The organism is Flavobacterium suzhouense (genome assembly GCF_042684765.1).
GTDB classification, from domain to species: Bacteria; Bacteroidota; Bacteroidia; order Flavobacteriales; family Flavobacteriaceae; genus Flavobacterium; species Flavobacterium suzhouense.
In genome coordinates this window covers 222,797-338,139 of sequence record NZ_JBHUMD010000005.1, presented here as the reverse complement: position 1 = coordinate 338,139, position 115,343 = coordinate 222,797, and the positions used below count along the sequence as shown (strand labels likewise).

The 115,343-nt window shown below is 37.0% G+C and carries 124 protein-coding genes (2 of these 124 running past the window's edge); 106 read left to right on the top strand and 18 right to left on the bottom strand.

The features are described from left to right. Window positions 1-46, top strand: the 3' portion of a protein-coding gene (locus tag ACFSR3_RS04565; RefSeq protein ID WP_379819907.1) for an MFS transporter. The gene continues 1,238 nt to the left of window position 1, outside the view; only the last 46 of its 1,284 coding nucleotides appear in the window; the start codon falls outside the window, past its left edge; its stop codon occupies window positions 44-46. A 94-nt stretch (window positions 47-140) separates the two neighbouring features. Here ACFSR3_RS04565 and ACFSR3_RS04560 read toward each other — a convergent pair whose 3' ends face one another. Next, window positions 141-1,376 (bottom strand): cation:dicarboxylate symporter family transporter, encoded by a 1,236-nt coding sequence (locus tag ACFSR3_RS04560; RefSeq protein WP_379819906.1) that lies wholly within the window; start codon window positions 1,374-1,376, stop codon window positions 141-143. Window positions 1,377-1,388: 12 nt separating this feature from the next. Then, window positions 1,389-1,949 (bottom strand): hypothetical protein, encoded by a 561-nt coding sequence (locus tag ACFSR3_RS04555; RefSeq protein ID WP_379819905.1) that lies wholly within the window; start codon window positions 1,947-1,949, stop codon window positions 1,389-1,391. 378 nt (window positions 1,950-2,327) lie between these two features. Here ACFSR3_RS04555 and ACFSR3_RS04550 point away from each other — a divergent pair, with 378 nt between their 5' ends. From ACFSR3_RS04550 to ACFSR3_RS04535, 4 genes are all read left to right on the top strand, one after another. Further along, window positions 2,328-2,936 (top strand): acyloxyacyl hydrolase, encoded by a 609-nt coding sequence (locus tag ACFSR3_RS04550; RefSeq protein ID WP_379819904.1) that lies wholly within the window; start codon window positions 2,328-2,330, stop codon window positions 2,934-2,936. A gap of 102 nt (window positions 2,937-3,038) precedes the next feature. Then, window positions 3,039-3,569, top strand: coding sequence for a hypoxanthine phosphoribosyltransferase (hpt, locus tag ACFSR3_RS04545; RefSeq protein ID WP_379819903.1), 531 nt, complete (start codon window positions 3,039-3,041; stop codon window positions 3,567-3,569). Window positions 3,570-3,590: 21 nt separating this feature from the next. Beyond that, window positions 3,591-4,163 (top strand): adenylate kinase, encoded by a 573-nt coding sequence (locus tag ACFSR3_RS04540; RefSeq protein ID WP_379819902.1) that lies wholly within the window; start codon window positions 3,591-3,593, stop codon window positions 4,161-4,163. Window positions 4,164-4,178: 15 nt separating this feature from the next. After that, window positions 4,179-5,456: a hemolysin family protein gene (locus ACFSR3_RS04535; protein ID WP_379819901.1), complete on the top strand. Its 1,278-nt coding sequence runs from the start codon at window positions 4,179-4,181 to the stop codon at window positions 5,454-5,456. 47 nt (window positions 5,457-5,503) lie between these two features. On the opposite strand, the gene ACFSR3_RS04530 is transcribed toward ACFSR3_RS04535, so the two are convergent. Next, the gene (locus ACFSR3_RS04530; protein ID WP_379819900.1) at window positions 5,504-6,241 is read right to left on the bottom strand and encodes an MBL fold metallo-hydrolase; all 738 of its coding nucleotides are present in this window, start codon (window positions 6,239-6,241) and stop codon (window positions 5,504-5,506) included. Between the two features lie 245 nt (window positions 6,242-6,486). On the opposite strand from ACFSR3_RS04530, the gene ACFSR3_RS04525 reads away from it, so the two are divergent. The 6 genes from ACFSR3_RS04525 (at window position 6,487) to ACFSR3_RS04500 (ending at window position 15,882) form a co-directional block, all read left to right on the top strand. Then, window positions 6,487-7,932 carry a T9SS type A sorting domain-containing protein gene (locus ACFSR3_RS04525; protein WP_379819899.1) on the top strand — a complete coding sequence of 482 codons (1,446 nt, stop codon included), beginning with the start codon at window positions 6,487-6,489 and terminating at the stop codon, window positions 7,930-7,932. A 164-nt stretch (window positions 7,933-8,096) separates the two neighbouring features. Continuing rightward, window positions 8,097-9,098, top strand: a complete 1,002-nt coding sequence (obgE, locus tag ACFSR3_RS04520) for a GTPase ObgE (protein WP_379819898.1) — start codon at window positions 8,097-8,099, stop codon at window positions 9,096-9,098. Between the two features lie 195 nt (window positions 9,099-9,293). Continuing rightward, complete coding sequence (locus tag ACFSR3_RS04515) at window positions 9,294-11,312, top strand: LTA synthase family protein (RefSeq protein WP_379819897.1); 2,019 nt, start codon at window positions 9,294-9,296, stop codon at window positions 11,310-11,312. 196 nt (window positions 11,313-11,508) lie between these two features. Next, complete coding sequence (locus ACFSR3_RS04510) at window positions 11,509-13,653, top strand: S46 family peptidase (RefSeq protein ID WP_379819896.1); 2,145 nt, start codon at window positions 11,509-11,511, stop codon at window positions 13,651-13,653. Between the two features lie 123 nt (window positions 13,654-13,776). Next, window positions 13,777-15,135 carry a UDP-N-acetylmuramate--L-alanine ligase gene (locus ACFSR3_RS04505; RefSeq protein ID WP_379819895.1) on the top strand — a complete coding sequence of 453 codons (1,359 nt, stop codon included), beginning with the start codon at window positions 13,777-13,779 and terminating at the stop codon, window positions 15,133-15,135. A gap of 141 nt (window positions 15,136-15,276) precedes the next feature. Next, on the top strand, window positions 15,277-15,882 hold the full coding sequence (locus tag ACFSR3_RS04500) for a hypothetical protein (protein WP_379819894.1): 606 nt from the start codon (window positions 15,277-15,279) through the stop codon (window positions 15,880-15,882). Window positions 15,883-16,351: 469 nt separating this feature from the next. Here the strand turns inward: ACFSR3_RS04500 and ACFSR3_RS04495 are convergent, their stop codons facing one another. Continuing rightward, window positions 16,352-16,954 carry a DUF1287 domain-containing protein gene (locus ACFSR3_RS04495; protein ID WP_379819893.1) on the bottom strand — a complete coding sequence of 201 codons (603 nt, stop codon included), beginning with the start codon at window positions 16,952-16,954 and terminating at the stop codon, window positions 16,352-16,354. A 92-nt stretch (window positions 16,955-17,046) separates the two neighbouring features. On the opposite strand from ACFSR3_RS04495, the gene radC reads away from it, so the two are divergent. After that, a complete protein-coding gene (gene radC / locus ACFSR3_RS04490; RefSeq protein ID WP_379819892.1) occupies window positions 17,047-17,745 on the top strand; it encodes a RadC family protein in 699 nt (232 codons plus the stop codon). 33 nt (window positions 17,746-17,778) lie between these two features. On the opposite strand, the gene ACFSR3_RS04485 is transcribed toward radC, so the two are convergent. Beyond that, on the bottom strand, window positions 17,779-18,417 hold the full coding sequence (locus ACFSR3_RS04485) for an NAD(P)-dependent oxidoreductase (RefSeq protein WP_379819891.1): 639 nt from the start codon (window positions 18,415-18,417) through the stop codon (window positions 17,779-17,781). Between the two features lie 243 nt (window positions 18,418-18,660). Here ACFSR3_RS04485 and ACFSR3_RS04480 point away from each other — a divergent pair, with 243 nt between their 5' ends. From ACFSR3_RS04480 to ACFSR3_RS04455, 6 genes are read left to right on the top strand one after another with little or no spacing between them, the layout of a single operon-like run. Further along, a complete protein-coding gene (locus ACFSR3_RS04480; protein ID WP_147278072.1) occupies window positions 18,661-19,065 on the top strand; it encodes a hypothetical protein in 405 nt (134 codons plus the stop codon). A gap of 58 nt (window positions 19,066-19,123) precedes the next feature. After that, window positions 19,124-19,750 carry an ABC transporter ATP-binding protein gene (locus ACFSR3_RS04475; RefSeq protein WP_379819890.1) on the top strand — a complete coding sequence of 209 codons (627 nt, stop codon included), beginning with the start codon at window positions 19,124-19,126 and terminating at the stop codon, window positions 19,748-19,750. Further along, complete coding sequence (locus ACFSR3_RS04470; RefSeq protein WP_379819889.1) at window positions 19,750-21,114, top strand: FtsX-like permease family protein; 1,365 nt, start codon at window positions 19,750-19,752, stop codon at window positions 21,112-21,114. Before ACFSR3_RS04475 ends, ACFSR3_RS04470 begins: the two co-directional genes overlap by 1 nt. Beyond that, complete coding sequence (locus tag ACFSR3_RS04465; RefSeq protein WP_379819888.1) at window positions 21,107-21,604, top strand: hypothetical protein; 498 nt, start codon at window positions 21,107-21,109, stop codon at window positions 21,602-21,604. Before ACFSR3_RS04470 ends, ACFSR3_RS04465 begins: the two co-directional genes overlap by 8 nt. Next, on the top strand, window positions 21,604-22,293 hold the full coding sequence (locus ACFSR3_RS04460; RefSeq protein ID WP_379819887.1) for a YjjG family noncanonical pyrimidine nucleotidase: 690 nt from the start codon (window positions 21,604-21,606) through the stop codon (window positions 22,291-22,293). The genes ACFSR3_RS04465 and ACFSR3_RS04460 overlap by 1 nt, the downstream gene beginning before the upstream one ends. Window positions 22,294-22,298: 5 nt before the next feature. Then, a complete protein-coding gene (locus ACFSR3_RS04455) occupies window positions 22,299-23,021 on the top strand; it encodes a hypothetical protein (protein ID WP_379819886.1) in 723 nt (240 codons plus the stop codon). Window positions 23,022-23,094: 73 nt separating this feature from the next. On the opposite strand, the gene ACFSR3_RS04450 is transcribed toward ACFSR3_RS04455, so the two are convergent. Next, window positions 23,095-24,369, bottom strand: a complete 1,275-nt coding sequence (locus ACFSR3_RS04450; protein ID WP_379819885.1) for a replication-associated recombination protein A — start codon at window positions 24,367-24,369, stop codon at window positions 23,095-23,097. A 118-nt stretch (window positions 24,370-24,487) separates the two neighbouring features. Here ACFSR3_RS04450 and ACFSR3_RS04445 point away from each other — a divergent pair, with 118 nt between their 5' ends. After that, window positions 24,488-25,294 (top strand): rhomboid family intramembrane serine protease, encoded by an 807-nt coding sequence (locus ACFSR3_RS04445; protein WP_379819884.1) that lies wholly within the window; start codon window positions 24,488-24,490, stop codon window positions 25,292-25,294. An 11-nt stretch (window positions 25,295-25,305) separates the two neighbouring features. On the opposite strand, the gene rlmB is transcribed toward ACFSR3_RS04445, so the two are convergent. The 5 genes from rlmB to ACFSR3_RS04420 form a co-directional block, all read right to left on the bottom strand. Continuing rightward, window positions 25,306-26,040, bottom strand: coding sequence for a 23S rRNA (guanosine(2251)-2'-O)-methyltransferase RlmB (gene rlmB / locus ACFSR3_RS04440; RefSeq protein ID WP_379819883.1), 735 nt, complete (start codon window positions 26,038-26,040; stop codon window positions 25,306-25,308). Window positions 26,041-26,110: 70 nt separating this feature from the next. Beyond that, window positions 26,111-27,010, bottom strand: coding sequence for a hypothetical protein (locus tag ACFSR3_RS04435; RefSeq protein WP_379819882.1), 900 nt, complete (start codon window positions 27,008-27,010; stop codon window positions 26,111-26,113). A gap of 12 nt (window positions 27,011-27,022) precedes the next feature. Beyond that, window positions 27,023-28,717, bottom strand: a complete 1,695-nt coding sequence (locus ACFSR3_RS04430) for a SusD/RagB family nutrient-binding outer membrane lipoprotein (RefSeq protein WP_379819881.1) — start codon at window positions 28,715-28,717, stop codon at window positions 27,023-27,025. A gap of 11 nt (window positions 28,718-28,728) precedes the next feature. Next, window positions 28,729-31,878 carry a SusC/RagA family TonB-linked outer membrane protein gene (locus ACFSR3_RS04425; protein WP_379819880.1) on the bottom strand — a complete coding sequence of 1,050 codons (3,150 nt, stop codon included), beginning with the start codon at window positions 31,876-31,878 and terminating at the stop codon, window positions 28,729-28,731. Between the two features lie 116 nt (window positions 31,879-31,994). Next, the gene (locus ACFSR3_RS04420) at window positions 31,995-33,659 is read right to left on the bottom strand and encodes a hypothetical protein (protein ID WP_379819879.1); all 1,665 of its coding nucleotides are present in this window, start codon (window positions 33,657-33,659) and stop codon (window positions 31,995-31,997) included. A gap of 181 nt (window positions 33,660-33,840) precedes the next feature. On the opposite strand from ACFSR3_RS04420, the gene rpsL reads away from it, so the two are divergent. The 46 genes from rpsL (at window position 33,841) to ACFSR3_RS04190 (ending at window position 67,138) form a co-directional block, all read left to right on the top strand. Then, window positions 33,841-34,221, top strand: coding sequence for a 30S ribosomal protein S12 (gene rpsL / locus ACFSR3_RS04415; protein WP_114757561.1), 381 nt, complete (start codon window positions 33,841-33,843; stop codon window positions 34,219-34,221). A gap of 26 nt (window positions 34,222-34,247) precedes the next feature. Beyond that, window positions 34,248-34,724 (top strand): 30S ribosomal protein S7, encoded by a 477-nt coding sequence (gene rpsG, locus ACFSR3_RS04410; protein ID WP_114757470.1) that lies wholly within the window; start codon window positions 34,248-34,250, stop codon window positions 34,722-34,724. Between the two features lie 20 nt (window positions 34,725-34,744). Beyond that, complete coding sequence (gene fusA / locus ACFSR3_RS04405; RefSeq protein WP_114757469.1) at window positions 34,745-36,880, top strand: elongation factor G; 2,136 nt, start codon at window positions 34,745-34,747, stop codon at window positions 36,878-36,880. 11 nt (window positions 36,881-36,891) lie between these two features. Next, complete coding sequence (rpsJ, locus tag ACFSR3_RS04400; protein WP_020213633.1) at window positions 36,892-37,197, top strand: 30S ribosomal protein S10; 306 nt, start codon at window positions 36,892-36,894, stop codon at window positions 37,195-37,197. Between the two features lie 250 nt (window positions 37,198-37,447). After that, a complete protein-coding gene (gene rplC / locus ACFSR3_RS04395) occupies window positions 37,448-38,065 on the top strand; it encodes a 50S ribosomal protein L3 (protein ID WP_114757468.1) in 618 nt (205 codons plus the stop codon). Continuing rightward, window positions 38,065-38,694: a 50S ribosomal protein L4 gene (rplD, locus tag ACFSR3_RS04390; RefSeq protein WP_114757467.1), complete on the top strand. Its 630-nt coding sequence runs from the start codon at window positions 38,065-38,067 to the stop codon at window positions 38,692-38,694. The genes rplC and rplD overlap by 1 nt, the downstream gene beginning before the upstream one ends. A gap of 7 nt (window positions 38,695-38,701) precedes the next feature. Continuing rightward, window positions 38,702-38,992: a 50S ribosomal protein L23 gene (gene rplW / locus ACFSR3_RS04385; RefSeq protein WP_114757466.1), complete on the top strand. Its 291-nt coding sequence runs from the start codon at window positions 38,702-38,704 to the stop codon at window positions 38,990-38,992. A gap of 6 nt (window positions 38,993-38,998) precedes the next feature. Further along, a complete protein-coding gene (gene rplB, locus ACFSR3_RS04380; RefSeq protein ID WP_114757465.1) occupies window positions 38,999-39,823 on the top strand; it encodes a 50S ribosomal protein L2 in 825 nt (274 codons plus the stop codon). Window positions 39,824-39,833: 10 nt separating this feature from the next. Continuing rightward, window positions 39,834-40,112 carry a 30S ribosomal protein S19 gene (gene rpsS / locus ACFSR3_RS04375; protein ID WP_114757464.1) on the top strand — a complete coding sequence of 93 codons (279 nt, stop codon included), beginning with the start codon at window positions 39,834-39,836 and terminating at the stop codon, window positions 40,110-40,112. A gap of 9 nt (window positions 40,113-40,121) precedes the next feature. Continuing rightward, entirely contained in the window at window positions 40,122-40,535 is a 414-nt protein-coding gene (rplV, locus tag ACFSR3_RS04370) for a 50S ribosomal protein L22 (protein WP_379819878.1), read from the top strand. Between the two features lie 5 nt (window positions 40,536-40,540). Continuing rightward, window positions 40,541-41,296: a 30S ribosomal protein S3 gene (gene rpsC, locus ACFSR3_RS04365; RefSeq protein ID WP_114757462.1), complete on the top strand. Its 756-nt coding sequence runs from the start codon at window positions 40,541-40,543 to the stop codon at window positions 41,294-41,296. 19 nt (window positions 41,297-41,315) lie between these two features. Continuing rightward, window positions 41,316-41,735, top strand: coding sequence for a 50S ribosomal protein L16 (rplP, locus tag ACFSR3_RS04360; RefSeq protein ID WP_114757461.1), 420 nt, complete (start codon window positions 41,316-41,318; stop codon window positions 41,733-41,735). Window positions 41,736-41,748: 13 nt separating this feature from the next. Then, window positions 41,749-41,940 (top strand): 50S ribosomal protein L29, encoded by a 192-nt coding sequence (gene rpmC, locus ACFSR3_RS04355; RefSeq protein WP_114757460.1) that lies wholly within the window; start codon window positions 41,749-41,751, stop codon window positions 41,938-41,940. Between the two features lie 17 nt (window positions 41,941-41,957). Continuing rightward, window positions 41,958-42,215 (top strand): 30S ribosomal protein S17, encoded by a 258-nt coding sequence (gene rpsQ, locus ACFSR3_RS04350; protein ID WP_057671665.1) that lies wholly within the window; start codon window positions 41,958-41,960, stop codon window positions 42,213-42,215. A gap of 2 nt (window positions 42,216-42,217) precedes the next feature. Further along, the gene (rplN, locus tag ACFSR3_RS04345) at window positions 42,218-42,586 is read left to right on the top strand and encodes a 50S ribosomal protein L14 (RefSeq protein ID WP_007803649.1); all 369 of its coding nucleotides are present in this window, start codon (window positions 42,218-42,220) and stop codon (window positions 42,584-42,586) included. 11 nt (window positions 42,587-42,597) lie between these two features. Beyond that, entirely contained in the window at window positions 42,598-42,912 is a 315-nt protein-coding gene (gene rplX / locus ACFSR3_RS04340) for a 50S ribosomal protein L24 (RefSeq protein ID WP_114757459.1), read from the top strand. A gap of 2 nt (window positions 42,913-42,914) precedes the next feature. After that, a complete protein-coding gene (rplE, locus tag ACFSR3_RS04335; RefSeq protein WP_114757458.1) occupies window positions 42,915-43,466 on the top strand; it encodes a 50S ribosomal protein L5 in 552 nt (183 codons plus the stop codon). 3 nt (window positions 43,467-43,469) lie between these two features. Further along, window positions 43,470-43,739 (top strand): 30S ribosomal protein S14, encoded by a 270-nt coding sequence (rpsN, locus tag ACFSR3_RS04330; RefSeq protein ID WP_114757457.1) that lies wholly within the window; start codon window positions 43,470-43,472, stop codon window positions 43,737-43,739. 71 nt (window positions 43,740-43,810) lie between these two features. Further along, the gene (rpsH, locus tag ACFSR3_RS04325) at window positions 43,811-44,209 is read left to right on the top strand and encodes a 30S ribosomal protein S8 (RefSeq protein WP_114757456.1); all 399 of its coding nucleotides are present in this window, start codon (window positions 43,811-43,813) and stop codon (window positions 44,207-44,209) included. Window positions 44,210-44,225: 16 nt separating this feature from the next. Continuing rightward, the gene (gene rplF / locus ACFSR3_RS04320) at window positions 44,226-44,768 is read left to right on the top strand and encodes a 50S ribosomal protein L6 (RefSeq protein ID WP_114757455.1); all 543 of its coding nucleotides are present in this window, start codon (window positions 44,226-44,228) and stop codon (window positions 44,766-44,768) included. Window positions 44,769-44,789: 21 nt separating this feature from the next. Then, complete coding sequence (rplR, locus tag ACFSR3_RS04315) at window positions 44,790-45,140, top strand: 50S ribosomal protein L18 (RefSeq protein WP_114757454.1); 351 nt, start codon at window positions 44,790-44,792, stop codon at window positions 45,138-45,140. A gap of 6 nt (window positions 45,141-45,146) precedes the next feature. Further along, window positions 45,147-45,671, top strand: a complete 525-nt coding sequence (rpsE, locus tag ACFSR3_RS04310) for a 30S ribosomal protein S5 (RefSeq protein WP_114757453.1) — start codon at window positions 45,147-45,149, stop codon at window positions 45,669-45,671. A 14-nt stretch (window positions 45,672-45,685) separates the two neighbouring features. Beyond that, window positions 45,686-45,868, top strand: a complete 183-nt coding sequence (gene rpmD / locus ACFSR3_RS04305; RefSeq protein WP_114757452.1) for a 50S ribosomal protein L30 — start codon at window positions 45,686-45,688, stop codon at window positions 45,866-45,868. Window positions 45,869-45,880: 12 nt separating this feature from the next. Then, window positions 45,881-46,333, top strand: a complete 453-nt coding sequence (gene rplO, locus ACFSR3_RS04300; RefSeq protein ID WP_114757451.1) for a 50S ribosomal protein L15 — start codon at window positions 45,881-45,883, stop codon at window positions 46,331-46,333. A gap of 14 nt (window positions 46,334-46,347) precedes the next feature. Further along, complete coding sequence (gene secY, locus ACFSR3_RS04295; protein WP_114757450.1) at window positions 46,348-47,691, top strand: preprotein translocase subunit SecY; 1,344 nt, start codon at window positions 46,348-46,350, stop codon at window positions 47,689-47,691. Window positions 47,692-47,699: 8 nt separating this feature from the next. Then, window positions 47,700-47,915, top strand: a complete 216-nt coding sequence (gene infA, locus ACFSR3_RS04290) for a translation initiation factor IF-1 (RefSeq protein WP_026714631.1) — start codon at window positions 47,700-47,702, stop codon at window positions 47,913-47,915. Window positions 47,916-47,927: 12 nt separating this feature from the next. Beyond that, entirely contained in the window at window positions 47,928-48,044 is a 117-nt protein-coding gene (gene ykgO / locus ACFSR3_RS04285) for a type B 50S ribosomal protein L36 (protein WP_002987490.1), read from the top strand. A gap of 2 nt (window positions 48,045-48,046) precedes the next feature. Further along, on the top strand, window positions 48,047-48,421 hold the full coding sequence (rpsM, locus tag ACFSR3_RS04280; RefSeq protein WP_169520212.1) for a 30S ribosomal protein S13: 375 nt from the start codon (window positions 48,047-48,049) through the stop codon (window positions 48,419-48,421). Window positions 48,422-48,429: 8 nt separating this feature from the next. Continuing rightward, complete coding sequence (gene rpsK, locus ACFSR3_RS04275; protein ID WP_114757448.1) at window positions 48,430-48,813, top strand: 30S ribosomal protein S11; 384 nt, start codon at window positions 48,430-48,432, stop codon at window positions 48,811-48,813. A gap of 84 nt (window positions 48,814-48,897) precedes the next feature. Further along, window positions 48,898-49,503, top strand: coding sequence for a 30S ribosomal protein S4 (gene rpsD, locus ACFSR3_RS04270; RefSeq protein WP_169520211.1), 606 nt, complete (start codon window positions 48,898-48,900; stop codon window positions 49,501-49,503). A gap of 21 nt (window positions 49,504-49,524) precedes the next feature. After that, window positions 49,525-50,517 (top strand): DNA-directed RNA polymerase subunit alpha, encoded by a 993-nt coding sequence (locus ACFSR3_RS04265; protein WP_114757446.1) that lies wholly within the window; start codon window positions 49,525-49,527, stop codon window positions 50,515-50,517. Window positions 50,518-50,549: 32 nt separating this feature from the next. Next, window positions 50,550-51,053 (top strand): 50S ribosomal protein L17, encoded by a 504-nt coding sequence (rplQ, locus tag ACFSR3_RS04260; RefSeq protein WP_114757445.1) that lies wholly within the window; start codon window positions 50,550-50,552, stop codon window positions 51,051-51,053. A 164-nt stretch (window positions 51,054-51,217) separates the two neighbouring features. Further along, window positions 51,218-52,327: a glutamine-hydrolyzing carbamoyl-phosphate synthase small subunit gene (gene carA / locus ACFSR3_RS04255; RefSeq protein WP_114757444.1), complete on the top strand. Its 1,110-nt coding sequence runs from the start codon at window positions 51,218-51,220 to the stop codon at window positions 52,325-52,327. A gap of 188 nt (window positions 52,328-52,515) precedes the next feature. Continuing rightward, a complete protein-coding gene (gene eno, locus ACFSR3_RS04250; RefSeq protein WP_379819877.1) occupies window positions 52,516-53,811 on the top strand; it encodes a phosphopyruvate hydratase in 1,296 nt (431 codons plus the stop codon). A gap of 164 nt (window positions 53,812-53,975) precedes the next feature. Further along, complete coding sequence (locus ACFSR3_RS04245; protein ID WP_379819876.1) at window positions 53,976-55,967, top strand: tetratricopeptide repeat-containing sensor histidine kinase; 1,992 nt, start codon at window positions 53,976-53,978, stop codon at window positions 55,965-55,967. Beyond that, window positions 55,960-56,721: a LytR/AlgR family response regulator transcription factor gene (locus tag ACFSR3_RS04240; protein WP_379819875.1), complete on the top strand. Its 762-nt coding sequence runs from the start codon at window positions 55,960-55,962 to the stop codon at window positions 56,719-56,721. The genes ACFSR3_RS04245 and ACFSR3_RS04240 overlap by 8 nt, the downstream gene beginning before the upstream one ends. 99 nt (window positions 56,722-56,820) lie before the next feature. After that, window positions 56,821-58,899: a T9SS type A sorting domain-containing protein gene (locus ACFSR3_RS04235; protein WP_379819874.1), complete on the top strand. Its 2,079-nt coding sequence runs from the start codon at window positions 56,821-56,823 to the stop codon at window positions 58,897-58,899. Between the two features lie 119 nt (window positions 58,900-59,018). Then, entirely contained in the window at window positions 59,019-60,065 is a 1,047-nt protein-coding gene (locus ACFSR3_RS04230) for a T9SS type A sorting domain-containing protein (protein ID WP_379819873.1), read from the top strand. Between the two features lie 174 nt (window positions 60,066-60,239). After that, entirely contained in the window at window positions 60,240-61,523 is a 1,284-nt protein-coding gene (locus ACFSR3_RS04225; protein WP_379819872.1) for a citrate synthase, read from the top strand. A gap of 156 nt (window positions 61,524-61,679) precedes the next feature. After that, window positions 61,680-62,594, top strand: coding sequence for a dimethylarginine dimethylaminohydrolase family protein (locus tag ACFSR3_RS04220; RefSeq protein ID WP_379819871.1), 915 nt, complete (start codon window positions 61,680-61,682; stop codon window positions 62,592-62,594). Window positions 62,595-62,604: 10 nt separating this feature from the next. Further along, window positions 62,605-63,540, top strand: a complete 936-nt coding sequence (ctlX, locus tag ACFSR3_RS04215; protein WP_379819870.1) for a citrulline utilization hydrolase CtlX — start codon at window positions 62,605-62,607, stop codon at window positions 63,538-63,540. A gap of 1 nt (window position 63,541) precedes the next feature. Further along, window positions 63,542-63,955, top strand: a complete 414-nt coding sequence (locus tag ACFSR3_RS04210; RefSeq protein WP_379819869.1) for an RrF2 family transcriptional regulator — start codon at window positions 63,542-63,544, stop codon at window positions 63,953-63,955. 78 nt (window positions 63,956-64,033) lie between these two features. After that, window positions 64,034-64,297 carry a DUF2061 domain-containing protein gene (locus ACFSR3_RS04205; protein WP_114757434.1) on the top strand — a complete coding sequence of 88 codons (264 nt, stop codon included), beginning with the start codon at window positions 64,034-64,036 and terminating at the stop codon, window positions 64,295-64,297. Next, the gene (locus tag ACFSR3_RS04200; RefSeq protein ID WP_379819868.1) at window positions 64,266-64,985 is read left to right on the top strand and encodes a phosphoadenylyl-sulfate reductase; all 720 of its coding nucleotides are present in this window, start codon (window positions 64,266-64,268) and stop codon (window positions 64,983-64,985) included. The genes ACFSR3_RS04205 and ACFSR3_RS04200 overlap by 32 nt, the downstream gene beginning before the upstream one ends. 15 nt (window positions 64,986-65,000) lie before the next feature. Next, entirely contained in the window at window positions 65,001-65,894 is an 894-nt protein-coding gene (gene cysD / locus ACFSR3_RS04195) for a sulfate adenylyltransferase subunit CysD (protein WP_379819956.1), read from the top strand. 2 nt (window positions 65,895-65,896) lie between these two features. Beyond that, window positions 65,897-67,138 carry a sulfate adenylyltransferase subunit 1 gene (locus tag ACFSR3_RS04190; RefSeq protein ID WP_379819867.1) on the top strand — a complete coding sequence of 414 codons (1,242 nt, stop codon included), beginning with the start codon at window positions 65,897-65,899 and terminating at the stop codon, window positions 67,136-67,138. 80 nt (window positions 67,139-67,218) lie between these two features. On the opposite strand, the gene ACFSR3_RS04185 is transcribed toward ACFSR3_RS04190, so the two are convergent. The 3 genes from ACFSR3_RS04185 to ACFSR3_RS04175 all read right to left on the bottom strand — a co-directional run bounded on the left by ACFSR3_RS04185 (window position 67,219) and on the right by ACFSR3_RS04175 (window position 69,343). After that, the gene (locus ACFSR3_RS04185) at window positions 67,219-67,851 is read right to left on the bottom strand and encodes a MarC family NAAT transporter (protein WP_114757431.1); all 633 of its coding nucleotides are present in this window, start codon (window positions 67,849-67,851) and stop codon (window positions 67,219-67,221) included. Between the two features lie 33 nt (window positions 67,852-67,884). Continuing rightward, a complete protein-coding gene (locus tag ACFSR3_RS04180) occupies window positions 67,885-68,421 on the bottom strand; it encodes a hypothetical protein (protein WP_379819866.1) in 537 nt (178 codons plus the stop codon). A gap of 199 nt (window positions 68,422-68,620) precedes the next feature. Beyond that, entirely contained in the window at window positions 68,621-69,343 is a 723-nt protein-coding gene (locus tag ACFSR3_RS04175) for a pirin family protein (RefSeq protein WP_379819865.1), read from the bottom strand. Window positions 69,344-69,502: 159 nt separating this feature from the next. Between ACFSR3_RS04175 and ACFSR3_RS04170 the strand changes: the two genes are divergently transcribed. Continuing rightward, on the top strand, window positions 69,503-69,865 hold the full coding sequence (locus ACFSR3_RS04170) for a CoA-binding protein (protein ID WP_379819864.1): 363 nt from the start codon (window positions 69,503-69,505) through the stop codon (window positions 69,863-69,865). Here ACFSR3_RS04170 and ACFSR3_RS04165 read toward each other — a convergent pair. Then, window positions 69,849-71,348, bottom strand: coding sequence for a sodium:solute symporter (locus ACFSR3_RS04165; RefSeq protein ID WP_379819863.1), 1,500 nt, complete (start codon window positions 71,346-71,348; stop codon window positions 69,849-69,851). The genes ACFSR3_RS04170 and ACFSR3_RS04165 overlap by 17 nt on opposite strands. 111 nt (window positions 71,349-71,459) lie before the next feature. On the opposite strand from ACFSR3_RS04165, the gene recR reads away from it, so the two are divergent. From recR to ACFSR3_RS03975, 38 genes are all read left to right on the top strand, one after another. Continuing rightward, complete coding sequence (gene recR, locus ACFSR3_RS04160) at window positions 71,460-72,080, top strand: recombination mediator RecR (protein WP_379819862.1); 621 nt, start codon at window positions 71,460-71,462, stop codon at window positions 72,078-72,080. A 109-nt stretch (window positions 72,081-72,189) separates the two neighbouring features. After that, entirely contained in the window at window positions 72,190-73,179 is a 990-nt protein-coding gene (locus ACFSR3_RS04155; RefSeq protein ID WP_379819861.1) for an SDR family oxidoreductase, read from the top strand. A 9-nt stretch (window positions 73,180-73,188) separates the two neighbouring features. Beyond that, window positions 73,189-74,460: a nucleotide sugar dehydrogenase gene (locus ACFSR3_RS04150; RefSeq protein WP_379819860.1), complete on the top strand. Its 1,272-nt coding sequence runs from the start codon at window positions 73,189-73,191 to the stop codon at window positions 74,458-74,460. A 155-nt stretch (window positions 74,461-74,615) separates the two neighbouring features. Next, window positions 74,616-76,010, top strand: coding sequence for a UDP-glucose 6-dehydrogenase (locus tag ACFSR3_RS04145; protein WP_379819859.1), 1,395 nt, complete (start codon window positions 74,616-74,618; stop codon window positions 76,008-76,010). A gap of 17 nt (window positions 76,011-76,027) precedes the next feature. Then, on the top strand, window positions 76,028-77,026 hold the full coding sequence (locus ACFSR3_RS04140; RefSeq protein WP_379819857.1) for a mannose-1-phosphate guanylyltransferase: 999 nt from the start codon (window positions 76,028-76,030) through the stop codon (window positions 77,024-77,026). A 33-nt stretch (window positions 77,027-77,059) separates the two neighbouring features. Beyond that, the gene (gene rfbB / locus ACFSR3_RS04135; protein ID WP_379819856.1) at window positions 77,060-78,115 is read left to right on the top strand and encodes a dTDP-glucose 4,6-dehydratase; all 1,056 of its coding nucleotides are present in this window, start codon (window positions 77,060-77,062) and stop codon (window positions 78,113-78,115) included. Then, window positions 78,115-78,663 (top strand): dTDP-4-dehydrorhamnose 3,5-epimerase, encoded by a 549-nt coding sequence (gene rfbC / locus ACFSR3_RS04130; RefSeq protein WP_379819855.1) that lies wholly within the window; start codon window positions 78,115-78,117, stop codon window positions 78,661-78,663. Before rfbB ends, rfbC begins: the two co-directional genes overlap by 1 nt. Window position 78,664: 1 nt before the next feature. After that, window positions 78,665-79,522, top strand: coding sequence for a dTDP-4-dehydrorhamnose reductase (gene rfbD, locus ACFSR3_RS04125; protein ID WP_379819853.1), 858 nt, complete (start codon window positions 78,665-78,667; stop codon window positions 79,520-79,522). Then, entirely contained in the window at window positions 79,522-80,400 is an 879-nt protein-coding gene (gene rfbA / locus ACFSR3_RS04120; RefSeq protein WP_379819852.1) for a glucose-1-phosphate thymidylyltransferase RfbA, read from the top strand. The genes rfbD and rfbA overlap by 1 nt, the downstream gene beginning before the upstream one ends. Before the next feature lie 76 nt (window positions 80,401-80,476). Beyond that, the gene (locus ACFSR3_RS04115; protein WP_379819851.1) at window positions 80,477-82,879 is read left to right on the top strand and encodes an SLBB domain-containing protein; all 2,403 of its coding nucleotides are present in this window, start codon (window positions 80,477-80,479) and stop codon (window positions 82,877-82,879) included. Between the two features lie 13 nt (window positions 82,880-82,892). Beyond that, window positions 82,893-83,954: a lipopolysaccharide biosynthesis protein gene (locus ACFSR3_RS04110; RefSeq protein WP_379819850.1), complete on the top strand. Its 1,062-nt coding sequence runs from the start codon at window positions 82,893-82,895 to the stop codon at window positions 83,952-83,954. A 14-nt stretch (window positions 83,955-83,968) separates the two neighbouring features. Continuing rightward, window positions 83,969-85,156, top strand: a complete 1,188-nt coding sequence (locus ACFSR3_RS04105; protein ID WP_379819849.1) for a UDP-N-acetylglucosamine 4,6-dehydratase — start codon at window positions 83,969-83,971, stop codon at window positions 85,154-85,156. 2 nt (window positions 85,157-85,158) lie between these two features. Then, window positions 85,159-86,301 carry a LegC family aminotransferase gene (locus tag ACFSR3_RS04100; protein ID WP_379819848.1) on the top strand — a complete coding sequence of 381 codons (1,143 nt, stop codon included), beginning with the start codon at window positions 85,159-85,161 and terminating at the stop codon, window positions 86,299-86,301. Continuing rightward, window positions 86,291-86,914 (top strand): acetyltransferase, encoded by a 624-nt coding sequence (locus ACFSR3_RS04095; RefSeq protein WP_379819847.1) that lies wholly within the window; start codon window positions 86,291-86,293, stop codon window positions 86,912-86,914. Before ACFSR3_RS04100 ends, ACFSR3_RS04095 begins: the two co-directional genes overlap by 11 nt. A gap of 40 nt (window positions 86,915-86,954) precedes the next feature. Further along, complete coding sequence (gene neuB / locus ACFSR3_RS04090) at window positions 86,955-87,977, top strand: N-acetylneuraminate synthase (RefSeq protein ID WP_379819846.1); 1,023 nt, start codon at window positions 86,955-86,957, stop codon at window positions 87,975-87,977. Continuing rightward, window positions 87,974-89,086, top strand: a complete 1,113-nt coding sequence (gene neuC / locus ACFSR3_RS04085) for a UDP-N-acetylglucosamine 2-epimerase (RefSeq protein WP_379819845.1) — start codon at window positions 87,974-87,976, stop codon at window positions 89,084-89,086. Before neuB ends, neuC begins: the two co-directional genes overlap by 4 nt. Further along, window positions 89,073-90,122, top strand: a complete 1,050-nt coding sequence (locus ACFSR3_RS04080; protein WP_379819844.1) for a nucleotidyltransferase family protein — start codon at window positions 89,073-89,075, stop codon at window positions 90,120-90,122. Before neuC ends, ACFSR3_RS04080 begins: the two co-directional genes overlap by 14 nt. Beyond that, entirely contained in the window at window positions 90,122-90,841 is a 720-nt protein-coding gene (locus ACFSR3_RS04075) for an acylneuraminate cytidylyltransferase family protein (RefSeq protein WP_379819843.1), read from the top strand. Before ACFSR3_RS04080 ends, ACFSR3_RS04075 begins: the two co-directional genes overlap by 1 nt. Further along, window positions 90,838-91,761 carry a Gfo/Idh/MocA family protein gene (locus ACFSR3_RS04070; protein WP_379819842.1) on the top strand — a complete coding sequence of 308 codons (924 nt, stop codon included), beginning with the start codon at window positions 90,838-90,840 and terminating at the stop codon, window positions 91,759-91,761. Before ACFSR3_RS04075 ends, ACFSR3_RS04070 begins: the two co-directional genes overlap by 4 nt. Next, a complete protein-coding gene (locus ACFSR3_RS04065; RefSeq protein WP_379819841.1) occupies window positions 91,754-92,494 on the top strand; it encodes an oxidoreductase in 741 nt (246 codons plus the stop codon). The genes ACFSR3_RS04070 and ACFSR3_RS04065 overlap by 8 nt, the downstream gene beginning before the upstream one ends. Window positions 92,495-92,525: 31 nt before the next feature. Further along, window positions 92,526-93,671, top strand: coding sequence for an N-acetyl sugar amidotransferase (locus ACFSR3_RS04060; protein WP_379819840.1), 1,146 nt, complete (start codon window positions 92,526-92,528; stop codon window positions 93,669-93,671). Further along, window positions 93,668-94,282, top strand: coding sequence for an imidazole glycerol phosphate synthase subunit HisH (hisH, locus tag ACFSR3_RS04055; protein WP_379819839.1), 615 nt, complete (start codon window positions 93,668-93,670; stop codon window positions 94,280-94,282). The genes ACFSR3_RS04060 and hisH overlap by 4 nt, the downstream gene beginning before the upstream one ends. Beyond that, window positions 94,282-95,061, top strand: coding sequence for a HisA/HisF-related TIM barrel protein (locus ACFSR3_RS04050; RefSeq protein ID WP_379819838.1), 780 nt, complete (start codon window positions 94,282-94,284; stop codon window positions 95,059-95,061). Before hisH ends, ACFSR3_RS04050 begins: the two co-directional genes overlap by 1 nt. Then, window positions 95,048-95,596, top strand: coding sequence for an acyltransferase (locus tag ACFSR3_RS04045; protein WP_379819837.1), 549 nt, complete (start codon window positions 95,048-95,050; stop codon window positions 95,594-95,596). The genes ACFSR3_RS04050 and ACFSR3_RS04045 overlap by 14 nt, the downstream gene beginning before the upstream one ends. Window positions 95,597-95,661: 65 nt before the next feature. Further along, on the top strand, window positions 95,662-97,122 hold the full coding sequence (locus tag ACFSR3_RS04040; RefSeq protein ID WP_379819836.1) for a capsular polysaccharide export protein, LipB/KpsS family: 1,461 nt from the start codon (window positions 95,662-95,664) through the stop codon (window positions 97,120-97,122). A 6-nt stretch (window positions 97,123-97,128) separates the two neighbouring features. Further along, entirely contained in the window at window positions 97,129-98,352 is a 1,224-nt protein-coding gene (locus ACFSR3_RS04035) for a hypothetical protein (RefSeq protein ID WP_379819835.1), read from the top strand. Between the two features lie 121 nt (window positions 98,353-98,473). After that, entirely contained in the window at window positions 98,474-98,935 is a 462-nt protein-coding gene (locus ACFSR3_RS04030; protein ID WP_379819834.1) for an acyltransferase, read from the top strand. Between the two features lie 24 nt (window positions 98,936-98,959). Further along, window positions 98,960-100,099: an NAD-dependent epimerase/dehydratase family protein gene (locus ACFSR3_RS04025; RefSeq protein WP_379819833.1), complete on the top strand. Its 1,140-nt coding sequence runs from the start codon at window positions 98,960-98,962 to the stop codon at window positions 100,097-100,099. Beyond that, entirely contained in the window at window positions 100,099-101,349 is a 1,251-nt protein-coding gene (locus ACFSR3_RS04020; protein WP_379819832.1) for a hypothetical protein, read from the top strand. The genes ACFSR3_RS04025 and ACFSR3_RS04020 overlap by 1 nt, the downstream gene beginning before the upstream one ends. Next, window positions 101,336-102,280, top strand: a complete 945-nt coding sequence (locus ACFSR3_RS04015) for a hypothetical protein (protein ID WP_379819831.1) — start codon at window positions 101,336-101,338, stop codon at window positions 102,278-102,280. Before ACFSR3_RS04020 ends, ACFSR3_RS04015 begins: the two co-directional genes overlap by 14 nt. 3 nt (window positions 102,281-102,283) lie before the next feature. Beyond that, window positions 102,284-103,375 carry a glycosyltransferase gene (locus tag ACFSR3_RS04010; RefSeq protein WP_379819830.1) on the top strand — a complete coding sequence of 364 codons (1,092 nt, stop codon included), beginning with the start codon at window positions 102,284-102,286 and terminating at the stop codon, window positions 103,373-103,375. A 131-nt stretch (window positions 103,376-103,506) separates the two neighbouring features. Continuing rightward, window positions 103,507-104,589, top strand: coding sequence for a glycosyltransferase family 4 protein (locus ACFSR3_RS04005; RefSeq protein ID WP_379819829.1), 1,083 nt, complete (start codon window positions 103,507-103,509; stop codon window positions 104,587-104,589). Continuing rightward, a complete protein-coding gene (locus ACFSR3_RS04000) occupies window positions 104,582-105,169 on the top strand; it encodes an acetyltransferase (protein ID WP_379819828.1) in 588 nt (195 codons plus the stop codon). The genes ACFSR3_RS04005 and ACFSR3_RS04000 overlap by 8 nt, the downstream gene beginning before the upstream one ends. Before the next feature lie 33 nt (window positions 105,170-105,202). Then, window positions 105,203-106,249: a hypothetical protein gene (locus ACFSR3_RS03995; protein ID WP_379819827.1), complete on the top strand. Its 1,047-nt coding sequence runs from the start codon at window positions 105,203-105,205 to the stop codon at window positions 106,247-106,249. A gap of 9 nt (window positions 106,250-106,258) precedes the next feature. Continuing rightward, window positions 106,259-107,155, top strand: a complete 897-nt coding sequence (locus tag ACFSR3_RS03990) for an NAD-dependent epimerase/dehydratase family protein (RefSeq protein ID WP_379819826.1) — start codon at window positions 106,259-106,261, stop codon at window positions 107,153-107,155. A 5-nt stretch (window positions 107,156-107,160) separates the two neighbouring features. Next, window positions 107,161-108,117, top strand: coding sequence for an MraY family glycosyltransferase (locus ACFSR3_RS03985; RefSeq protein WP_379819825.1), 957 nt, complete (start codon window positions 107,161-107,163; stop codon window positions 108,115-108,117). After that, window positions 108,110-108,688 (top strand): PglD-related sugar-binding protein, encoded by a 579-nt coding sequence (locus ACFSR3_RS03980; RefSeq protein ID WP_379819824.1) that lies wholly within the window; start codon window positions 108,110-108,112, stop codon window positions 108,686-108,688. Before ACFSR3_RS03985 ends, ACFSR3_RS03980 begins: the two co-directional genes overlap by 8 nt. Before the next feature lie 269 nt (window positions 108,689-108,957). Next, window positions 108,958-110,883 (top strand): polysaccharide biosynthesis protein, encoded by a 1,926-nt coding sequence (locus ACFSR3_RS03975; protein ID WP_379819823.1) that lies wholly within the window; start codon window positions 108,958-108,960, stop codon window positions 110,881-110,883. A 67-nt stretch (window positions 110,884-110,950) separates the two neighbouring features. On the opposite strand, the gene ACFSR3_RS03970 is transcribed toward ACFSR3_RS03975, so the two are convergent. Together ACFSR3_RS03970 and ACFSR3_RS03965 are read right to left on the bottom strand one after the other, a co-directional pair. Then, window positions 110,951-112,069 carry a lipoprotein N-acyltransferase Lnb domain-containing protein gene (locus tag ACFSR3_RS03970; protein ID WP_379819822.1) on the bottom strand — a complete coding sequence of 373 codons (1,119 nt, stop codon included), beginning with the start codon at window positions 112,067-112,069 and terminating at the stop codon, window positions 110,951-110,953. A 4-nt stretch (window positions 112,070-112,073) separates the two neighbouring features. Next, entirely contained in the window at window positions 112,074-113,147 is a 1,074-nt protein-coding gene (locus tag ACFSR3_RS03965) for a putative type IX sorting system protein PorV2 (protein WP_449267416.1), read from the bottom strand. 103 nt (window positions 113,148-113,250) lie between these two features. Between ACFSR3_RS03965 and ACFSR3_RS03960 the strand changes: the two genes are divergently transcribed. Next, complete coding sequence (locus ACFSR3_RS03960) at window positions 113,251-114,003, top strand: CDP-alcohol phosphatidyltransferase family protein (RefSeq protein ID WP_379819821.1); 753 nt, start codon at window positions 113,251-113,253, stop codon at window positions 114,001-114,003. A 4-nt stretch (window positions 114,004-114,007) separates the two neighbouring features. Then, entirely contained in the window at window positions 114,008-114,868 is an 861-nt protein-coding gene (locus tag ACFSR3_RS03955; protein ID WP_379819820.1) for a glycoside hydrolase family 25 protein, read from the top strand. Window positions 114,869-115,013: 145 nt separating this feature from the next. On the opposite strand, the gene ACFSR3_RS03950 is transcribed toward ACFSR3_RS03955, so the two are convergent. After that, window positions 115,014-115,343, bottom strand: the 3' portion of a protein-coding gene (locus ACFSR3_RS03950; protein WP_379819819.1) for a GNAT family N-acetyltransferase. 120 nt of this gene lie beyond the right edge of the window; the window shows 330 of its 450 coding nt (coding positions 121-450); its start codon lies off the right edge, out of view; its stop codon occupies window positions 115,014-115,016.

The window sequence follows — 115,343 nt, the reverse complement described above, 5'->3', positions numbered from 1 at the left end:
GCAGCTAAGAAAATTCGGTTTTGATGAAGAGGAGAAAAAAGAGTAATCAGTATTCAGTCGCAGTCTCAGTTTTCAGTAAGTGTGGCAGTCAATGGGTACTTCACTTTTTTCTAACTGCCTACTGAGACTGCGACTGAAAACTATTCTTCTATTCTCGGATTATCTGCATCTACAAATTCACCTTCCGATTTTGAGATAACAATGGTTGCTACACCATTTCCTATAAAATTGGTTAGGGCGCGGGCTTCGCTCATAAATTTGTCTACACCAAGTAAAAAGGCCAGTCCTTCCAACGGTATTTTATGAATGGCAGTAAGAGTAGATGCAAGTACGATAAATCCGCTGCCCGTAACACCCGCAGCTCCTTTAGAAGTGATCATTAGTAACCCTATGATGGTAAGGATCTCTTCAAAGCTCAGATGTACATTATATAATTGAGCCAGAAAGATAACAGCCATGGAAAGGTAAATGGAGGTGCCATCAAGGTTAAAAGAATAACCTGTGGGTACTACTAATCCTACGACCGATTTACTGCATCCCATTTGTTCTAGCTTTTCCATCAGGGTGGGTAAGGCAGCTTCTGAAGATGAGGTTCCCAGTACAATAAGGAGTTCGGCTTTAATATATTTGATGAACTCAAATATGCTGAACTTATAATAACGCATTATAATACCTAAAACAACAAAAATAAAAAGCCCCATGGTGATGTATACCGTGAGCATCAGTTTTCCTAATGGAATGAGTGTGTGCAGTCCAAATTTACCAACGGTATATGCCATGCCTCCAAAAGCTCCTAGCGGGGCAAGGTACATAACAATCTTCAACGCTTTAAAAACATAATCGGAACATGCGTAAAGTATTGATACTCCTTTTTCGCGTTTTGGGCTATAATTTAAAATAACACCTGCTAGTATTGCGGCAATTAGCACTTGTAAGGTGAAGTTGTCTAAAAAAAACTGCCACCAGCTAAAACTGCTTCCGCCCGAGGTATATTGGCTTGCGTCCTGAACATCCAGTCCTGTTTTATCTATCTTTCCCGGTTCAAGGAGGTAAGCAACACCCACACCTATAGCAAGAGCAAAAGTAGTTACGATTTCAAAATACAATAGAGATTTGATGCCTATGCGTCCCACTTTTCGAAGGTTGCCCATTCCGGCTATGCCAAGCACTATGGTAAGGAATATAATAGGACCAATAAACAGTTTGATGATTTTAATGAACCAGTCGCCTATAAATTTCATTTGTGTTGCGTTTGCCGGATAATAATGTCCAAGTAAGATTCCGCACACGATAGCGATCAGTACCCAAAAGGTCAGATTGGTTACTATTGTATATAGTGCTGATTGTTTTTGTTCTATAGAAGACTGTTGTTTCATTTGCCGAAGATACTAAAAGCGGTTCTGTTTGCTTAATCTCTTAAGAATATCTTTGGCGGCTGCTTTATAAGCGGCGGTATGTTTAGGGGTGTCTTCCGTTAGTATTCGGGTAAGTTCAGGATAAATCCATTCTTCATTTTTACCCAAAAGAAAAAGCGTTCGCATAGAATAAGCTTTAGTTGCTACTTTGGTTTCCGGGTTAATAAGCCAGTCAAAGCAGGCTTCGGTTATTAGTTCTTTGTGCTTTGCGCTAAGAAATCCGTTTTGCTTACTGTTCTGTTCGGCAGCAAAAAGACATATTTTGGATATTGGTCGCAGGGCACTTTCGTTTTTGAAAAGCGATAAGGTTTTGCAAAATGTATCAAGATAGGTAGATAACCATTCAATCTCAGCTTCAAAAATAAGTTCACATATCCAACAGGCTTTATGATGGTTTTTGTCGGTAACGTCAAAAGCGATAGTAAGCAGGTCGGACAGAAGGTTTCTGTCGTTTAAAACCTCTCCTGAGAGTAAATCACGAATAGGGCGATGCGCAGTGCTGTTTACTATTTGATTATAGAATTTAGTATTCACGGTTTTAGGTTTTGAAGCGAAAAATACAAAAATAAAAAACGGGGCGAATTGCCCCGTTTAACAAAATTGACCGAATTAGTAGTTTATGATTTGTAGCCGCTTCCCGGTTTACTTAGCTAAACAAAACCTTTTTTATGAGGATTTGAGTTTGGCAAGCGAAATAAGGTCAGTTTCATTTCTTTAAGGTTGTTTGTCTAAACTCATCTTAACTACTGCAAATTTCTCAAATGAGTTTTAAAATCTGGTAATTTCAAAATGGAAAAAACGTGACATTCTGCCGTAAAAGTGGGGACATTTGGCCTGTTTTCTTAAAATGTAAGAGAGTTAGTTCATCATATATTAAAATAGGTATATTTGCCCAACCAATTTAACAGCCCCATGCTTCGTAAAATTACATTCTTAATGCTATTGTGCTGTGCCGCACTACAGGCGCAGGAAACTGAAAAAACGTCACGTTATACTGTAGGTCTTGCTTATGGCAACGGTGGTGAATTCAATAATACTGATTATACTTATACCAATAACTATATTCAGGGACAAATCTATTATTCGCTAAATCCCGGAAAGAAATGGGAATTTCAGGTGGCTTTACAACCGGAAGTTAATTTCGCACGCCACAGATTGAAAAATCCTTATTTTGTAAAACCGGGTGAGTCTGATGAAACAAGGATAGAATACATGAAACTTAAAGATATTCGTGAATACATATTAAATGTTGCCTTTTTTGCACGTTATAATATTACAGAAGATTTCAGTATGTATGCAATGGGTAATGTTGGCCCTATGATAACGGATACAGAAACGGAAAGGTTAACTAAAGGTTTTGCTTTTTGTGATGTCTTTGCTTTGGGAACTACCTACAAATTTGGAAAAGTAGGTCTTGATGTCAGGGTTGCGGCCAGACACACTTCTAATGCGGGCCTGCAGGATTCTAATGCAGGATTTAATACTAAAAATATACAGTTTGGTGTAATAATGCCACTTTAATAGTCTGCTAAAATTATCGCAAAATCAAGGGGTAGTTGTAAGGAGGTGGTTGGTAATTAGTATATTTGCACATTATCGTAAATATTAAACAATAATAAAACAGTGATACAACTTCACGATAAACATTTTGTTCCTTTTATAAGCGCTGCCGAAATTGATGCTGCAATCGGCAGACTGGTTAAACAGGCTGAAGAAGATCTTAAAGGCGATATACCTGTATTTATAGGTGTTTTAAACGGCTCTTTTATGGTAGTGTCTGACTTTGTGAAAAAATATTCATTGCCTTGTGAGGTAAGCTTTGTAAAGATGTCATCATACGAAGGTACCGCAAGCACAAACAGCGTAAAACAACTTATAGGCCTGAGTAAAAGCCTTGAGGGTAGAAGTGTTGTTATAATTGAAGATATAGTTGATACAGGGAACACCGTTGCTGAACTTAAAAAGATTTTTGAAGGACATAACCTGAAACAATTGAAGATTGCAACATTGTTTTTTAAACCCGAGGCCTACAAACAGGATATAAAATTGGATTATATCGGGTTTGAGATTCCTGATAAGTTTATTGTAGGCTACGGTCTTGATTACGACGAATTAGGCCGAAACCTGCCTGAGGTTTATCAATTGAAAGAATAAATAATACAACTTAAATATAAAATGATCAATATTGTACTTTTCGGAAAACCGGGTGCCGGTAAAGGGACTCAGGCTGAGTTTTTAAAAACTAAATACAACCTTACTCATATCTCTACTGGTGATATTTTCCGTTACAACATTAAAAACGAAACACCTCTTGGACTTGAAGCGAAATCTTATATTAACAAAGGTGAGCTTGTTCCGGATGCGCTTACAATAAAAATGCTGCAGGATGAGATAGAAAAGAACCCTGACACAAAAGGTTTTCTTTTTGATGGTTTTCCGCGTACGACTGAACAGGCTGATGCACTTGACGAATTCCTTAAGACTAAAGGATGGGGTGTAACAGCTACTGTTGCTCTTGAGGCAGATGATGAGGTGCTTGTTGCCCGTCTTCTTGAAAGAGGTAAAACGAGTGGTCGTGCGGATGATCAGGATGAAGCACTTATCCGTAACCGTTACCAGGAATATAATGAGAAAACTGCTCCACTTATTGAGTATTACAAAGCACAGGGTAAATTCCACGCTGTAAACGGTATAGGTGAGATAGCTGAAATAACAAACCGATTGAGCGCGGTAATCGATACGCTTTAATTTAAAACTTAACGCTTGGAAATAGCCATAATATTATTTCTGATTATTTTAAACGGAGTTTTCTCCATGTCGGAGATCGCATTGATTTCGGCAAGAAAAAACCGTCTTGAATCTGCAGCTAAAAAAGGTAATGCAAGTGCACAAACGGCACTTGATCTTGCGAACTCGCCTAATAAGTTCCTTTCAACGGTACAGATAGGTATTACGCTTATCGGTATCTTAACGGGTATTTATTCGGGTGATAAAGTAACCGACGATGTTAAGGTTTTTATCGAAAGTTTTGAAGTACTTAAGCCTTATGCAGCTAATATATCAGTAGGTATAGTAGTTGTTATACTAACGTTTTTCTCATTGGTTCTTGGTGAGCTTCTTCCTAAACGGATAGGGCTTAACTATCCGGAGACTATTGCGAAAGCGGTAGCTATACCGATGAAATACATTTCGATAATCACGGCTCCGTTTATTTGGATGCTAACTTCGTCTACTGAATTTCTTTTGAAGGTGTTCAATATTCGCCCAACGGCAGATGGAAAAGTTACCGAAGAGGAAATCAAAGCCATTATTAAAGAAGGTACAGAAGGCGGGGAGGTTCAGGAGATTGAGCACGACATTATGGAGCGTGTGTTTCATATTGGAGATCGTAAGGTAAATTCCCTTATGACCCACCGTAAATCAGTGGCTTATCTTTCTACTGATTCTAATAATGAAAAGGTTCGTGAGATTATGTTGCAGGAGCTACATTCTGTATATCCTGTTATTGATGGGGCAAGCCTGGATGATGTGATAGGGGTAGTGTTGCTAAAAGATATTTTTGCTAATTATGACAGGAATGATTTTAGCCTGAAAGAAATTGTAAAAGAGCCTGTATATCTGATAGAACATACCTCGGCATACAAGGCACTTGAGATATTCAAAAAAACAAAAGTGCACTATGCGTTGGTAACAGATGAGTATGGTGTATTCCAGGGATTAATTACCCTTAATGATATCCTTGAAGCCTTAGTAGGTGATGCTTCCGATTTTTATGAAGACGAGTTTAAGCTTGTTGCTAATGAAGATGGAACCTGGACGGTAGACGGACATTATCCGTTGCATGATTTCCTTACCTATTTTGATCTGGATGATTTGACGAATGATTATGAAGTGACTACGGTTAGCGGACTTGTAATGACAGAGCTTTCATACATACCAAAAGTAGGTGAGAAGCTGGCATGGAATCTTTATGAGCTTGAAGTTTTAAAAATGGACGGTGTAAAGATTCAGGAGGTAAAAGTAAGATCACTAAAAGAATAATATTTTTTTAGAAAATAAGAAAAGCCGGTTTATCCGGCTTTTTCTGTTTATAATGTTGTTACATTGCGGCTAAATTCATGGTAGAACAATATTGTCCAGTTTTCAGCTTTAGCCTGTTCTTCCCATAGTAATCGCAATTCTTTTGCTTTCTTTCCGTCATAGTCTGACTTGTAAGCGATATGGAATTTCAGATAGCTTTTTTGTGGGAGATTATCAGCGCCATAAAAAGCAGTTTCATTTCCTTCTTTTATCCAGAATACCTGATGAAAAGGAGAGTGTCCTCCTGTTACCTGATATGTAATATATTCGTTTATGTTGCCCTCGTTGTCATTCATGGCAACAAGGTTTGGTAATTTTGTGAAGAGTTTTAAGTATTCCTGATCGAACGAATAGCTTTCTGTTTGTTTTAAAGCATATTCTAATTCTCTTTGCTGATAATATATTTGGGCATTAGGGAAATAGGGCTCAATAGCGTTGCCATTAATTTGTCCTAAGCCTTCGATGTGGTCTTTATGTAGATGTGATAGCAGAATCTTACTTACCTGCTCCGGTTGGTAGCCGGTCTCCTCCATGCGTTGAAGCAATACAATTCTGTTGTTCTTTATATAGCCCGTTCCTGCATCAAATAAAACCAGCTCGTTGTTAGGCAACACTATCAAAAATGGACATACGCCCATTTTCAATAGTTTTGGATCGGCAGTTTCAACTTCATCCCGTTGTATTTCAGTAAATATTTTGTCTTTAGTAACAGTAAATATGCCCTCATTGAGCGGTATGATCTTCATGTATTTCATATTTGATGCAAGTTACTAAATGATGGTCTAAGTTTGGGTAAACATCAGTTAATTATAGTATTTAAAATACGTAATTTTTAATTAAAGGATTCTCAATTCTTGTTTTTTATAAAGTGTTGATTTATAGATTGTGTCACGTTTTCGTTTAAAAATGTCACGTTTTGTCCGTAGTTAAATAATAGTTTTTTAAACAGCATTACTGTCATTTGTAGTATAACAAAAATAACTCTCTATAAATGATTAAAAAATTATTTGCATTCTTCCTGATTGTATTTTCAGGTGGAGTATTTGCACAGGCGCCAACTATTGAAGGTGATGTAATGTTGTGTCCTTACACAGACGGAACAGCAACGATAACAAATACTGATGAATATGATTCGTATCAGTGGTATTTCAAGTATTGGTTTTTAAATGATGACTTTGAAGCTATTGAGGGAGCTAACGCTGCATCATTTACGTATGACTGGTATACTTATGACCAGGCACTTTTAAAAGTTGTAGTTACTAAAGATGGCCAGACATATGAATCCAATGAAATTCAGATTGACAGTTATAACTGGTCTAGTCTTTTAATAAGAAACCAACTTCAGGGTAACGTACATTTTGAATTTGATGAAGAAACGTTACAGCAAAAGTATGTAATGTGTACAGGAGCAAAAATTGTACAAACAGTTCTTGAGCCTTATACTATTGTTCAATGGTATAAAGATGGTGTTGCAATTGAAGGGGCAACTTCGATTACTTACACTATTACTGAGCCAGGTGTTTACCATGTAGTTGCAGGGGTAGAAATATGTCCTAATGCTACTTCAGCATCAATACCTGTAAATGTTGTTGCAAGCGACGATTGTGGTCCTTCTACACCTTCACCGCTTGTGATTCAGGGTGATACGATGCTTTGTCCGGACACTAACGGGCTGACTTTCGTAACTAATGCAGTAGGTTATGATACTTATCAGTGGTATGCGAAATTTGGTGGTGAGGAAGAATTCACAGCTATTGAAGACGCTACGGTTGCATCTTTCGAGTATGACTGGAATACTTATGATCAGGCTACGTTAAAAGTAGTTACAACTATTGGTGAAGATTCTTATGAGTCGAATACGATATTTATTGACAGCTATAACTGGTTACCACTTTCATTCACTGCAACACCAAGTGAAGATGTAGAAATGGATGGTCCTGATTACCTGATTTGTGAAGGTGATACAGTGGTATTAGCATTACCGGGAGCTGCAGAAGATTATATCAACATTCAGTGGTTTAAAGACGGTCTTCCTTTAGAGGATGGTTATGAAGCAAGCTATGTAGCTAGTACTCCGGGTGTGTACCATGTTGATGCAGCAATGGCTGTATGTGCTAATAACATAATGAGTACTTATGATAACCCATTAACAATTACTGCTAATCCTGATTGTACATTAGGAGTTAATGATCCTTCATTTGCGAGCGGAATTGTTGTTTATCCTAACCCTACAAACAATATACTTAATATCGCGTTAGCTGCAAATACTTCACTTCAGGGTTATAGTATAGTTGATATTTCGGGTAAAGTACTGCTTAACGGCAACGTAGATACAACAGAATTCTCTGTAAATGTAGAGACCCTTTCTTCAGGAACCTATTTTATTAAGCTTAATGGCAATAATGCTCAGGCTGTAAAAATGTTTATAAGAAATTAAAGAGACTACTAAATTTTGTCAATTTGACGAAGCGGGGCCATTGAGCCCCGTTTTGTTTTTTAATAAGATCTGTTTTGTGCAAAGTGGCTTAAATAGGCAAATTCATAAAAATAGCTTACTTTTGCACCCACAACCACGAAACAATAAACAATTAACAGGAAAGCATGACAGAAGGGAATTTTGTAGATTACGTAAAGATATATGTGTCTTCCGGTAAGGGAGGTAAAGGGTCTACACACCTGCACAGAGAAAAGTTTATTGAAAAAGGTGGGCCTGATGGAGGTGATGGTGGCCGTGGAGGACACGTTTACCTGATTGGGAACAAGAGTTTGTGGACATTGTATCACCTTAAGTTTGCAAGACACATTAAAGCTACCCATGGTGGCGATGGTGGTAGTGCACGCAGTACCGGTGCAGATGGTGAAGATAAATACATTGAGGTTCCGTTGGGAACTGTGGTTCGTGATAAAGAAACTAACGAAATACTTTTCGAGATTACCGAAGATGGCGAAAAACAAATTGTAGCCAAAGGTGGTAAAGGAGGTTTGGGTAACTGGCATTTCCGTAGTGCAACAAACCAGACGCCAAGATATTCGCAGCCAGGAATGCCTGCAGAAGAACGCGATATCATTCTTGAGCTTAAAGTTCTTGCGGATGTTGGCTTGGTAGGTTTTCCTAATGCCGGAAAATCAACATTACTATCGGTGCTTACTTCTGCTAAGCCTAAAATTGCCGATTATCCGTTTACCACTCTTAAACCGAATTTAGGGATTGTTGCCTACAGAGATTTCCAATCATTTGTAATTGCCGATATTCCAGGAATCATTGAAGGGGCTGCAGAGGGTAAAGGACTAGGCCATTATTTCTTAAGGCATATTGAACGTAACTCAACATTGTTGTTTTTGATTCCTGCAGATGCTGAAGATATCAAAAAAGAATATGATATACTTCTTGATGAACTAAGACGCTATAATCCTGAAATGCTTGATAAAGACAGACTAATTGTAGTTTCTAAATGCGATATGCTTGACGAAGAGCTTAAGGCTGAGATGAAAACAGCACTTGATAAGGAATTTAAAGGTATGCCTTATATGTTTATCTCGTCTGTTGCACAACAGGGACTTACTGAACTGAAGGATAAGCTTTGGCAAATGCTAAACAACTAATACTATTCTTAAATATACTAAAGCCGACTTTTAAGTCGGCTTTTTTTTGTTTTATACTTAATTTTCAATACATTAAAAATTAAACATTTGTTTAAATAATCGTATTTGTTAACTTAATTTTAATAAAAACCCTATATCTTTGCATCGTAAAAATTTTTAGTTAACATTTTTATAACTATTTGATAGCAAAATATTATGAAATTCAATTATAAAAACAGTCTTTTTGTTTTGTTAGTGAGACTGTTTACGGTGTATGTGGTTTTTATGTTATGCCGTCTCGCTTTTTTATACTTCAATAGTGATCTTATTGATCCGATACAGGGAAAAGATGTGTTAAGTCTTTTAAGAGGCAGCCTGATGTTTGATACGGTTTCTATAATTTACATCAATTTGTTATTTATCGTTATGTCTTTGATTCCGTTCCATTTCAGGGAGAATAAGATGTATCGTAAAGTAATGTTCTGGGTGTTTATGGTGACGAATGGACTGGGTTTGCTGATTAATGTTGCTGATATTTTTTATTACCCTTTCAAACAGGCAAGAATTGTATTGGGCGATTTCTTTCTTTTGGGAGAAGATGCTTTTGTGCCGCTTTTAGCTGATTTTGTTGCAGACTATTGGTACGGCTTTATTTTTTATTTTCTATTGCTGGTTATTTTATACCAAAGCTATAAATGTTCATGTGAAGGAAAACAGGAGTTTTTAGAAAAAAATGAAACTGTTACTCCTAAAAGATATTATATCGTTAATAGTGGTTACTTTTTGGTAATGATGGTAGTAGTGGTATTCTTTGTGAGGGGAGCTACATTTTCAGCGGCATCGTTTCCTATAGGTATGAACGATGCATTCCTGTATACCGAAAACCCTACGCATACCTCTTTTATGCTAAGTAATCCGTTTTGTTTTATAAGGACAATAGGTAAGTCGAAAGAGGCAAAGGCATTGAAATATTTTGATGATAAGATTGCCGAAAATATATACCCTACCACTCATAATCCTGAAATATTAGAGGCGTTTGATATTGACAGAAAAACGAATGTAATGGTTATTATATTGGAGAGTTTTGGTAAGGCTCATATAAAAAGCCTTTCAGATCAGTTTAAACCCGGACAGGAAACCAATACTCCTTTTCTTGACTCACTTTTTCAGGAGGGTTATCTGTTTACTAACGGACATCAGAATGGTTACCGCTCGGTAGATGCTCTTCCTGCTATCTGGGCATCAATACCAACATTTAAAGAACACTTCTTGTCAATGCCTAATTCGGTGGCCCCTTATTATGCATTGCCACAGTGTATGAACGATATGGGGTACAATACGGCGTTCTTTCATGGAGCTGTAAAAGAATCTATGGGATTTGTGTCTTTTGGTAAAAATACGGGGATAAAGAATTTCTACTCCCGTGGCGAATATGAGCAGGAGAACGGTACAGCAGATTTTGACGGTAAATGGGGGATATGGGATCACAAGTTCATGCCTTTTGTTCATAAAAAGCTTAATAAGATGAGTGATACCGGGAAACCATTTTTTGCTACATTTTTTACGCTATCGTCACATCATCCGTATGCTATCCCTCCGGGACTGCCAAAGCAGTTCAGCGAAGGTACATTGCCAATTCACCGTGCTATAAAATATTCGGATTATGCATTGGGTGAATTCTTTAAAAGCATTGAAAAGGAACCATGGTATAAAAACACTCTTTTTATAATTACTGCCGACCATTCATCAGGGGCAGATAATAAGAAATTTAAAAAGGCACCGTTTGACTATACCATTCCGATATTCTTCTTTAAGCCGGGCAGCACAATGAAAGCGAAAGATGATAAGATTATGCAGCATATTGATATTATGCCTACACTGCTGGGAATGATGAATTATGACAAACCGTATTTCGCTTTTGGTAAAGATCACTTTGATAAAGAGGCTGCCAAAAATCATTTTGTGATTAACTTTTCCAATGGTGCTTTCAATTTTATAACCAATGATTATTACTATCTGTTCAATGAAAAAGATGTATTGCTTAAATCGGATTACAGAAAAGACCCGCTTGGCAAGCATAATCTTATTAAGCATATAACCAAAGCCGATGAAGAAGATATCAACAGATTTAAGGCTTTTATACAGGAATATTATACCCACTTAAATAAACGCGACTATCTGCCGGAATCTGAAAAGAAAAAAGGACTGGCCATGGTTGGGTTATCAAAAGAGTAAAAAGATGCCGAAAGGCATCTTTTTTTATGGAAAAATGTATTCTTTACATAGTTTTTACAACCCTATAATTTTATTGAATTCTCAAAAAAAAGTATCTTCGCAGCACAAAATTTAAAAATAGTTAGTGGTTATGCTGTAACAAAAATGAATTTACAGTGACTATTAGCTAACGACTATTAACTTTTATCCACAACAAATGAAAAAAATTATTTTATTCCTTACCATGTCGCTTATGGTTCTTCCGGTAAGAGCTGACGAGGGAATGTGGTTTTTGATGTTCATTGAGCGTCTTAATCACAGGGATATGCAGAAAATGGGGCTTCAGTTAACAACTGAAGAGATTTACAGCATTAACAACCATAGCTTAAAAGATGCTATCGTTCAGTTTAACGGCGGCTGTACAGCTGAGATCATCTCTAAAGACGGACTTGTTCTTACAAACCACCACTGCGGTTATGAGGCAATCGCTGAACTTTCTACTCCTGAAGCTAACTGGCTTAAAAATGGTTTCTGGGCTGCTAACCATGCAGGGGAGCTAAAGCCAAAAAGCCTTTCAGTTCGTTTCTTCGTAAGAATGGACGATGCTACCAAAAGGATATTAGGAAAACTTAATCCTAATATGACTGAGGCAGAAAGAGAGAAAGCTATCCAACAGGAAAGTGCTGCTATCGAAAAAGAAAACAGTGAGAACGGTAAATATGTAGTTTCTGTTCGTTCTTTCTTCCAGGGTAATGAATTCTATTATTTTGTTTACCAGGATTATAACGATGTTCGTCTTGTAGGTACCCCTCCTGAGAGCATTGGTAAATTTGGTGGAGATACAGACAACTGGGAGTGGCCTCGTCACACAGGTGATTTCTCAATGTTCCGTGTATATGCAGATGCTAACGGTAACCCAGCTGAATACTCTGAGAAAAACGTTCCTCTAAAACCTAAACACTACCTACCTGTAAGTTTAAAAGGTGTTCAGGAGAACGACTTTGCAATGATCCTTGGATACCCGGGCCGTACTAACCGCTGGATGCCGGCTGGTGGTATCGAGCAGAATGTTAAGTATGCTTACCCTGCCTGGGTTGAGTCATCTAAACTTGGTATGGACAAAATGAAGGTGCATATGGACAAAGACCAGAAAGTACGTCTTAACTATGCATCTAAATATGCTCAGGTTGCAAACTACTGGAAAAACCGCCAGGGTATGATCGATGCGCTTACAAAGCACAAAACAGCTGCTACTAAAGCTAAAAACGAAGCTGATTTCAATAAATGGGCTAACAAAGCTGAGAACAAAGCTAAGTATGGTGATGTAATCACTACTATTAACGGTTACTATGCTAAAACAAACGAGAAAGCGCGTCATGATAACTACCTTGTAGGTATGCTTAGAACAAGTGCTTTTGCAGCTACACCAGCAGGTTTAGGTCGTGGACTTGAGCAGTATGCTAACTCTAATGAATCTGGAAGAGCGGCAATGAAAGGTGATCTTGATGCTTATATCGAAGAAGTATACGGTACAATGTACCTGCCTATAGAGAAAGATGTACTTGCAGCGCAGCTTAATCTTTACGCTACTAAATCAACAGGATACGAAATTGCTCCGCTTGTTGCTAAAATTGGCAAAGAGAACAATTATAACTACACTGCTTATGTAAATAATGCATTTGACAATAGTATCTTTGGAACTAAAGAAAAACTTGAAGCATGGTTGGCAAATCCAAGTGTTGAAACACTTAAAAATGACCCGCTTTACCTTCTTTCATCTGATTTGATGACTAAATACAGAGCTAAATCTGAAGAGCAGCAAAAACTTGATGCTGATTTCTCTAAATCATTCCGTTTACTTGTAGAAGGTCTTAGAGTTGCTAATCCGGATGTTAAATATTATCCTGATGCTAACAGCACACTACGTTTAACTTACGGTAAAGTACGTTCGCTTCCTAAAGATAAGAGAAACGATGCCAAGAAAAACTACTACACTACTATGCAGGGTGAAGTAGCTAAATACAAACCGAATGATGAGGAGTTCGATCTTCCGAAAAGACTTCTTGAGCTTTATGAGAAAAAAGACTTCGGTCAGTATGCTGATAAAGCAGGTTACATGCCGGTAAACTTCCTTACGGATAATGATATTACAGGTGGTAACTCAGGTTCTCCGGTGCTTAACGGTAAAGGTGAGCTTATCGGTCTTGCGTTTGACGGAAACATCGAGGCTATGGCCGGTGACGTTATCTTTGATAAAGACCTGCAAAGGACTATCAACGTTGACATTCGTTATGTACTTTGGGTAATCGACAAATACTCAAATGCTAAACACATTGTTGACGAGATGACAATCGTGAAATAAGTATATAATTACGTTCATATTCATAAGAAATCCGCTTCTCATTGAGAAGCGGATTTTTTTGTTTTTTACAACTATATAATTCTTTCATTTTGGCTACATTTGAAGTCTTAAGAAAATAAAATAATGCGTACACATTTTATAGCAATAGGTGGTGCCGCCATGCACAATCTGGCACTGGCACTTCACTCAAAAGGATATCAGGTAACGGGCAGCGACGATGCTATTTTTGAACCATCACGTTCACGCCTTGAAAAGAAAGGACTGCTTCCGGCAGAAATGGGTTGGTTTCCTGAAAAAATAACGGCTGATATCGAAGCTATAATATTAGGGATGCATGCCAAAGCCGATAACCCCGAATTGCTTAAAGCCCAGGAGTTAGGCCTGAAGATCTATTCATACCCTGAATTTCTGTATGAGCAATCTAAAAATAAGACCCGTGTAGTTATAGGTGGTTCTCATGGAAAGACAACCATTACCAGCATGATACTTCACGTTATGCACTATCATAATATTGATGTTGATTATATGGTGGGTGCCCAACTGGAAGGATTCGATACGATGGTGCACCTGACAGAGGAAAATGATTTTATTGTTCTTGAAGGCGATGAATACCTGTCATCTCCAATGGACAGAAGACCAAAATTCCATTTATACCAACCGAATATCGCTTTAATAAGTGGTATTGCCTGGGATCATATCAATGTGTTCCCTACATACGAGAACTACGTAGACCAGTTTAAGATATTTATCGAGAAAATTACTAATGGGGGTATTTTAGTTTACAACGAGAATGATCCGGAAGTAAAACGTGTTGCGGAAGAAGCTACAAATCCTATCCGTAAACTGGCATACCATACTCCTGAATATACTGTTCAGAATGGGGTAACGCTTCTTGAAACTCCTGAGGGGCCTATGCCTATAGAGGTTTTTGGTGCGCATAACCTTAACAATCTTGCGGGAGCAAAATGGATTTGTCAAAACATGGGCGTGGATGAGGCTGATTTTTATGAGGCTATTGCCAGCTTTAAAGGTGCAAGTAAACGTCTTGAGAAAATTGCTCAGAATGGTAAGAATGTAGCTTATAAAGATTTTGCGCATTCGCCAAGCAAAGTAGCAGCCACCACCAAAGCTGTAAAAGAACAGTATCCTGATAAAACCCTTATTGCCTGTCTGGAGCTTCATACTTACAGCAGCCTTAATGCAGAATTCCTTAAGGAATATGAAGGTGCACTTGATAATGCTGATGTGGCGGTGGTATTCTATTCTCCTGATGCAGTAAAGATAAAACAGCTTGAAGAGGTAACTTATGAGCAGATAGCTAAAGCCTTCAATCGTAAGGATTTGATTATCTATACCAATCCGGATGCTTTTAAGGATTATCTTTATAATCTGAAATATGGTTCTGAGGGGGTTGCCCTCTTGCTGATGAGTTCGGGTAACTATGGAGGACTTAATTTTGATGAAGTAAAGAATCTTATATAGTTGAAATGACTTTTATAAATAGCCTGCTAGTGAAAACTTAGCAGGTTTTTTTATGTTTTAAAACAATAAAATTGTAGGTTTTGCAGTACAATATAAATTTTGAGATCTGGTTATATGCTTATAAATCAAACTTCAATCACTATGAAAAAAATCGTAACACTAATGGCTATTGTCATTGCTTTGTCATCTTGTTCTAATGATGATGACAACAACAAAAAAGAATTCTTTAACCTTAAAGTTGGGAATGAGTGGGTCTATAAAAGATATACTATAAATGGAGATCAGGAAAATTATTCCGGTAAAACAGATACTGTAAAAGTTGTTGGAATTGAAAATATCGATGGAAAAGAATATTTTAAACTAACAAGTACAGATGATCTGTTGGATGGAGAAGCGTTTTTAAGAATTGACAAATCGGATCATCTTATTAATTCTTTAGGGAGGGTTTTACATCCGGGAACCGATAGCAGTTTTACAGAAACACGTCCTGCAAATTTAAATTATGAATTTGGTACTACAACTTATACTTTAAAAGATAAGACTACCATAACGGTAGAGGGGCAAAACTATGAAGTGTTCCCATATTCAGGTTATTTTAATCCTTACCCGGATAAAAATTTGCCTGAGGGAGTAGGGGTTGTAGAGGGGTATTCTCCCCGTATCGGTTTTGTCATTAAAAAGTACAGGTATATATCAACCGCGACAGGTTTCATCGAATACAGACTTGTTTCTTATGATCTGAAATAAAAACAGATGATTTCTTGATTATCTGAAAGTACTAAATGATGTTTCAGATGAATTTTTTACACCCTGCTGGCAGAAAGCTTATTTTTTGTTAGTAGGGTTTTTAGTTGCTTGAAAAATAAAGATTTAGGGTAAGTGTGTCACTTAAAATACCCGATTATGTCACTTTTTTCCCGCGCTTATTTGGACTGTTTTATTAAGAATCAATAAAAAAATGTGCTAATGTTGCCTAAAATTTCAAATAATAAGTTTTAGGTATTCCGGGTTCGCCATTTTTAGATTTTAAAGTTTTTAATTAAAAGTAGTGTAATTTTTTCTTTAGAGGTCTAATAATTTAGGTTTAGCAAGTCATAAAGGCGGCCCGGTTTTTTTAGCATTAACAGGGGCATAAGGCATGATGATAAATTTTGGTAATCCAATCCATCCATCCAACCAATCCAAACCAATAATTGTCTTTTTAGCCCCTGTTTTTTTATTTTTTATATCGGTAGTGTCCGGTAATTTCATAATTAAAAAGTACATCTTCCATTACCTGTCCCGAACCAATATTATGCACGATCATGGGCCTTCCCGATGCTGCTTTTCTGTCTACAACCATTCCAATGTGCACATGTCTGTCGGATAATCTCCAGGTAACGATATCTCCGGGATTATAATCGGCAGTTTTTTGCGTTTTGGGAAGTACTTCTCCAAAACGGGAAAAGAAAACCTGTAAGTTAGGCACGCGTCTGTGGTCTATGTTAGAATCGGTGGATTTTAATCCCCAGGCTTTTGGGTATTTGTCAAAATTCTTTTTCATGTCTTCATGCACTTCTTTTTGTAAATCGATACCCAATTTGCGATAGGAACGAATTACAACATCGGTACAAACGCCTTTGTCTTTAGGAACATCGCCATTAGGGTAAGGAATGGTGAAATAGGTGGGGTCGTATTCTATTGAAGGATTGACTATGGATATTGCCGCGTCTGAAAGTTTTTCATAAAAGTCTTTAGGTTTTGTAGGTTTCAGATTTGTAGTATCAGAGGTGACATTGTTAGTGCATGCTAATAAAAGCACAAATAGTAAGTGTTTCATAGTGAGATTGTTTTGTTTTGAAACGAAAGAAATATCTCATATGGTATAATTTCAACAGTCATTTTCTGTACATTAGTATTTTACATCTTACTATGGAAGAATCTACAGGTAATTTCTCAATTAAATACTGGGCGGAAGACGATCAGCCACGTGAAAAGCTTATGCTTAAGGGAAAGGCAGCCCTAAGTGATGCCGAGCTTATTGCCATACTTATAGGCTCAGGTAGCCGTAATGAAAGTGCGGTTGAACTGAGCAAGCGGATTTTATCTAGTGTAGACAACAGCCTGAACGCATTAGGCAAGCAGAGTTTACAGCAATTAATGAGTTTTAAAGGAATTGGTGAAGCTAAAGCCATAACCATTGCAGCTGCTATGGAGCTGGGACGAAGGAGACGCGATGAAGCCGGAGTTGATTTAAAGCGAATTACTTCAAGTCGTGCTGTATTTGAGATTATGCAGCCTATAATAGGAGAGCTGCCACATGAAGAGTTTTGGGTATTATACCTGAATAACTCGAATAAAGTTACTTATAAGTCGCAATTAAGTAAAGGCGGGATAACCGGTACTGTGGTAGATGTACGTATTTTGTTTAAAACCGCTTTAGAGCAAAATGCTACGGGTATAATTTTAGTGCACAATCATCCTTCGGGCATATTACAGGCGAGTGAACCTGATAAGCAGATAACACGTCAGCTTAAAACGGCAGGGCAGGCTTTAAGTATTAATGTTCTTGATCATGTTATAGTAACCGAAAATGGTTATTTAAGTTTTGCTGATGACGGGATTTTGTAAAATAAACGGTGAGCCTTGGCTCACCGTTACAGTTTAAATGTTTGCTATAAAAGGAGCTTTCCTGATATAGGTAGGGTCGTCAATCTGATCAATGACAAACTTTGCAAGTGATGTCGCGCTGATTGCATCACCCGGACAATCAAGGAGGCTGATGTTTATTTCCGGTTTTTCATCGGTTTGCATAATCATAGGCAAGCGAACCATTGTCCAGTCTAAATCACTTTTAACAAGTAGTTCGTATTCCTGTTGTTTGTTTTTTGTAGTTTCGGGATAATGTGTCATCATCCATCCGGTAGCCATTTTAGATTTCTCGCCTTTGTCGTCTGAAGGAGTGTCGACATTCAATCCGGTAATTACGATGTAACGTTTAATGTTTGCTTCTCCCATAGCCTTAATTATATTAGCGGTGGCAGTTGTAAAGATTGTTGATGGATTTGACGAAGTACCCATGCCCAGCATGCTTATAACAACGTCACAGTCTTTAAGGAGTGATACGACAGTCTCGTAATCACTTACATTGCCTTTCAGAAATTGTTCAGGAGAGAAATTCGAATTTTCAGGATTTCGAACCATTGCTTTAAATTTGATATGCTGCTTTTTGAGCTCTTTTATCAAAAAGCTTCCGGCTTTTCCGGTGCCGCCGATAACGGCAATTTTTATGGTAGGTTTCATATATATACTTTATTAAATAATAATAGATTATTTCTCCGGTAGCTGGAATGCTCCGGAAACTGCAAAAGACCTGCTTTTGCCTATGGTATTATTTTATAAAGCAATCCTGATAGGGCAAATATAGTGTAAATTAAAAAGTAATCTTAATGTAATCAGTATTTTGAATTAAACCTTTCCTATCGTTTTGTTAATTAATTTACAGGGTTATAGTTTATGTTTTAATTTTAAAATAAAAAAATAGCTATGCATAACTACACTATGACCTTTAAATATGATGGGGAGTTTGATTTGCCCGATGAGCCGGAAGTAAGGGATAGGGAGTTGCCTGCGATGGTACTTGAAAAACTTGAAAAACACCAGTTTGAACTTGTCGATTTTAATCTTACTGAAAATTATGACAGGGAACACGCAAAAGTCTATATAAGTGATCCTTACATTCATCGTTCTGTTTTGGAAATTCGCCTGGATTTATCAATGACAGACCTTAAAAGCCGCAAGTCTATTTATGCACGTTGCCTTGATGCTCTTCAGGATGATGAGTTAAATCTTGAACGTGCTTTTGAAAATGATGATAAAGAAAAAGGTATGTTGCAAAGTATTATTGTCTTTGAGATGAGAAATAACCATAATGTTGAGCACAATGCCTAATTGTTAACTTTTTTTATCATTCTCTTTTCGCTAAATTGCAGGTCAATTACAAATTGGCATGATAAGTACAAAAAATATAAACTTCTCTTATGGGCAACGTACAGCATTCAGCTTTCCTGATATAGCCACATCGAGAGGAGAGAGCCTTCTGATAACAGGAGGTTCCGGAAAAGGAAAAACTACACTTTTACACCTTTTAGGCGGTTTGCAAAGACCCCAAAACGGCGATATAATTATAGAGGATACTAATATCGTTACCCTTTCAGAAAAACAACTGGATCATTTCAGAGGAAAAAATATAGGGCTGGTATTGCAGCAATCTTATTTTATTGCTTCACTGGATGTACTGGAAAATGTTGTCCTGGCTTCATGGCTGGCAACGGGTAAACAGGCTGGCGATAAAGCCAGACAGCTTTTAGAACAGCTTGATCTTAAAGAGCATCTTCATAAATTACCATCACAATTAAGTATAGGTCAACAGCAAAGGGTTTCGATTGCCCGTGCACTTATTAATGAGCCCAAACTGTTATTAGCCGACGAACCAACCTCGAGCCTTGACGATGAGAATGCTTTTAAAGTTGCCGATATGCTGGATCATCTTGCAAAGCAGTTTGGAACTGCATTGGTAATTGTAACGCATGATCAAAGGTTAAAAGACCGTTTTCCTAACCAAATCTCTCTGTAATGATCACAAAAATAGCCTGGAAAAATATTTGGTTCAAGCCATTAAATACAGCACTAAGCATTATACTCTTAACAGCCAGTGTTGCAATCATAACCTTGCTGATACTATTGGAGCAGCAATTCGAGAAAAAATTCAATGATAATATTGATGGTGTGGATATGGTGCTCGGTGCACAGGGAAGTCCCTTACAGTTAATATTGTCGTCGGTTTATCAGGTAGATGCTCCTACCGGTAATATTGATTATACTGAAGCAAAAAAATGGATGCACCATCCTTTTGTTAAAAGCGCTATTCCATTAGCTTTTGGAGATAATTACAGAGGGTTTCGTATTGTAGGTACTACGCCGGAATATCTTTCAAAGTACGGAGCTACTGTTTCTAATGGTAAGGTATTCAGTAAAGACTTTGAAGTTGTGGTAGGTAGCGAAATCGCCAAAAAAATGGGGATAAAGGTAGGCGATAAATTCTTTGGCTCTCATGGGGATGCCGAAGAAGGAGAGGTACACGATAGTCATGCCTATGTCGTAACCGGAATAGCTTCGCCTACAGGTAAGGTTGTAGACAATCTTATATTATGTAATATACAAAGTGTCTGGGCGATGCACGATCATGAACATGAAGAAGGGGCAGAAGAGGAACACGACCATGCACACGAGGCTGTTGCTGATACCCATGATCATCATGATCACGCTGAAGAAGCCCATAATCACGATCATGAAGCTCATACTGACGAATCACACAGCCATGATCATGAAAGCCATGTTGGGGAACCCCACGACCATAATCATGAAGAGGCTACTGTAGTTAATGAAGAAGGAAAAGAAATAACAGCCGTATTATTGAAATTCAGAAACAAGAATGCAATTTTTATGTGGCCAAGGATTATTGCCCAAAATACTAAAATGCAGGCAGCTCTTCCGGGTATAGAAATCAACAGGCTGTTTACTTTATTTGGTATTGGGCTTAATGCATTACAGTATCTGGCATATGGTATAATGTTAATATCAGGAATCAGTATTTTTATAGCGTTATTCAATACGCTAAAGGACAGGAAATACGAATTTGCATTATTGCGCGTTAATGGTGCAAGCCGTTTACAGCTTTTATCACTTGTTCTTATAGAAAGCCTTCTTTTATGTGTTACAGGCTATGTGTTTGGAACGATTGTTGGTAGAATAGCATTGGTGTTTATTTCGGGTTCATCGGAGGATGAATTTAAAATGTCATTCAATCCTTTTGAGTTTGTTTGGGAAAAGGAAGGATATTTGTTCCTGCTCACTATCTTTGTAGGGATTTTGGCAGCGGTTATCCCTGCCGTGAAAGCATATAGTTTAAATATTTCAAAAACTCTTGCAAATGCGTAAGACTTATTTATTTTTTGCCCTTATTGTTTCGGGGTTCGTTTTAATGTCACTTGGTACACCTTCAGATACTGCGGTTAACAAACCGAAAGGAGAATCTACCTACATAACCGCGAATGATACACTTACCTGGAAATTGTTAGCTCAGATAAAATACCTTAAAAAGCCAAGCAAAGATTATCCTGAAGGGGTAATGTATCCGGTAATTAACCCTACACTTAAGGCAAAAAACAAAAAGCCCGTTACCATGAGTGGTTTTATCGTGCCTATTGATAATAAGAACTATGCCCTGAGCAAAAATGTTTTTGCTTCGTGTTTCTTTTGTGGAAAAGCAGGACCTGAGACCATCATGGGACTAAAATTTAAAAATCCGAATATTAAGCTTAAGACCGATCAATATGTAACTGTTGAAGGAACTTTCAGATACAACGATACTGATGTTGATGACTGGATTTATCACGTAGATAATGCTGTTATTACAAAAGGTAACTAATGAAGATAACTAATAAGAGGGCTGTTTTTTTTGATCTCGACCATACGTTGTGGGATTTCGAAAAAAACTCTGCGCTTGCTTTTCAGGTTATTTTTGAAGAACTCGATATCAAAGTTTCCCATCAGGAATTTAATAAGCATTATTCACCTATAAATGCTAAATACTGGAAGTTATATCGTGATGGTGAAATAACGCAACAGGAGTTGCGTTATGGGCGCTTAAAAGATACTTTTTTGCTGATCGATTTTACCGCCGATGATATTCTGTTAGAAAGGATTTCACAGCAATACATAAGGCTGCTGCCTGAAAATAACAACCTTTTTGAAGGTGCTGTTGAAGTACTGGACTATCTTAAACCGAAATACAGCCTGCATATCATTACTAATGGTCCTGACGAAGTTCAGGAACGTAAATTGAAAAATGCGAATATTGGGCATTACTTCGATACGATTACAAATTCTGAGTTGGCAGGTTGCAAGAAGCCCCATGCAGGTATTTTTGAATATGCTCTCAAGGCAGCAAATGTCGACAGGAAAGAAAGTATAATGATAGGAGACTGTATTGAGGCCGATGTACAGGGAGCTATTGACTGCGGTATGGAGGCTATTTTTTTTAATGAGCATAATCTTGAAGCTCCTGCTTCAATAATGCAAATCAATCACTTACTTGAAATAAAAAACATTTTATAATTGCTATGAAAAAGACTATACTATTGTTTGTGTTGCTAATGTCAGGAATCGGCTTTGCGCAAAGTATAAATGACTATAAATATGTAGTTGTCCCTGAAAAATTTGAATGGCTTAAAGAGGATAATCAATATAACCTGAATTCATTAACTAAAATGATTTTTGAAAAGTATGGATGGCTGGTTTATCATCCAACTCAAAAGATGCCGGATGAACTTGCCTTGGACAGATGTAAAGCACTATATGCTAACGTAAAAAATGACTCAGGATTACTTAGCACTAAGCTGGTTATTGAGTTGAAAAATTGTGATGGTAAAGTTGTATTTACTTCTGCTGAAGGGACTAGTAAAGAAAAAGCATATCAAAAAGCATATTATCAGGCGCTTCGTGAAGCATCACAGTCAGTAGCCCAACTGGATTATAAATATTCAGGTAAGAATGATAGGCCGGTGAAAGCTGCTGCTTCAGTTCCGGCACATCAACAGGCTGCAACTCCTGAAACGGTAAACAATACTAACCAGCTTTTTGCACAGCCAATAGCTAATGGCTATCAATTGGTAGATAGTACTCCTAAAGTGGTTTTGAAAATATATAAGACATCACAGCAGGATTCATACACTGCTGTATCAGAAACTAAAAATGGGGTAGTGTTCAAAAAAGGTAATGACTGGGTCTTTGAATATTACCAAAATGATAAATTGGTTTCTGAAAAACTAAATATTAAGTTTTAGTTTCAAAGTTTCAAAGTTTCAAAGTTTCAAAGTTTTTTGACTTAGTTTCTCTGCGGCTTTGAAACTTTGCTATTTAATACCCGTACTTCTTCCAGCGGTTTCTTAAAAATTCACGGGTAGAGTTTTCCCTTGAATTATTTCCCGGGTCATAAAAAGCTGTGTTTTTAATTTCATCGGGCAGGAATTCCTGATCGGCAAAATTATTGTCGTAATCGTGTGCGTATTTATATTCATCACCATAGCCTAACTCTTTCATAAGTTTGGTAGGAGCATTGCGCAGATGTAATGGTACCGGTAGGTCTCCTGTTTGTTTTACAATTTGCTGGGCCTTTCCTATGGCCATATAGCTGGCGTTACTTTTAGGGGAAGTAGCGAGGTAAATTGCACATTGACTCAATAGTATTCTCGATTCAGGGTAACCGATGGTTGAGACAGCCTGAAAGGTGTTATTTGCCATTATCAAAGCTGTTGGATTCGCGTTTCCAATATCTTCTGATGCAAGTATAAGCATTCTTCGCGCAATAAACTTCAGGTCTTCGCCACCTTCAATCATTCTTGCCAGCCAATAAACGGCTCCATTGGGGTCGCTACCCCTCATAGATTTTATAAAGGCTGAAATTATGTCATAGTGCTGTTCTCCGGTCTTGTCATACAATACAGTGTTTTTCTGAACAAGCTGCATTACTCTCTCGTTAGTTATCTCAATTATTTCGCCATCGGTAGCATTTATTACCAATTCAAAAATATTCAGGAGTTTACGGCCATCGCCACCCGAAAGACGAAGTAGTGCCTCTGTTTCTTTTAGGTTTATATTTTTGGTTTTCAGGTAGGTATCGGCTTCCATTGCACGATGCAACAGTGCTTCGAGGTCGTCTTTTGTAAAAGCATTGAGGATATATACCTGACAACGGGATAATAAAGCGGGTATAACTTCGAAGCTGGGGTTTTCAGTCGTAGCACCTATAAGTGTAACCCAGCCTTTCTCAACAGCTGCCAAAAGAGAATCCTGCTGTGATTTGCTGAAGCGATGGATCTCATCAATGAATAATATCGGATTCTTAGCGGTAAATAACCCGCCACTTTGTTTGGTTTTGTCAATTACATCACGGATATCTTTTACGCCTGCATTTATGGCGCTTAATACATAAAAAGGGCGGTTACTTTCCTGAGCCATTATCTGCGCCAGAGTTGTTTTTCCGGTGCCGGGAGGTCCCCATAAAATTAATGATGGAATGATACCGCGTGCAATCTGGTGTGTTAACGAGCCGTTTGGCCCTACAAGATGCTGCTGGCTTATATATTCTGATAAATGTTGCGGACGTATGCGTTCTGCCAAAGGTGCTTCCATGTTGTAAAATTACATATTTCGATATTGATGACAATATGCGTTAGCATAAGTTTTATATTTAAAATATGACAAAAGAGCATAGATTTTAGTTTGGATATATTTTTGATTTCAAAGTAGTATGACCGATACAAACGAATTTAAGTTTTCACCTTCCGTTTTTGCCTGGCCGCTCTATTTTGTATTGTTGCTTTGGTTAGTATATTGGGTAGAGGTGAAATACCATATATATCTTAATGATTATGGGATTCTTCCGAGAACCCTGAAAGGATTGAGAGGGATAATGTTAAGTCCTTTTCTTCACGGAAGCCTGGAACATCTTTATAATAATTCGATACCATTACTTGTACTTGTTGCTGCGCTAAGGTATTTTTACAGGCAGTATGCCTTGCAGATAATTGTATATGGCATTTTGCTCTCAGGATTTATTACATGGTTGATAGGCAGGGATTCTTACCATATAGGCGCTAGCGGACTTATATATGTGCTTGTCAGCTTTATCTTTTTTAAAGGAATGCAAACAGGTTACTATCGATTGGTAGCTTTATCGCTTACTATAATTGTACTTTATGGTGGAATGGTATGGTATGTTTTTCCGGGTGAAGACCAAACAATATCCTGGGAAGGCCATTTGGGCGGACTCGTGAGCGGACTGTTGTTTTCAAGAATATATAAAACCCCTGAATATAAGAGACAAATTGTTTATGACTGGCAGCGCCCGGACTTCGACCCCAAAGGAGATCCTTTTATGAAGCGGTTTGATGAGAATGGCAATTTTGTAAACCCACCCAAACCTGAAGATATTGAGGTTGTAGATGCTGAAATACTGTCTCCTTTGCCTTCACAAACTATAAGGATTGTTTATACTTATGTCCCTGTTCAGAATGGTAATGACCAAAAAAAAGAGTCTGATGAACAGACTCTTTAATTAAGTGTTTTTTATTGTCTTTGTCTTACAGCTTCATATAAAAAAGCACCACAAGCCACAGATACATTTAGAGAAGAAATTGTTCCGAACATTGGCAGTTTTACCTTTTCATCTACAATTTTCAGTACTGAAGGATTGATACCTCTGTCTTCTGATCCCATAATTATAGCTACAGGTTCTGTTAAGGCAATGTCATAAATGTTGTTGTCCGTTTTTTCAGTTGCGGCAACGGTTTTTATTCCTGAGCCCTGAAGATGAAAAATAGCATCCTTTATATGCTCCACTTTACAGATAGGAACATTAAATACCGCACCGGCAGAAGTTTTTACTGTGTCTCCATTTACAGGGGCTGAACCCTGCTTTTGAACGATGATGCCATCAACTCCGGTACATTCTGCAGTTCTGATTATAGCACCAAAGTTACGCGCATCGGATAATTGATCTAAAATAAGGAATAGGGGAGTTTTTCCGCTCTCCATTACTTTTTCAATTAATGACTCCAGATTATGGAATGAAATAGGGGCGATGGTAGCAACAGCGCCCTGATGGTTGTTATGGGTTAATCTGTTCAGTTTTTCTACAGGAACGTAGCTAAAGTTAACATTGTTGGCTTTCATGGCCTTCATAAGGTCTTTCATAAGATCTCCCTGCGCATCTTTCTGAATAAATACCTTGTCAATTTCTTTTCCTGCGTGTATGGCTTCTATTATAGCTCTTATACCGAAAATCTGATGTTCTTTTTCCATGGTGCAAAGGTATAAAAAAGAGGATGGCTATTGCCATCCTCGATTGAAATATTGAATATAGAAATTTCTCTTATGGAACTTTGGTTAATGTAGTTGTTCCTGTGTCGCCAAAATCATTAACCCAGGTGTAGGTAATAGTACCATCACCATTCACAACACCATCGATTGTTACGTTAGCCCCAAAAGGATCTGTAAACGAACCGCTCAATGTACCACATACGTCAGTAATATCGCCTTCAACTTCAAATGTTAGTCCATAGATGTCATACCATAGTATGTATAGACCTCCAAAAGCATCAGATAATGTGTAGCTTCCTCCGCCATTGTCAGTTAGTACTATATCATACGGATAATCAGTAATAGGATTTTCATCCGGTGTAGGTCCAGAATCTGTAGAGGCACCACTTGATAAAGCAGTGTAAGTACCACCTAAATCAGAAGGACAAGATACATTGTATGTTTGAGTTACTTTAAATAATGGTGAATTCTGGATGTCAGTACCATAGTTTCTTCCACCTGCGTCGGTCAGCATACTAACAACAGTTCCGTCTTCTAGCGTTAGATCTCCGGTAATTACCAGTTGGTCTCCCAATGAAAAATCTGCGTCTGAATTTAGAGCAGCAAAGGTGTCAATAAGCTGTTGTTTGCTAAGAGTTAAAGTTGTAGGGAAAGTAGTAACATCATTAGCTAATACTACTTTTTCAACTGATCCGTCTGCGGCGAAATAGTAACCTACAACATCCATTGAAGATACTGTTCCCATCCCTATGTCAGCTGTGAAAGAGATTGAAACGTCTTCCCCTTCCTGTATAGCTAATAAGTCAATTATGGGTTGTGAACCTTCAACTTTCTGAATGTCAGGAACAGCACTGGTTTTAAGGTTCAGTTTGCTGTCCCCACCGTCATCATCACACGATAACGCCATGGTTAAAGCGAATAATGAAATAAATATATATTTTAGTTTTTTCATGGCTTTATGTTTTTAGTTGTCCCAGAATATAGTGTAAGTTCCTGGGTTTTTTTGAGCCGGCGCACTAGCATTGGCGTTCAGTTCACTTTGTGGCCAGAATAAAGACACCTGGAACAGGTTGTTTTGTACTGTTTGCGAATCGATAAGAGGGAAACCATCATTGTTGTTTAATTGATACTCTGGTGACGGACCGTTAGGGTTAGCAAGTACAGGAAATCCTGTTCTTCTGTAATCAGTATATTGATCAGCCGGATCACCAAAAGTTGCTACCCATTTTTGTGTCATTATGATTTCCAGTTTTTTGGCAGCATCGCCGGATGCATATTCTGTCATAACATCTGCAATGAAATCAGTTACATCAGATGAGCCTGTAAGTACAGGTACGTCCTGAGTAGTTCCTGTTCCGGCAACAACAGCATCAACTTTTGCAAAGCTGGCATTCATGGCTTCTTCAAGCTGGGTACCTGCATCACCTGATAGTACACCTGCAAGCATAAGTTCCGCTTTTATGTAAAGGAATTCATCATATGTAAGGATTCTTTTTGGAGCACGGCCTGTTCCGCCATTAATATCCATAATTCCTCCTTCGCCGTCATCATAACGGCCTCCTGTTGGGAATATTCCAGGGTAGGTATATGAGTTTTCTGCTGATGAATCTCTCCATGGTCCTGTACTTCCAAAACGGATTGAGAAGAAACCTGTTGAGGCATCCCAGTAATCTGCTTTTGGATTACCTGTTTCTGCGTCTCCCTGGTCCGGTGGGAATTGTCCAGCTGTCAGCTGGTTAAAGAAGTAATACGGAATCCTTGGGTCAGGGTTGCCTGTATGGATGTTAGGATTCATACCTTTAAGGATCTCATAAAACCATGGACTCATATAAGTAGAGAACTGTGTACTTCCGTAAGACGCTACAAAGAATCTGTTTCTCTCGTCAGAAGGAGTCTGGTTTGTAGTGTGCTTAAACTCAAAGTCATCAGCACTCGATTCCATGAAGTTGTCTTCGGCTACCAATGCTGCAAAATCTGCGGCATTAAATAATGGAGTATTTCTAACCTGATTGTACAGCTTGAATTTGAAAGTGTTGGCAAATTTGATCCATTTTTCCATATCACCGCCATAAAAAATGTCGTTGGTGGTAGGTGAGATTGGGCTATCAGCAGCCATATTAACTTTAGCTTGTTCAATAAGTTCAAATATTGCTGCATATACTTCCTCCTGATTATCAAATTTAGGCGCGATAATACCGCTGTCTCTCAATCTGTTGGCTTCAGAAAAAGGGATGTCTCCCCAGATGTCAACAGCAAAGGCAAGAAGGTACGCTTTTTCCATTTGTGCGATTCCTACATAAGCAGGAGCTTCATCTCTTGTTCCCTGATCAATAATACTGTTTAGGTCTGTTAGTGTAAGGTAAAGATTGTTCCATTCGTTTTGAAGGTTGATGTTGTCAACCTTTGTCCCGTATTGGTCCGGCTCTTCCCTTACTACCATTTGGTGCGTATAAACCTGCATGATGTCTCCTGTGTAAAACTGGAAATCACCTGCGGCACCAAGAGCAACCTGAGTATTGGTTAGCAAAGCACTTAGAGGTGCTACACTAGGGCTGTCCTTATCAGTGTTTACATCAAAATATGAATCACTACATCCCGTGGCGAATAGAGCAACTGTTAAAACTGCCAATCCGTATTTTGTATATTTAACTATTTTCATTTTATTTTTTTTTAGAAGGATACATTAAGTCTGAAACCGTATCTTTTTGCTGTTGGTGCTGCCGATACCTCTATCCCCTGTAGGGTACCTGAACCATAACTTGTTGTTTCAGGGTCGAAGTTAGTGTACTTAGGTACATTCGGTGCCCAGTACCATAGGTTGTTGGCAATAAAGCCAAAGCTGATTCTTCCGAAAGGTGTTTTTTCAAGTATCTTGGCAGGAAGATCATAAGTAAGACTTAGTTCTCTTAATCTGTATACTGTTCCATCATAAATTCTTGCTTCGTCAACACTGTTTATGGCAAAAGTGTTACTTCCTGAAGGAGAGAAATACAATTCGTTAGTACTGATAGTTGTGTTGTTCGGGATTTTATTTCCGTTCGCATCCAATACAGGTGTTCCATCATTATTTCCATAGTATCCCGGAATAATATGAACTTTCTCACGATCTTCAGTATCTTTAGTTACACCACGACCAAGAAGCTGTTCGATTGTAGATGAAGATACATCTCCACCTTCTCTCCAGTCAATCTGTGCTCTTAAAGTGATTCCTTTGTAGCTAAAGGTGTTAATGAAGTTCATTTTAAAGTCTGGGTTTGGATCGCCAATGATTCCCAACTCAGGATCCTGTACTATACCTCCTGTTGCCTGATTGATCAGGTAGTTGCCTTCTTCATCTCTTGCAAAGCGTGTTCCGTAGAATACTCCGAATGGCTGTCCCGGAATTGCATAAGCAACTTCGTTTGGATCAAGCTGAGTTCTGTCAAGTCCAGGATATAATTCAGTAACTTCGTTTTTATTTTTAGTGAAATTCGTAATCCATGTCCATTTAAAGTTTTCAGTCTGTACCGGAACCAATGTGAGTCCCACCTCAAAACCTTTATTGGTCATGGCAGCTCCATTGGTTAGATATTCCTGATATCCGGTAGATACAGGAACAGCAACAGGAAGAATCAAATCGTAAGCATCTTTGCTGTAGTAAGTAAAATCAAGAGCAATTCTGCGTTTAAAAAATTCCAGATCTGTACCAATTTCGAATTCTTTTGCAAACTCAGGGCTCAAATTTTCATCTGCTAATGTTGTTCTGTTACCAACAGCAGGGTTTTTGTTGTATGCATTATTAAGTACAAAGTTGTTGTTTATAGCTTCTGCGTATGTATCTCTACCCACTTTTGCATAACTGGTTCTTAATTTAGCAAATGTTAATACATCACTATTCATTTTAAGTGCTTCGGTAAGTATTACCGATAAACTTCCTGATGGATAGAAGTATGATCTATTGTTTTTAGGAAGTGTTGAAGAGAAGTCATTTCTGGCAGTACCGTTAAGGAAAAGCCATTCGTTATAAGAGAAGGTAACGTCACCAAAAACACCCACACGTCTTGCACGTGTACTTCCGTCGGCAAGGTTGGTTACTGTGTTTGTATTACGTAAACTGAAAACGTCATCTACAATGAATTCACGACCGTAGTAGCCTACTCTTGTAGTAGTGTTTTGGAAAACGTTATTACCTACAATCGCTTTAAAGCCTATTTTGTCAGTAAGTTTGTAATCAAAGTTTACAATTAATGTTGATTCTATATCTTCATTGCTGAAGTTGTCTATAGTCACAGAACCTACACCCTGATCAGCTCTTGAGTTTTTGTCGCGAATTTCTCTACGATCAAGGTCATATTTGTTAACACCTAGTCTGTATGAAGCAGAGATGTTGTCGTTAAACGCATAACCGAAATTGATACCTGCAACAGTTCTTTGTGTGTTTGTTGTTATCTGGTCATGTTTCCAAGACCATAGTGGATGATCATATCCAGCATTTGGAATAACGCTTCCTCCTGTAATAGGATCTTCGTACGGTAAGTTAAAATCCCAGTTCCTTGCAAGGAACAACGTTCTTGCAAATGAAGAAGAAGCACCGTCAAATTGGTTTTCACCAAAGAAACCTCCCACTTGTTTTGTTGTAGCATAGCTCAGGTTGGCACCTACAGTAAGTCCATTTTTAAGCTTAAAGTTACCACCGGTTGAGAATGATGTTCTATCATAAGTGTTGTAAGGAATGTAACCATCCTGACCAAGATCAGAGATTGTTAAATTAAAGCTGCCGTCCTGTCCTCCATAATTAAGGTTTAATGAGTTTTCTAAAACGGTACCTGTTCTGAATAGGTCTTTAACGTTATTAGGTTTAGCAACATAAGGCATTGTGTCGCCAAACTGATCAGGGAAAGCATTCTTTAAGTTAGGCCACGTTGGGATAGTTTCTAACGAATCAAAACGAGGTCCCCAAGAACCATTAGCATTACTGTATATAAAGTTGTTACCTGCACCATAAGTGTTTTGGTAGTCCGGCAGGTTAGCAATGTTTTCAAAATAAGTACCGTTACTGTAGGTAACAGACATTTTGTTATTAGTGTTACCTGAAGGGTTTCCTGATTTAGTGGTAATCACAATTACTCCATTCATAGCTCTTGAACCGTAAAGAGCAGATGCTGCTGCACCTTTTAGTACGTTCATTGTAGCAATGTCGTTAGGGTCAAGAGATGAAAGACCATTCTGGTATCCACCACCACCAGTTACCTGGCTTGAGGTTGTAACCTCGGTGTTGTTGTAGGCAACCCCATCTACGATGATCAGTGGTTGAGTATCACCTGTTACACTACTTATACCCCTAATCGTAATCTGGTTGGCTGCACCCGCAACCCCGGTAGATACGTTTACGTTAACTCCCGGTACTTTACCGTTTATTGCACGGATAAGATCCGGCTCGGAGTTCTCAGTAATGTCAGCACTTTTAATGCTGCTTACCGAATATCCCAGGTCTTTAGGATTTCTTTTGATACCAAATGCGGTAACTACCACAGCTTCAAGCTCTGTTGCGTCATCTGCCATGGTAATATTCATGGTAGTTGAACTAGCCAGCGTTTCTCGTGTTGTCATACCAATGTAAGAAAACACAAGAATGTCGGTCGGAGCGGCCTGAATTGTGAAATTACCGTCAATGTCGGTTTGGGTTCCTGTGGATGTGCCTTTAACGACAACATTTACTCCCGGAATTGGGAAACCACCTGAGTCTTTAACTGTACCGGATACAGCTCTTTGCTGTGCAAACGAAATTTGCATCATTAACGCCATGAGGAGCGTTAACAAAACACGTAGCCTTGTCTTCATTGAAATAGATTTGAGTTAGTTTCCCAAATTTCTGTTGAAGTATCGTGATACGCAAGTTTTTTATGAAAAAATTTAGAATTTTTGTAATATTTTAAGATTTAACGTAGGTGTAAGTGTTAAAACCTTGTGCGGAAGCTAATGTGGATTATGGAGTTTGATAGCTTGATTTGCTGATTGTTAGAGCTGCCATTGGCATAAATGATATTAAAAAGCCCTGTTTTTGTTAACAAACCAAATCCGAAGCCTAATCCTAATAAATTGTTTTGTGTTTTTGATGTTTCGTCTTCAAAATAAGCATAATCTGTTATGGAATGTACATACATATTAGGCGAAAGTATGTATCTGTACTCTGCCATTAGTGAGAGTAAGAGGTTAGCCTGAAGGCTGTTTTCGTTAAATCCGCGTATGGAATTAATTCCGCCAAAGCGAAATAATTCGTTTATGATATAGGAGTTGCTTTTGAGGTAATAATCCTGGGTTTTCAGGTTAATGAGGTTTTGTTTGTTCAGGTATAAATTATGTGAAAAATTAGCCTGTATAAAATACTGGTCTGAGTTTCCTGTTTTCGAGGTTCGTTTTCCTGTTCCGGCTTTTATCAATGCAATAGTTTTTTCGGGAAAGATGAAGTCGTCCAGATTGTAGTCAGTAAAATCGAAAGTCGAGGTGACGAATGAGTTATTGAAGTCGCTTAGCGAGCTGTTGTTAAGATTTTGGATATCTACGGATTGGGTTTGCTGAAGGCCGACAAAAAGTTTTGAGTTGTAACTGAAATAGTAGCCGATGTTTATGTCGGTTGCTGTGTTTTGAAAAGTGCTATCCTGTTTAAAAATCTTCAAACTTCCCTTTAGTCCAATAGGGCTTCTAAATATGTAGGGTAATTCAAGTGCTGCGTTGAATGTGGTTTGTTTGTTGCCGTCGCTTTTCCAGAAAAGGTTAAACTTCTCGCCGGTGTTTAATACGTTGTTAAGTAGTAGGTCGAGATACCCGTTGAATGTAACTTTGTTTTGGTCGTCATTTGAAAATCCTATGAAGCCGTCAAAGGTGTTAGGTTTTGCTTTTTCAAGATATACATAAACTTTGGTGGTGTCCTGTTTGAATAGTATTTCGGGGTAACGGATCTGGTTGACAAAACGCAATGCGCTAAAGTCATTATAAATGCGTTGGAGATTTTCCTGATTGAAGGTTTTTCCTTTGTATTGACGTGTTATGTTTTTGCGAATGCCCTCCGGAAATTTTGTGTAGCCCTCAATCACTATGTTGTTAAGGGTTCGTTTTTTTTCAGTGGATGCTTTTAGTGTTGCCGACAGGGAATTTCCTTTCGACGAATAATCCGTTAGCTGCATGCTGCTTAATGAGTATCCTTTTTTTTCCAGTGCGGCTACATGGCCGGACATAAAACTTTCTACATCACTTATGGGTAATGTGATTGTGTCGTTTTTTAGTTCGAGAAGCTGCTTTGTTTCTGCTGAAAGTTTTCCTGTATATATATGTATGTTTCTGGTTTTTGTTCCAATAACATATTTGTATAAAAAAAGGCTGTCGTTTATCTTGTTTCTTTCGATAAGGTTGTTTTCAAGATATCCTATTTTTAAAAGCTTTCCTGAAAGGGTGGTGGCTTCTTCGTTTATTGTTTTTACATTTTCATGCGTCTTGTTGTAGCTTAGGGAGTCTATGATTTTTGTTTCGGACTCGCTGCTGCCTTCAATTTTTAGGTGCAGGCTTTGAGCTTTTGCAAAAAAGCATGTGAGTAATATAATAAATATGAGTAGGGGTCTTTTCAATGCAAAAATGTTAGCCGTAAAAATAACGCAAAAAATGCAGAAAAAATATGAGGAGCTGTTTTTGAAAGATAAGGCGTTTGAAAATTAATGTTTTATGATTTGTTTTGTTGATAATTATTTATACATTTGCAACCCCGTAAAAAGCGGGTTTTTTAAACATAAGAAATTTTTAATATTAATTATGCCAACAATTCAGCAATTAGTAAGAACAGGGAGAGCCCAGATAACTAAGAAGAGTAAATCGGCTGCTTTAGATTCTTGCCCTCAAAGAAGAGGGGTTTGTACACGTGTTTACACTACTACACCTAAGAAACCGAATTCTGCAATGCGTAAAGTTGCAAGGGTTCGTTTAACTAACGGTAATGAGGTGAATGCTTACATTCCTGGAGAGGGACACAATCTACAAGAGCACTCGATAGTATTAGTTAGAGGCGGAAGGGTAAAAGATTTACCGGGAGTTAGGTATCACATTGTGCGCGGAGCGCTTGACACCGCTGGTGTTAACGGAAGAACACAAAGGAGATCTAAATACGGTGCTAAACGCCCTAAAGACAAAAAGTAATTTTAAAAAACTTTTAAAGTAAAGACATGAGAAAAAGACAGGCCAAAAAAAGACCTCTTTTACCAGATCCAAGGTTTAATGACCAATTAGTAACACGTTTTGTAAACAACTTAATGTGGGATGGTAAAAAATCAACTGCCTTTAAAGTATTCTACGATGCTATTGATATCGTTGAGACTAAAAAGCAAGATGCTGAAAAATCAGCTCTAGAAACTTGGAAAGATGCTCTAACTAACGTTATGCCTCACGTAGAAGTGCGTAGCCGTAGGGTAGGTGGTGCTACATTCCAGATCCCAATGCAGATTCGTCCGGACAGAAAGATTTCTATGGCGATGAAATGGATGATTCTTTATGCAAGAAGAAGAAACGAGAAATCTATGGCTCAAAGACTAGCTTCTGAAATTTTAGCTGCTGCTAAAGAAGAGGGTGCTGCTGTTAAAAAGAGAATGGATACTCATAAGATGGCAGAAGCTAACAAAGCGTTCTCTCACTTTAGATTTTAATTGATAAAGTAAATTTAGAAATGGCTAGAGACTTAAAATATACAAGAAATATAGGTATTGCTGCTCACATTGATGCTGGTAAAACAACAACAACTGAGCGTATCCTGTTCTATACAGGTAAATCACACAAGATTGGTGAGGTTCACGATGGTGCGGCAACTATGGACTGGATGGCGCAAGAGCAGGAGAGAGGTATTACTATTACTTCTGCAGCGACTACATGTACATGGAACTTCCCTACAGATCAGGGAAAACCTGTAGCTGATACAAAAGATTACCACTTCAACATCATCGATACTCCGGGACACGTTGACTTTACCGTAGAGGTAAACCGTTCACTTAGGGTTCTTGATGGTCTTGTATTCCTTTTCAGTGCTGTTGACGGTGTTGAGCCTCAATCAGAAACTAACTGGAGACTTGCTGATAACTACCGTGTTCCTCGTATGGGATTCGTTAATAAAATGGACCGCCAGGGATCTAATTTCCTTGCAGTTTGTCAGCAGGTAAAAGACATGCTTAAATCTAACGCGGTGCCAATTGTACTTCCAATCGGTGACGAGGCTGATTTTAAAGGTGTTGTGGATCTTATCAAAAACCAGGCTATCGTATGGCATGATGAAACTCAGGGTGCTACATTCGATATCGTGCCTATTCCTGATGATATGAAAGAGGAGGCTCACAAGTACAGATCTCAACTAATCGAAGAGGTTGCTGCTTATGATGAAAACCTTCTTGAGAAATATATGGAGGATGAAGATTCTCTTACTGAGGATGAAGTAAACGAAGCGCTTAGAAAAGCTACTATCGATATGGCTATCATACCGATGCTTTGTGGTTCATCATTCAAAAACAAAGGTGTTCAGTTCATGCTTGATGCAGTTTGTAAATTCCTTCCTTCTCCACTTGATAAAGAGGCTATCGAAGGTACAAACCCTGATACTGATGAGCCAATTTCACGTAAGCCATCTGCGTCTGAGCCGTTCTCTGCTCTTGCGTTCAAGATCGCAACTGACCCTTATGTAGGTCGTCTTGCGTTCTTCAGAGCTTACTCTGGTCGTCTTGATGCCGGATCTTATGTTCTTAACAACCGTTCAGGTAACAAAGAGCGTATCTCTCGTATCTATCAGATGCACGCTAACAAACAAAACCCTATCGAATATATCGAGGCTGGTGATATCGGAGCTGCAGTAGGTTTCAAAGATATCAAGACTGGTGATACTCTATCTGATGAGAAAAACCCAATCGTTCTTGAGTCTATGAACTTCCCTGATCCGGTAATTGGTATCGCTGTTGAGCCTAAAACTAAGGCTGACGTTGATAAAATGGGTATGGCTCTTGCTAAGCTTGCAGAGGAAGATCCTACATTCACAGTTAGAACTGACCAGGCTTCTGGACAAACTATTATCTCTGGTATGGGTGAGCTTCACCTTGATATCCTTGTTGACCGTCTTAAGCGTGAGTTTAAAGTTGAGGTTAACCAGGGTGAGCCACAGGTAGAGTACAAAGAGGCTATTACACGTTCTGCTAACCACAGAGAGACTTACAAAAAACAATCTGGTGGTCGTGGTAAATTCGGTGATATTGTATTCCGTCTTGAGCCGGCTGAAGAAGTTGATGGTAAAGTTCCTGTAGGTCTTACTTTTGTTAACGAGGTAAAAGGTGGTAACATTCCTAGAGAGTTTATCCCTGCTATCGAGAAAGGTTTCAAAGAAGCTATGAAAGCTGGACCTCTTGCTGGTTACGAAATGGACAGTATGAAAGTTACTCTTATAGATGGTTCATTCCACCCTGTTGACTCGGATGCTCTTTCTTTCGAGCTTGCAGCTAAAATGGGTTACAAAGAGTCTGCTAAGGCTGCCGGTGCAGTTATCCTTGAGCCAATCATGAAACTTGAGGTTCTTACACCTGAAGAAAACATGGGTGACATCGTAGGTGACCTTAACCGTCGTCGTGGTCAGATTAATAACATGGATGACAGAGCTGGTTCTAAAGTTGTTAAAGCTAGTGTGCCGCTTTCTGAAATGTTTGGTTATGTTACTACACTAAGAACATTGTCTTCTGGTCGTGCAACATCTACAATGGAGTTCTCTCACTATGCTGAGACACCATCTAACATTGCTGACGAAGTAATCAAAAAAGCAAAAGGTAACGCTTAATTTAAAAGAAAATGAGTCAAAAAATCAGAATAAAATTAAAATCATACGATCACAGCCTTGTAGACAAGTCTGCTGAGAAGATCGTTAAGACTGTAAAAAGTACAGGTGCTGTTGTAACTGGTCCTATTCCGTTACCAACTCACAAGAAAATCTTTACTGTACTTAGGTCTCCACACGTAAATAAAAAATCAAGAGAGCAGTTTGAGGTTAGCTCATACAAAAGACTTCTTGATATTTACAGTTCATCTTCTAAAACTATTGATGCTCTTATGAAATTAGAGCTTCCTAGTGGTGTTGAAGTTGAAATCAAAGTCTGAGTTATTTAAATAACTATATGAAAGTCTCCGGAATAGCTATTCCGGAGATTTTTTTTTGTTACTCTGGAACTGTTGAGTTTGCTGTGGAAAAACCGTAATTTTTTGATTTAGAATCAAATATTTTTGATTTATTTCAATTATTTTATTGTAACTGTTTGATAATCTAAATTTAATAATTACTTTTGCACCCCTGTTTGGAGTATTCTGTTACTTCAAATTGAAGGGAATTAATAATTAATAACTAATATTTATGTCTGGGTTAATTGGTAAAAAAATCGGCATGACCAGTATTTTCGATGAAAACGGAAAAAACATTCCGTGTACAGTAATCGAAGCTGGACCATGCGTTGTTACCCAAGTCAGAACCAACGCGGTTGACGGGTATGAAGCGTTACAACTTGGTTTCGATGACAAAGCAGAGAGACATGCTACTAAAGCGGCTGTAGGTCACTTTAAGAAAGCAGGTACAGTTGCGAAAAAGAAAGTCGTTGAATTCCAAGATTTTGTTAACGAGCACAAATTAGGTGATGTTATCACTGTGGATCTTTTCGCTGAAGGCGAATTTGTTGATGTACAGGGTGTGTCTAAAGGTAAAGGTTTCCAGGGTGTTGTTAAACGTCACGGTTTTGGTGGTGTTGGACAAGCTACTCACGGTCAGCACAACCGTCTTAGAGCGCCGGGTTCTGTAGGAGCATCATCATATCCTTCACGTGTATTCAAAGGAATGCGCATGGCAGGAAGAACAGGAGGAGATAATGTAACAGTTCAAAACCTTAGAGTTTTAAAAGTAGTTGCTGAAAAGAATCTACTTGTGGTTAAAGGAGCGATTCCTGGACACAAAAACTCTTACGTAATCATTCAGAAGTAATGGAAGTAAAAGTATTAGATATCAACGGAAAAGAAACTGGCAGAACGGTAACCCTTTCTGATTCAGTATTCGCAATTGAGCCTAATAAGCATGCTGTATACCTGGACGTTAAGCAATATCTTGCTAACCAAAGGCAGGGAACTCACAAAGCTAAAGAAAGAGCTGAGGTGACTGGTAGTACACGCAAAATTAAGAAGCAAAAAGGTACAGGTACTGCCCGTGCGGGATCTGTTAAGAATCCATTGTTCAAAGGTGGAGGTACGGTTTTCGGTCCAAGACCAAGAAGTTACTCTTTCAAACTGAACAAAGGTCTTAAGCGTTTAGCAAGAAAATCTGCTCTTGCTTTGAAAGCGAAAGAGTCAAATTTAATAGTTGTTGAGAACTTCGAATTCGAGGCGCCAAGCACTAAAAATTTCATTAACGTTTTGAAAGCTTTAGGGTTAGAGAATAAAAAATCACTATTCGTGTTGGGTGATACAAATAAAAATGTATATTTGTCGTCACGCAATTTGAAGGGTTCTAATGTTGTAACTACTTCAGAATTAAACACTTACAATGTTTTGCATTCAAACAGTTTAGTTCTTTTAGAAGGTGCATTGGAAGGAATTGAGGAAAATTTAAGCAAATAATAGGGCTATGAGTATCATTATTAAACCTATCATCACTGAAAAAATAACTAAAGACGGGGAAGTTTTTAACCGTTTTGGTTTTGTTGTTGACAAAAAAGCAAACAAGATTCAGATTAAGAAAGCTGTTGAGGCTGCTTATGGCGTTTCTGTTGTTGAAGTTAACACAATGAACTACAGGGCTGATAGATCGGTTAAATACACTAAGAGTGGTTTAATCTCAGGAAAGACAAATGCTTACAAAAAAGCAGTTGTACAAGTACAGGAAGGTGAAACAATAGATTTTTATAATAATATCTAATAGAAAATGTCAGTTAGAAAATTAAAACCTATTACCCCGGGTCAGCGTTTTAGAGTTGTAAATAGCTTTGACACTATTACAACTGATAAGCCGGAGCGTTCATTGATCGCACCGAAAAAAAACTCTGGAGGTAGAAATAGTCAAGGAAAGATGACCATGCGTTATACAGGCGGTGGTCACAAACAAAGGTATCGTATTATCGATTTTAAAAGAACTAAAGCTGGTGTTCCTGCTGTAGTTAAAACTATCGAGTACGATCCAAACCGTTCAGCATTTATTTCCCTATTGTATTATGCTGATGGAGAGAAAACGTATATCATTGCACAAAACGGACTTCAGGTGGGTCAAACCGTAGTTTCTGGAGAGAATGCTTCTCCTGAAATCGGAAACTCAATGCCTTTAAGTAAAATTCCTCTGGGAACTGTTATATCTTGCATCGAGCTACGTCCAGGCCAGGGAGCAGTAATTGCTCGTAGTGCTGGTACTTTTGCACAGTTAATGGCAAGAGATGGAAAATATGCAACAATCAAAATGCCTTCAGGTGAGACAAGGTTAATCCTTCTTACGTGTTCAGCAACGATTGGAGCAGTTTCTAACTCTGACCACCAATTGATCGTTTCTGGTAAAGCTGGTAGATCAAGATGGTTAGGTAGAAGACCAAGAACAAGACCGGTAGCGATGAACCCTGTTGATCACCCGATGGGTGGTGGTGAAGGACGTTCTTCTGGAGGTCACCCACGTTCTAGAAAAGGTCTTCCGGCTAAAGGTTACAGAACTCGTTCTAAAGTTAACCCGAGTAATAAGTATATCGTAGAACGTAGAAAGAAATAATAAGTAAGATATGGCACGTTCATTAAAGAAAGGACCTTTCGTTCACTATAAATTAGAGAAGAAAGTTCAGGAAAATATCGAAAAAGGGAACAAAGCAGTTGTTAAGACTTGGTCTAGAGCTTCTATGATTACCCCGGATTTTGTTGGACAGACTATCGCAGTACACAACGGTCGTCAATTCGTACCGGTTTACGTTACAGAGAATATGGTAGGTCATAAATTAGGAGAATTTTCGCCAACGCGCTCTTTCAGAGGCCACGCTGGTGCAAAAAATAAAGGTAAAAAATAATAAGAAGCTATGGGAGTTCGTAAAAGAGAAAGAGCAGAGCAGACTAAAGAAGTGAATAAGCAAATTGCATTTGCTAAGCTGAATAACTGCCCTACTTCACCTAGAAAAATGCGCCTTGTTGCGGATTTGGTAAGAGGTCAGAAAGTAGAATTAGCTCTTAATATATTAAAGTTCAGTTCAAAAGAAGCTTCTCGCAAACTTGAGAAATTGTTACTTTCTGCTATCAACAACTGGCAGCAAAAGAACGCTGAAGAGAGTTTAGAGAATGCAGGCTTATTTGTTAAAGAGATCCGTGTTGACGGTGGTATGATGCTTAAAAGGCTAAGACCAGCTCCACAAGGTCGTGCACACAGAATAAGAAAACGTTCTAACCACGTTACTATCGTGCTTGGAGCTACTAATAATAACACACAAAGCAACTAAGAGAAATGGGACAAAAAACAAATCCAATAGGAAATCGCCTTGGTATTATCAGGGGTTGGGATTCTAACTGGTATGGTGGAAATGACTATGGTGACAAGCTTGCCGAAGATCACAAAATCAGGAAATATATCCATGCCCGTTTATCTAAAGCTAGTGTTTCTAAGGTAATCATCGAGAGAACCCTTAAGCTTGTAACCGTTACTATTACTACTGCCCGTCCTGGTATCATTATCGGAAAAGGTGGTCAGGAAGTAGACAAGCTAAAAGAGGAACTTAAGAAAATTACTGACAAAGAGGTTCAAATCAACATCTTTGAAATTAAAAGACCTGAACTTGATGCTTACCTTGTAGGTACAAGTATTGCTCGTCAGATCGAAAGCCGTATCTCTTACAGAAGAGCTATCAAAATGGCTATCGCTGCTGCAATGCGTATGAACGCAGAAGGTGTGAAAGTGATGATCTCTGGCCGTCTTAACGGTGCTGAGATGGCACGTTCAGAAATGTTCAAAGAAGGAAGGATTCCTCTATCAACTTTCAGAGCAGACATTGACTATTCACTAGCTGAAGCTCACACTACTTATGGTAGAATGGGTATCAAAGTATGGATAATGAAAGGTGAGGTTTACGGTAAAAGAGATCTTTCTCCGTTAGTAGGTATGGACAAAAAACAGTCTAAATCTTCGGGATCTCAGGATAGACCACAAGGAAGACCAAACGGTCGTCCGGGTGGAGATAAATCTAACCAACGCAAAAGAAAGTAATTTAAACTAAAGAAGTAAAATGTTACAGCCTAAAAGAACAAAATACCGTAAGGTACAGAAAGGTAAGATGAAAGGCGTGTCTCAAAGAGGTCACGAACTTTCTAATGGAATGTTTGGTATCAAATCTTTAGATTCGACTTTTATTACTTCTCGTCAGATTGAAGCAGCTCGTATCGCAGCAACACGTTTCATGAAGAGGGAAGGTCAACTATGGATAAAAATTTTCCCGGACAAGCCTATCACTAAAAAACCTCTAGAGGTAAGGATGGGTAAAGGTAAAGGTGCAGTTGAATACTGGGCTGCAGTTGTAAAACCGGGAAGAATCATGTTTGAAGTAGGAGGAGTTCCTTTGTCAGTAGCTAAAGAGGCGCTACGCCTTGCTGCTCAAAAGCTTCCTGTAAAAACTAAGTTTATCGTTGCCAGAGATTTCGAAGCATAATTAAAAATTTATTATGAAACAATCTGAAATAAAAGATCTATCTGCAGCTGAGTTACAAAGTAAACTTGGTGAGTTGAGAAAAACATATGCCGACCTAAGAACTGCTCACGCTATATCTCCAATTGAGAACCCACTACAGATCAGAACTGTAAGAAGGTCTATCGCTAGAGTAGCAACTGAGTTAAGTAAAAGAGAGTTACAATAATTGTAGTCTGCTGAAAGATGGAAAAAAGAAATTTAAGAAAAGAGAGAATTGGTGTTGTTACCAGTAATAAAATGGAGAAATCTATCGTGGTTTCCCAAACTACAAGAGTAAAACACCCATTATATGGTAAGTTCGTGTTAAAAACTAAGAAATTTGTTGCACACGACGAAACAAACGACTGTAACATTGGTGATACAGTAAGGATTATGGAAACACGTCCTTTATCTAAATCAAAATGTTGGAGGTTAGTTGAAATCATTGAAAGAGCTAAGTAATTATGGTACAACAGGAATCAAGACTTAAAGTAGCAGACAACACAGGAGCGAAGGAAGTTTTAACTATCCGTGTTCTTGGAGGAACGAAAAGACGTTATGCCTCTGTTGGAGATAAAATTGTAGTTTCTATTAAAGATGCAACACCAAACGGAAACGTTAAGAAAGGTGCTGTTTCGACTGCAGTTGTTGTACGTACCAAAAAAGAAGTGAGAAGAGCCGATGGTTCATACATCAGATTTGACGATAACGCTTGCGTATTGTTAAATGCTGCTGGTGAAATGAGGGGAACTCGTGTTTTTGGTCCGGTTGCAAGAGAACTTCGTGAAAAACAATTCATGAAAATTGTATCATTAGCACCTGAAGTGCTTTAATTATTCTAAAGATGATAAAGCTAAAGATAAAATCTGGAGACACTGTAAGAGTAATTGCCGGAGACCATAAAGGTTCTGAAGGTAAAGTACTACGTGTTCTTCGTGAGAAAAACAAAGCGATCGTAGAAGGCGTTAACATGGTGTCTAAACACACTAAACCAAGCGCTAAAAACCCTCAGGGTGGTATCGTGAAGAAAGAAGCTCCTATCCACATCTCTAACATCGCTCTTGTTGATCCTAAAACTAAGGAGACTACTAAGACAGGTGTAAGAAAAGAAGGAGATAAGAACGTGAGATTTTCAAAAAAATCTAATCAAGTATTATAGTGATGGCTTACATACCAAGATTAAAAGAAGAATATAAGAGCCGCGTAGTTGCTGCTCTTAAAGAAGAGTTCGGTTACAAAAACGTAATGCAGGTTCCTAAACTTGAGAAAATCGTTTTGAGCCGTGGAGTTGGTGCAGCTGTATCTGATAAGAAACTTATCGATTATGCAGTAGACGAGTTAACAAAAATTACCGGTCAGAAAGCTGTTTCTACCATTTCTAAAAAAGACGTTGCGTCTTTCAAACTTAGAAAAGGTATGCCGATTGGTGCTAAAGTAACTTTACGTGGTGAAAGAATGTATGAGTTTCTAGACAGACTTATCACTTCTGCACTTCCACGTGTAAGAGATTTCGGCGGAATCAAGGCTACAGGATTTGACGGAAGAGGTAACTATAACCTGGGTGTAACTGAGCAAATCATTTTCCCTGAAATTGATATTGATAAAGTTAACAAAATATCAGGTTTAGATATTACATTTGTAACTTCTGCACAAACTGATAAAGAAGCGAAGTCATTATTAGCAGAATTAGGTTTACCTTTTAAAAAGAATTAAGTTATGGCTAAAGAATCAATGAAAGCCCGTGAGGTAAAAAGAGCGGCGCTGGTAGCAAAATATGCTGAGAAAAGGAAAGCTTTATTAGAAGCTGGAGATTACGAAGGCCTTCAAAAACTACCTAAAAACGCTTCTCCGGTACGTATGCACAACCGTTGCAAACTTACAGGAAGACCAAGAGGTTATATGCGTCAGTTCGGTATTTCACGTGTAACTTTCCGTGAAATGGCTAACAATGGCTTGATACCAGGAGTTAAAAAAGCAAGCTGGTAAAAAACAGAATTATAAATTGGTTTCAGGTTCGGCCGTAACAGGCCGAAAACCGTTACCGCAAATTACTAAATATGTATACAGATCCAATCGCTGATTTCTTAACAAGAATCAGGAATGCAGTTAGAGCTAACCACAAAGTGGTTGAAATCCCTGCTTCTAACCTTAAAAAAGAAATCACAAAGATTTTATTTGATCAGGGCTATATCCTTAGCTACAAATTTGATGACAACGCTGTACAAGGCACCATCAAAATCGCTCTTAAGTATGACAAAGACACTAAAGAGTCTGTAATTAAAGATATCCAAAGAATTAGTAAACCAGGTTTACGTAAATATGCAGGTGCTGATAACCTTCCAAGAATCCTTAACGGATTAGGAATAGCTATCGTTTCTACTTCAAAAGGTCTTATGACTGGCAAGCAGGCGAAACAGCTTAATGTTGGTGGTGAGGTAATTTGTTACGTATACTAATAAAAAGACTTATACGATGTCAAGAATAGGTAAAAATCCAATTACAATACCTGCTGGTGTTACTGTAGAAGTAAACGGCAACGTTGTATCAGTTAAAGGTAAAAAAGGCCAGCTTACACAAGATTTCTCAGATGTTACTGTGAAAATCGAAGAGGGTCAGGTTTTAGTTGAAAGATCTTCTGATCATAAAGATGAAAGATCTAAACACGGTTTATACAGAGCACTTATCAACAACATGATTGTTGGAGTGAATGAAGGCTTCACAAAAGAGCTTGAGCTTGTTGGAGTAGGTTACAGAGCTTCTAACCAGGGTCAAAAACTGGATATCGCTCTAGGTTTCTCTCACAACATCGTTCTTGAGGTTGTACCTGAAGTAACTGTTGAGACTGTATCAGAAAAGGGTAAAAACCCTATCATCAAACTAGCTTCTCATGATAAACAACTTTTAGGCCAGGTTGCTGCAAAGATCCGTTCTTTCCGTAAACCTGAACCATACAAAGGAAAAGGAGTTAAGTTTGTAGGTGAAGTACTAAGAAGAAAAGCAGGTAAATCAGCTTAATAAATCTTAAAATCTAAGACTATGTCATTAAACAAATCTGAAAGAAGACAAAGAATTAAGTTCAGGATCAGAAAGATTGTAAGCGGAACTGCTGCTCAACCTAGACTTTCTGTATTCAGGAGCAATAAAGAGATCTATGCTCAAATCATAGACGACGTTAACGGTGTAACCCTTGCGGCTGCCTCTTCAAGAGATGCAGGTATCACTAAAGGTACTAACATTGAAACTGCTGCAGCTGTTGGAAAAGCAATTGCAGAGAAAGCTTTAAAAGCTGGTATTGATACTATCTCTTTTGACAGAGGTGGATACCTTTACCACGGACGTGTTAAATCATTAGCTGAAGGCGCAAGAGAAGCCGGACTAAAATTCTAAGAAATTATGTATCATAATTATAAAAACGTAGAACTTGTAAAACCAAGCGGTCTTGAACTTAAAGATCGTCTGGTTGCTGTAAATCGTGTTACTAAAGTTACAAAGGGTGGTAGAGCTTTTGGTTTTTCTGCTATTGTAGTTGTAGGTGACGAGAATGGAGTAGTAGGTCACGGTCTTGGTAAATCTAAAGACGTTTCTGAGGCTATTGCTAAAGCTGTTGAGGATGCAAAGAAAAGCCTTGTAAGAATTCCACTTTCAGGCCAGTCTGTTCCTCACGAGCAAAAAGGTAAATTTGGTGGTGCACGTGTACTTTTAATGCCTGCTTCTCACGGTACCGGAGTTATTGCCGGTGGTGCTGTTCGTTCAGTACTTGAGTCAGTTGGTATCCACGACGTACTATCAAAATCTCAGGGATCATCTAACCCTCACAATGTTGTTAAAGCTACTTTTGATGCTTTACTTCAAATGAGAAGTGCTGCTACTGTTGCAAAACAGAGAGGTGTATCATTAGAAAAAGTATTCAAAGGATAATTCACAAGGAAATCATGGGAAAAATAAAAGTAAAACAAGTAAAGAGCAAAATCAACTGTCCTGAAACTCAAAAAAGGACTCTTGAGTCGCTTGGCCTTCGTAAACTAGGTCAGGTTGTTGAGCACGATGCAACTCCTGCTATCCTTGGAATGGTAAATAAAGTTAAACACTTAGTTTCTGTTGAAGAAGCTAACTAACAAAATACACTCATGGATTTAAGTAACTTACAGCCTGCAGAAGGTTCAGTTCACAATAAAAACAAAAGAGTAGGTAGAGGAGAAGGTTCTGGAAAAGGTGGTACTGCTGCACGTGGTCACAAAGGAGCTAAATCTCGCTCTGGTTATTCTAAGAAAATAGGTTTTGAGGGTGGTCAGATGCCATTACAAAGACGTGTTCCTAAGTTTGGTTTCAAAAACATTAACCGTAAGGAATATGAAGGTGTAAACCTTGACACGCTTCAAGCTCTAGTAGATAACGGAATTGTTACAGATACTGTAGATTTTGCAGTATTAGTAGAAAACCGCTTAGCTACTAAAAATGAAATGGTAAAGATATTAGGAAGAGGAGAGCTTAAAGCAAAACTAAAAGTAACTGCTCACAAATTTACTGCGACTGCTAAGGCTGCTATCGAAGCTGCTGGTGGAGAAGCTGTAACTTTATAATCTTTATAATTCATATGAAGAAATTTTTCGAAGCGTTTGCCAATGTCTGGAAAATAGAAGAACTAAAAAACAGAATTTTAGTTACTTTGGGATTGTTACTAGTGTACCGTTTTGGTGCACATGTAACGCTACCCGGTATTGATGCTACACAATTAAACAAATTAACAGATCAAACCCAGGGAGGTATTGGCTGGCTTATCGATGTATTTACAGGTGGTGCGTTTTCGCAGGCATCTGTATTTGCATTGGGTATAATGCCTTACATTTCTGCTTCTATTGTTGTACAGCTAATGGGTATTGCTATACCTTATCTTCAGAAACTGCAAAAAGAAGGTGAAAGCGGAAGAAAGAAAATCAACCAGATTACGCGTTGGTTAACTATCGTTATCACTCTTGTTCAGGGACCTGGTTATATCTATAACCTTTACAGAACCCTTCCTGCAGAAGCATTTATGATGCCTTCTACATCTTTTGCATTTCTTTTCTCTTCTGTTGTTATTCTTGCTACAGGTACCATCTTCGCGATGTGGCTTGGTGAGAAAATTACAGATAAAGGAATCGGTAATGGTATTTCACTACTAATATTAGTGGGTATCATCGCAAGAATGCCACAGGCTTTCATTCAGGAGTTTACTTCGGTAGTTACTGAAAACAATGGTGGGCCTTTGAAATTACTTCTTGAAGTTGCTGTATGGTTAATGATTATCATTGCATGTATCCTTATGGTTATGGCGGTGAGAAAAATACCTGTACAGTATGCGAGACGTACAGCATCTGGCGATTTTGAACAAGATATGTTAGACGGAAATAGGCAATGGATACCGTTAAAGCTAAACGCTTCGGGAGTTATGCCTATCATCTTCGCTCAGGCTATTATGTTCATACCTGCAGCATTAGCAGGACTTTCCAAGTCTGATGCGGCCGCAACCATCACTTCTCAATTCCAGAATGTGTTCGGTTTGGCGTACAATGTAGTTTTTGCTTTATTAATTATAATTTTTACGTACTTTTACACCGCGATTACGGTGCCTACTAATAAGATGGCTGACGACCTTAAGAGAAGTGGTGGTTTTATACCTGGTGTTAGACCGGGTGTTGAAACCGGAGACTACCTTGATAAGATTATGTCGTTGATCACTTTCCCCGGCTCATTGTTCCTTGCACTACTGGCTGTGTTCCCGGCTATAGTGTTTAACTTTGGAGTTCAGCAACAGTGGGCGTTATTTTATGGTGGTACATCGCTATTAATTATGGTCGGGGTTGCGATCGATACTATTCAACAGATAAATTCTTATCTATTGAATAAGCATTATGATGGTTTGATGAAAAGTGGTAAGAATAGAAAAGCAGTAGCTTAAAAATTTTTATGGCAAAACAATCAGCAATAGAACAAGACGGATCGATAATAGAGGCATTGTCAAATGCCATGTTCCGTGTTGAATTAGAAAACGGGCACGTAGTAATTGCTCACATTTCAGGAAAGATGCGTATGCATTACATCAAATTACTTCCGGGTGATAAGGTGAAACTGGAAATGAGCCCTTATGATTTGTCCAAAGCAAGAATTACTTATAGATACTAAAGCTATTATAAAATGAAAGTAAGAGCATCAGTTAAGAAAAGAAGTGCCGAGTGCATCATTGTGCGTAGAAAAGGCAGATTATATGTTATTAACAAAAAGAATCCTAGATTTAAACAAAGACAAGGATAATTATGGCAAGAATTGCAGGGGTAGACATACCTAAAAACAAAAGAGGAGTTATTGCTTTAACTTATATCTTCGGAATTGGTAGAAGCAGGGCTGAAGAGATACTAGCAAAAGCTAACGTTAGCGAAGATAAAAAAGTTCAGGATTGGAATGATGATGAGATCAGTGCAATTCGTGAGGCTGTTTCTTACTTCAAAATCGAAGGTGAGCTACGTTCTGAGATTTCATTAAACATCAAACGTTTAATGGATATCGGATGCTACAGAGGTATCCGTCACAGAGCTGGTCTTCCACTACGTGGTCAACGTACTAAGAACAACTCAAGAACTAGAAAAGGTAAGAGAAAAACTGTTGCTAACAAGAAAAAAGCAACTAAATAATAAGTAGTATGGCTAAAGCGAATACAAAAAAACGTAAAGTTATTGTAGAATCTACAGGTGAAGCTCATATCAGTGCTACTTTCAATAACATCATCATTTCTTTGACTAACAAAAAAGGTGAAGTTATTTCTTGGTCATCTGCAGGTAAAATGGGCTTCAGAGGTTCTAAAAAGAACACTCCGTATGCAGCTCAGATGGCAGCAGAAGATTGTAGTAAAGTAGCTCTTGAGGCTGGTCTTAAGAAAGTGAAAGTTTACGTTAAGGGTCCTGGAAATGGTAGAGAATCTGCTATCAGGTCTCTTCATAATGGAGGAATTGAAGTTACAGAAATCGTTGACGTAACTCCACTACCACACAACGGTTGTCGTCCTCCAAAAAGAAGAAGAGTATAATTTTATAGTATAATCAGAACAGGAACAAGGATTATCGGAGGATACGACCTGAATTCATAATCCCCTGTTTATTAATTTTTAGAAATGGCAAGATATACTGGTCCAAAAACTAAAATCGCCCGTAAATTCGGTGAGGCGATCTTCGGAGATGATAAAGCCTTCGAAAAAAGAAATTACCCTCCAGGGCAACATGGTTTAGCCAAAAAGAGAGGTAAAAAATCTGAATATGCTGTTCAGCTAATGGAAAAGCAAAAAGCTAAGTACACTTACGGAGTTCTTGAAAAACAATTCAGAAACCTGTATGAAAAAGCTGCTGCATCTAAAGGTGTAACTGGTGAGATCCTTCTACAACTTTGTGAAGCTAGACTTGACAACGTAGTATTCAGGATGGGTATTGCTCCTTCAAGAAGGGCTGCAAGACAAATCGTTTCTCACAGACACATTACTGTTAACGGTGAAGTGGTAAACATTCCTTCTTACCACCTAAAAGCCGGAGATAAAGTTGCTGTACGCGAGAAATCAAAATCTCTTGATGCAATCGAGCGTTCTTTATCTAATTCTGCTCACGTTTATGAGTGGATCACTTGGAACAACGATACTAAAGAAGGTACTTTTGTTTCAGTACCTGCCAGGATTCAAATCCCGGAAAACATCAAAGAACAACTAATCGTAGAGTTGTATAACAAATAATAATTGACATTAGTCGAAAATATGGCAATATTTAATTTTCAAAAGCCCGATAAAGTTATCATGATCGATTCTACCGATTTCCAAGGTAAATTTGAATTTAGACCTTTGGAACCGGGATATGGACTGACAGTTGGTAACGCACTTAGAAGAGTTTTGCTTTCTTCATTAGAAGGTTATGCAATTACTTCAGTTCGAATTGAAGGAGTTGACCATGAGTTCTCTACAATAGCAGGGGTAGTTGAAGATGTAACGGAAATAATCCTGAACCTTAAACAAGTTCGTTTCAAACGTCAGATTGAAGACATTGACAACGAATCAGTTTCTATATCTTTCACAGGAAAAGATCAGCTTACAGCTGGTGATTTCCAGAAATTTATTTCAGGATTCCAGGTATTAAACCCTGATTTTGTTATCTGTAATATGGATAGCAAAATTAACATCAACCTTGAACTAACTATCGAGAAAGGTAGAGGTTATGTGCCTGCAGAAGAGAACAAAAAGCAAAACGCAGCAATAGGAACTATTTTTACTGATTCAATCTTTACTCCGGTAAAGAATGTTAAGTATGCAATAGAAAACTTCCGTGTTGAGCAGAAAACAGATTACGAAAAGCTGGTTTTTGAAATCATCACTGATGGTTCTATTCATCCTAAAGAAGCGCTTACTGAGGCAGCAAAAACACTGATTCACCACTTTATGCTGTTCTCTGATGAAAGAATAACACTTGAGGCCGATGAAATTGCACAAACAGAATCTTATGACGAAGAGTCATTACATATGAGACAGCTTCTTAAGACGAAGCTTGTTGATATGGATCTTTCTGTAAGAGCATTAAATTGTTTAAAAGCGGCTGAAGTTGATACGTTAGGCGACTTGGTATCGTTCAACAAAAATGACTTAATGAAATTCCGTAATTTTGGTAAGAAATCGTTAACTGAGCTTGATGAGCTTGTTGCTTCTAAAAATTTACACTTCGGAATGGACTTAACGAAATATAAATTAGATAAAGAATAATCTGAACCCTCTGGGTTTAAATTACAACAGCAATGAGACACGGAAAAAAAGTAAATCATTTAAGCAGGCAGGCAGGGCATAGAAGATCTATGCTTGCTAACATGGCTTGCTCACTTATAGAGCACAAGCGTATCAATACGACTGTTGCCAAAGCTAAAGCGCTTAAACAATATATTGAGCCTCTAGTTACTAAATCGAAAGAAGATACAACTCACAACAGACGTATCGTATTCGCTTACCTTCGCAACAAATATGCTGTTACTGAACTTTTCAGGGAAGTAGCTGCTAAAGTTGGTGATCGTCCGGGTGGATATACTCGTATCATTAAGCTTGGTAACCGTCTTGGTGACAACGCTGATATGGCGATGATTGAGCTTGTAGACTTTAACGAACTGTACAACGCTACTAAGAAAGAAGCTAAGAAAACAACTCGTAGAAGCCGTACTGCTAAAAAAGCAGACGTTGCTGCTCCTGTTGCTGAAGCTCCTGCTGCACCAGCTGTTGAAACAGAAGAGAACAAAGAAGCTACTGAATAATCATGATAGTGATTTTTCAATAATACAAAAAAGGATAAACTTTAGAGTTTGTCCTTTTTTTTTGGTCTACTTGAACGTTTTATATAAAGCAAATAAGCTGAACGTTTTAGAAAGCCAATTTTTTGAAGTAAATTTGCACCCGAGAAGAAAATAACAACGCGTAAATGAAATATTCAAATCGAAATCAGGCAATCCTCCTTTTAGCTGACGGTACTGTATTTTATGGTAAATCTATAGGTATCGAAGGAACTACATTTGGAGAAGTATGCTTTAACACCGGAATGACCGGTTACCAGGAGATATTTACTGACCCTTCTTATTTTGGGCAGATAATGGTAGCGTCTAACGCTCATATTGGTAATTATGGTACAAATGCTGAGGAAATCGAGGCTGAAAAAATTATGATTTCAGGCCTTGTGTGTAAAAATTTCAGTTTTAATCCGTCAAGGGTGAACTCTGATAAGAGCCTTTTGGATTATTTTACTGAGCAAAATTTAGTTGCCATATCGGATGTTGATACAAGAGCACTTGTAAGCTATATCCGCGATAATGGTGCTATGAACGCTGTTATATCTACTGATGGTACTTCTCTTGAAGACCTGAAAAAACAATTGGCTGGCGTTCCGGACATGAAAGGACTTGAGCTTTCTTCTAAAGTCTCTACTAAAGAGCCTTACTTTGTTGGGAATCCTGATGCTAAATATAAAATTTCGGCACTTGATCTTGGGATTAAAAAGAACATTCTTAGAAACCTTGCAAAAAGAGATTGCTACATTAAAGTATTCCCTTATGATGCAACTTATGAGGATATGAAAACTTTTAACCCTGATGGTTTCTTCCTTTCAAACGGTCCCGGCGATCCGGATCCGCTTTATTCAGCACAAGAAACAGCAAGGAATATATTAGCTAATGATGAGCCTGTATTTGGTATCTGTCTTGGACACCAGGTGTTGGCTTTGGCAAATGGCATTCCGACATATAAGATGTTTAACGGTCATAGAGGTATCAACCATCCGGTTAAAAACCTAATGACGGGTCATGGTGAAATTACATCTCAGAACCACGGTTTTGCGGTTGTAAGGGAAGAACTTGAAAAACATCCTGACTTTGAAATAACGCATGAACATATTAATGACGGTACTGTTGCGGGTATGCGTATGAAGAGCAAAAATTGCTTCTCTGTACAATACCACCCTGAGGCTAGCCCTGGACCACACGATGCAAGCTATCTGTTTGATCAGTTCATTGCTAACATAGAAAAAAGTAAAAACTAATACGATTTGGGCTAATATTTATTAGCCCAAATTTGTTTTTTGGAGGCACTGAAGCTGTTTTGCATATAAACCTATGAAGCTAAATCGTTTGCGTTTATAAGTTTTTGAAAATGGCCTTTTTCAGTCTTGCAAAATGTTTAAATTTGTTAGGTTTCACAAAAAATAAATAACAAACAAAAAACTATATAATGAGCATTATTATTAAAGTACACGCTAGACAGATACTTGATTCACGCGGAAATCCTACTGTAGAAGTAGATGTAATTACAGAAAACGGAATCCTTGGAAGAGCAGCTGTGCCTTCGGGAGCATCTACAGGTGAGCATGAAGCTGTTGAATTGCGTGACGGTGGTAAAGCCTACATGGGTAAAGGAGTTTCTAAAGCTGTTGAAAATGTAAATACTGCAATTGCCGGAGAAATCGTTGGTATGTCCGTATTTGAACAAAACGCTATTGACAAAGCGATGATCGCTCTTGACGGTACTGCTAATAAATCTAATCTTGGTGCTAATGCTATCCTTGGTGTTTCTCTGGCTGTAGCTAAAGCTGCGGCTAATGAATTAGGGTTACCATTATACCGTTACATAGGTGGTGTTTCTGCTAATACACTTCCTGTTCCCATGATGAACATCATCAATGGTGGTTCTCACTCTGATGCGCCTATCGCATTCCAGGAGTTTATGATCATGCCTGTTAAAGCTACAAGCTTTACTCACGCTATGCAGATTGGTACTGAGGTATTTCATAACCTTAAAAAAGTACTTCACGACAGAGGTCTTAGTACTGCTGTGGGGGATGAAGGAGGTTTTGCTCCTAACTTTGAAGGTGGTACTGAAGATGCTATCGAAACAATTAAAAAAGCTATCGAAAATGCCGGTTATACTTTTGGCGGAGATGTTAAGCTTGCGCTTGACTGTGCAGCGTCTGAGTTCTATGTAAACGGTAAATACGACTATACTAAATTTGAAGGTGCTACAGGTAAAGTAAGAACTTCTCAGGAACAGGCAGACTATCTTGCTGAGCTTGCTACTAAATACCCAATCATCTCTATTGAAGATGGTATGCAGGAGAATGACTGGGAAGGATGGAAATACCTTACAGAGAAAATTGGTGATAAAGTTCAGCTTGTAGGTGATGATTTATTTGTTACTAACGTTGAGCGTCTTGCTAAAGGTATCGAAACAAGTACTGCTAACTCAATCCTTGTGAAAGTTAACCAGATTGGTACGCTTACTGAAACTATCGCTGCTGTAAACATGGCACATAACGCAGGTTATACTTCTGTTATGTCACACCGTTCAGGAGAGACTGAAGATAACACTATTGCAGATCTTGCAGTTGCTCTTAACTGTGGTCAGATCAAAACAGGTTCTGCTTCTCGTAGTGACCGTATGGCTAAATACAACCAATTACTTAGAATTGAAGAGGAGCTTGCTGAAGTTGCTTACTTTCCGGGTGAAAAAGCATTTAAAGTAAAACAATAATAGTTTATATGCTATAAATTTGAGGCTATCTGAATAAGATAGCCTCTTTTTTTATAAATTGACAATGATAAAGCGATTGCAAATTCTAAATGATAGGCTTCAAATTCTAAACGATCAGCTTACAAATAAATTTGAAATCATAAATTTGTCCATATATGTAGTGTATGAAAATTTTTAAATTTTTACTGCTTAATGCTTTCTTCTTTGTTTTTTCCTTTAAGGCGCTTTCCCAAAGTAAAGTGCTCGACAGCCTATTTATGGCTTTAGGTAAAACCAATACTCCAGTTGAAAAGACCTATGTTTTAAATGACATTGCTGCTGAATATTCAGACAGCGAACCTGAAAAAATGCTTGACTACGCTAAAAAAGCCCTTACCATAGCGCAAAATAATAATCTTAAAAAAGAGGAGGGGACCTCATGGGTTAACATTGGTAGTGCAAATATTTTGCTTAGTCGTTATGCTGAAGCTTTAAAAAGCTATACTAATGCACAAACCTTATTTGAGGGGCTTCTTAAAACAGTGCCGGAATCAGAGAAGAACAGTATAAAAGATAAGCTTGCGATTACGTATGGGAGTATAGGTATTGTTTGCTCTGATCAGAATAATTATTCCAAAGCACTTGAATATGATTTTAAGGCCTTAAAAATGCATGAAGAAACTGGTCAGGAAGAGTATATGTCTTTTACATTTAATAATTTAGGTATTATTTATCAGGAGCTAAAAGAATATGGAAAAGCACTGGAATATTATAATAAGGCACTTTGGATTCAGAAAAAAATGGGTGACAATGATTCTGCTGGTGTCACTACTGCCAATATAGGTAAAGTTTATCTTTTGCGTAATGAGCCTGAAAAAGCACTGCAGTTTTTTAATGAAGCTTCAAAACTCTTTGAAAATACCGATAACAAAAACGGTATGGCAGAACTGTATAATAATTATGGTGACTACTATCTTAAAGTAAGGAACTATAAACTTGCTGAAAATTATTACAGTAAAGCTTTTAATTTATTCGAATCTATAGATGGTCAGTTAGGGTCGGTTATCTCTTTGGGGCTTTTAGGGAACGTATACGCAATTGATGATAGAAATGCTGATGCTATACGTAGTTTGGAACAATCCTCTGCGTTGGCTAAAAAAATAGGAGTTTATGAGAATGTTGCCTTAGCCGAAAAAGGACTAAGTGAAATTTATGAGAAAGAGGGCAATGCTTCAGCTGCTCTTAAACACTATAAAAAATATACTGAGGCTAAAGGTAAAATTGATGATGCTGAGAATATCAAAAGCATGGTTCGTGAAGAGTTGAATTATGAATTTGAAAGGAAAGAGGCTCTTCAAAAGCTTGAAAATGAAAAACAGCAGTTGATGTTTGAAGAACAGGCCAAAAGGCATAAAATGCAAATGGTTTTTACGGCGTTGTTTATATTGCTGATTTTTGGAATAGTCTTTTTAGTCTATAATCGTTTACAGCTAAAAAAAACACTTACACTACAGCGCGATCTGGCTGAGTATGAACAAAAGGCACTCCATCTGCAAATGAATCCTCACTTTGTCTTTAATTGTTTAGGATCTATTTCAAGTTTTATTGTTCAGAATGGTAAAGAATCGGCAATAAAATATCTTTCGAAGTTTTCTAAATTGATGCGCCTGACGCTTGAATATTCAAAGGAGTCATTGATTCCGATAGATAGGGAAATTGAAAGCCTGCAAAATTATCTTGAGTTGGAACAACTTAGGTTTAATAGGATGTTTGATTTTTCAATTACGAAAGATTCTGCTATAGAAGACGATATGGCATTGCCGCCATTATTGCTTCAGCCTTTTGTTGAGAATGCCATAATACATGGCCTGGTGCCTAAAAAAGGTGGTTTTATTCAGGTTGATTTTAGCATTGATGGGGAAAAACTGGTTTGTGCTGTTACAGATAATGGGATAGGTATCAATAAATCGAAAGAACTCAAAGAAAATTTAGTAACAGTTCATAAATCCATGGCTCTGGAAATAACCCGTAAGCGCCTTGAAGTGATTCAGGCCGTAACATCAAAAAGTTCAAGTGTAGAAATAAGCGAACTTGTGGGAGAAGATGGTCAGGCTAACGGAACGAAAATTATCTTACATTTACCTATACAATTCTCATCTGATCAAAAATATGATTAATGCTTTATTAATAGACGACGATAATAACCTTAGGGAGGGTATGAAGGGGCTACTTGCTATGTATGCTCCTGATATTCGTATTGTAGGTGAGGCTGATAGTGTGAAATCCGGTATTGCCGCGATTGAGCAGCACCGTCCGGATGTTATATTTCTGGATATCCAGTTAGGTGATGGAACCGGATTTGACATCTTAGAACAGTTTCATCAAAAAGCAGGGAGCCTGACATCACACGTAGTGTTTATTACAGCTCATGAAGAATATGCTTTAAAGGCATTTCGTTTCAGTGCACTTGATTATTTGTTAAAACCGGTAGATCCTGATGATCTTAGTAAAGTAATAGATAAAATAAAAAAAGTACTTAATACGAATGACAACTATGCTCATATCGACTTACTTCTGGAAAACATCAGAAAAAAGGTAGATAAGTTTAAAAGGATAGCGCTTTCTACTTCAGATGGTATTCATCTTTTTGAAGTGAGTGATATCATTCGTCTGGAGTCTCAGGATAACTATACTAAATTTTATATAAAAGATAATAAACCTGTTCTGATTGCCAAAACACTTAAGGAATATGAAGATATGTTGTCGGAACATGGATTCGAAAGGATACATCAGTCGCACCTTATAAACCTGTCTTATTTAAAATCGTATATCAAGAAAGATGGCGGCTATGCAGTAATGGGTGACAATAGCCATCTGCCTATATCGCAACGAAAGAAAGAGCGTTTGCAGGAATTACTGAAATCACTTTAATGCGAATACTAAATCAGCTTTGGCGAATTCTAAATCAAAAGGCTGAAATAGCGTGAAAAAATTATATTTGGGGTCAAAACAAAAGCTAAACACTTTGCAATGAAAAAAATAATTCTCTATTTATTACTATTAGTTACTTGTCATGCAGGTGCTCAGGCAATTGTTGTGCCGGATGCTAATTTTATGGCTAAGCTTTTGGCTTCAGGCCCTTCAAATAATATTGCTAAAGACAGTAGTGGAGATTCAATTGCAATTGATGCCGACGAGAACGGTATTATTACTGTGGCAGAGGCGGAAGAAGTTAGAGAACTAAATGTTTCGGGTTCTAATATAAACTCTCTTACAGGGATAGAATATTTTATAGACCTGAGAGTGCTTGACTGCAGCAACAATGTAATTAATGGAAGTCTCTCCTTGACCTCTTTGGCAGATATTAGAGAAATAAACTGTTCAAATAATCAATTGACTACATTACTTATTAACGGGCTCGATCACCTGGAAATTCTTGATTGTAGTACAAATCAGTTGTCGACTCTTGATCTTACCGGTTTAGGTTATCTGGAGTCGTTAACGTGTAATGATAATAATCTTAGTACACTGGATGCAAGCAGCAACACTGAGCTTGTATACCTGTCATTTGCTAATAATGATCTTGTAACCCTTTTTATTAAAAACGGGGCAGATGAAGCTTTTGACGCTGCCAACTGGAGTACTAATCCAACGCTTGAATATATATGTGCTGATGAATTTCAGGTTGCAACCATTCAGGGTTATTCGTCACTTTCAGCAACAACCCAGGTGAATTCGTATTGTTCTTATGCTCCGGGAGGTATATATAACCGGATTACAGGCGTGGTGAAATTTGACGGGAATAATAATAATTATTGTTCTGACGGAGATGATTATCCGATACCTTCATTGCGATTAAAAATAACAGGAGGAAGTGAGAATTATGAGGATGAAGTATTTACCCAAAGCGATGGTAGCTTTATTTTTTACGTAGGACTTGGAGAGTACCATATAACTCCGGTTTTTGAAAATGACTACTTTACTTCTTCGGTTGTGGCAGGTGCGAATTTTACAGTAGTTGATGGTGCTGAAATGGTCAGAGATATATGTGTTCATAAAACTGCAGCAAATCATCCGGATGTTGAAGTGGTAATTGTTCCTCTTACAGACGCTCAGCCGGGTATGAATGCCATATACAAAATGGTATATAAAAACAAAGGAAACCAAACTTTAACTTCTGGAAGTGTTACCTGTTTGTGGGAGAGTGAACGATTTAGTTATGTTTATGCCGAGCCTTTAATTGATGTTATTGGTACTGATACCTACACGTGGAACTACACAGGCTTAAAGCCTTTTGAAAGCAGGGAAATAATCATGGAGCTTAATGTTAACAGCCCTTCTGATACACCACCGGTTAACGTAGGTGATGTGTTGGAGTTTGGAATGACAATCAATCCGGGAACGGACGATATGCCGGAAGATAATAGTTTTTACTATGATCAGCCTGTTGTAGAGAATTTAACCGCAAATACCATTACCTGCGTTGAAGGGAATGTTGTTTCTCCTGATGCTATTGGTGAATACCTGCATTATGTGGTAAATTTTGAGAATACAGGAACAGCCTTGCCGGATTTTGCAGTTATTGAGACGGATGTTGATACTAATGCTTTTGATGTAACCTCACTAAGGCTTGTTAATAGTTCCCAGACTACATCCGCAAGAATTGCTAATAACAGAGTAACATTTAGACTTGAAAACTTTTCAGTCTCATCAGATGGAAAAGGAAATTTAATATATAAAATCAAAAGTAGGAACGGACTTACGTCGGGGACTACAGTTACAAGTAATGCGAAGGTATTCTATGACTATAATGCACCGGTTCAGACTAATGATGCCAATACTACGTTTTCAGTACTAAGTACAGGTGATTTTGAAATGGATAATTCGGTTAAGCTATATCCGAATCCGTCAAAAGGAATTGTGAAAATTGAGGCTGATACAACAATCAAAACAATATATCTTTACGATATTCAGGGAAGACAACTGGAAGCGGACTTTAATAATGAAGATAATGCGGTACTTGATGTGTCAGGAAGGGCTGAAGGAATTTACTTTGTAAAAATAATTACAGAAAAAGGAATGAAAGTTGAAAAACTGATTAGGGAATAAGAATAATTAACTGTTATATAAAGGTCAATACTAATGTATTGGCCTTTTTTTATTGCCGTGCTGTAACATGGTAACAGAAAAACTTAAACTAAACTATAAACTAATTAATTACTTAAACCATGAAGAAAATTTTACTTTCGGCATGCATGCTGTTTGGTATGGCTGCCAGTGCACAGGTTGTGAATATTCCGGATCCTGTATTCAAAAATTGGCTCTTATCAGCGACTGCTGATAATGGTATCGTGCGGGATGCAAACGAAAATTCTTTTATTATTGATGCAAATGGTGATAATGAGATTCAGGTAAGCGAAGCCGAACAGGTGTGGACACTTAATCTTGGAGACGCAGGGATAAGTGATGCAACGGGTGTTGAGGCTTTTATCAATGTGAGAGTTTTTATATGTCACGGCAATCCGAACCTTACGGTTCTTGATATGACACCTTTGACTAATCTGGAACGTTTTTATTGTGATGATGGTACAGGACTTGAATCATTAACTTTTGAAGGTCTTTCAAATTTGAATTATGTATTTATTATGGGTACTGACCTTGATACAATAAATATGACCGGAGTGACGGGGTTAGAGACTTTTACTCTTCAGGATGTACCAGTTACTAATCTCGATTTTTCGGATGCAGCCAGCCTGATAAAGGTAGGTTTATACGGTACGAATCTTCAGGATGTTAGTTTTGAAAATTCGCCATTGCTTAATGAGGTAGGCCTGATAGGAAATGAGCTTTTGGAGTCGGTTAATGTTAAAAACGGAGATAACTTTTTTGAGTTTGAAATAGAGGATAACCCACAATTGAGTTTTATGTGCATAGATGAGGGTGAAGATGGGATATTACTGCCTTATTTTACATCACAAAACGTAACGCCTCCTGCAATGAGTATTGATTGTACATCAGTTGCAGGGAATGAAGAGTTTATGAAAGATAACTCAGTAAAAATATATCCAAATCCTTCTGCCGGCCTTGTGAAGGTTGAGACTGATAGTGTGGTTAGATCAATACGCTTGTTTGATATTCAGGGAAGACAACTTGAGGCTAAGTACACAGATGAAGCTAATGCTTCATTAGATCTTACAGGTAGGCAAAGTGGTATTTACTTTGTTAAGATAACTACCGATAAAGGCAGTAAAGTTGAAAAGCTGATTAAGGAATAGTCGCAAGACCTTAAATTTTACATATTTATCAAAAGTCAATGCTGCAAAGTATTGACTTTTGTTTTTTAATGGCATATTTAACGTTTTTAATAAGTAATTTTCTTTATAAATAAATTGTAATTTATTAAATTCGCAGGAATATATTTTTCAAAACAATAATTCACACTACAAATCATGTCAAATACTGCAATATTAGAGATTGATGGCAAGAAATATGAGTTTCCTGTAATCGTGGGAACTGAGAACGAGACTGCTATTGATATCGATAAACTACGCGGCTTAACAGGCGCTATAACTATAGATCCGGGTTATAAAAATTCAGGATCATGCAAAAGTGAAATTACTTTCTTAGATGGTGAGCAGGGAATACTTCGTTACAGAGGTTATTCTATTGAAGACCTTGCAGAGAAGTCTCACTTCCTTGAGGTTTCTTACCTTCTTATCTTTGGTGAGCTTCCAACAGCTGCTCAGCTTGAAAAATTTGAAAATGATATTAGAAAATATACTCTTGTAAATGAAGAGATGAAAAACATCATTGATGGTTTTCCTAAAACTGCCCACCCAATGGGAGTTCTTGCTTCATTAACAAGTGCACTTACAGCATTTAACCCTAAATCGGTTAATGTTGCCAGCGAAAAAGAAATGTATGAGGCTATATGCAAAACAATGGGTAAATTCCTTGTTATTGCTACATGGACTTACAGAAAAGCAATGGGTTATCCTCTAAACTATTATGATAATACTATTGGATATGTAGATAACTTCATGAAACTGATGTTCTCTCTTCCAACAGGTCCTTACTCTGTAAACCCAACAGTTGTGAATGCGCTTGATAAATTATTCATCCTTCACGCTGACCACGAACAAAACTGTTCTACATCTACAGTAAGAATGGTAGGTTCATCTCATGCAGGCCTATTCGCTTCTATCTCTGCAGGTGTATCTGCACTATGGGGGCCGCTTCACGGTGGTGCTAACCAAGCAGTACTTGAAATGCTTGAAGAAATTCAGGCTAACGGTGGCGATGCTGACAAATACCTTGCTAAAGCAAAAGATAAAGATGATCCGTTCCGTTTAATGGGCTTTGGTCACAGAGTTTACAAAAACTTTGACCCAAGAGCTAAGATCATCAAAAAAGCTGCTGACGAGGTTCTTGCTGCTCTTGGTGTTGACGATCCGGTACTTCAAATCGCTAAAAGACTTGAAGAAGCTGCGCTTCAGGATGAGTACTTCAAATCAAGAAACCTATATCCTAACGTAGATTTCTATTCTGGAATCATCTACAGGGCTATGGGTATACCTACAGAAATGTTTACGGTTCTTTTTGCTATTGGCCGTCTTCCGGGATGGATAGCTCAATGGAAAGAAATGCGCGTAAACAAAGAACCTATCGGTCGTCCGCGTCAGGTATATACTGGTTCTCCGCTTAGGGATTTTGTTCCGGTTGAAAAAAGATAATACATCTTATTTATAAAAAAAGCTGCTCATTGAGCAGCTTTTTTTATAGGAGCATGTAGAGATTCTTTAATTTATGGATAAATAAATTATCAATATTAATAGAAAAGTTTACAATGAGCAGTTCATTTTCTATATTTGCGCAAAACCAAATATGCCATGTTGCAACTCAACGTTAAAAACGAAACCTCGCGGCTTCGCGCCGTAATATTAGGGACGGCTACGAGCAATGGGCCTACTCCGCTGGAGCATGAGGCCTATGACCCAAAATCATTAGAACATATAAAAGCAGGAACTTATCCTGTAGAACCGGATATGGTAAAGGAAATGGATGCCCTTGCCAAAGTTTTTGATAAATATGATGTAAAAGTTTATCGTCCGGAAATTATTAAAGATTATAACCAGATATTCAGCAGGGATATTGGTTTTGTGATTGAAGATATTTTTATTAAAGCAAATATTCTTCCGGATCGTGAGCGTGAACTTGACGCTATTCAATATGTGATTGATCAGATTGATCCTAAAAAGGTGGTGCGTCCGCCGGATGAAGTACATATTGAAGGCGGCGATGTAATGCCCTGGAATGATCATATTTTTATCGGTACCTACAAAGGGAGCGATTACAAAGATTTTATAACAGCCCGTACCAATATGCAGGGTGTTAATTATATTAAAGAGCTTTTCCCAAACAAGATTGTAAAAGAGTTTGACCTTGTTAAGTCGAGGATAGAACCACGCGACAATGCCTTGCATCTTGATTGCTGTTTTCAGCCGGTAGGTGAAGATAAAGGTGTGATTTATAAAAGTGGATTTAGAGAAGAGGCAGATTATTTGTATCTTGTAGACTTGTTTGGTATGGATAACCTGTTTCATATAGACAGGGAAGAAATGTATAACATGACATCTAATTTTTTCTCTATTGATAAGGATGTTGTTGTTGTAGAGAGAAACTTTACAAGATTAAAAAACTGGCTTTTGGAAAGAGGCTTTACCGTTGAAGAAGTACCTTATGCTGAAATTGCCAAACAGGAAGGTTTGCTGAGGTGTTCTACTTTACCCCTTATAAGGGATTAATTTTAATACAATGAGACAGATTACCGATACTATATTAATGATACGCCCGGTGGCATTCAGGATGAATGAGCAAACGGCTGTAAATAATTATTACCAAAAAGTTGTAGATAAGCTTTTGCCTGAAACGGTTAATGCTAAAGCGCAACAGGAATTTGATGCTTTTGCCGAAAAGCTGAAAGCTGCAGGTGTAAATGTTATTGTGGTAAACGATACTACAGATACAGATACACCGGATTCTATTTTTCCAAACAACTGGGTGTCGTTCCATGAGAATGGGGATGTGGCATTATACCCTATGTTTGCAGAGAACCGTCGTAGTGAGCGCCGTGAAGATATTCTTGACATGCTAGAAGACCAGGGTTTTGTTATTGAGAATATTGTAGATTATACTTCGGCAGAAGATGATGACATCTTTCTTGAAGGTACGGGCAGCATTGTTCTTGACAGGGCTAACCACAAAGCGTATTGCGCTTTATCTCCACGTGCTGATGAAGAACTGTTGATAGAGTATTGTGAAGATTTTGAATATACTCCGATAATTTTTGAAGCATATCAGACGGTTAACGGTGATCGTAAGCTTATTTATCATACGAATGTAATGATGTGTATTGGCGAAACATTTGCCGTTATATGTGCTGATTGCATCGATGATAAAAAAGAGCGCAAGATGGTTCTTGAAAACCTGAAAGAAGATGGTAAAGAAGTTATTTTGCTTACGGAAGAGCAACTTAATAACTTTGCAGGAAATATGCTTCAGGTTAAAGGGGCTGACGGAAAAAGTTATCTGGTAATGAGTGAAGCTGCTAAGCAGGTTCTTACCAAAGACCAGATTACCAAAATTGAGAAACATACAGAAATACTTAGTGCCAACCTTGATACCATTGAGGCTTGCGGAGGCGGAAGCGCTCGCTGCATGATGGCTGAAGTATTCCTTCTTAAACAATAATATGCTTTCAAAAAAAACTAAATATGGGCTAAAAGCGCTGATCTACATTGCTAAGCAAGGTGGAACAGCGCCTGTGCTCATATCTGATATTTCTGAAAAAGAACAGATTCCTAAAAAATTCCTTGAGGCCATTTTGCTGGATCTTAAGAAATTTGGTATTCTTGGTTCTAAGAAAGGAAAGGGTGGGGGATACTACCTTATGAAAGATCCTAAAACTGTTTCTGCGGCTACGCTTATCCGTGTTCTGGATGGTCCTATTGCTATGTTGCCATGTGTTAGCCTTAACTATTATGAAAAATGTGATGATTGTCCTCATGAGGATAAATGTTCTCTCCACAGCTTTATGGCAGACGTGCGTGATTCTACTCTTAATATATTGCAACAGAAATCGTTACATGATTTAACATTATTGTAGCGCTTTTTTTTACCTTATTACTCTATAATATCTATAGAGTAATGGTATATTTGAAAAAATATAATTTCAGGAGAAACTATGATTGATATACTAAGTGGTAAAAAGAATTTTTCACTAAAGGACAGTCCTAAGATATCTGCTATTAAAGCAGTTACATGGCGTATAGTGGGAACAATAGATACTATGATCATTTCATATATATTAACCGGTAACGCTAAAGTTGCAGTTTCCATAGGTGGTTTTGAAGTGTTTTCTAAATGCCTCCTATATTTTTTGCATGAAAGAGCCTGGGCCAGAATAACACGTAAAGATGGAGAAGGAAAGATTACAGTATCTGAATAATGAACTTATTGGATTGACGTTGGCTGAAGCTTTGGCTTTAGTTGTTAGTACAGTAAAAGGCAAAAAAGTGTTCTCTACCTCCTTTGGGATTGAAGACCAGCTGCTGACGCATTACATGGCTCCATTGGCAAAGGATGTTGAAGTATTTACCCTTGATACGGGCAGGCAGTTTAACGAGACTTATGAGGTGTTTCAGCGGACGCAGGATAAATATCCACAGCTTACCATAAATACTTTTATTCCGGAGCAGGGAGATATTGCCGCTTATGTGAATCAGCACGGTATAAACGGCTTTTATGATAGTGTTGATAACCGTAAAGAATGCTGCCGTATCCGTAAGGTAAAGCCATTGCAAAAAGCAATAAAAGGAGCCTCATTATGGATAACAGGGCTTCGTGCTGAACAATCGCAAAACAGGGAGGATATGCAGTTCCTGGAATGGGATGATGCTAACGGTTTGGTTAAGTACAATCCATTGTTACACTATTCATTAAAAGACGTAGAAGCTGAGGTAGAGGCTAACAATATACCTGTTAGCAGCCTGTATAAAAAAGGTTTTCTGAGTATAGGCTGCGCACCTTGTACCCGTGCACTTCTTGAGGGTGAAGATTTCAGGGCAGGCCGCTGGTGGTGGGAAAATGGAAAAAAAGAATGTGGATTACACATACACTCTGATAAAAATTATTGATAAATGACTCATTATATACAATCACATTTGAAGACGCTCGAGGACGAGAGCATTTATATAATTCGTGAGGTAGCGGCACAGTTTCAAAAACCGGTGTTACTCTTCTCTGGGGGGAAAGATTCTATAACGCTGGCAAGGCTTGCACAAAAAGCTTTTTATCCGGCTAAGATACCTTTTCCGTTCCTGCACATCGATACAGGGCATAATTTTCCTGAAACTATAGAATTTAGGGATCAGTTGGTTAAAGAATTGGGGGTCGAACTTATTGTTCGCTACGTTCAGGATAGTATCGATCAGAAAAAAGTACAGGAAGAAACAGGAAAACACGCCAGCCGTAATGCGCTTCAAACCGTTACCCTACTGGATGCGATTGAAGAATTCGGTTTTGATGCCTGTATGGGAGGTGCACGTCGTGATGAGGAAAAATCGAGGGCAAAGGAACGTATATTCTCCGTTCGTGATGATTTTGGGCAATGGGATGCTAAAAAACAGCGACCTGAATTATTTAATATCCTGAATGGAAAAATTCATTTTGGTGAGAATGTAAGGGCATTTCCTATAAGTAACTGGACAGAAGAAGATGTTTGGAGTTATATAGCTCAGGAGGGTATTGGATTACCTTCTATTTATTTTGCACATCAGCGTAAGTTGGTTAAAAGGGATGGTGCTTATCTGGCGCATTCGGAATATCTGAACCTTGTAGATAGCGACGAAATTGTTGATACCGTTGTACGTTTCCGTACAGTAGGAGATATGACCTGTACTGCAGCTTTTTTATCTGAAGCATCAACGATTCCCGATATTATGTATGAAAACAAAGCCTCTAAGTCTTCTGAAAGAGGTGCACGAATAGATGATAAACGATCTGAAGCGGCACTGGAGCAAAGAAAGAAAGGAGGGTATTTTTAATTATGGATTTATTACGAATTAATACTGCCGGTAGTGTAGACGATGGTAAGAGTACACTTATTGGTCGCTTTTTGAATGACAGCAATGCGCTTACCAAAGAACAGATTGAACTTATAGAAAGAAAGACCAAAGAGAAAGGACTGGAAGATCTTGATTTTTCGGTTATAACTGATGGGCTTATTGCCGAGCGTGAGCAGGGGATTACTATTGATGTGGCGCATATTTATTTTTCTTCAACAGAACGAAAATTTATAATTGCCGATAGTCCCGGGCATATTGAATATACGCGTAACATGGTTACAGGGGCGTCGAATTCAGAAGTATCTATTATTCTTATTGATGCGCGCAAAGGTTTGCTGGAGCAAACGTACAGGCATTATTTTATCAGTTGTCTGTTACGCCTTGAAAATGTAATCTTCTGTATCAATAAAATGGATCTGGCAGATTATAGCGAAGATGTATTTCTTTCTATAGCCTCAGACATTAATAAGATGGCGGCCCAGTTTGAATATAAGCCTGTAATTCATATACTGCCGATAAGTTCGCTTAAGGGAGATAATGTGGTGGAAACTTCAAAATATACCGGTTGGTATAACGGGAAGACCTTGTCTGAAGTACTTCATGAAATTATACCGAACGGTATAAAAACAGATGATTTCAGGTTGGATGTGCAACAGGTGTTGCATGTTCAGAATACTGAATTTACCGATTACAGGGCGTATGCAGGAAGAATAATAAGCGGAGGGATTGCAGTGGGTGATTCCGTTACTGTATTACCTTCAGGGCAAAAAAGCGAAGTAACTGAGATAAGGAAATTTACAGATACGCTTAGTCAGGCCAACGCAGGTGAATCAATTCAATTGCGTTTGAAGGATGAGGTGGATATCAGTCGTGGTTCGATGCTGGTGAAATCGACAGATGAAAAGCTACTCCATAAAGATATTGCTGCTACTTTAGTATGGATGGATGAAAAGCATGCTACAGCTTCCGGTAAGTATTTGCTTCAGGCGGGAACGCGTACAGTGGCCTGTAAATTACAGCAAATTGAAGGTGTAATACCTCCGGAGAATCCTTCTTCGGTTGCTGAAGCCAGTAATTTAAAGCTGAATGATATTGCTAAAGTACAGTTAAGAACAGCAAATCCGGTTTTTCTGGATTCCTTTAGCCAAAACAGGTTGAATGGTAGTTTTATATTAATAGATACACAGTCAAATAATACAGTTGCTGTAGGATTTGCTGATTAAGAATAAAAGTGTCAGGTTAGAGTTTGTTTGTTATTTTGTTTAGAAAGCTGTATTCGATAAAGAATACAGCTTTTTCTTTTTTAATTAAAAGGTATTGTCTTAAGGATGTTTACTACCGAGCTGCTAATGTACTGCACGCCAATAGCAATAACTATAAAGCCTATTATCCTTGAAATCGCTACAATGCCCGATGCTCCCAGTATTCTCGAAAGGTAATGGGCGCTACGCAGCATCAGAAAGATAACCAGTGCTACAGCAGCCATGGCAAGACATGCAATGATTTTTTGTTCGATTGCTGTGTAATCCTGATACAAGGCGATTAGTAATGATATGGACCCAGGGCCTGCCAACATTGGTATAGCAAGAGGAGTCAGTGCAATGTCATTTCTTTTTTGTGCATCGTTCTCTACTTTTTTATTTACACCACGCGTCTTTTTGAATTTACCGGTTAAAAGGGAGAATCCTGAATTTACGATGATAAAGCCTCCGGCAATTCTAAGGGCGTCAATGCTAATGCCAAAAAATGCAAGTACGTACTGGCCTATGAAAAATGAAATAAGAAGGATAATGAAAACATTTACAGCAGTCCAGAATGAAATGCGGGAGCGTTCGGCCAGACTATCGTCCTGGGTGAGTCCAACAAAGATTGGTATCGCGCCAAGCGGGTTGATCACTGAAAAAAGAGCTGCAAAAATGTAAATGAATAATTCCATAGAGTTTGTTGATTTTAAGGCAAAGGTATAGTTTTATGGTATGGGCTGCTTTTCTAAATCGTTAATTTGAGCATCTTCATAATAACAAATCGAAAGTTGTGGCTGTAGGGCAAACATAAGGGTTTCGTAGCCTTCTTTTACCTGTGTTTCTAAAGATACGAGGTAACAGTTGTTTATAATGCCAAGGTAGGTAAGCAATGGTGAATAAAGTGTTATTCCTATCTTGTGTTTAGAGGAGTCATTAATATCGGTATTGATAATGTCGAGCTTGTAATTTACAAAAGGAAAAAAGGTAGAGCCAAGCACGTCTGTCATACGATAGAAATTCTCTTTAAGCTGTGCGATATAGTTTTGAGCTGCCATTCCGGTTAGGAAATGTAATTTTTCAGCTTTTGGGTTTTCAGCGAGTAATTCCCTGAAAGTAGCAACAGGCTTCTCTTTATCGCTATAAAGCTGTTGTTGCATGAGGTATTCGCGATATGTATCTTCAAATATATATCTTTCCCATGCTGAAGTTGATGAGTTGTCGATAATTACGCGATAGGCAAGGCGAATCTTTGGGTATGGCATAATGAATGTTTGTAAAAGCAAAAGAGAGAAATTGCTTTCTCTCTTTCAAATATAAAAAAATAAACTACTAAAAAGGTAGGCACTACCTACTGAACTTTAATTTCTTGCTACTTCAAATCTGCCATTCGAATTGTAGATGCTAACTATGTATATTTAATATCCTGATCACCCTTACAGCAACCCATTTTTAAGTCGAAATTTAAGTTGCTACAAATCCGTTTAAAGGAGCTTCAATAAGAAGTAAAATGGCATTCTCTGAGAGTGCTTCCATTTCAATTTCTTTAGTATCCCATAAGGCAAGTCCATCGCGTTCTTCCATAAGGCAGCCTTGAATCTCAAAAGCGCCACTGATTACAAATGCAAAAATACCGTTAGCCTTATTACATGGATTATATGTTGTTTCAGCACGTCCCGTGAATATGCCCATGTGAGCCGAAAGGCCGTTTTGGTAACTTTCAAAAAGCTTATGTAGTGCGTTTTTTATATTAAGGTCAGCATTGGTAATTAGAAAGTCCTGGGGTAATAGTATTTCTGATTGTATAGCTGAAGAAAAAGTTATGTAAAGATAATTTATCAGGCTGTCTTCATAGGGGTTTCTAATGTTTATCGCCGTGTTTTCGTATTTATGGTATATAAATGCTTCACCCGGAACGACAATTTCCGATTTGTTGGTTTCAAAATTACATTCGGTGGCTCCAACCAAGGGCAGTATCATTAAAGTTGTGCCAGCCGACAAGTTACGTGTAACAGTTTTATTAGCGGCCAGCGTTTCGTCATTTAATGCTGTAAGTGTTCCGAAAGGATGTCTGGCATCATGACTGAATCCGTTAAAATTAAATGTAGCGTGCAGCCTGTGTGTTTCGTCTTCGGCATGACCCCGTGTATGGGCTTTAAATATCTGTGATGGTTTTTGCTGTATCATAAGGTGTTGGATTTGTACAGCCAAATGTATTGATTATTAGGATGAGGTGTTTTCTGTTTGAGGTTAACGGTACTTATGTTGAGGTAAAACGTTAGGGTAACGATAAAAAGCAATGATAACTATTACTATTTGAGTAATTTTGATGTAAAAGTTATGAATATGAATAAGAAAACACTTGTAATGGGGGCTTCGACTGATCCGGGACGATATGCTTATAAAGCTATAAAGATGCTGCAGCGTTACAGTCATCCGGTTGTGGCTATCGGTAAAAAAGAGGATAATCTTGACGGTACCAAAATAGAAAAGGATCACGTGGCATTTGAGGATGTAGATACGGTTACGCTATATCTAAATCCCATGAATCAAAAACAGTATTATGATTATATCATTGCGTTGAAACCGGAACGCGTCATCTTTAACCCCGGAACAGAAAATCCGGAACTGTACGCGCTGCTGCGTGAAAACGGAATTGATATTGAAGTTGCCTGTACTTTGGTAATGCTTTCTACAAATCAGTACTAAGTTGTTTTTTGCTGATGCTTAGTAATAAAAGTAACGTTATAAGCCCGTTTATGATGATCAGTTCGTTGTCAAAAACATAATCGCCGAAGAATAAAGACGAATTCATGCTTATGAATAATGTAAGCAAAGGAGAAGCGATACAGATAAAAGGTACAAGTTTATCTTTTACGCTACGGTTTTTCATAAATAACCCAAAACTGTAAAGACCAAGCAAAGGTCCGTAGGTATAAGATGCTATCCTGAATATCATGCTCACTACTGAGGCATCATTAATGGTGTTGAAGATTATGATTACTAAAAACATCAGTACAGAAAAGGAGATGTGAACAAAATGCCTTGTTCTCACTGCGTTTGTTTTTCCGGCGTTCTGTTCCTTATCCATACCAAGAAAATCGACGCAGAATGAAGTGGTAAGGGCAGTTAGTGCCGAATCGGTAGTAGCGAAAGTTGCGGCTGTTAATCCTAAAAGAAATACTACTGATGGTATAAGCGTAAGATGATTGAATGCAATTTCAGGGAAAAGTAAATCAGTTCTTGGTTTTCCATCTACCATTGGCACATCAATACCATTGTTGTTAGCATAGATGTAAAGTAATGCACCTACTCCCAGGAAGAACAGATTGATGATCACAAAGATTCCTGTAAAGGTGAACATGTTCTTTTGAGCTTCTCCAATATTCTTGCAGCTAAGGTTTTTTTGCATCAGATCCTGATCCAGACCTACCATAGCAATGGTAACGAATATTCCGCCGAGTATCTGTTTTACAAAATGAAATTTGCTGGTGATGAAATCTTCAAAGAAAAATATTTTTGAATAGTTACTTTGCTTTACAGTTTCAAAGGCTTCAGGCAGGCTTAGGCTAAGACTGTCGCAAATGAAGTATATGGTGAAAAATACTGACGAAACCAGGAATAATGTTTGCAACGAATCGGTAATGATGATTGTTTTAAGTCCGCCTTTATAGGTGTAGGCAAATATCAATAGTAATGATATAAGTACCGTCATCCAGAATGGAACTCCAAGACTATCGAATACATAGCGCTGTAAAACGATAACGACAAGATAAAGCCTGAAAGCCGAGCCAATGGTACGGCTGATAAGGAATATCATGGCCGATGTTTTGTAGCTGTAGTAACCCAGCCTTTTTTCGATGTATCCGTATATAGAGGTAAGATTCAGCCTGTAATAAAGGGGAAGCAACACTTTAGCTACAATAAGGAAGCCTATGGCATTACCAAGTATGAATTGGAAATATTTGAATTGTTCGCCACCGGGAGCTCCAACTTCACCGGGAACTGAAATAAAAGTTACTCCGGAAAGCGCAGTGCCTATCATGCCAAAAGCTACCAGATACCACTTCGAATTTTTATTGGCTTTAAAAAAAGTATCGTTGCTACTGTCTTTTTTGCTTACTAGTCTGGAAATAAGAATCAGGATTCCAAAATAAACAATAATTATAGAGAGTATGGTTAATGGCTGCATAGTACAATGTTTGTTTTACAAAACAACTAAAAATATTTCAATAAAATACAACGGTCGAAATTTGATTGGCTATAAATGCACTTTGGCAGCTGTTTAGTACCTTTGTACACTATGGAAATGTCTTCTAAATTACTTGAAAGGGCGGTTGCTGAGATTTCTCAGTTACCGGGCATTGGTAAGCGCACGGCACTCAGACTGGCGTTACATCTTTTAAAACAACCTGCCGAACAAACACAACTGCTTACATCGGCATTGCAAAAAATGCGTGATGAAATTCAGTTTTGCCGCCAATGCCACAATATAAGCGATGTTGAGGTGTGCGAGATTTGTGCGAATACTTCGCGTGACAGGTCGGTGATTTGTGTTGTAGAGGATATTCGTGATGTCATGGCAATTGAAAACACAAACCTTTTTAAAGGTATTTATCATGTATTGGGGGGGAAAATATCACCTATAGATGGCATAGGGCCAAGCCAGCTGAACATTGTCACATTAGTTGAAAAAGTAAAAACAGGCAACGTAAAAGAACTGATATTTGCCCTTAGTTCGACCATGGAGGGAGATACAACTAACTTTTATATTTATAAGCAAATAAAAGAGTATGGTATAGTGACTTCGGCTATTGCGAGGGGTATTGCCGTGGGTGATGAGCTGGAGTTTGCAGATGAGGTTACCCTAGGGCGAAGCATACTGCATCGTGTGCCGTTTGAAAATTCTTTAAAAAGTAGTTAGGAAATTCAGGTTTTGTACTGTAATATACCCATTCATAAGTATAGCAATAAACAAATATAGTAGCTATATTTGCAGCTGCTTTGATAGCAACCAAACACCAACCAATTTAATGCAGAATAATTTACAGGAAAAAATCCTGATTACCGGGGGGGCAGGATTTATCGGATCCAATCTTTGTGATCATTTTATAGCTAAAGGCTATAAGGTGGTTTGCCTGGATAATTTTGCAACCGGTTTCAGGAAAAATATTCAGCATCATCTTACAAATTCTTCATTTACACTTATAGAAGGAGATATAAGAAATATGGACGATTGTCGAAGGGCTGTCGAAGGGGTTTCTTATGTTTTGCATCAGGCAGCATTAGGTTCGGTGCCACGTTCCATAAAAGATCCGATAACAACCAATGATGTGAATGTTGGTGGTTTTTTAAATATGCTTACTGCCAGCCGAGATGCCGGAGTTAAGCGGTTTGTGTATGCTGCAAGTTCATCTACGTATGGCGATTCTGAATCGCTTCCTAAAGTGGAAGACAAGATTGGAAAGCCACTTTCTCCTTATGCCATTACGAAATATGTAAACGAGCTCTATGCTGATGTTTTTAGTAGAACATATGGTATGGAAACGATTGGTTTGCGTTATTTTAATGTTTTCGGAAGAAGGCAGGATCCTGCCGGTGCCTATGCTGCAGTTATTCCAAAATTTGTATTACAGTTTATGAATCATGAGAGTCCTGTAATAAACGGAGATGGTAATTATTCCCGCGATTTTACTTATATTGACAATGTCGTTCAGATGAACGAGCTGGCAATGCTCTCTCAAAATAAAGAGGCTCTTAATACAGTATATAATACTGCTTTTGGAGACAGGACTACTTTAAAGGAACTTGTGGGGTATTTAAAAGAGTTTTTATCAGAATACGATAATGCTATAAAGAGCGTTGAGGTAATTCACGGTCCGCAAAGGGCGGGTGATATACCGCATTCGCTGGCCAGTATTGATAAAGCCAAACAACTGTTGAATTATAATCCTGAATTTTCAATCAGGCAGGGATTAAAGGAAGCGGTTGCGTGGTACTGGGAAAATTTAAAAAATGCCTGATAAGAAAGAATGAAAATAACTATTATAGGATTAGGCTATGTAGGGTTGCCATTAGCTGTAGCTATGGCAAAGAAACATGCTGTTGTGGGGTTTGATGTTAACCTGGACAGGATTGCAGCGCTTAATAAATATCAGGATATTACATTGGAGGTTAGTGCCGATGCGCTTAAAGAAGTAGTTAAGGGTAACAACTCTAACAGCGAAGGGCTATTCTGTACATCAGAACTTGAGGATCTCAAAGATTCTGAATATTATATTGTTACGGTTCCTACGCCTGTAGATAAAAATAATAAACCTGACCTTACGGCTCTTTACAAGGCAAGTGAGACCGTTGGAAAAGTGTTGAAGAAAGGCGATATAGTTATCTATGAGTCTACTGTATATCCGGGTGCTACAGAGGAAGAATGTATTCCTGTGCTGGAGCGTTTTAGTGGCTTGAAGTTTAATGAAGATTTCTTTGCAGGTTATTCTCCTGAAAGGATTAATCCGGGAGATAAGGAACATACTGTAGAGAAGATATTGAAAGTAACTTCGGGTTCTACTCCCGAGGCAGCTCAAAAAGTTGATGCGCTTTATAAATCGGTAATTACTGCGGGTACGCATTTAGCTCCATCAATAAAAGTGGCTGAGGCGGCTAAGGTGATTGAGAATGCGCAACGCGATATTAATATAGCTTTTGTAAATGAACTTTCTAAGATATTTAACTGTCTGAATATAGATACGTATGCTGTTTTAGAGGCTGCTTCTACCAAATGGAATTTCCTGCCGTTTAAGCCGGGGCTTGTTGGTGGACATTGTATAGGTGTTGATCCGTACTATCTGGCACAAAAAGCACAGCAGGTTGGGTATCATCCCGAAATAATACTTGCAGGAAGAAGGCTCAATGATAGTATGGGGCAATATGTGGCTTCGCAACTGGTAAAGCTGATGATTAAAAAAGGGATAGAAGTTAATGGTGCGAATGTGCTTATGCTGGGGATTACTTTTAAAGAAAACTGTCCTGATGTTCGTAATACAAAAATAGTAGACGTAGTACATGCACTTAGTGATTATGGTATTAAAGTAACCACTTTTGACCCATGGGCAGCAAAGGAAGAAGTGTTGCATGAATATGGGCTGGAAACGGTTAATGTACTGCCTTCTGGTAAATATGAGGGAGTTATATTAGGGGTTGCTCACAAAGAATTTGAATCACTGGATTTTGACTCATTAAAACAACCTAAAAGCATTCTTTATGATGTTAAGGGAGTTTTAGGAGATATCGCTGATGGTGGCTTATAGTTGGGTTTTTAACTTTGAGTTAACATAAAATAAGAGATTCTTTCATTTATAGAGTGAAAAAGATTGTAAGTTTGCGGATTATAATATAAAATTGATTTGAGGTTATCTGAGTCTGAATATGAAGGGGTTAGGTAAATGTATGAAACTTGTAGTAAATGAGTACAATTAAAAATATATGCTGTATAGGGGCAGGTTATGTGGGTGGGCCAACTATGGCTGTAATTGCACATAAATGTCCTGATATTAAAGTTACGATAGTTGATTTAAATGCAGAAAGAATTGCTGCCTGGAATGATGAGGATGTTAATAATATTCCCATTTATGAACCGGGTCTTGCAGAAATAGTAGCTTCGGCGCGTGGAAGAAATCTTTTTTTCTCGACAGATATTGATAAGGCTATTGATGAAGCTGAAATGATATTTATTTCAGTTAATACCCCAACTAAAACCTATGGTGTTGGAAAGGGTATGGCTGCCGATCTTAAATATATTGAGCTTTGTGCCAGGCAAATTGCGGCAGTAGCTAAAAATAATAAGATAGTTGTAGAAAAATCTACCCTGCCTGTAAGGACAGCTGAAGCTTTAAAAAATATCCTTGATAATACAGGGAACGGGGTTAAATTTCAGATATTATCAAATCCTGAATTCCTTGCAGAAGGTACGGCTGTACAAGATCTTCTTTCTCCGGACAGGGTACTGATAGGCGGTGGAACTGATGCTGAAGGTCAGGTAGCAATAAAAGCGCTTGTTGATGTTTATGCAAACTGGATTCCGTCGGAGAGGATACTTACCACAAATGTATGGTCTTCTGAACTTTCTAAGCTAACAGCGAATGCATTTCTGGCTCAAAGGGTTTCGTCTATTAACGCTATGTCAGAGTTATGTGAAAAAACAGGTGCAGATGTTGAAGAAGTAGCCCGTGCTATAGGTATGGACAGCAGGATAGGTTCTAAATTCCTGAAAGCTTCTGTAGGTTTTGGAGGTTCTTGTTTTCAAAAGGATATCCTAAACCTTGTTTATATAGCAAAATCGTATGGTCTAAGTGAGGTTGCTGATTACTGGGAACAGGTAATTATTATGAATGACCATCAAAAGAAGCGTTTTGCTTCAAATATTGTCAGGACGCTTTATAATACTGTTTCGGGTAAAAAAATTGCTTTCCTGGGGTGGGCTTTTAAGAAAGATACGAATGATACAAGAGAATCAGCTGCAATATATGTAGCTGACGATTTGCTTTTTGAGCAGGCTAACATTGCAGTATATGACCCTAAAGTGAAAAGCGAAACCGTATATAGGGATCTTGACTATCTTGGAACAAGGGGTTCGGCTGAAAACAAAGAAAATGTTAGTGTTTTTAATGATCCCTATGGGGCTTGTAAAGATGCGCATGCTATTGCTGTATTGACAGAGTGGGATGAGTTTAAGTCGTATGACTGGCAAAAGATTTATGATAACATGAAAAAGCCTGCTTTTATTTTTGACGGCAGGAAAATCCTGGATGGAAGTAAATTGCAGCAGATAGGATTTATATTCAGTGAAATAGGAAAGTAAAAAGATTTTTAAGAATTATGGCAAAAATTGTTCATGTAATACTTTCTGGAGGAGTTGGCAGCAGGTTATGGCCGTTGTCAAGAAAAAGCAAACCTAAACAATATTTGGAACTTTTTGACGGGATGTCTCTTTTTGAGATGGCTTTAAAAAGAAATACTAATATAGCCAGTAGGGTTATTGTTGTAGGTAATAAGGACAATTGTCATTTGAGCAAATCGGTTCTGGACGATTCGAAGGTTGATTATATCGACATAGTAGAAGCTATTCCAAGAAATACAGCAGCAGCAATTGCATTTGCTGCTTTTGCTTCAGATAAGGAAGATGTATTGATTATAACACCTTCAGATCATATAATACAAAATCAGGGAGAATATCAAAACGCTATAAATCAAGCGATAGAGAAAGCTCGTGAAAATTATTTGGTTACATTTGGTATAAAACCCCTAAAGCCGGAAACGGGGTATGGCTATATAGAGTTTAACAACGATGAGGTTTTGTCATTTAGGGAGAAACCAAATCATGTAACGGCACAAGAGTTCTTAGATCGGGGCAATTTTTTATGGAATAGCGGAATGTTTTGTTTTAAAGCCGGCGTTTTTTTAAAAGAGTTACGATTATTTGAACCAAAAATATATGAAACTGCTTTAAAAGCTTGGGAAAATAATAATGAAGGGATACTTGATGAAACATTGTCAAGGGATATACCTTCTATTAGTATAGACTATGCTGTTATGGAACGAAGTAAAAAGATAAAGGTTGTTTCATCCGGTTTTGAATGGTCAGATCTTGGTTCTTTTGAATCGGTATATGATTATTTAGCAAGTCAGGGATATCCTATTGATGAGTCGGGTAATATGGTTATTGGTACACCAAATTATACTTCGTTCATAGGTTTAAGAAATACAATATTTATAGCAACTCCTGATGCTAATTTGATTTTACAAAAAGAGCATTCTCAGGAGGTAAAGAATGTATACGGGTATTTAGAAAAACATCTGCCTGAATTACTAAACTAAACAATATAGTAAAACTTATAACTATAATTATAAATGAAAAAGATACTTATAACGGGAGGTGCTGGTTTTATCGGTTCGCATGTGGTGAGGAGATTTGTAAATAATTATGCAGATACTCAGATTTATAATCTTGATGCGCTTACTTATGCCGGTAACCTTGAAAATATAAAAGACATCGAAAACAAACCTAATTATACTTTTATTAAAGGCGATATTACTGATGCAGCTTTTATTGATGGTATTTTTGAAGAGTATAAGTTTGAAGGTGTTTTGCATCTTGCTGCAGAATCGCATGTTGATAGGTCTATTAAAGATCCGTTAGCTTTTGTGAAGACCAATGTTATAGGAACCATGAATTTATTGAATTCAGCAAAAAAAATCTGGTCAGGAAAATATGAAGGAAAAAGATTCTACCATATCAGTACCGATGAAGTTTATGGAACATTAGGAGCCGAAGGATTATTCACTGAAGAAACACCTTATGATCCAAATTCGCCATATTCGGCATCTAAAGCTGCTTCAGATCATTTTGTAAGAGCTTATGGCGAAACTTATGGGCTTCCTTATGTTTTGACTAATTGCTCAAATAATTATGGGCCTTACCATTTTCCTGAAAAACTAATACCACTCTTTATTAATAACATCATCAATAATAAACCGCTTCCGGTATATGGCGATGGTAAATATACCCGTGACTGGCTTTTTGTAGAAGACCATGCAGTTGCGATTGATTTGGTTTTTCATAAGGGTAAAAATCATGATACCTATAATATAGGAGGGTTTAATGAGTGGCAAAACATAGATCTTGTCAAGCTGCTTTGCTCTATAATGGATAAAAAACTTGGTAGGGCAGAAGGTACCTCGGAACAACTTATTACTTATGTAAAAGACCGACCGGGTCATGATCTTCGTTATGCTATCGATGCTACGAAGATTAATAAAGAACTGGGTTGGAAGCCATCTGTAACATTTGAAGAAGGGCTTGAAAGAACCATCGACTGGTTTTTAAACAATCAGGAGTGGCTTGATAATGTTACAACCGGCGAATATCAAAAATATTATAACAACCAATACAGCGAATCGAAATAATGGAAATCGAAAAGACCCAATTAGAAGGATGTGTTATTCTTAAACCAAGAATTTTTGGTGATGACAGAGGCCATTTTTTTGAAAGTTTTAATGAATCTACCTTTAACAACCTGACAGGTACTCAAACAAAATTTGTTCAGGATAATCAATCATTTTCTACTTATGGAGTTCTTAGAGGACTTCATGCGCAGAGTGGTGAGCATGCTCAGGCAAAGCTTGTAAGAGTGCTTCAGGGTGAAGTGCTGGATGTAGCGGTGGATGCACGTCCGGATTCGCCAACTTTTGGGCAACATGTTGCAGTTAGATTAAGTGCTGAAAATAATTTACAGTTATTTATTCCAAGAGGGTTTCTTCACGGATTTGTAGTATTATCCGAAACAGCGGTTTTTGCCTATAAATGTGATAATTATTACAATAAGGAATCAGAAAAGGGAGTGATTTATAATTCTCCTGAACTTAATATAGACTGGATTGTTGATACTGAAAGAGTGAGTCTTTCGGAGAAAGATTTGATATTGCCAACATTTACAGAAGCTTACAAAAAATAAAATGATGAATATTTTAGTAACCGGAGGTAACGGACAGTTAGGGAGTTCTATAAATTCAATTGAGGATAAGTTTGGCAATGATAATAAGTATATTTATCTTACTGCTGAAGAGCTTGATGTAACAAATATTGATAGTATAGATAGTGCTATAGCGGCTCACAAACCCTCATATATCATAAATTGCGCGGCGTATACAGCTGTTGATAAGGCAGAGTCTGAAAATGATCTTGCTTTTGCAATTAATGCCACAGCGGCCGGAAATCTTGCAGTTGCTTGTAAATCTAATGGTATAAGGCTAATTCATATATCTACCGATTTTGTTTTTGGAGACACGGATCCACTGCCATTAACAGAAGAAATGGAAACTATTCCAACAGGTGTATATGGTGACACAAAGCTTAAAGGAGAGAAAATGATAAGCCAGAGTATGGATGATTATTTTATCATACGTACAAGTTGGTTATATTCTGAATTTCAGCATAATTTTCTTAAGACGATGATACGTCTTGGTAATGAGCGTGGAGAGCTGTCTGTAGTTTATGACCAAGTGGGCACTCCTACCTATGCAGTTGATCTTGCTGAGTTTATCATGCATATCATCAACACAGATTCATCTGCTTACGGTATTTATCATTACAGCAACGAAGGAGTAGCATCATGGTACGATTTTGCTTATGAAATATTTAAGCAGAATAACATCCAAATTAACCTAAAAGCCATAACGTCGGATAAATTTCCAACACCGGCAAGGCGTCCAAATTACTCTGTTATGAGTAAGGATAAGGTGAAGCAGACTTTTGGTATAACAATTAATCACTGGACTCAAAGCTTATCGAATTGTATTAAAAAACTTAACTAATGAAGGGAATTATACTTGCCGGAGGGTCTGGGACAAGACTATATCCATTAACAAAATCGATCTCTAAACAAATGATGGCTATCTATGATAAGCCAATGATATATTATCCTCTTTCAGTACTTATGCTGGCTGGGATAAATGAGATTCTGATTATTTCTACACCTCATGACCTCCCTAATTTCAGGAGTCTCCTTGGAAATGGCGATGATTTGGGTATAAAATTAGAATATGCTGAGCAGCCTAGCCCGGATGGTCTGGCACAGGCATTTATAATTGGTGAAGAATTTATTGGGAATGATGATGCATGTTTAATTCTTGGTGATAATATTTTCTATGGGCATGGACTTACCGATCTTTTAAAAACTGCGGTAAAGAATGTTAAGGAAGAAGGTAAAGCTACTGTTTTTGGATATTATGTAAACGACCCGGAGCGTTATGGTGTTGCTGAATTCGATGGTTCTGGCAATGTTATTTCGATTGAAGAGAAACCTAAAGAGCCCAAAAGCAATTATGCAGTAGTGGGATTGTATTTTTATCCTAATTCTGTGATTGAGATAGCAAAACAAATAAAGCCTAGCGACAGAGGGGAACTTGAAATTACAACTGTTAACCAGGAATATTTGAATTTGAAAGCTTTAAAAGTTGAACTTATGGGTCGTGGCTATGCCTGGTTAGATACAGGGACACATGAGTCACTGCTGGAAGCATCTAACTATATTCAGACCATAGAGAAAAGACAAGGTTTAAAAGTGGCTTGTCTTGAAGAGATTGCTTTTGATATGGGGTATATATCTAGAGAAAAGCTTATTGAATTGGCTATGCCTCTGAAAAAAAATGAGTATGGACAGTATTTATTGAGACTTGCTGCTAAACATTAATTTTTTAGTTTAAAGACTGGAAGTTTTTTTAGAGTAGTTTGTTAGATGATGTTTGAAACAGTATTATAGTATAAGTATGAATAAACTTATTGTTTTTTTGTTTTTTTGGATTTTCTTTATTTCCACGCCGGCAATAGGGCAGGATCTTTTGAAAAGCAACGATTTGAGGTCGTTACATGTAGATCAGTTATCGGATGATCAGATTGCTCAGATTCAATCTGAATTAAAAGCTAATAACATGTCTATAGACCAGGCCGAGACTATTGCTTTATCTAAAGGTATGCCTAAGTCTGAATTTGCTAAATTAAGGGGGCGTCTTGCTGCCACTAAAACAGCAGCTTCTACTGCCGGCAATGCCGGTAATGTTGTAGACAGAAAAATAACATCTGTATCTGAAGCATCACAAAATTCATCAAATCCTATGATTTTTGGATCGGAATTATTTAATAATCCGGCTTTGAGTTTTGCGCCTAACGATAAGATTGCTACTCCGCTAAATTACATCCTCGGCCCTGGCGATGAATTACAGATAAGCCTTTACGGAGTACAGGAATTTAACTCTAATGCAGCTGTTAGTGTTGAAGGAAAAATTAGTCTTCCTTTTGTTGGACAAATTTCTGTTTCCGGAATTACAATTGAAGCAGCAACCCAAAAGATAAAAAATTCAATGTCTAAAGTATATAGTACTTTGGCATCCGGTCAGTCTAAACTATCCGTTAGTTTAGGAAATATAAGAACAATAAGAATTACCATTATAGGGAGTAAGTTGCCGGGTAATTATTCAATATCTTCATTGTCCACAGTTTACAATGCATTATATATAGCGGGTGGACCTTCTGAAAATGGTAGTTATAGAAATATTGAGCTGATAAGAGGTAATAAGGTTATAAAACATATAGATATTTATCGCTTTTTAGTGGGAGGAGACCAGTCTGATAATTTAGGGCTAAAGGATAACGACGTAATAAGAATTCCTGTATACAAGAACAGGGTAACTATAGAGGGCGAAGTAAAGCGCCCGGGAATATTTGAAATAAAAGAGGGCGAAACATTTGCTGATTTGATTTCATTTGCATCCGGTTTTAGTGAGGTTGCTTATACAGCAACAGTTAATGTTGTCAGTAAAACTGAAAAAGAGTTTAAGGTTCAGGATATCAGTTCTAAAGATTTTTCTTTGTACAAGCCTAAATCGGGCGATATTTTTAAGGTTTCTAAAATTTTAAATCGTTTTGAAAACCGAATTACAATTGAAGGTGCTGTTTTCAGACCTAATCAGTTTTCTTTTGTCAACGGTATGCGAATTAGTGACCTGGTGAATAAAGCAGATGGCTTAAGGGAAGATGCTTATTTAAAACGCGCTATGCTTGTAAGGCAAAAAGATGATCTTAGTACAGAAGTTGTTGAAGTAAACCTTGCTAATGCAATGGCAGGCGATGCTTCAGCCAATATAGAGCTTAAAAAGGAAGATGTATTAACAATATATTCTTCGCTTGATTTTAAAGAAAATTATAATGTTTCTATAGAAGGAGAAATCAAAAGAGCTGGTGTTTATCCTTATTTTGAAAATCTTACCTTAAATGACCTTATTATTCAGGCGGGTGGACTTACCGGAGCAGCCTCTAAGAAGGTGGAGATTGCAAGGATGATTAAAAGTGAGGATCTTGATAATACTAATCCAAGAAAGATTGAACTGCTGAATATAGAGATTGACGCACTAAATAATGAACAGGCTCAAAATATCGAATTGCTGCCTTACGATATCGTTACTATTAGAAGAGTAGCAGTTTTTGAGCAACCTGAAATGGTAAATGTAATTGGAGAGGTTATCTATCCGGGTAAATATGTCCTGGAAAATAAAGATGAACGCATTGCTGATGTTATAAAGAGAGCCGGAGGGCTTTCTCCACAGGCAAATATTTTAGGTGTTAAAATCAGACGCCCGGTTAAGGGTGATCAGATTGAAGATTTAAGCAGGGTAGATTTAAATTTGGGTAAAGGAGATACAATACAGAAAAAACTGACTGATAAGGTAATACAGCTTCGATATACTACTATTCCTGTAGACTGGGAAATGATTCTGAAGGACGAGAAGCATTATTCAAATGTTTTACTTGTTCCCGGGGATGAGATTAAAGTGACAGCCTTTGATGAGGGTGTAAAAGTGTCTGGTAACGTACTTCTTAACTCGGAGATTCCATATCGAAAAGGTAAAAGCTTTAAGTATTATATTAATTCTGTAGGGGGAATAGATAATAAAGGCTGGAAGAGAAAATCATATATTATTTATCCTAACGGAAAAGCAGATGTAACAAGCTCTTTTTTATTTTTTAAATCGTATCCTGAAGTTCAGCCGGGTTCACAAATTGTAGTGCCGGCCAAGCCGGAAACTAAGAAAATGACAACAGGCGAGATTGTTGGTATAGCTAGTGTTTTAACAAGTCTTGCCGGAGTAGTAATTGCTATATTAACAATAAAATAGATTTAGCTGGGCTATGAACGATATAAAAACTGATGAAATAACCTTTAAGACTATAATACTTGAAATTAAAGGATGGTTTAATTTTATTCTCAGTAAATTTAAATTTATTTTTTTGGCAGGCATCCTAGGAGCAGCATTAGGTGTTTGCTATTCTTTAATGAAAAAAGATATTTATGTTGCAACCTTAACTTTTGCTCTTGAAGAAGATAATGCAGGAGCAAGCGGTGCATTGGGACTTGTTGGACAGCTTGGATTAGATGTAGGCGGAGGAGCAGGAGGTGCTTTTGCAGGTGGTAATTTAATTTCACTGTTCAAATCAAGGAAGATGATTGAACAAACTCTTTTGACGGATATAGCTGTAAATGGTAAAAAAATATCATTAGCAGAAATGTATATTCAGGAAAATAAGTGGAGAGATGGATGGAAAAAATTGCCTAAAATTAAAAACTTAAAATTCTTACCTTACGCAAACAGGGATAGTTTTACTAGAGAACAGGACAGTGTTTTAGAGTTGATCTTCAAGAACTTATCAGCTGCGAATCTCGATGTATCGCAGAAAGATAAAAAAATTGGTATGATTTCCATTGAAACAAAATCTACTAACGAACATTTCTCGAAAGTTTTTACTGAGTCTTTGGCAAATGTAGTGTCTGATTTTTACATTGAAACAAAGACGGAGAAGTCAAAAATAAATATGGAAATCCTTCAAAGGCAACTTGATTCAATCAGAGGGGAATTAAATGGTTCTATTTCTGGTGTTGCAGTTGCTAATGACAGAACCTTTGCCCTTAATCCCGCATTAAATGTGAAGAGAGTACCTTCTGTAAGGAAGCAGGTTGATGTTCAGGCTAATACTACAATACTTACTGAACTTATTAAACAAACCGAATTGGCTAAGGTTACATTAAGGAAAGAAACGCCGCTTATACAGGTTATTGATAGGCCTATATATCCGCTTAAAAAGGAAAGGTTTGGTAAGGCTAAAGGTATTGTTTTTGGTGGGTTTATTGGAGGTTTTCTTGCTGTTATGTATTTTATAGTGAGGAGACTGTATGGAATTTTAATGAAAGAATAGATTTAAAAAATAATATGAACGTTATTAAGCTTATTGGAAGAAGTGCCGAGATATTTGAAAATGATATTACTAATCATGAAGATGAGTTAGGTAGTATCGTAAAAAAATCTTCTTTTTTAGTGATTGGTGGGGCAGGATCAATTGGTCAGGCGGTTACAAAAGAAATTTTTAAAAGAAATCCGGCTAAACTTCATGTTGTTGATATAAGTGAAAACAACATGGTAGAGCTTGTTAGGGATTTAAGAAGTTCTTTTGGTTATATTGATGGTGATTTCCAGACTTTTGCTTTAGATATTGGATCAAAAGAATATGATGCTTTTATTAAGTCTGACGGGAAATACGATTATGTGCTTAACTTATCGGCTTTAAAGCATGTTAGAAGTGAAAAAGATCCATTTACTCTAATGCGAATGATTGAAGTAAATGTTTTCAATACAGAAAAAACGCTGGAACAATCAATAGCAAATGGCACAAAAAAATATTTTTGTGTTTCTACTGATAAAGCTGCTAATCCTGTTAACATGATGGGGGCTTCTAAACGTATTATGGAAATGTACCTTATGCGAAAAAGCAGGGATATAAAAATATCTACTGCACGTTTTGCTAATGTTGCTTTTTCTGATGGTTCGCTTCTTCATGGATTTAATCAAAGAATACTTAAAAAGCAGCCTATTGTTGCGCCAAATGATATCAAACGCTATTTTGTAACACCTAAAGAATCAGGTGAATTGTGCTTAATGTCGTGTATTTTTGGTGAGAACCGTGATATATTCTTTCCAAAACTTAGCGAGAGCCTGCACCTTATTTCTTTTGCTGATATTGCGGTGAAATACCTTGCAGAGCTTGGTTATGAACCATACCTGTGCGAATCTGAAGATGAAGCAAGGGATAATGCTGAAAGACTTATTGCCGAGAAAAAATGGCCTTGCCTGTTTGCAGGAAGTGATACGACGGGAGAGAAAGACTTTGAGGAATTCTTTACGGATAATGAAGTTTTGGATATGGAGAGGTTTGAAAATCTTGGAGTTATAAAAAACGAAGAGAGTTTTGATCAAAATAAGCTGGAATATTTTACAGATTCCATAAATAAAATGAAAGCTGACGGGTTATGGGCAAAAGAGCAGATTGTGGATTTGTTCCATGAAATGATCCCTAACTTCGGACACAAAGAGACTGGTAAATACTTAGATTCAAAAATGTAATCATGAGCGATTTTAATTCTGTAATATCATTTATAAAAGAGCAGTATAATAATAAAGATTTTACGCCGCTTCATGCTCCTGTTTTTAACGGGAATGAAAAGAAATATTTACTTGATACCATCGATTCTACTTTTGTATCATCTGTTGGTGCTTATGTAGACCGTTTTGAGGAAATGATGTGTGGCATAGCTAAAACTGAGAAGGCTGTAGCTGTTGTAAACGGTACTGCCGGTATACAGGTAGCATTGCGTCTAGCGGGTGTTAATGCCGGCGATGAGGTAATAACCCAGGCCTTAACATTTATAGCAACAGTAAATGCAATTGTATACAATGGTGCTACACCCGTTTTTGTAGATGTAGATCTTGATACAATGGGCCTTTCTCCAAAAGCTCTTGAAGCATTCCTTACAGATAATGCAGAATTGAGAGAGGATGGTACTTATAATAAGAAAACAGGAAAAAAAATAGCTGTATGTCTTCCTATGCATACTTTTGGCTTTCCGGTGCATATGGATGAACTTTTGGCAGTTTGCAATAAATGGAAAATAACATTGATTGAAGATGCTGCCGAATCGTTAGGGAGTTCATACAAAGGTAAGCCTACAGGTAGCTTGGGTAAACTAGGTGTTTTTTCTTTCAACGGCAATAAAATTGTTACCAGCGGAGGGGGCGGTGCGATTGTTACTAATGATATCGAACTGGGGATAAAAGGTAAATACCTTACTACTACTGCCAAAGTTCCCCATCCTTATGAATTTGTTCATGACGAGATAGGGTACAACTTCAGGATGCCAAACTTAAATGCGGCTTTGGCATGTGCTCAGCTTGAACAGCTTGATGCATTTCTTGAAAACAAAAGAGAACTGGCTAAAGATTACCAGGCTTATTTTTTAAACCAAGGCATAAAATTCAGAACTGAAACACCTGACACCAAAGCTAATTACTGGCTAATGTGTGTAGAACTCGAGAACAGGCTGGAAAGGGATTTGTTTTTGAACGATACAAACAAGAACGGTGTCATGACAAGGCCAATCTGGCAATTGATGTTCAGATTGCCTATGTATGCAAATTGTCAGAAAGACAGTCAGCAGAATGCTCTGTTTTTAGAAGAAAGAATTGTTAATATACCAAGTAGTGTACGCTAACCAATCCATATTAATAGGGTATTCTGGCCATGGTTTTGTAGTCGCTGAAGCGGCGTTAGAGGCAGGTATTGATATTGTTGGATATGCGGACAGGACTATACCGGAAAATAATCCTTTTGGTCTTACATATATTGGTGTTGAAAGCAATGAAGGCTTTGAGGGCTGGAAAATGGATGTTTCTTTTATGTTAGGTATTGGTGACAATGCTTTGCGTGAAAAAATTGCCAGGCTGGTGGTAAATCACAATAAAAAGCTGCTTGCAGTAATAAGTAAAGCCGCATCGGTTTCAAAAACTGCAAAAATAGGAGATGGAACATTTATCAATCGAAATGTATCTGTTAATGCTTTTGCTGAAATAGGTAACAATGTTATTTTGAATACCGGTTGTATTGTGGAACACGAGTGTGTTTTGGGAGATACGGTTCATATTGCTCCCGGAGCTGTATTAGCAGGCAATGTTACAGTAGGCGAAAGAACTTTTGTAGGAGCTAATGCAGTTGTAAGGCAAGGGATATATATTGGAAAGGATGTTGTAATAGGTGCAGGTTCTGTAATTATAAACGACGTTCCAGACGGTATGAAAATAGTGGGTAATCCCGGTAAATATATATAGTATAATATATGCTCGGGCCTTAGGCCGGGCAAACACAGATATGAGTAAAGTTATAATAATAGCGGAAGCGGGAGTTAACCATAACGGCGATATCGTAATGGCTAAGAAATTAATTGATGCAGGTGTTGATGCAGGTGTTGATTATGTTAAATTTCAGACTTTTAAAGCCGATAAACTGGTGAGCCGTGACGCTAAGAAAGCCGATTATCAGAGTAAGAACATTGGAGACAGTGATGATTCTCAGTATAACATGCTCAAAAAACTAGAGTTAAGCCATGAGGATCACATTGAATTGATGGCTTATTGTAAAGAAAGGAACATAAAATTCTTTTCCACTGCTTTTGATGTAGATGGTGTTCATTACCTTAATGATCTGGGATTGGAACTTTTTAAGGTTCCAAGTGGTGAAATTACAAATTATCCTTACCTCAAGGCTATAGCTTCTTTTAATAAGCCGGTAATATTATCAACAGGTATGTGTACTGAGCAGGAGATAAAAGATGCTGTTGGTGTTTTAACGGGCGCAGGTTTATTAAAAGAAAGGATATCGATATTGCATTGTAATACTGAGTATCCTACCCCAATGAAAGATGTTAATCTTAAAGCGATGTTGGCCATCAGTAAAGAATTTGATGTAGAAGTGGGATATTCTGACCATACATTAGGAATTGAAGTTCCTATAGCTGCAGTTGCAATGGGTGCAGTAATTATTGAAAAACATTTTACTCTTGACAGGACTTTGCCCGGACCCGATCATGTGGCATCTCTTGAGCCCGATGAATTAAAGCAAATGGTTAATGCTATAAGAAACATTGAACTTGCTATTAGCGGTAGTGGTATAAAGGAACCGAGTGCCAGCGAAATGAAAAATATAGCCATTGCCAGAAAGAGTATCCATATTAGCAGGGATTTGCCTATGGGGCATATTATTACTGATGATGATATTATGGCGTTGAGACCCGGAGATGGAATATCGCCAATGCGATGGAATGCTGTTGTGGGTAAAAGGCTTACTGCGGATAAGAAAGGATTTGATAAACTGTTAGAAACAGATATTGCATGAAAATAGGTGTTTTAACAAGTTCGAGAGCCGATTACGGAATTTATCTTCCTCTTTTGGAGAAGATAAAGAATGATAGTTTTTTTTCTGTCGAAATAATTGCCTTTGGAACACATTTATCAAAGAGCCATGGATATACGGTAAATGATATTGAAAAAGACGGGTATAAAAAGATACATAAAATTTCATCTCTGCTATCTAATGATGATGAGCAGGCAATAAGTACATCGTATGGGCTTACGGTCTTAAAGTTCGCTGATTTTTGGACCTCTAATTCTTATGATCTTGTGCTTTGTCTTGGTGACAGGTTCGAAATGAGTGCAGCAGTTCAGGCGGGGATACCTTTTGGAGTTAAGTTCGGCCATATTCATGGAGGTGAAACTACGCTTGGTGCTATAGATAATATTTACAGGCATCAGATCTCGTTAGCTTCGGTATTGCACTTTACGGCTGCTGATGTTTTTACTGAGAAATTAATTTCTTTATTGGGAACTGATACAGGAGTTTTTAGTGTTGGTTCTATAAGTCTTGATGATATAGCACGGTTTGAGCCGATTGAAAAAAAGCCTTTTTATGAAAAATTTTCTTTACCCAATGAAGAGTTTGTATTGGTAACATTTCATCCCGAAACAGTTGGAGCGGAAGTTAACCATGATTATGCCGGGGAAATGAGAGTGGCTTTAGAGAAAATAAGCAAAGAATTGTTTTTGGTCATCACGATGCCAAATGCTGATACACTTGGATCTATTTTTAGAGAAGAGATTATAGAATTAAAATCGGCTTATCCGGAAAGGATACTGCTTATTGAAAATTTTGGAAAAGTGAATTATTTTTCGGCAATGTATTATGCTAAGCTTTTATTAGGTAATACATCAAGCGGAATTATTGAAGCTGCTTCATTTGGAAAGTACGTTGTTAATGTTGGCGACAGACAAAAAGGTAGGGCTCAAAGCAATAACATCTTTGATACACCTTTTAAAGCTGAGGCTATTTGTGATTCAGTAAAAAAGGCAACTGAAAATGGAGGGTTTAGAGGAGATAATGTCTACTATAAAAATGGTGCTGTAAGCGCTATAATTAAAATTATAAAAGAGTCTTATGAGAATATATAGAGACCATCTTATTCTTACCGGTAGTACGGTTAGGCAGGCACTGTTAATGCTTGACGAATTATCACATGATGCGATACTTTTTGTGGTTGATGAAAAAGATACGCTTATAGGTGCGCTTACTGATGGAGATGTAAGAAGAGGACTTATAAAGGGGTTTACAATTGATAGCCTTGTAAACGATATTATCCAGAGTAATCCAAGATATATCACCAAAGGAGAAAACAATCTTAATAGAATTATTGAGTACAGGGAAGATAACTTTAGGATTGTTCCGGTATTGGATGAAAACCATCGTGTTGTTAATATTATTAACTTCAGGAATATAAAATCATATCTGCCTATTGATGCAGTTGTGATGGCGGGAGGGCGAGGACAAAGGCTAAAACCCTTTACCGACACGGTTCCAAAACCATTACTGAAAGTAGGCGATAAGGCAATAATGGAACATAATGTAGACCGGCTTGCTTTGTACGGGATTGATGATTTTTGGTTTTGTGTAAAATATCTCGGTGAGCAAATAGAAACTCATTTTGGAAAAGGAGAGGACAGGAATATAAAAATCAATTATATATGGGAAGAAGATGCGCTTGGAACTATTGGTGCTGTGTCTAAGATAAATAATTTTAAGCATGATTATATACTGGTAACAAATTCTGATTTGCTTACCAATATTGATTATGAACATTTTTTCCTGGATTTTATAAAGAAAGACGCTGATCTTGCTGTATTGACCATCCCTTATCAGGTTAATATTCCTTATGCTGTACTTGAAACCGGGAATGAAACGGAAGTTAAGAGCTTTAAAGAAAAGCCTACATATACATATTATTCTAATGGAGGTATTTATCTCATGAAAAAAGAGGTGCTTAAATACATTCCTAATGAAATTTTTTATAACGCTACTGACCTTATGGAGGCTCTTATTCAAAATGGGCTTAAGGTTATATCTTATCCTTTTTCAGGATACTGGCTTGATGTAGGTAAACATGAAGATTTCAATAAGGCGCAGTCTGATATTCAAAATATTAAATTTTAATGAAAATATTAATCACTATTTGTGCAAGGGGAGGGTCTAAAGGTATACCCGGTAAAAATATTAAACCTATAGCAGGAAAACCTCTTATTGAATATTCTCTTACAGTAGCAAAAAGACTTGCTGAAAGATATGATGCTAAGATTGCCGTCTCTACAGATGATAGTGCTATCAGGGATGCTGCGGCACTTTGTGGTATAACGACCGATTATATCAGGCCCGATTTTTTAGCAACCGATGCTGCCGGAAAAATAGATACTATAAAAGACCTTGTATTATATGAGGAATCTTTGGAAGGGCATAATTATGATTATGTTCTTGATTTAGATGTTACCTCACCATTAAGGACTCTTGATGATTTAGAGGAGGCTCTTAAAATGATTATGGCTTCAACTGCAAAAACACTTTTTTCGGTTAATCCAGCCGCAAGGAACCCTTATTTTAATATGGTTGAAGAGAATGCAAACGGATTTTATTCGCTTGTAAAGAAAAATCCCGACGGCAGCATTATGACAAGGCAATCGGCACCAAAAGTGTATGAGCTAAATGCTTCATTTTATTGGTACAAAAGGGAATTTTTTGATATGAATCTCAAGTCACCCATAACAGATGAATCTATTGTGTATGTTATGCCACATATATGTTTTGATCTTGACCATCCAATAGATTTTTCGTTTATGGAATATTTGCTGTTAAATGATAAACTGGATTTTAAATTATGAATATTTTAATTGTAGGATTAGGTTCTATTGCTACGAAGCATATTAACGCCCTTAAAGAAGTTTGCGGGCAGGTTAATATATTTGCGCTTCGTTCTAAACCTGGTTCAGAGATAGTTGAAGGTATTACAAATATTTATGATCTTGACGATACAGATACAGTTTTTGATTTTGCAATAATATCAAATCCGACAAATTTACATTACGGCTTTATTGAACTTCTTGCCGACAAGGGCGTTGACTTGTTTATTGAGAAACCTCCGGTTAGTTCTCTTGAGAATATTGATGCACTGATTGAAAAAGTGGATAGCTCTAAATCAGCTTCTTATGTTGCCTGCAATTTAAGATTTCACCCTTGTTTGCAGTTTTTAAAGAAAAAGCTAAGTGATAGCCCAAAACGCATAAATGAAGTAAATATATATTGCGGATCGTATCTTCCGGATTGGAGGCCCGGTAAAAACTTCAGGGAAATTTACAGTGCTAATCCAGAAATGGGAGGAGGCGTCCATCTGGATCTTTTTCATGAATTAGATTATACGTACTGGCTTTTTGGAAAACCAAATAAAACATCTTCTATTAAAAGGAATGTTTCTTCTCTGGAAATAAAAGCATACGATTATGCAAATTACCTTTTTGAATATGATGGTTTTGCAGCAAATATTGTAATGAACTATTTCAGAAGGGATGCAAAAAGAACTATAGAGATTTTGTTTGAGGATGAGACCTGGACAGTTGATCTTATACGAAACACTATAACGGATAATAATCGTGCCATTATATTTTCAGATAACAGTTTTGGTGTTCTAAAAACATATACAGATCAGATGAATTATTTTATCAATACTTTAAAGGTTGGTAAAGAACAAATGAATACTTTTGCGGAGTCTGTAGAAGTGCTAAAATTATGCCTTAGCAATGAATAAATTAAAGGATAAAATTATAATTGTTACCGGAGGTAACGGCCTATTAGGTAAAGAGATAATAAGCAAGCTTTCTCTTGAGGGGGCTGTTTGCATTAATGTCGATATAAACCATGAGACCACTGATGATCTTTCGGCTATCAGGTGCGATATAACCGATCCGGAATCGATAAACAGCTGTGTAAGTTTGATTGTCGAAAAGTTGGGAAGGATAGACGGACTGGTAAATAACGCTTACCCAAGAACTAAAGATTGGGGTGCCAAATTTGAAAACATTGAGTATGCTTCATGGAAATCAAATGTAGACTGGCAGCTTAATAGCTATTTTTATTTTGCGCAACAGGTTTCTAAACAAATGAGACTGCAAAAAAGTGGCTCTATAGTAAATATGTCTTCGGTATACGGTATTGTTGGTCCAGATTTTACAGTTTATGACGGAACAGAAATGACAATGCCTGCAGCTTATTCGGCGATTAAAGGAGGTATTGTTAATTTTTCACGTTACCTGGCATCATATCTTGGACCGGACGGGGTAAGAGTGAATACAGTGTCGCCCGGAGGAATATTTGATAATCAGAATACGGTTTTTGTAGATAATTATAACAAAAAGGTTCCCATGAGGAGGATGGGCCTTCCGAAAGATATTTCTCCATCTGTTGCTTTCCTGCTATCGGATGAAGCGGGATATATCACTGGCCAGAATTTAGCTATTGACGGCGGATGGACCGCAATTTAAATGATAAAGATAAATCAATATACAATCTATTATGAGTACTAAGAAGATTACCTGGTGTAAAAACTGTTTAAATATGTCTACCAGACCACGAATTACTTTTGATGAGAAAGGTTGGTGTAATGCATGCCAGTGGATGGAAGAGAAAAAGAAAATTGACTGGGCACCAAGACAAAAAGAACTGGAAGAGTTATTGGATAAATACAAATCTAAAACTGGTAATTTTGACTGTATAGTACCTGTAAGTGGTGGTAAAGACGGATCATACGTAGCTTACATGCTAAAGCATAAGTACGGGATGACTCCTCTTGCTGTTACTGTGCGTCCGGCACTGTCACTTCCTATTGGAGATCAGAATTTATTTAATTTCATTCAATCAGGATATGATCATATTCATATTTCGCCTAACCCTAAAGTATTAGACAGGTTAAATAAATATGGCTTTATAGAAAAAGGATTTCCTTATTATGGCTGGCTAATCGCTATTATGACTGCTGTAATAAAAACTGCCGCGAACTATAATATCGGTTTATTGTTTTATGGTGAGGATGGAGAAGTTGAATATGGAGGATCTACTGAAAGTAAAAATAAGGCTTTATATAATATAGATTATATGAAGAAGGTGTACCTTGAAGGAGGACATGAAAAAGTTTTTGATAGAATCAAACAAGATGGAGATATAAGTGAAGCTGAATTATCATTCTTTAAATTCCCGACAGATGAAGAAGTTTCTGAAATTGGACTTGCTTTTACGCATTGGTCATATTTCGAACCATGGGATTCATACAGGAACTATGTTGTTGCTAAAGAACACTGTGGACTTGTTGAGAAGGATGAAGGTAATGTGGATACATTTACAAATTTTGCTCAAAACGACCAGGCGCTTTATTCATTACATGCCTACCTGATGTATCTTAAATTTGGTTTTGGCCGCGCTACTCAGGATGCCGGAATTGAAATCAGGCGAGGTTCTATGACAAGAGACCAGGCACTTAATCTTGTGAAGATGTATGATAATGCATATCCACACGATTTAATTGATATCTATCTTGATTATTATAAAATGACTAAAGAAGAGTTTGATGCCGTTTTAGATAAATACGCTAATAAAGATTTATTTGAAAAGGTTGATGGTATATGGGAACCTAAGTTTACGCCAGGAGAAGATTTTGAAATATGAAAATAGCAATTGTTGACTATGGAATGGGGAATATCCGTTCCATAGTCAGTACATTAAAATATATAGGAGTTGAAGATGTTGTTCTTAGCTCTGATTTTGACACACTGAATTGCGCTGATAAAATAATTCTGCCCGGTGTTGGGTCTTTTGGTAAAGCCATTACTCAAATCAGGGAAAAAAATATAGACAAGTATCTTAATGAAATTGTGGTTGACAATAAGAAACCATTACTGGGAATATGTCTTGGAATGCAGTTACTCGGGATGTCGAGTACTGAAGATGGTAACAATGATGGTTTAGGATATGTAGATGGACGTGTGGAAAAGTTTGACAATAGTCTTGTAAAAGTGCCTCACGTAGGTTTTAATCAGGTTAAGATAAATAACAGTCTTAAAATGTTTGAAGGATTTACAGAAGAGCCTGCCGATTTTTATTTTACACATAGCTACAGGATGACAAGTAATGCAGATATTAATCAGTGTTATTGTAATTATCAGGATGATTTTGTAGCTAGCTTTGAATTTGGCAATATAGCCGGGGCACAATTTCATCCGGAATTAAGTCAGACTAACGGGTTGAGATTATTAAAGAATTTTATAGATAAATTCTAATGTTAAGAAAGAGAATAATTTTCACGCTAATATATAGTGAAGGCTTTTTTATGCAAAGCCGTAACTTTAGACTGCAAAAGGTAGGGAATTTAGGGTGGCTTGAAAAAAATTATAAATTCCAGTCAATTGCATTTTCACTGGATGAACTGATAGTACTTAATGCTACTAAATCGGGCAAGTCTATTACAGAGTTTGCACAAACAGTTTCTGATCTGGTTAATGATGTTTTCATACCCATAGCCGCCGGTGGGGGTATAAGAACAGCAAAGGATGCAGAACTGCTTTTTAAAAGCGGTGCCGATAAGATAGTGCTTAACACTGCTTTGATTGAAGCTCCGGAGGTTGTAAAATCTTTAGTAAAACAGTATGGCTCGCAAAGTATTGTTGCTTCTATTGACTATAAAAAAGTTAATGGAGAGTTTGAAGTTTATATCAATGATGGAAGCACTAAAATTGATATGTCTTTACAGCAATATATAAAGTATCTTGAAACGCTTGAGATAGGAGAAATTTATCTGAATTCTATAGAAAAGGACGGAACAGGTTTTGGTTATGATTTCGAAACCATAAAGAATCTTGAAAAAGATATAAAGCTTCCGCTGATAATTGCAGGGGGAGCAGGCAATGAAAGTCATCTTATAGAAGGTCTGGAATTAAACGGTGTAAGTGCTGTGGCTACGGCTAATCTCTTTAATTTTATTGGAGATGGATTGCCAAAAGCAAGGAAAAAAATTTTAGAAACAAAATTAAATATTGCTAACTGGCATGCTGTTAATTGATATATATAATAAGATAAAATATAATAAGAGGGCAGATAGGTTGGGACCGGATATGCCTTTTACACATTGGAAACTTTTTTATGCCAAGCAAATGATATGCCTTTGTAAGAGCAAATTCAAGTTCTTTGCTGACACGGCTCAGTTTCGTCCAGGTGCATATGCAGTTGGCTGTTCAAAAATAAAAATAGGCGATCGTGTTGTAATAAGACCCGGCGTTATGCTTTTTGGAGAATCCGAAAGCCTTGATACTTCTATTACAATTGAAGATAATGTAATGATGGGCTGTGGTGTTCACATTTATATTAACAATCATAAATTTGATGATCCGGATATTCCACTTATTGATCAGGGATATTATCCTGATGAGCCGGTAGTGCTAAAAGATGGATGCTGGATAGGTGCTAATGCTATTATATTGCCTGGTGTAACTGTAGGCAGAAACTCTGTTGTAGGTGCAGGTTCAATTGTTACAAAATCAATCCCTGATGGTGTGGTAGCAGTAGGTAGCCCAGCTAAAGTAATAAAAAAAATATAAGGATTGCCTAGCTGGATTTGAATATCCAAATAAGTAATATTTCAGTTTTAAACATTCTTCTATAAATGAAAACCCTCTTGTTTTTTGATCGCAGTGAACTTACTGAGTTGTATGCCTCGCTATCCCTCAAAATGAAGGATGAATTTAATATAATACATGTTGCATACTCACAGTATGAGGAGAAAATACTTATAGATAAATATGGGATAAAAGCTGACTACATTTTTCAGGATTTGGTCGGCTCTAAGTTAAATGGGGGAGTAAATATGGAAACGCTTGAAGAAATTGATTCGCTAATTGTTGCCGAATCAAAGGGACGATTTAGTCTTAATTCTTCAATACAAAGTGACAGAGGTTTTAGCTTGTTGGAATATGATGAGGCTTTACTGCTTTCTCAATCTCAATATTTAGTATGGAAAGAAATTTTCCAATTACACAATATTGATTTCTTTTACCATGAACCACCTTCACTTTTTATGAATCATATTGCATCGTTCCTATGTCTTTCTAATAACGCAAGATATTGTTATGATTCGATGATAAAGGCTGAATCGCAATATAATTATATTTTATTGATGCAGGATACAGCTTTCTCCCCTGAAATTAATATTGGAATGTCATACATTTCTGAAAAAGATATTCTTGATAATAAAGAAAGAATTGACAGCTTTGTTAATACTTTCAGGGAATCATATAATGTGTTTTTGGGAGATAAGATAAAAAGTAATTTTAATTATTTTTCTTTACTTAAAAAATCCTTTAGAGACTATTTGATTAATAAGAGAGCCAGATATAAACTTCGTAAAATCGAAGACAATATAGATTACTATTTATTTAGTAAAAATAATTCATGGGACAAGCTTAAGAATATAATTAATTATAAGTTACATGTAAAATTCGATGATTTAGACACTACTAAGAATTATTATTATTATTCCATGAATCTTGAACCTGAGGCTACAGTATTGTATCTTGGAGATGGGATTTATGAAAATCAGATTAAGCTTATTGTAAATATTGCCTCGCAGTTACCACCAAACACATATTTATATGTAAAGGATCATCCTCATTTTATTGGATATAGGCATTATTTGGATTATGTTAAGCTAATGAATGTGCCCAATATTAAGGTACTAAAAGCGGAAATTCCAGGAAAGCAAATAATTAAGAGTTGTATAGGAGTTTTCATGGTTAACGGTACTGCCGGATTTGAAGCTATAATGCTCAATAAACAAGTTTATACTTTTGGGAATATGTTTTTTAATGTATGTGAAAGAGTAAATTATATTAAAAACATTAAAGATTTGAGAGAAATTATCTACAATAATATTGGTGTTGTATATGAAGATGATTTCAGGCTTCATAAATTCATCCTTGCATTTCTAAATAGTACTCATGAAGGGGTTACAGATTTTTTTCAGGGAAGAATGAGTTTGTATGATATAGACTATGATACTAATATTACTAAAATTGCAGCAAATCTCTCTCTGTTTTTTAAAACCCACGCCCCTAATAATTTAAATTAAACCCTATTGAAAAATAAACAAGCTTTAATTTTTATAGTTGTAAATATAATTGTGGCCTTTCTGGGTTTTGTACGTTCGTTTGCTTTTATGAAATTTTTCGATTTTACTGAATTAGGGACAATTACTATGGTAAGTACTGCCGCCTCATTTATTGGACTTTTTCAGTTAGGCTTGATAAATGGAGGCTATCGGCTTATTGCCTTGGGAGAAAACAATTCAGATAACAAGGTTAATAATGTTATATTCTCATATTTTGGATGTCTCTTTTGTATGTTAATAGGGATTTCTCTATTGATCAAATTATTGGGATATTATGATGATTTACTGGTTATATCGGTTAGTCTTATTATGGGTTTATGTATGCTGGTTACGAATTGGTTAACAAATTCATTAATAGGGGCATTAGAATATCGAAAACTCAATTTAGCAAATGGTATTAGTGCCTTTGCCAGTATACTGTGCCTTATTTTGGCTTACCTTTTTGGGCTCTATGGAGCACTTATGAGCCTGCTTATACAACCATTACTATTTGTAATATTAGTATTTCTATTATACAGAAAAGCTGTTCCAAAAAGGTTTATTCTTGATTTCTCTTATATAAGATACATATTATCATTCGGTTTTATACCTTTTTTATCAGGTATATTCGTTTTACTTCATATGCAAATTGAACGTTGGAGTATAATCACTTTTTTAGGAGAAGAACAGTTGGGAAGATTATATATAGTTTTTTTATTAGTGACTTTATGGTCATTAATTCCGGCATCTATAAATAGTCTTTATTTTCCACGTAGTATATCCTCTGCTAAAGATGGAGTGAATTCTAACTTGTTAGCGATTATCAGGCAGTATTTTTTTGTGATATTGTCCTATTGCATGGTTGGCGGAATTGGAGTAATATTACTCATAGATCCGATTGTATCTTATATCTTCCCTGCTCATGTAGGGTCAGTTATTTTTGTTTATACAATAGTTCCTGGTTTGATTTTTAAAATTTTAGGAGATCCGATAACTTTATTGTTGAATAGTATAGTAAAACTAAAGCCTATCTTTCATAGCGATTTAATTAGTATTATTATATATATTGTGATGGTTATTATGCTTGTTGCATATAAGAATTTTACACTCCAAAATATTTTATATTGTTATGTGATATACAATTTTGTGAGGTTTATTTATCTGTTAGTTGTTTACATGCTCATTTCTCCTAAAAAGTTAATTGCTACTTAATATGATAAATAATAGGATATATATTGCTGTTTCAACTAGGGTTTTTAAGCTTCTTTATAAATTTAAGTTTAAATATTTTGGTTCAAAATCTAATATTGTGTTGCCTCTTAAAGTTGATGGTATGCAAAATATTAGTATAGGCGAGAATGTATACATTGCTTACAGATCCTGGCTTGCGGCATTGCCTCTTACAGGTGCTGAGCATTGCGAATTGATTATAGGAGATGGTACCAGTATAGGAAATCTAAATCACATATATGCGACTAAATCAATAATTATAGGCAAAGATGTGCTAACTGCAGATAAAGTTTATATATCTGACAACCTTCATGGCTATGAAGATGTATCTTTGCCAATTATTAAGCAGCCCATTAAGCAAATTGCAACGGTAGTAATTGGTGATGGCTGCTGGTTGGGAGAAAATGTTTGCGTGATAGGAGCTAAAATAGGTAAAAACTGTGTAATAGGGGCTAATTCTGTAGTGACTAAAGATATACCTGATTATAGTGTTGCTGTGGGTAGCCCGGCCAAAGTAATTAAGCGTTACTGCTTTGAAACCAACCAATGGATTAAAACCAACTAATTGAGAATTTATAAACTGAAATAAATGAAAAACATATTAATAACTGGGGGTGCCGGTTTTATCGGCTCTAATCTCGCACTTAAATTAATCAATAAAGGATATTCTGTTACTGTTTTAGATAATTTGTCGCCACAGATCCATGGAGAAGATCCTGAAAATAATTCTTTTCTGTTCCTGAAGATTAAAGGAAAAGTGAAATTTATTAATGGTACGGTTACCTGTAAAAGTGACTGGGCTGAGGCGATAAAAGGTCAGGATGCAATTGTACATTTTGCTGCAGAGACGGGAACAGGACAGTCTATGTATCAAATTGAAAAATATAGTGAGGTAAATATTGGTGGTACTGCAATTATGCTGGATTTGCTTGCAAACGAGCCGCATTCTGTAAAAAAAGTGGTTATTGCTTCATCAAGATCTATTTATGGAGAAGGTAGATATTGGTCGGATGAGTTAAATACTTACGTTTATCCAAAACACAGGACTGAAGAGTTTATGTCAGGTGGTGATTTTGAAGTTAAATATAAAGGTATATCAACTCAGCTGAAACTTGTGGCAACAGACGAAGAGTCTAAAATCCATCCATCATCGGTTTACGGAATAACGAAACAGAATCAGGAGCAAATGATTATGACAGTTTGCCCTACAATAGGTATTGCACCGGTTGCTTTCAGGTATCAGAATGTTTATGGTCCGGGTCAATCTTTATCGAATCCTTATACAGGTATTCTGTCTATTTTTTCTACTCTTATAAGAAACGGAAAAAGCATCAATATTTTTGAAGACGGTAAAGAAACTAGAGATTTTGTTTTTATTGAAGATGTTGTTGATGCTACTATCTTAGGACTTGAGAAGGATGAAGCAAACGGTGAAGTGTTTAATGTTGGTACCGGTGAGGCTACCGATGTGATTACTGTTGCAAATAAACTGATAGAAAATTATCAATCTTCTACAGATGTTGTTATATCCGGTAATTACAGACTTGGCGATATCAGGCATAACTATGCAGATATGACGAAAATCAAAAATCTATTAGGTTTTTCTCCAAGCTATAATTTTTCGGATGGCATAAAGAAATTTACTGAATGGGTAATCACTCAGGAAGTTAAAGAAAGCAAATATGAGAATTCGATTGCAGAAATGAAGGAAAAAGGTTTGATGAAATAATGAAGCTAACTAGGATTTTACATCTTCTAGCGCTTGGGGGAATTTTTTTGTCGGGTATGCCCATGACTTTTTTGCCTATTTCGCTGTCTCAGGTTTTTGTAATCCTGCTTTTTATACTTGGGGTATATGTAACCCGTTTCAGAATAAATAAAACCTTATTTGTAATGCTGTCTTATATGTTTTTGATCAGTATTTTAAGGCTTGCCTTTCTGGATATAACTAATATAGTTGAATTTGTAAGAATAATAATCTTTTTAAGTGCCTATTATATGTATCTGAGTATAATAGGTACTAATGAGATTAAATATGTAATACAAAAATATTTTTCCCTAAGTCTGATATTTTCTATAATAGGCTTTGTGCAAATCTTTGGTTACTTTTTTGGTATTGGTTTTTTGTATAATTTCTCCTATTTGGATGGATTTGAAAGAAATTTTGGTGATGTTAACGGAATACTAAAAATCAACTCATTAACTCAGGAGCCTGCGCATTTTGCATTATTAATGATGCCTTGTGTGTTTTTTATTGTGAAAGGCTTTTTTGTTAGTGGTACATATGCAAAATACGATATTTCCAAAAATAAAGTGTTTCTGATACTTTTGGCCTACTGTCTTACTTTTTCGTTTGTTGCCTACACATCGTTAATAATAATTTTTGCCTACCATTATTTTACCACTTTTAAGTTAAATAGTAAAAGTATTTTACTTCTAATATTTGGTTGCTTTTTTGTTTTCTTCTTCCTGTTTTATCTTGATACCAACATTAGTAAAAAGAAGGAGAGTTTGTTTGTTGATGCATCTGAATTACAGTCTGCCGAAAATCTATCGGCTTTTGCATTAATCTCAAATGCACAGGTCGCATGGAGTTCTGCTACCGATAATCCTTTAGGAACCGGTTTTTTTACTCATAAAAATAATTATGACAGATATATTGATGATTTTTATTCTTTAAATGAAGACTCCATAATTCTAAACAGGCTTGACGGATCGTCTATGTATGTTAAGGTCTTGTCTGAATATTCTTTTATTGGAGTTTTCTTAATGCTGGTATTGTTTTACAGAATAAGATATAAAGGAAAGGATTCTTTTGTAAATGAAATGAATAGTATGGCAATAGTTATTTTATTGGTTGGTTTCATTCGTTTGGCAAACTATACCAGTTCTGTATTTTGTTTTTTATTTGCTCTGGCAATTTATACACATAAAGATATATTTATTAAAAAAAATAATTACATAAATGAAGCCCAATAGCCGAATACTATTAATAGCTCCTGCTTATTTTGGTTACTATAAGATGATAATGTCAGTTTTAGAGCAACAAGGGTATACTGTTGACTTTTTAGAAGATAAAAACTCGGGTCTTTTTTATACCATCTGTACTAAATCCTATAGCTTACTGAAAAAATACAAAGAGAGGTATCAAAAAGAAGTACTCAGTAAACTGGATTCAGTTAATTATGACTGTTTGTTGGTAATAGGAGGAAAAACACCCAATCTTGATTTTTGGAAACATATAAGTGAATCTTATACTTTCAAAAAAATCCTGTATCAGTGGGATTCTTTTAAAAACTTCGATTACAGGGCTATGATTCCCTATTTTGATGTTGTAAAAACATTTGACAGTCAGGATGCCAAAGAATTAAATATAGGATATCTACCGCTTTTTTATAAAAAGCCTGACAAGAGTGACGTTGTTCAGGACCTTGATTTTGTTTTTATAGGTATCTGGCATAGTAATCGTATTGAGATTCTAAATGAAATTGCCAAATATGCCGATGCTAAGGGACTTAAATATCATTTTAGGGTTTTTCATCCCTGGTATATTCATTTTTACATGGTTCATTTGAAAAAAACGCTGCAGGCTTCGGTTTTTTTTACTTCGAAGACAATACCTTTGGGAGAAACTGTAAAGTATTATAAGAGAGCAAAATGTATTGTAGATATCAATCATCCATGGCAGTCTGGTCTTACAATGAGAACAATTGAAACTATTGGTAATGGTAAAAAGCTTTTAACCACAAATTCATACATAAAATCGGAACCTTTTTATGACCCAAAAATGATTCAGGTTATCGATAGGGAAAATGTTACTATAGATACTTCTTTTTTTGATTTTGATGTGAAGTATAAGGATGTTGAAAGGCTTGAGATTTCTAATTGGGTAAAAGAATTACTAAATTAACTTATGAGTATGCATATAGCCTTTTTTGTATCTAGCTTAAACGTAGGAGGGGTTGAGCGTGCTTTTGTAAACCTTGCAAACTGTTTTGTAGACGAAGGACACAAAGTAGATTTTATTGTTTGCCAGAATGTAGGTGAATTAAAAAGCGAATTAAGTGATAAAATAAATGTAATTGCTTTTAAAGACAGCAGGCTACGCAAATGTTTCCGTCCTTTGTATAAATATATCAAAAAATCATCGGCTGACTGCCTTATTTCCGGACCAACGTATCCTAACATTATAGCTGTTATATGTAATTTTTTTGCGTTTAACAAAATGAAAATTATAGCTAATCAGCACAGCTATCAGGATGTAGAAATGGATAAGCTTGGGATTGTGGGTAAGATAGCCCCTTTTCTAATAAAGAGAACCTACAACCATGCCACAAAAGTAGTAGCTGTTTCTGAGGGTATTAAAAATGATTTGATTACTAATTATTCTATCAAACCGGATAAGGTTATTACAATTTATAATGCTGTACTGACCAGCCATTTTTTTGAAAAAGCAAAACAGCCTATTGATGATTCTCTTTCCGGACTTCTTTCAAAAAAGTATATAATTGCAGTAGGCCGACTGGAGACTGTGAAAAATTATCCGTTTATGTTGAAGGCTTTTTCTAATATAAAAGAGTCGGTTCCATCATTTGACCATAATTTGATTATTTTAGGTGAAGGAGCTGAAAAGGAGAAGATTCAAAATGAAATAAAAAAATTAAAACTGGAAGATTCTGTTTATTTGCTGGGGGCTTTTGCAAATCCTTTACCAATATTAAAGAGAGCTGATCTTCTGATTCATTCTTCGCTTATAGAATCTATGGGGCTTGTGTATGTTGAGGCTCTTGCTCTTAAAGTACCGGTGGTTACGGTTACGAATAGTGGTGCAGAAGAAATTTTGAAAGATGTTGAAACAAAAGAGATTGTTGATTTATTTGATGAAGATAAATTTATAGCCGCTATCCTGAAAATGATGGGTGAAAAATTTGAAGATAATGATTTTCCAGCCTTACGGGAGTTTGAATCAAAAAGAATCATGGAATCTTATTTGAATATAATATAATCGGATTAATTTAGCTGTAAATAAAAAATGATTCTTTAATGACTAAGTTATAGTCACAGCTAATTATTTTCAATTTCTTTTAATGATGCAGATGTTTTGTACATTAAACTAATCCCTTCTTAGATAAGAATATGAATGTTGTTTTAGATAATATAATTTTTTCACTTCAAAAATCCGGGGGAGCTTCTGTCGTTTGGCAGCAGCATCTTCAAAGACTTTTGCAAGATCCTGCTTTTGCCTGTTACCTTATTGAGTATGATACTGCCGAGGCAAATCTATTCAGGAAGCAATTACAAATAGATAAAGAGGATATTGAGGACAGATCCTCAAAGTTTTTAAATCTAAAACGATATTTAGACGTGAAACTTAATGACAATGAAAAACATATATTTCATTCGTCGCATTACAGGCTTAATAAAGCAAAGTCTGCTTTAAATATCACTACGGTTCATGATTTTACATATGAATATTTTGTTAGCGGAATAAGGCAAAAGGTTCATACCTATCAAAAAAATAATTCGATACTGGGTGCAGAAGCTATTATTTGCGTTTCGGAAAACACCAAAAAAGATTTGATTAAATTTATTCCTCAGGCAGATGCTTCAAAAATACATGTGATATATAACGGAGTTGATGAAGGTTTTAGGCCTGTCAACAAAAATGAAAGTATTGAGCATCCTTTTGGCTGGAGGGAATATATATTATATGTTGGAGACAGGAGGACGCCTTATAAAAACTTTGGGTTTGCGGTTGAATGTTGTGCACAGGCGGGTTATCCGTTATTAATGATTGGAGGAGGACAATTAACCGAGGCTGAAGTTAATTTACTCGACTCAAAGTTGGGTAATGGTAATTTTAAGGCGCTTCAGAATGTAAGAGTAGAAGACCTGAATTTATATTATAACGGAGCCTATTGCTTGTTGTACTTGTCTTTGTATGAGGGTTTTGGTATACCGGTTGTTGAGGCCCAAAAAGCGGGCTGCCCGGTTATAACATTCAATAGTTCATCATTACCTGAAGTAGCTGCAAATAAACATCTTATGATTGCAAAGCCTGATGCAGTAGATGTTGTTAATTTGTTAAAAGAATTATCCAGGAACAGCAAATTCAGAGAAGAAACGATTGAGATGGGTTTTTTAAAGGCGGGACAATTTAACTGGGATAAAACGTACCTACAGACTTCTGAGCTGTATAAAAATATTTATAATGAGTAATTACACAATTTCCGGTTATATTCATTTATGTATTTCTTTAGTCAGGACAAAGCTGACTTTTAGAAAAGCAAGAATTATACGCTTTCCTATAGATCTTCGAGGCAAAAATTATATGGATGTTTCCGAAGGTTTTACCACAGGATTTGGCTGTAGGTTAGAAGCATATCCTCTTAAAAAGGAAAAGGTGCTTTTTATAGGGAAAAATGTGCAGATGAATGATTACGTACATATTACAGCTATGGAAAAAGTAATCATTGGTGATAATGTACTCATGGCGAGCAAAATTTATATATCGGATTGCTCTCACGGTAGCTATAGCGGCGATGAACACGACAGTACACCTGATAGTATTCCTGCTGAAAGGAAAATGTATTCAAAGCCTGTCGTAATTAAAGATAAGGTCTGGCTTGGAGAATTTGTTTCTGTATTGCCGGGTGTAACGATAGGTAAAGGCACAATAGTGGGTGCAAATTCTGTTGTATCTAAAAGCCTTCCTGATTATGTTATTGCTGTAGGATCGCCGGCTAAGCCCATCAAAAGATTCAACTTTGATACAAACAAATGGGAAAAGATAATATAAGTAGTTTGCAGATGTTGATTATTAAAGTATTGAATGGTTAAGATGACACTAACGGAAAAATTAAAAAATAAAAGAATAATATTCTTTTCGGTGCAGACATTTGGTTTAGAAAAAGAAATTATTGGTAAACTCAAACAGTTTGGAGCAACGGTAGATTATTATGATGAAAGGCCGTCCAATAGTACATTTACTAAGGGTATTATAAGACTTAAAAGAAATATTTATCAGCACAGGATAGATGGATATTATAGAAATATTCTTAAAGAAACTACTGCTATAAATTACGATATATTATTCGTGAACAGGGGTGAGGTAATACCTGCATTCTTTTTAGAGCAATTTAAGCAAATACATCCTGAATGTGAGATGATATTTTATACCTGGGATTCTTTTACAAATCATACTCATCCTACAACTATACTGAGTTATTTTGATAAGAAATTTACTTTTGATAGTGAAGATGCCTTAAAATATAATATTAATTTCAGGCCCTTGTTTTTTTTAGACGGTTATCGAAATATTAAAAATAATAGCGGGATTCTAAAATACGACTTACTTTTTTTAGGCACTGCCCATTCAGATAGGTATAGGATAAGTAGTGAAGTTATTAAATGGTGTGATGATCATGGCCTGAAAAGCTTCTATTATTATTTTATGCATGGTAAGCTTGTTTATTTTTATAAAAGAAAATTTGATAAAACCTTCAAAGAGTTTGATTATAAAAAGTTAAGCTTTACAAGTTTGACCACTTTAGAGATCTTAGACCTTTATAAGGTTTCAAATGTTATTCTGGATATTAATCATCCGGGGCAAAAGGGGCTTACTATGCGTACATTCGAATCGGTTGGAGCCGGAAAGAAAATGATCACTACAAATGCTGAAGTGAAAAAATATTCTTTTTATAATCCCCAAAATATATACATAATAGATCGTGCAAATATGCATCTGGACAGAAGTTTTTTTGAATCTGATTATGAAGATGTGAGTGCTGAAATGTACGAGCGGATGTCTATTGACGGGTGGCTTAATTGTGTTTTTGTTGAAAATGAGCCTAATATTTGGATTTCGGGAATGAACTAATAAACAGGTATGAAAAATACAATAATTACAGGGGCATCGGGTTTTGTTGGTCAAAATCTTTCGGTTTATCTAAAAGAGAAGGGCTTTTTGATAAGTCCACTTTCGTTAAGGAAGGATAACTGGGAAAATAATATTGCGGCTGATGCCCAGGCAATAATTCATTTGGCTGGAAAAGCGCATGATACTAAAAATACCAGTGCTGCCAATGAATATTTTGAAGTTAATACTGAACTGACAAAAAAGCTTTTTGATATTTTCCTTAGCAGTGATATAAAAGATTTTATATACTTCAGTAGCGTAAAAGCTGTTGCAGATACAGTTGAAGGTGTACTTACTGAAGATGTTATCCCTAATCCGCAAACTCCCTACGGGCAATCCAAGCATAAAGCTGAGGAGTATCTTTTATCGAAACAGCTGCCGGAGGGCAAACGCCTCTTTATCATAAGACCTTGTATGATACATGGTCCCGGAAATAAAGGGAATCTTAACCTGTTGTTTTCTGTGGTTAAAAAAGGGATTCCTTATCCGTTGGCAGCTTACGAAAATAAAAGATCGTTTTTGAGTATTGATAATCTGTGTTTTGCGGTAGAGCAAATTTTGAGCAGGCCGATAGCATCGGGAGTATATCAGTTTGCAGATGATGAAGCATTATCTACAAACGATTTGATCACGTTAATAGGAAATAGCCTTTCGAAGAAAATATCGCTATGGAAGATACCTAAAGGAATTATTAACGGTATGGCTAAAGTTGGAGATCTTGCTAAGTTGCCTCTTAACTCGGAAAGACTTAAAAAACTCACTGAGAATTATGTTGTAAGTAATTACAGTATAACGAATGCTATAGGGAAACCTTTTCCGGTTTCTGCTAAGGAGGGTCTGATAAAAACTTTTAATTCTTTTAAATAAATCTGATGTCTTATCTAATAATTATAATTCTCCTTTTTATTCTGGAGTTAGTTTACTTCAGAATTGCCGATTGTTTTAATATTATCGATAAGCCTAATCACAGATCTTCCCATACTACAATTACATTAAGGGGAGGAGGGATGATATTTCCTTTAGCAATGATTATTGCCTGTGTTTTGGGATATGCATCGATAGCGGCTACGATAGCAATAGTTCTTGTTGGCTTGATAAGCTTTATCGACGATATAAAACCTCTGCACCAGTTGCCACGCATAGGTTCGCAACTTATAGCCGTTTCACTCGTATTGTATGATCTTGGTATGCTTAATGAAGGATTACTGTTTATAATTCCGTTGGTTTTTATTTTAGCGATAGGATGGATAAACGCATTTAATTTCATGGATGGCATTAATGGTATCACGGTGCTTTATGCGTTGGTTGCTATTTCATCTTTTGGCTGGATTTATAGAGATACCCCATCGTTTGAAATACTCGCTACCATGGGGCTCGGCTGCCTTGTTTTTGCATATTTTAATGTCAGGAAAAAGGCAAAAACTTTTGCAGGAGATGTAGGTAGTGTTAGCATGGCATTGTTTCTTGCTTATTTTATGATCAAATTGATTTTCGAGATACAACAACCTGCATACATACTTTTCTTTAGTGTTTATGGTATAGATGCAGTTATAACTATTTTGTACAGGTTAAAAAATAAAGAAAATATTTTTCAGCCTCACAGAAGTCATTTGTACCAATATCTTGCTAATGAGATGAAATGGCCGCATGTACAGGTTTCAATAGTTTATGCATTTATACAGCTCTTGATAAATATTGTGATTATATATCTTGTTTCTCAAAACGAAATGTCGCTGGCAGTTGCTTTTGGTATCTTGGGAATTATGTCGGTAGTATATTTTTTTATAAGAAAGTCGGTCAAAGCTAAAATCGCTATTGGAAATGCCTAAAAAACTTGTCATAATAGGTGCAGGAGGTGTAGGTCGCGAAATTCAGGCGGTCTTAAAAAAATACCCACTCGATGGTTATTATCTCTTTGGTTTTATAGATGATGGTGTATTGGCAGGTACTATTGTGAATGGGTTGCCTGTTTTAGGTGGTTTACAGTGTATTAAAGATGATAATGAGGATTTGGCGGTTATACTTGCAATTGGCAATCCGCAGGTCAGAAAAAAAATTATCGATAGCCTTAGTGATTATTCTTTTGATTTTCCTTCGCTTATACACCCCGGAGCGTCAATACATGATAATGATACTGTTAGCATAGGGAAGGGATGTTACATAGCCGATAAATGTGTGCTTACCGTAGATATTATGGTGTCCGATTTTTGCTTCCTTAATACGGGCTGCTTCTTACAGCACGATGCAACTATAGGTCCATATTCAGTTTTAATGCCGGGAGTGAGTATAACCGGGGGAGCTATAATTGGCGAACAGGTATATATAACTTCTAATTGTTCTGTTATTACTAAATGTGAAATTGAAGACAATTCCATTATTAAGCAATCTATTAATAGCTAAACAAGTAGATTGTCTGTAAAATTGTCAGTTTTTTTATAATTTAAAGCAATACTTTACATACATTTGTAGCGCAAACCCAACCAGCTATATCGACCTGAAAATTGAATTATCAATCTTGAGGTTTTTCTGTTTAGCCTATACGCGAATAGTTAAATTCGTTAGAATTAATGTTAAATCACATGGTTTTTGCATTAATTTAGGCTTTTGTATAGAGAGCTGGAGAAATTTGCGGCTGATAATTTGATGTTACTGTGAGTGAGAAAAAGAAAATGAGTTCCCTTAAAGTTTGGGAGTCTTTGCAAAGTTTGGGATATCTCCCGCGATGGATAATCCTTTTGCTGGATGTTATGGTCGTTGCCTTTACCGGTGTGATATCATATTATCTGATATATCGTACCGGGCTTGTTTATATAAAGCAGGAGAATCTGTCTATAAGCATACCACTATATATTATAGTAAGTATAATGTCGTTCCGTGCATTTAGGACATATGCTGGTATTATCAGACACTCATCTTATATAGATGCAGTAAAGATTTTCTTCTCTCAGTTTACTACTGCATTTTTACTACTGTCTATCAATACTCTTTTTGATAATATTACAGGTCATTTGCTTTATCTTAATATTGGAATACTGATAAATGCAATTTTTTCTTTTAGCTGCCTTTTTCTATATAGGGTCATGGTAAAGCAGTTATTTGAGAATTATTTTAATTTTAATAATCAAAAGCTTGTCAGAGCTATTATTTATGGATCAGATGCTAATGCTATAGCTGTAGCTAATGCTCTTAAATCAGAACTTCCTGCTCGTTTTAAGATTGTTGGATTCATAGATAAATCAAGCCATAACAAATCAAAAATGATATTGGGGCTTCCGATACTTCAACACAAGAAGAAGGTTTCGGTTTTAATGAGGATATTTAATGCTGAAGCTCTTGTAATTGCTGATAAAAGCCTTTCGAAAGAAGAAAAACTTGCTTTGGTTGACGAATGTCTTGAGTTTAACTACAAAGTATATACGGTACCACTTATATCTGACTGGGAGGACCAGAAGGAAATATCTAAAAAGGTTAAGAATTTCCAGATTCAGGATTTGCTTGAAAGGAAACCGATTGTTTTGGATAATAAATCCATTTCATCACAGCTAAAAGGAAAAACGGTTCTTATTACAGGTGCTGCGGGTTCTATCGGAAGTGAGATAGTAAGACAGGTTATACAATTTAATCCTGCTATTATTGTAATGCTGGATCAGGCAGAAACGCCATTACATCATTTAAGCCTGGAAATGAGTAAGTATGATTGTAATTCTGAAATATACAGCATTATTGCCGATGTTAGGGATAAAATTGCAATTGATAAGATATTTGAACGCTTCAGGCCTGAGGTAGTTTATCATGCTGCAGCTTACAAGCACGTGCCTTTAATGGAGGAGAATCCATCTCAGGCGATTTTTGTAAACGTTCAGGGTACTAAGAATGTAGCTGAACTGGCTTGTGAGTATAATGCTGACAGCTTTGTTATGGTGTCTACAGATAAGGCCGTAAATCCAAGCAACGTAATGGGTGCCAGCAAGCGTATTGCTGAAAAATTTGTGCAATCGCTGCATAATAATATCCTTATGCAAGATGGCAATTGCCGAACCAAATTCATTACTACACGTTTTGGTAATGTGTTAGGTTCTAATGGATCTGTAGTGCCTCTTTTTACTAAGCAAATTGAGAATGGCGGGCCAATTACACTTACGCATCCTGATATAATCCGTTATTTTATGACCATTCCTGAAGCTTGTCAGCTGGTGCTTGAGGCCGGTGCTATGGGAAAAGGTGGTGAGATTTATATTTTTGATATGGGTAAGCCGGTTAAGATTATCGATCTTGCTAAAAAAATGATTATGCTTGCAGGTTATGTGCCTGAGAAAGATATAGCTATTAAGATTGTAGGGTTGCGACCTGGCGAAAAGCTTTATGAAGAGCTTCTTAATGACACATCTAAAACGCTTCCTACCCACCATGAGAAAATCATGATTGCTCAGGAAGAATACGAGAATTTTGATAGCCTGAAGCTTAATCTTTCTGAACTTATAGAATCGGCTAACAATTATAATGCTGAAGAGGTTGTTGCAAGAATGAAGCTTATAGTGCCGGAATACATAAGTATGAACTCTTCCTATGAGTTATTAGATAAAAAGACTTCATAAGGAGTTATACCAAAAAAAGAGAGAGCAGTTAAGTTACACTGCTCTCTCTTTTTTTATGATAGTTGTATTAATTCTTTTTAGCTCTCAGAATAATCCTTGTTAGTGTTATTGCGCTTAACGCGATTAAAGGTAACAGGGAGATTAGATGAGGTTTATTCAGTGTTAATAGTGTATATAGTCCAAGTAGCGCTAAACACGTGTAAGAAGTAATTATAATCGCTTTTTGTTTATTGCTGAAAATAAAATATAGCAATATTAGGAACAAAGGGTTAAATAATAATGCATTGTAATTGTATATTAGTTCTGTATGTAATGAATACATTCCTAAAAAAGTCAGAAAGATACCTAAGATCCCAAAAATGGCTAAAAATGAGCGTTGAAACAGTTCTTTTCCGGCAAGAGGCAATAATAGTAAGCATAGAGCAGTAAAAACGTAAATGCTATTAAAGCTAAAAGATTGTTTTTCTATAGTGGCTTTAAAAACTGTTTCTGTAGATTTTGCCAGTGGCCCTGATGCCGTGGTAGTGTTGTTTACACCTTGTAAAAGTTCATCGGGAAGGAATAGCTTTTCAGAAGTTTTATCAGTAGGAGCGCCAAAGGCAATGTTTATGCCTAAATCTTCAATAAACATCCCGTCAAGCCTTTTATGGATGATTTCCCTGTAAGTCATTCCACTGTCTGAATTCTTTAGCGATATTTTTTCAGGCAGATATTTATTTATAATGTCTGCAACCATAGTCGTGCAGTTGCGATGTATGAACTTGTAAGTATAAAAACGTTTGTCGCTTCCTAATATAGCAGCAAGTTCATCTGCGATAGCTTGCTTTTGCTGATGGTTAAGATTCAGTTCCTGTGAAAAAACATCCCTGTTGTAATACTGATAAGTATATACAAAATCTTCATAAGAGCTTGCTGAAGCAAAATACTGCAAATCGCCTTTTACAAATTTGGGGTAAAAGTTAGGAGTGTCAAAATCAAAGGTTCCAAAGTTGTATACAACATCAAATCGGTTGGATGGGTCAAACACTCTTATGGCAGTGTGTCCAAAAACAGAATACAATTCTTTGCCGGGACCGCAGGTTAACAAACTTATTTCTGCTTGTGGAGACAGAGGAGTCTGAGCAAAAGTTTTAACGGTTACTAAAAGTGTGAATAATAAAGTAGTTAAAACTCTAATGTTTTGCATGATGTTATCTTCTGAAAATTCCTAAATCAACTTTAAGGGAAAATATGTTAGAATACAAGGCAGCACTCTGGTCGCCAATGTCGGTGAGGGCATAATCTACTTCGATACCTTTGTATTTGAAACCTAGCCCAATATTAGGCTGAAAGCTTAATGAACTTTTTCCGTCAATGTCTTTCAGGTTTTGAAAGTTACCCACACCAGCCCTTAAAAAAGCAAGGTCTATATAACCAAATTCGAAGCCAACTGCAGGATCGATACTCACTACCTCAGTAGAGATAATGTCGTTGGTTTGTGCAAACTGCATATTCAGGTTGGCAGCTGCCAAAAGGCTGTAGTCGTAATGGAAGATGAATTTTTTAGAAACCCCAAACTGAGCTTTTGGAAGTGTGATCTCAGTTGTTTCGGGTAACTCCTGGTTTTCTCCCGGTACAGCGTCTTTTATTGTATTGTAAGCTTCCTCATCAATCTGCCAAACGTTATAAGTGGTGGTGATATCACGAAGCATCAATCCAATTTTCCATTCGTTTTTTGATTCATATTGGAAACCTAAGTCAAAACCAAACCCCCATGAGTTAGCGAACTCTCCTATGGTTCTGCGGATTACCTTTGCATTGACACCCCAGTTGAAACCGTCCAGCGGAAGTTTACGTGAATAGGAAATCGTTACGCCATAATCGGCAGCAGAGAACAGGCTTATACGATTGTAATCGATATTTCCTTCACTGTCAATAAGCTGGGTAGTATTAAGAATGTCATCTACACCAAAACGAATTATTGAAATACCAAATGCACTTTGATTATCTATCGGCATAGCAAAGGCAGCATAGTCATATTGGGCAATATTAGCAAAGTAGCTGGCATGCATCAGGGCAAGCTGCTTGTCTTCAATGTTTACAAGCCCTGCCGGATTCCAATATCCTGAATTTACATCGGCTGTATGGCCCGTAACAGCATTGCTCATACCCAGGGCAGCTGCGTCTACACCAATATTCATGAATTCATTGGAGTACTTTCTAACTGTCTGGCTATAAGTAAAAAAGGAAAGTGATAAAGTTAAAACAAAAAATATCTTTCTCAATGCTGTTATTTTGTGCAAATATGACATAAAATTCTCAATTACTAAACTCCATTTCTATTAACTTATTGTGTTAACTTTGTGCTTATAAAAAATAAAACCCACTATGGCATTTAAGAATCATATTCCTAATCTTATTACGCTGTGTAATCTTGCAGCCGGACTTGTAGCACTTATCTATACTTTCGACGGACATTATCAAATGGCGTTCGTATGGGTCTTCATAGGTATATTCTTTGATTTTTGGGACGGATTCTTTGCCAGGATATTAAAAGTGCAGAGTGCCATCGGGCTTCAGCTGGACTCGCTGGCCGATATGGTAACAAGTGGTGTTGTGCCCGGAATGGTAGTTTACAAGATGCTTTCGGATATCGCCGAGTATCAGGGAGAATATAACCTGAGTTCAGATAATCTTTATCTTGGGTTATTGCCTTATGCTGGTTTTATCATTACGTTAGGCTCATGCTACAGGTTGGCTAAATTTAATGTCGACACCCGTCAGACAGATTCATTCATTGGTTTGCCAACACCTGCCAATGCTTTATTTATATTGAGCCTTCCGGTTATTGAGGCGCATTCTGATGGAACAGGTCTTGTGTTCGATATGCTTAGCAATCCGTATGTGCTTGTGGGGATATCAGTGCTTAGTGCTTTTATGCTTAATGCTGAAATTCCGTTGTTTTCTCTTAAGGTTAAATACTTTAACTGGGAAACAAATAAAATACAATTCATATTCCTGGTACTGTCAGTATTGTTGCTATTCTTCTTTCAGTATATAGGTATTCCGCTGATCATACTATCGTATGTATTATTGTCGGTAATAAATAATATGTTCCTTACTAAACCTGACGCAAAATAATATTATGAAGCGCCAGCCGTCTAAACCTGTAAGGAGGACGAAATCAAGAAAAAATTCTAAAAAAATAACTCAGGGCACGATACTTAAGTATTCTGCCCTTTTGTTGTTTTGTGGCTTTTTGGTAGCAATGGCCTACCAGTACCGTCATGGGTTTTTATACTGGCTCGGCTTTAAAACCGATAAACGTGTAGAAGCATTATCTAAGGAAGAACGAAAGATTGAAAACCTACGCATCTACGAGATTGTAGAGCGCCATAAAGAAAAGGTTTTTGGAATTGATGTGTCGCACTATCAGGATAAGATTGACTGGGAAACGCTAAGGAATAATAATGATGAGTTTCCTTTGGGGTTTGTATTTGTTCGCGCTACAGCCGGAAAGAATAAAGTTGATGGTGAATTCAGAAACAACTGGATTGGGGCTAAAGAGCAAGGCTATCTTCGGGGTGCCTATCATTATTATCGTCCTGATGAGAACTCATTAAAACAAGCTGATAATTTTATAAAGAATGTGACGCTTTCTAAAGGTGATCTGCCTCCGGTGCTGGATATAGAAAAGATACCGAATGGGCAAAGTCTGGATAGTCTTCAGGTGGGTTTAAAACGCTGGCTTGATAAGGTAGAGGATCATTATGGGATGAAACCGATAATTTATAGCGGTGAAAGTTTTTATACCGATTTCCTTAAAGAAGAGTTTGAAGGCTATGATCTTTGGGTAGCAAGCTACAGTTTTTTTGAGGATGAGATACGCAACGACTGGCTTATCTGGCAGTTTACTGATAAAGGCGAACTGAAAGGTATTAAAGGGATGATAGATGTGGATATCTATAATGGAAATATGGAGGGGCTGAAACGTCTCTGTAAATAAAAAAAAGCATTCCGGTTGGGTGGAATGCTTTTTTGTTTTGGCGTATAAAATTGGTTGATTGGATTGTAATTTGTTGGTTGGTTTGTTTTTCAAAAGTAGGAAAGCGTCTATCTAAAAAAAATACCCAATAATGGGTATTTTTCAATTATTTTAAGATTTTCTCCATACAGCAGCTTTTCTCCATTCCGGCATATTGTCCATAGTTCGGGATTATTTTGTAACCGCTTTTTTTATAGAGTGTTACAGCTCCGGAATCGGCTACGGTTTCCAGTATACATTTTTGGAATTCCTCTTCCAGAGCCCATTTTTCGAGTTCTAAAAGCATTTTTGAGGCGATTCCCTGTCCACGTTTTTCTTCGGGAACGAACATTCTTTTTATTTCTGCCGTTCCTTTTTCATATTCTTTAAAAGCGCCGCAGCCTACTGCCGTTTCGTTTTCATATGCCACAATAACATTCTTTATGGTGTCAATTTT

Coding starts and splice junctions, on each gene's coding strand:
- ACFSR3_RS04560 (WP_379819906.1), bottom strand. CDS start 1,376: ATGAAACAACAGTCTTCTATAGAACAAAAACAATCAGCACTATATACA.
- ACFSR3_RS04550 (WP_379819904.1), top strand. CDS start 2,328: ATGCTTCGTAAAATTACATTCTTAATGCTATTGTGCTGTGCCGCACTA.
- ACFSR3_RS04540 (WP_379819902.1), top strand. CDS start 3,591: ATGATCAATATTGTACTTTTCGGAAAACCGGGTGCCGGTAAAGGGACT.
- ACFSR3_RS04530 (WP_379819900.1), bottom strand. CDS start 6,241: ATGAAGATCATACCGCTCAATGAGGGCATATTTACTGTTACTAAAGAC.
- ACFSR3_RS04525 (WP_379819899.1), top strand. CDS start 6,487: ATGATTAAAAAATTATTTGCATTCTTCCTGATTGTATTTTCAGGTGGA.
- obgE (WP_379819898.1), top strand. CDS start 8,097: ATGACAGAAGGGAATTTTGTAGATTACGTAAAGATATATGTGTCTTCC.
- ACFSR3_RS04515 (WP_379819897.1), top strand. CDS start 9,294: ATGAAATTCAATTATAAAAACAGTCTTTTTGTTTTGTTAGTGAGACTG.
- ACFSR3_RS04510 (WP_379819896.1), top strand. CDS start 11,509: ATGAAAAAAATTATTTTATTCCTTACCATGTCGCTTATGGTTCTTCCG.
- ACFSR3_RS04505 (WP_379819895.1), top strand. CDS start 13,777: ATGCGTACACATTTTATAGCAATAGGTGGTGCCGCCATGCACAATCTG.
- ACFSR3_RS04500 (WP_379819894.1), top strand. CDS start 15,277: ATGAAAAAAATCGTAACACTAATGGCTATTGTCATTGCTTTGTCATCT.
- ACFSR3_RS04495 (WP_379819893.1), bottom strand. CDS start 16,954: ATGAAACACTTACTATTTGTGCTTTTATTAGCATGCACTAACAATGTC.
- radC (WP_379819892.1), top strand. CDS start 17,047: ATGGAAGAATCTACAGGTAATTTCTCAATTAAATACTGGGCGGAAGAC.
- ACFSR3_RS04485 (WP_379819891.1), bottom strand. CDS start 18,417: ATGAAACCTACCATAAAAATTGCCGTTATCGGCGGCACCGGAAAAGCC.
- ACFSR3_RS04480 (WP_147278072.1), top strand. CDS start 18,661: ATGCATAACTACACTATGACCTTTAAATATGATGGGGAGTTTGATTTG.
- ACFSR3_RS04475 (WP_379819890.1), top strand. CDS start 19,124: ATGATAAGTACAAAAAATATAAACTTCTCTTATGGGCAACGTACAGCA.
- ACFSR3_RS04470 (WP_379819889.1), top strand. CDS start 19,750: ATGATCACAAAAATAGCCTGGAAAAATATTTGGTTCAAGCCATTAAAT.
- ACFSR3_RS04465 (WP_379819888.1), top strand. CDS start 21,107: ATGCGTAAGACTTATTTATTTTTTGCCCTTATTGTTTCGGGGTTCGTT.
- ACFSR3_RS04460 (WP_379819887.1), top strand. CDS start 21,604: ATGAAGATAACTAATAAGAGGGCTGTTTTTTTTGATCTCGACCATACG.
- ACFSR3_RS04455 (WP_379819886.1), top strand. CDS start 22,299: ATGAAAAAGACTATACTATTGTTTGTGTTGCTAATGTCAGGAATCGGC.
- ACFSR3_RS04450 (WP_379819885.1), bottom strand. CDS start 24,369: ATGGAAGCACCTTTGGCAGAACGCATACGTCCGCAACATTTATCAGAA.
- ACFSR3_RS04445 (WP_379819884.1), top strand. CDS start 24,488: ATGACCGATACAAACGAATTTAAGTTTTCACCTTCCGTTTTTGCCTGG.
- rlmB (WP_379819883.1), bottom strand. CDS start 26,040: ATGGAAAAAGAACATCAGATTTTCGGTATAAGAGCTATAATAGAAGCC.
- ACFSR3_RS04435 (WP_379819882.1), bottom strand. CDS start 27,010: ATGAAAAAACTAAAATATATATTTATTTCATTATTCGCTTTAACCATG.
- ACFSR3_RS04430 (WP_379819881.1), bottom strand. CDS start 28,717: ATGAAAATAGTTAAATATACAAAATACGGATTGGCAGTTTTAACAGTT.
- ACFSR3_RS04425 (WP_379819880.1), bottom strand. CDS start 31,878: ATGAAGACAAGGCTACGTGTTTTGTTAACGCTCCTCATGGCGTTAATG.
- rpsL (WP_114757561.1), top strand. CDS start 33,841: ATGCCAACAATTCAGCAATTAGTAAGAACAGGGAGAGCCCAGATAACT.
- rpsG (WP_114757470.1), top strand. CDS start 34,248: ATGAGAAAAAGACAGGCCAAAAAAAGACCTCTTTTACCAGATCCAAGG.
- fusA (WP_114757469.1), top strand. CDS start 34,745: ATGGCTAGAGACTTAAAATATACAAGAAATATAGGTATTGCTGCTCAC.
- rpsJ (WP_020213633.1), top strand. CDS start 36,892: ATGAGTCAAAAAATCAGAATAAAATTAAAATCATACGATCACAGCCTT.
- rplC (WP_114757468.1), top strand. CDS start 37,448: ATGTCTGGGTTAATTGGTAAAAAAATCGGCATGACCAGTATTTTCGAT.
- rplD (WP_114757467.1), top strand. CDS start 38,065: ATGGAAGTAAAAGTATTAGATATCAACGGAAAAGAAACTGGCAGAACG.
- rplW (WP_114757466.1), top strand. CDS start 38,702: ATGAGTATCATTATTAAACCTATCATCACTGAAAAAATAACTAAAGAC.
- rplB (WP_114757465.1), top strand. CDS start 38,999: ATGTCAGTTAGAAAATTAAAACCTATTACCCCGGGTCAGCGTTTTAGA.
- rpsS (WP_114757464.1), top strand. CDS start 39,834: ATGGCACGTTCATTAAAGAAAGGACCTTTCGTTCACTATAAATTAGAG.
- rplV (WP_379819878.1), top strand. CDS start 40,122: ATGGGAGTTCGTAAAAGAGAAAGAGCAGAGCAGACTAAAGAAGTGAAT.
- rpsC (WP_114757462.1), top strand. CDS start 40,541: ATGGGACAAAAAACAAATCCAATAGGAAATCGCCTTGGTATTATCAGG.
- rplP (WP_114757461.1), top strand. CDS start 41,316: ATGTTACAGCCTAAAAGAACAAAATACCGTAAGGTACAGAAAGGTAAG.
- rpmC (WP_114757460.1), top strand. CDS start 41,749: ATGAAACAATCTGAAATAAAAGATCTATCTGCAGCTGAGTTACAAAGT.
- rpsQ (WP_057671665.1), top strand. CDS start 41,958: ATGGAAAAAAGAAATTTAAGAAAAGAGAGAATTGGTGTTGTTACCAGT.
- rplN (WP_007803649.1), top strand. CDS start 42,218: ATGGTACAACAGGAATCAAGACTTAAAGTAGCAGACAACACAGGAGCG.
- rplX (WP_114757459.1), top strand. CDS start 42,598: ATGATAAAGCTAAAGATAAAATCTGGAGACACTGTAAGAGTAATTGCC.
- rplE (WP_114757458.1), top strand. CDS start 42,915: ATGGCTTACATACCAAGATTAAAAGAAGAATATAAGAGCCGCGTAGTT.
- rpsN (WP_114757457.1), top strand. CDS start 43,470: ATGGCTAAAGAATCAATGAAAGCCCGTGAGGTAAAAAGAGCGGCGCTG.
- rpsH (WP_114757456.1), top strand. CDS start 43,811: ATGTATACAGATCCAATCGCTGATTTCTTAACAAGAATCAGGAATGCA.
- rplF (WP_114757455.1), top strand. CDS start 44,226: ATGTCAAGAATAGGTAAAAATCCAATTACAATACCTGCTGGTGTTACT.
- rplR (WP_114757454.1), top strand. CDS start 44,790: ATGTCATTAAACAAATCTGAAAGAAGACAAAGAATTAAGTTCAGGATC.
- rpsE (WP_114757453.1), top strand. CDS start 45,147: ATGTATCATAATTATAAAAACGTAGAACTTGTAAAACCAAGCGGTCTT.
- rpmD (WP_114757452.1), top strand. CDS start 45,686: ATGGGAAAAATAAAAGTAAAACAAGTAAAGAGCAAAATCAACTGTCCT.
- rplO (WP_114757451.1), top strand. CDS start 45,881: ATGGATTTAAGTAACTTACAGCCTGCAGAAGGTTCAGTTCACAATAAA.
- secY (WP_114757450.1), top strand. CDS start 46,348: ATGAAGAAATTTTTCGAAGCGTTTGCCAATGTCTGGAAAATAGAAGAA.
- infA (WP_026714631.1), top strand. CDS start 47,700: ATGGCAAAACAATCAGCAATAGAACAAGACGGATCGATAATAGAGGCA.
- ykgO (WP_002987490.1), top strand. CDS start 47,928: ATGAAAGTAAGAGCATCAGTTAAGAAAAGAAGTGCCGAGTGCATCATT.
- rpsM (WP_169520212.1), top strand. CDS start 48,047: ATGGCAAGAATTGCAGGGGTAGACATACCTAAAAACAAAAGAGGAGTT.
- rpsK (WP_114757448.1), top strand. CDS start 48,430: ATGGCTAAAGCGAATACAAAAAAACGTAAAGTTATTGTAGAATCTACA.
- rpsD (WP_169520211.1), top strand. CDS start 48,898: ATGGCAAGATATACTGGTCCAAAAACTAAAATCGCCCGTAAATTCGGT.
- ACFSR3_RS04265 (WP_114757446.1), top strand. CDS start 49,525: ATGGCAATATTTAATTTTCAAAAGCCCGATAAAGTTATCATGATCGAT.
- rplQ (WP_114757445.1), top strand. CDS start 50,550: ATGAGACACGGAAAAAAAGTAAATCATTTAAGCAGGCAGGCAGGGCAT.
- carA (WP_114757444.1), top strand. CDS start 51,218: ATGAAATATTCAAATCGAAATCAGGCAATCCTCCTTTTAGCTGACGGT.
- eno (WP_379819877.1), top strand. CDS start 52,516: ATGAGCATTATTATTAAAGTACACGCTAGACAGATACTTGATTCACGC.
- ACFSR3_RS04245 (WP_379819876.1), top strand. CDS start 53,976: ATGAAAATTTTTAAATTTTTACTGCTTAATGCTTTCTTCTTTGTTTTT.
- ACFSR3_RS04240 (WP_379819875.1), top strand. CDS start 55,960: ATGATTAATGCTTTATTAATAGACGACGATAATAACCTTAGGGAGGGT.
- ACFSR3_RS04235 (WP_379819874.1), top strand. CDS start 56,821: ATGAAAAAAATAATTCTCTATTTATTACTATTAGTTACTTGTCATGCA.
- ACFSR3_RS04230 (WP_379819873.1), top strand. CDS start 59,019: ATGAAGAAAATTTTACTTTCGGCATGCATGCTGTTTGGTATGGCTGCC.
- ACFSR3_RS04225 (WP_379819872.1), top strand. CDS start 60,240: ATGTCAAATACTGCAATATTAGAGATTGATGGCAAGAAATATGAGTTT.
- ACFSR3_RS04220 (WP_379819871.1), top strand. CDS start 61,680: ATGTTGCAACTCAACGTTAAAAACGAAACCTCGCGGCTTCGCGCCGTA.
- ctlX (WP_379819870.1), top strand. CDS start 62,605: ATGAGACAGATTACCGATACTATATTAATGATACGCCCGGTGGCATTC.
- ACFSR3_RS04210 (WP_379819869.1), top strand. CDS start 63,542: ATGCTTTCAAAAAAAACTAAATATGGGCTAAAAGCGCTGATCTACATT.
- ACFSR3_RS04205 (WP_114757434.1), top strand. CDS start 64,034: ATGATTGATATACTAAGTGGTAAAAAGAATTTTTCACTAAAGGACAGT.
- ACFSR3_RS04200 (WP_379819868.1), top strand. CDS start 64,266: ATGGAGAAGGAAAGATTACAGTATCTGAATAATGAACTTATTGGATTG.
- ACFSR3_RS04190 (WP_379819867.1), top strand. CDS start 65,897: ATGGATTTATTACGAATTAATACTGCCGGTAGTGTAGACGATGGTAAG.
- ACFSR3_RS04185 (WP_114757431.1), bottom strand. CDS start 67,851: ATGGAATTATTCATTTACATTTTTGCAGCTCTTTTTTCAGTGATCAAC.
- ACFSR3_RS04180 (WP_379819866.1), bottom strand. CDS start 68,421: ATGCCATACCCAAAGATTCGCCTTGCCTATCGCGTAATTATCGACAAC.
- ACFSR3_RS04175 (WP_379819865.1), bottom strand. CDS start 69,343: ATGATACAGCAAAAACCATCACAGATATTTAAAGCCCATACACGGGGT.
- ACFSR3_RS04170 (WP_379819864.1), top strand. CDS start 69,503: ATGAATAAGAAAACACTTGTAATGGGGGCTTCGACTGATCCGGGACGA.
- ACFSR3_RS04165 (WP_379819863.1), bottom strand. CDS start 71,348: ATGCAGCCATTAACCATACTCTCTATAATTATTGTTTATTTTGGAATC.
- recR (WP_379819862.1), top strand. CDS start 71,460: ATGGAAATGTCTTCTAAATTACTTGAAAGGGCGGTTGCTGAGATTTCT.
- ACFSR3_RS04155 (WP_379819861.1), top strand. CDS start 72,190: ATGCAGAATAATTTACAGGAAAAAATCCTGATTACCGGGGGGGCAGGA.
- ACFSR3_RS04150 (WP_379819860.1), top strand. CDS start 73,189: ATGAAAATAACTATTATAGGATTAGGCTATGTAGGGTTGCCATTAGCT.
- ACFSR3_RS04145 (WP_379819859.1), top strand. CDS start 74,616: ATGAGTACAATTAAAAATATATGCTGTATAGGGGCAGGTTATGTGGGT.
- ACFSR3_RS04140 (WP_379819857.1), top strand. CDS start 76,028: ATGGCAAAAATTGTTCATGTAATACTTTCTGGAGGAGTTGGCAGCAGG.
- rfbB (WP_379819856.1), top strand. CDS start 77,060: ATGAAAAAGATACTTATAACGGGAGGTGCTGGTTTTATCGGTTCGCAT.
- rfbC (WP_379819855.1), top strand. CDS start 78,115: ATGGAAATCGAAAAGACCCAATTAGAAGGATGTGTTATTCTTAAACCA.
- rfbD (WP_379819853.1), top strand. CDS start 78,665: ATGATGAATATTTTAGTAACCGGAGGTAACGGACAGTTAGGGAGTTCT.
- rfbA (WP_379819852.1), top strand. CDS start 79,522: ATGAAGGGAATTATACTTGCCGGAGGGTCTGGGACAAGACTATATCCA.
- ACFSR3_RS04115 (WP_379819851.1), top strand. CDS start 80,477: ATGAATAAACTTATTGTTTTTTTGTTTTTTTGGATTTTCTTTATTTCC.
- ACFSR3_RS04110 (WP_379819850.1), top strand. CDS start 82,893: ATGAACGATATAAAAACTGATGAAATAACCTTTAAGACTATAATACTT.
- ACFSR3_RS04105 (WP_379819849.1), top strand. CDS start 83,969: ATGAACGTTATTAAGCTTATTGGAAGAAGTGCCGAGATATTTGAAAAT.
- ACFSR3_RS04100 (WP_379819848.1), top strand. CDS start 85,159: ATGAGCGATTTTAATTCTGTAATATCATTTATAAAAGAGCAGTATAAT.
- neuB (WP_379819846.1), top strand. CDS start 86,955: ATGAGTAAAGTTATAATAATAGCGGAAGCGGGAGTTAACCATAACGGC.
- neuC (WP_379819845.1), top strand. CDS start 87,974: ATGAAAATAGGTGTTTTAACAAGTTCGAGAGCCGATTACGGAATTTAT.
- ACFSR3_RS04080 (WP_379819844.1), top strand. CDS start 89,073: ATGAGAATATATAGAGACCATCTTATTCTTACCGGTAGTACGGTTAGG.
- ACFSR3_RS04075 (WP_379819843.1), top strand. CDS start 90,122: ATGAAAATATTAATCACTATTTGTGCAAGGGGAGGGTCTAAAGGTATA.
- ACFSR3_RS04070 (WP_379819842.1), top strand. CDS start 90,838: ATGAATATTTTAATTGTAGGATTAGGTTCTATTGCTACGAAGCATATT.
- ACFSR3_RS04065 (WP_379819841.1), top strand. CDS start 91,754: ATGAATAAATTAAAGGATAAAATTATAATTGTTACCGGAGGTAACGGC.
- ACFSR3_RS04060 (WP_379819840.1), top strand. CDS start 92,526: ATGAGTACTAAGAAGATTACCTGGTGTAAAAACTGTTTAAATATGTCT.
- hisH (WP_379819839.1), top strand. CDS start 93,668: ATGAAAATAGCAATTGTTGACTATGGAATGGGGAATATCCGTTCCATA.
- ACFSR3_RS04050 (WP_379819838.1), top strand. CDS start 94,282: ATGTTAAGAAAGAGAATAATTTTCACGCTAATATATAGTGAAGGCTTT.
- ACFSR3_RS04045 (WP_379819837.1), top strand. CDS start 95,048: ATGCTGTTAATTGATATATATAATAAGATAAAATATAATAAGAGGGCA.
- ACFSR3_RS04040 (WP_379819836.1), top strand. CDS start 95,662: ATGAAAACCCTCTTGTTTTTTGATCGCAGTGAACTTACTGAGTTGTAT.
- ACFSR3_RS04030 (WP_379819834.1), top strand. CDS start 98,474: ATGCAAAATATTAGTATAGGCGAGAATGTATACATTGCTTACAGATCC.
- ACFSR3_RS04025 (WP_379819833.1), top strand. CDS start 98,960: ATGAAAAACATATTAATAACTGGGGGTGCCGGTTTTATCGGCTCTAAT.
- ACFSR3_RS04020 (WP_379819832.1), top strand. CDS start 100,099: ATGAAGCTAACTAGGATTTTACATCTTCTAGCGCTTGGGGGAATTTTT.
- ACFSR3_RS04015 (WP_379819831.1), top strand. CDS start 101,336: ATGAAGCCCAATAGCCGAATACTATTAATAGCTCCTGCTTATTTTGGT.
- ACFSR3_RS04010 (WP_379819830.1), top strand. CDS start 102,284: ATGAGTATGCATATAGCCTTTTTTGTATCTAGCTTAAACGTAGGAGGG.
- ACFSR3_RS04005 (WP_379819829.1), top strand. CDS start 103,507: ATGAATGTTGTTTTAGATAATATAATTTTTTCACTTCAAAAATCCGGG.
- ACFSR3_RS04000 (WP_379819828.1), top strand. CDS start 104,582: ATGAGTAATTACACAATTTCCGGTTATATTCATTTATGTATTTCTTTA.
- ACFSR3_RS03995 (WP_379819827.1), top strand. CDS start 105,203: ATGGTTAAGATGACACTAACGGAAAAATTAAAAAATAAAAGAATAATA.
- ACFSR3_RS03990 (WP_379819826.1), top strand. CDS start 106,259: ATGAAAAATACAATAATTACAGGGGCATCGGGTTTTGTTGGTCAAAAT.
- ACFSR3_RS03985 (WP_379819825.1), top strand. CDS start 107,161: ATGTCTTATCTAATAATTATAATTCTCCTTTTTATTCTGGAGTTAGTT.
- ACFSR3_RS03980 (WP_379819824.1), top strand. CDS start 108,110: ATGCCTAAAAAACTTGTCATAATAGGTGCAGGAGGTGTAGGTCGCGAA.
- ACFSR3_RS03975 (WP_379819823.1), top strand. CDS start 108,958: ATGAGTTCCCTTAAAGTTTGGGAGTCTTTGCAAAGTTTGGGATATCTC.
- ACFSR3_RS03970 (WP_379819822.1), bottom strand. CDS start 112,069: ATGCAAAACATTAGAGTTTTAACTACTTTATTATTCACACTTTTAGTA.
- ACFSR3_RS03960 (WP_379819821.1), top strand. CDS start 113,251: ATGGCATTTAAGAATCATATTCCTAATCTTATTACGCTGTGTAATCTT.
- ACFSR3_RS03955 (WP_379819820.1), top strand. CDS start 114,008: ATGAAGCGCCAGCCGTCTAAACCTGTAAGGAGGACGAAATCAAGAAAA.